General features: G+C 56.2%; 104 protein-coding genes, 1 tRNA gene, 1 pseudogene and 1 riboswitch (1 of these 107 only partly in view). Of the genes and pseudogenes, 56 read left to right on the top strand and 50 right to left on the bottom strand.

Annotated features, from left to right (window positions below; all coding sequences use genetic code 11):
- Positions 1–145: the final stretch of a tRNA-binding protein gene (locus ABLU78_RS20890; RefSeq protein WP_042897872.1), read on the top strand. Its footprint begins 188 nt before the window's first position; only the last 145 of its 333 coding nucleotides appear in the window; its start codon lies beyond the left edge, outside the window; its stop codon occupies positions 143–145.
- A gap of 42 nt (positions 146–187) precedes the next feature.
- Here the strand turns inward: ABLU78_RS20890 and ygjG are convergent, their stop codons facing one another.
- Positions 188–1,567, bottom strand: coding sequence for a putrescine aminotransferase (ygjG, locus tag ABLU78_RS20885; RefSeq protein WP_020077886.1), 1,380 nt, complete (start codon positions 1,565–1,567; stop codon positions 188–190).
- A gap of 263 nt (positions 1,568–1,830) precedes the next feature.
- Positions 1,831–2,349: a PadR family transcriptional regulator gene (locus ABLU78_RS20880; protein WP_020077887.1), complete on the bottom strand. Its 519-nt coding sequence runs from the start codon at positions 2,347–2,349 to the stop codon at positions 1,831–1,833.
- 229 nt (positions 2,350–2,578) lie between these two features.
- Here ABLU78_RS20880 and ABLU78_RS20875 point away from each other — a divergent pair, with 229 nt between their 5' ends.
- Entirely contained in the window at positions 2,579–3,352 is a 774-nt protein-coding gene (locus ABLU78_RS20875) for a siderophore-interacting protein (protein ID WP_015703550.1), read from the top strand.
- Positions 3,353–3,455: 103 nt separating this feature from the next.
- Here the strand turns inward: ABLU78_RS20875 and ABLU78_RS20870 are convergent, their stop codons facing one another.
- From ABLU78_RS20870 to dhaK, 4 genes are all read right to left on the bottom strand, one after another.
- Positions 3,456–5,105, bottom strand: coding sequence for a glycerone kinase (locus tag ABLU78_RS20870; RefSeq protein ID WP_047053684.1), 1,650 nt, complete (start codon positions 5,103–5,105; stop codon positions 3,456–3,458).
- A gap of 74 nt (positions 5,106–5,179) precedes the next feature.
- Positions 5,180–6,598: a dihydroxyacetone kinase phosphoryl donor subunit DhaM gene (gene dhaM / locus ABLU78_RS20865; RefSeq protein ID WP_048229522.1), complete on the bottom strand. Its 1,419-nt coding sequence runs from the start codon at positions 6,596–6,598 to the stop codon at positions 5,180–5,182.
- Positions 6,599–6,608: 10 nt separating this feature from the next.
- Positions 6,609–7,241 carry a dihydroxyacetone kinase subunit DhaL gene (dhaL, locus tag ABLU78_RS20860; protein ID WP_007372179.1) on the bottom strand — a complete coding sequence of 211 codons (633 nt, stop codon included), beginning with the start codon at positions 7,239–7,241 and terminating at the stop codon, positions 6,609–6,611.
- A gap of 10 nt (positions 7,242–7,251) precedes the next feature.
- A complete protein-coding gene (gene dhaK / locus ABLU78_RS20855) occupies positions 7,252–8,322 on the bottom strand; it encodes a dihydroxyacetone kinase subunit DhaK (RefSeq protein WP_142966344.1) in 1,071 nt (356 codons plus the stop codon).
- Between the two features lie 556 nt (positions 8,323–8,878).
- On the opposite strand from dhaK, the gene ABLU78_RS20850 reads away from it, so the two are divergent.
- Together ABLU78_RS20850 and dhaR are read left to right on the top strand one after the other, a co-directional pair.
- On the top strand, positions 8,879–9,976 hold the full coding sequence (locus tag ABLU78_RS20850; protein WP_007372182.1) for a glycerol dehydrogenase: 1,098 nt from the start codon (positions 8,879–8,881) through the stop codon (positions 9,974–9,976).
- 113 nt (positions 9,977–10,089) lie between these two features.
- Positions 10,090–12,021 carry a dihydroxyacetone kinase operon transcriptional regulator DhaR gene (dhaR, locus tag ABLU78_RS20845; RefSeq protein ID WP_032709199.1) on the top strand — a complete coding sequence of 644 codons (1,932 nt, stop codon included), beginning with the start codon at positions 10,090–10,092 and terminating at the stop codon, positions 12,019–12,021.
- Positions 12,022–12,031: 10 nt separating this feature from the next.
- Here the strand turns inward: dhaR and ABLU78_RS20840 are convergent, their stop codons facing one another.
- Entirely contained in the window at positions 12,032–12,727 is a 696-nt protein-coding gene (locus ABLU78_RS20840) for a helix-turn-helix domain-containing protein (RefSeq protein ID WP_015369605.1), read from the bottom strand.
- 516 nt (positions 12,728–13,243) lie between these two features.
- Between ABLU78_RS20840 and ABLU78_RS20835 the strand changes: the two genes are divergently transcribed.
- The 3 genes from ABLU78_RS20835 (at position 13,244) to ABLU78_RS20825 (ending at position 17,298) form a co-directional block, all read left to right on the top strand.
- On the top strand, positions 13,244–14,932 hold the full coding sequence (locus ABLU78_RS20835) for an arylsulfatase (RefSeq protein ID WP_015369607.1): 1,689 nt from the start codon (positions 13,244–13,246) through the stop codon (positions 14,930–14,932).
- Positions 14,933–15,003: 71 nt separating this feature from the next.
- Complete coding sequence (locus ABLU78_RS20830; RefSeq protein WP_015369608.1) at positions 15,004–16,266, top strand: anaerobic sulfatase maturase; 1,263 nt, start codon at positions 15,004–15,006, stop codon at positions 16,264–16,266.
- 36 nt (positions 16,267–16,302) lie between these two features.
- The gene (locus tag ABLU78_RS20825; RefSeq protein WP_048229519.1) at positions 16,303–17,298 is read left to right on the top strand and encodes an HAD family hydrolase; all 996 of its coding nucleotides are present in this window, start codon (positions 16,303–16,305) and stop codon (positions 17,296–17,298) included.
- 112 nt (positions 17,299–17,410) lie between these two features.
- On the opposite strand, the gene ABLU78_RS20820 is transcribed toward ABLU78_RS20825, so the two are convergent.
- The 8 genes from ABLU78_RS20820 to ABLU78_RS20785 all read right to left on the bottom strand — a co-directional run bounded on the left by ABLU78_RS20820 (position 17,411) and on the right by ABLU78_RS20785 (position 26,179).
- The gene (locus tag ABLU78_RS20820; RefSeq protein ID WP_048229517.1) at positions 17,411–18,409 is read right to left on the bottom strand and encodes a BatD family protein; all 999 of its coding nucleotides are present in this window, start codon (positions 18,407–18,409) and stop codon (positions 17,411–17,413) included.
- Positions 18,406–19,929 (bottom strand): VWA domain-containing protein, encoded by a 1,524-nt coding sequence (locus ABLU78_RS20815; RefSeq protein ID WP_048229515.1) that lies wholly within the window; start codon positions 19,927–19,929, stop codon positions 18,406–18,408. The genes ABLU78_RS20820 and ABLU78_RS20815 overlap by 4 nt, the downstream gene beginning before the upstream one ends.
- Positions 19,926–20,903 (bottom strand): VWA domain-containing protein, encoded by a 978-nt coding sequence (locus tag ABLU78_RS20810; RefSeq protein WP_047039143.1) that lies wholly within the window; start codon positions 20,901–20,903, stop codon positions 19,926–19,928. Before ABLU78_RS20810 ends, ABLU78_RS20815 begins: the two co-directional genes overlap by 4 nt.
- Positions 20,896–21,336 carry a DUF4381 family protein gene (locus tag ABLU78_RS20805; RefSeq protein ID WP_045359795.1) on the bottom strand — a complete coding sequence of 147 codons (441 nt, stop codon included), beginning with the start codon at positions 21,334–21,336 and terminating at the stop codon, positions 20,896–20,898. The genes ABLU78_RS20810 and ABLU78_RS20805 overlap by 8 nt, the downstream gene beginning before the upstream one ends.
- Positions 21,337–22,239: a DUF58 domain-containing protein gene (locus ABLU78_RS20800; protein ID WP_048229511.1), complete on the bottom strand. Its 903-nt coding sequence runs from the start codon at positions 22,237–22,239 to the stop codon at positions 21,337–21,339. It lies immediately after the preceding gene.
- Complete coding sequence (locus tag ABLU78_RS20795) at positions 22,239–23,237, bottom strand: MoxR family ATPase (RefSeq protein ID WP_048229509.1); 999 nt, start codon at positions 23,235–23,237, stop codon at positions 22,239–22,241. Before ABLU78_RS20795 ends, ABLU78_RS20800 begins: the two co-directional genes overlap by 1 nt.
- A complete protein-coding gene (locus ABLU78_RS20790) occupies positions 23,234–24,529 on the bottom strand; it encodes an anaerobic sulfatase maturase (protein ID WP_048229505.1) in 1,296 nt (431 codons plus the stop codon). Before ABLU78_RS20790 ends, ABLU78_RS20795 begins: the two co-directional genes overlap by 4 nt.
- An 81-nt stretch (positions 24,530–24,610) precedes the next feature.
- Positions 24,611–26,179, bottom strand: a complete 1,569-nt coding sequence (locus ABLU78_RS20785) for an arylsulfatase (RefSeq protein ID WP_020077900.1) — start codon at positions 26,177–26,179, stop codon at positions 24,611–24,613.
- A gap of 322 nt (positions 26,180–26,501) precedes the next feature.
- On the opposite strand from ABLU78_RS20785, the gene ABLU78_RS20780 reads away from it, so the two are divergent.
- A complete protein-coding gene (locus ABLU78_RS20780; protein ID WP_048229503.1) occupies positions 26,502–27,194 on the top strand; it encodes a helix-turn-helix domain-containing protein in 693 nt (230 codons plus the stop codon).
- A 260-nt stretch (positions 27,195–27,454) separates the two neighbouring features.
- Here the strand turns inward: ABLU78_RS20780 and ABLU78_RS20775 are convergent, their stop codons facing one another.
- Positions 27,455–27,691 carry a hypothetical protein gene (locus tag ABLU78_RS20775; RefSeq protein WP_224146762.1) on the bottom strand — a complete coding sequence of 79 codons (237 nt, stop codon included), beginning with the start codon at positions 27,689–27,691 and terminating at the stop codon, positions 27,455–27,457.
- Positions 27,692–27,727: 36 nt separating this feature from the next.
- Here ABLU78_RS20775 and ABLU78_RS20770 point away from each other — a divergent pair, with 36 nt between their 5' ends.
- The 5 genes from ABLU78_RS20770 (at position 27,728) to ABLU78_RS20750 (ending at position 29,883) form a co-directional block, all read left to right on the top strand.
- Entirely contained in the window at positions 27,728–27,898 is a 171-nt protein-coding gene (locus ABLU78_RS20770; protein WP_015369621.1) for a hypothetical protein, read from the top strand.
- A gap of 228 nt (positions 27,899–28,126) precedes the next feature.
- The gene (locus ABLU78_RS20765) at positions 28,127–28,423 is read left to right on the top strand and encodes a hypothetical protein (protein WP_015703534.1); all 297 of its coding nucleotides are present in this window, start codon (positions 28,127–28,129) and stop codon (positions 28,421–28,423) included.
- Positions 28,424–28,641: 218 nt separating this feature from the next.
- Positions 28,642–29,070 (top strand): hypothetical protein, encoded by a 429-nt coding sequence (locus tag ABLU78_RS20760; protein ID WP_015703533.1) that lies wholly within the window; start codon positions 28,642–28,644, stop codon positions 29,068–29,070.
- Between the two features lie 57 nt (positions 29,071–29,127).
- Positions 29,128–29,340, top strand: a complete 213-nt coding sequence (locus ABLU78_RS20755) for a hypothetical protein (protein ID WP_015703532.1) — start codon at positions 29,128–29,130, stop codon at positions 29,338–29,340.
- Positions 29,341–29,583: 243 nt separating this feature from the next.
- Positions 29,584–29,883, top strand: a complete 300-nt coding sequence (locus tag ABLU78_RS20750; RefSeq protein ID WP_032712540.1) for a DUF1889 family protein — start codon at positions 29,584–29,586, stop codon at positions 29,881–29,883.
- 164 nt (positions 29,884–30,047) lie between these two features.
- On the opposite strand, the gene ABLU78_RS20745 is transcribed toward ABLU78_RS20750, so the two are convergent.
- Positions 30,048–30,123: transfer RNA gene (locus ABLU78_RS20745), tRNA-Ile, on the bottom strand.
- A gap of 125 nt (positions 30,124–30,248) precedes the next feature.
- Between ABLU78_RS20745 and mug the strand changes: the two genes are divergently transcribed.
- Positions 30,249–30,755: a G/U mismatch-specific DNA glycosylase gene (gene mug / locus ABLU78_RS20740; protein WP_020077903.1), complete on the top strand. Its 507-nt coding sequence runs from the start codon at positions 30,249–30,251 to the stop codon at positions 30,753–30,755.
- A 69-nt stretch (positions 30,756–30,824) separates the two neighbouring features.
- Here mug and rpoD read toward each other — a convergent pair whose 3' ends face one another.
- From rpoD to rpsU, 3 genes are all read right to left on the bottom strand, one after another.
- Positions 30,825–32,669, bottom strand: coding sequence for an RNA polymerase sigma factor RpoD (gene rpoD / locus ABLU78_RS20735; protein WP_015369628.1), 1,845 nt, complete (start codon positions 32,667–32,669; stop codon positions 30,825–30,827).
- Between the two features lie 150 nt (positions 32,670–32,819).
- Positions 32,820–34,565: a DNA primase gene (gene dnaG, locus ABLU78_RS20730; protein WP_048229497.1), complete on the bottom strand. Its 1,746-nt coding sequence runs from the start codon at positions 34,563–34,565 to the stop codon at positions 32,820–32,822.
- A gap of 177 nt (positions 34,566–34,742) precedes the next feature.
- The gene (rpsU, locus tag ABLU78_RS20725; protein WP_001144069.1) at positions 34,743–34,958 is read right to left on the bottom strand and encodes a 30S ribosomal protein S21; all 216 of its coding nucleotides are present in this window, start codon (positions 34,956–34,958) and stop codon (positions 34,743–34,745) included.
- Positions 34,959–35,196: 238 nt separating this feature from the next.
- Between rpsU and tsaD the strand changes: the two genes are divergently transcribed.
- Positions 35,197–36,210, top strand: coding sequence for a tRNA (adenosine(37)-N6)-threonylcarbamoyltransferase complex transferase subunit TsaD (tsaD, locus tag ABLU78_RS20720; RefSeq protein WP_032712539.1), 1,014 nt, complete (start codon positions 35,197–35,199; stop codon positions 36,208–36,210).
- A 53-nt stretch (positions 36,211–36,263) separates the two neighbouring features.
- On the opposite strand, the gene ABLU78_RS20715 is transcribed toward tsaD, so the two are convergent.
- The gene (locus tag ABLU78_RS20715; RefSeq protein ID WP_020077904.1) at positions 36,264–37,733 is read right to left on the bottom strand and encodes an MFS transporter; all 1,470 of its coding nucleotides are present in this window, start codon (positions 37,731–37,733) and stop codon (positions 36,264–36,266) included.
- Between the two features lie 213 nt (positions 37,734–37,946).
- The gene (gene plsY / locus ABLU78_RS20710) at positions 37,947–38,567 is read right to left on the bottom strand and encodes a glycerol-3-phosphate 1-O-acyltransferase PlsY (RefSeq protein ID WP_015703522.1); all 621 of its coding nucleotides are present in this window, start codon (positions 38,565–38,567) and stop codon (positions 37,947–37,949) included.
- 233 nt (positions 38,568–38,800) lie between these two features.
- Between plsY and folB the strand changes: the two genes are divergently transcribed.
- Together folB and bacA are read left to right on the top strand one after the other, a co-directional pair.
- Positions 38,801–39,184, top strand: a complete 384-nt coding sequence (gene folB, locus ABLU78_RS20705) for a bifunctional dihydroneopterin aldolase/7,8-dihydroneopterin epimerase (RefSeq protein ID WP_020077905.1) — start codon at positions 38,801–38,803, stop codon at positions 39,182–39,184.
- Positions 39,185–39,253: 69 nt separating this feature from the next.
- Positions 39,254–40,075 carry an undecaprenyl-diphosphate phosphatase gene (bacA, locus tag ABLU78_RS20700; protein WP_020077906.1) on the top strand — a complete coding sequence of 274 codons (822 nt, stop codon included), beginning with the start codon at positions 39,254–39,256 and terminating at the stop codon, positions 40,073–40,075.
- 11 nt (positions 40,076–40,086) lie between these two features.
- On the opposite strand, the gene ABLU78_RS20695 is transcribed toward bacA, so the two are convergent.
- Positions 40,087–41,328 (bottom strand): multifunctional CCA addition/repair protein, encoded by a 1,242-nt coding sequence (locus tag ABLU78_RS20695; RefSeq protein WP_015703520.1) that lies wholly within the window; start codon positions 41,326–41,328, stop codon positions 40,087–40,089.
- A gap of 61 nt (positions 41,329–41,389) precedes the next feature.
- Complete coding sequence (locus tag ABLU78_RS20690) at positions 41,390–42,010, bottom strand: TIGR04211 family SH3 domain-containing protein (protein WP_015369636.1); 621 nt, start codon at positions 42,008–42,010, stop codon at positions 41,390–41,392.
- 212 nt (positions 42,011–42,222) lie between these two features.
- On the opposite strand from ABLU78_RS20690, the gene ABLU78_RS20685 reads away from it, so the two are divergent.
- Genes ABLU78_RS20685 through hldE form a run of 3 tightly spaced genes read left to right on the top strand, consistent with a single transcriptional unit; the run spans position 42,223 to position 47,869 of the window.
- Positions 42,223–43,518, top strand: a complete 1,296-nt coding sequence (locus ABLU78_RS20685) for an inorganic triphosphatase (protein WP_048229491.1) — start codon at positions 42,223–42,225, stop codon at positions 43,516–43,518.
- Between the two features lie 21 nt (positions 43,519–43,539).
- On the top strand, positions 43,540–46,377 hold the full coding sequence (gene glnE, locus ABLU78_RS20680) for a bifunctional [glutamate--ammonia ligase]-adenylyl-L-tyrosine phosphorylase/[glutamate--ammonia-ligase] adenylyltransferase (RefSeq protein ID WP_162866915.1): 2,838 nt from the start codon (positions 43,540–43,542) through the stop codon (positions 46,375–46,377).
- A 58-nt stretch (positions 46,378–46,435) separates the two neighbouring features.
- Complete coding sequence (hldE, locus tag ABLU78_RS20675; RefSeq protein WP_015369639.1) at positions 46,436–47,869, top strand: bifunctional D-glycero-beta-D-manno-heptose-7-phosphate kinase/D-glycero-beta-D-manno-heptose 1-phosphate adenylyltransferase HldE; 1,434 nt, start codon at positions 46,436–46,438, stop codon at positions 47,867–47,869.
- 77 nt (positions 47,870–47,946) lie between these two features.
- Here the strand turns inward: hldE and ABLU78_RS20670 are convergent, their stop codons facing one another.
- A complete protein-coding gene (locus tag ABLU78_RS20670) occupies positions 47,947–48,096 on the bottom strand; it encodes a hypothetical protein (protein WP_015369640.1) in 150 nt (49 codons plus the stop codon).
- Here ABLU78_RS20670 and glgS point away from each other — a divergent pair.
- Positions 48,088–48,285, top strand: a complete 198-nt coding sequence (glgS, locus tag ABLU78_RS20665) for a cell surface composition regulator GlgS (RefSeq protein WP_015369641.1) — start codon at positions 48,088–48,090, stop codon at positions 48,283–48,285. The genes ABLU78_RS20670 and glgS overlap by 9 nt on opposite strands.
- 34 nt (positions 48,286–48,319) lie before the next feature.
- Here the strand turns inward: glgS and ABLU78_RS20660 are convergent, their stop codons facing one another.
- Positions 48,320–48,589 carry an accessory factor UbiK family protein gene (locus ABLU78_RS20660; protein ID WP_045392195.1) on the bottom strand — a complete coding sequence of 90 codons (270 nt, stop codon included), beginning with the start codon at positions 48,587–48,589 and terminating at the stop codon, positions 48,320–48,322.
- A 127-nt stretch (positions 48,590–48,716) separates the two neighbouring features.
- A riboswitch (FMN riboswitch) is annotated at positions 48,717–48,868 on the top strand.
- 105 nt (positions 48,869–48,973) lie between these two features.
- On the opposite strand from ABLU78_RS20660, the gene ribB reads away from it, so the two are divergent.
- Both ribB and ygiD read left to right on the top strand, forming a co-directional pair.
- Positions 48,974–49,627 (top strand): 3,4-dihydroxy-2-butanone-4-phosphate synthase, encoded by a 654-nt coding sequence (ribB, locus tag ABLU78_RS20655; protein ID WP_015703517.1) that lies wholly within the window; start codon positions 48,974–48,976, stop codon positions 49,625–49,627.
- A gap of 205 nt (positions 49,628–49,832) precedes the next feature.
- A complete protein-coding gene (ygiD, locus tag ABLU78_RS20650; RefSeq protein ID WP_045364182.1) occupies positions 49,833–50,627 on the top strand; it encodes a 4,5-DOPA dioxygenase extradiol in 795 nt (264 codons plus the stop codon).
- Between the two features lie 55 nt (positions 50,628–50,682).
- On the opposite strand, the gene ABLU78_RS20645 is transcribed toward ygiD, so the two are convergent.
- From ABLU78_RS20645 to tolC, 3 genes are all read right to left on the bottom strand, one after another.
- Entirely contained in the window at positions 50,683–51,843 is a 1,161-nt protein-coding gene (locus tag ABLU78_RS20645) for a glutathionylspermidine synthase family protein (RefSeq protein WP_015703515.1), read from the bottom strand.
- Positions 51,844–51,848: 5 nt separating this feature from the next.
- Positions 51,849–52,520 carry a DUF1190 family protein gene (locus tag ABLU78_RS20640; RefSeq protein ID WP_015369647.1) on the bottom strand — a complete coding sequence of 224 codons (672 nt, stop codon included), beginning with the start codon at positions 52,518–52,520 and terminating at the stop codon, positions 51,849–51,851.
- 166 nt (positions 52,521–52,686) lie between these two features.
- The gene (tolC, locus tag ABLU78_RS20635) at positions 52,687–54,141 is read right to left on the bottom strand and encodes an outer membrane channel protein TolC (protein WP_015703513.1); all 1,455 of its coding nucleotides are present in this window, start codon (positions 54,139–54,141) and stop codon (positions 52,687–52,689) included.
- Between the two features lie 195 nt (positions 54,142–54,336).
- Between tolC and nudF the strand changes: the two genes are divergently transcribed.
- Genes nudF through parE form a run of 5 tightly spaced genes read left to right on the top strand, consistent with a single transcriptional unit; the run spans position 54,337 to position 58,743 of the window.
- Positions 54,337–54,966: an ADP-ribose diphosphatase gene (gene nudF / locus ABLU78_RS20630; protein ID WP_015369649.1), complete on the top strand. Its 630-nt coding sequence runs from the start codon at positions 54,337–54,339 to the stop codon at positions 54,964–54,966.
- Position 54,967: 1 nt separating this feature from the next.
- Positions 54,968–55,390 (top strand): DUF1249 family protein, encoded by a 423-nt coding sequence (locus ABLU78_RS20625; RefSeq protein ID WP_015703512.1) that lies wholly within the window; start codon positions 54,968–54,970, stop codon positions 55,388–55,390.
- 24 nt (positions 55,391–55,414) lie between these two features.
- Positions 55,415–56,242, top strand: coding sequence for a 3',5'-cyclic-AMP phosphodiesterase (cpdA, locus tag ABLU78_RS20620; protein WP_015703511.1), 828 nt, complete (start codon positions 55,415–55,417; stop codon positions 56,240–56,242).
- On the top strand, positions 56,242–56,817 hold the full coding sequence (gene yqiA / locus ABLU78_RS20615; RefSeq protein ID WP_015369652.1) for an esterase YqiA: 576 nt from the start codon (positions 56,242–56,244) through the stop codon (positions 56,815–56,817). The genes cpdA and yqiA overlap by 1 nt, the downstream gene beginning before the upstream one ends.
- A gap of 30 nt (positions 56,818–56,847) precedes the next feature.
- Positions 56,848–58,743, top strand: coding sequence for a DNA topoisomerase IV subunit B (gene parE / locus ABLU78_RS20610; protein ID WP_015369653.1), 1,896 nt, complete (start codon positions 56,848–56,850; stop codon positions 58,741–58,743).
- 70 nt (positions 58,744–58,813) lie between these two features.
- Here parE and ABLU78_RS20605 read toward each other — a convergent pair whose 3' ends face one another.
- The 4 genes from ABLU78_RS20605 to qseB all read right to left on the bottom strand — a co-directional run bounded on the left by ABLU78_RS20605 (position 58,814) and on the right by qseB (position 61,857).
- Positions 58,814–59,128, bottom strand: a complete 315-nt coding sequence (locus tag ABLU78_RS20605) for a putative quinol monooxygenase (protein WP_015369654.1) — start codon at positions 59,126–59,128, stop codon at positions 58,814–58,816.
- 35 nt (positions 59,129–59,163) lie between these two features.
- Entirely contained in the window at positions 59,164–59,745 is a 582-nt protein-coding gene (locus ABLU78_RS20600; protein WP_015703509.1) for an NAD(P)H-dependent oxidoreductase, read from the bottom strand.
- 106 nt (positions 59,746–59,851) lie between these two features.
- Complete coding sequence (gene qseC / locus ABLU78_RS20595) at positions 59,852–61,201, bottom strand: quorum sensing histidine kinase QseC (protein ID WP_015369656.1); 1,350 nt, start codon at positions 61,199–61,201, stop codon at positions 59,852–59,854.
- Entirely contained in the window at positions 61,198–61,857 is a 660-nt protein-coding gene (gene qseB / locus ABLU78_RS20590) for a quorum sensing response regulator transcription factor QseB (protein WP_048229485.1), read from the bottom strand. Before qseB ends, qseC begins: the two co-directional genes overlap by 4 nt.
- 150 nt (positions 61,858–62,007) lie before the next feature.
- On the opposite strand from qseB, the gene ABLU78_RS20585 reads away from it, so the two are divergent.
- From ABLU78_RS20585 to ABLU78_RS20555, 7 genes and pseudogenes are all read left to right on the top strand, one after another.
- Positions 62,008–62,403 (top strand): YgiW/YdeI family stress tolerance OB fold protein, encoded by a 396-nt coding sequence (locus ABLU78_RS20585; RefSeq protein WP_015369658.1) that lies wholly within the window; start codon positions 62,008–62,010, stop codon positions 62,401–62,403.
- A 77-nt stretch (positions 62,404–62,480) separates the two neighbouring features.
- Complete coding sequence (locus ABLU78_RS20580) at positions 62,481–63,350, top strand: AraC family transcriptional regulator (protein WP_048229483.1); 870 nt, start codon at positions 62,481–62,483, stop codon at positions 63,348–63,350.
- A gap of 121 nt (positions 63,351–63,471) precedes the next feature.
- The gene (parC, locus tag ABLU78_RS20575; RefSeq protein ID WP_032712532.1) at positions 63,472–65,730 is read left to right on the top strand and encodes a DNA topoisomerase IV subunit A; all 2,259 of its coding nucleotides are present in this window, start codon (positions 63,472–63,474) and stop codon (positions 65,728–65,730) included.
- Positions 65,731–65,916: 186 nt separating this feature from the next.
- Entirely contained in the window at positions 65,917–66,654 is a 738-nt protein-coding gene (plsC, locus tag ABLU78_RS20570; RefSeq protein ID WP_015369660.1) for a 1-acylglycerol-3-phosphate O-acyltransferase, read from the top strand.
- An 83-nt stretch (positions 66,655–66,737) separates the two neighbouring features.
- Positions 66,738–68,150: a cell division protein FtsP gene (gene ftsP, locus ABLU78_RS20565; RefSeq protein ID WP_015369661.1), complete on the top strand. Its 1,413-nt coding sequence runs from the start codon at positions 66,738–66,740 to the stop codon at positions 68,148–68,150.
- Positions 68,151–68,183: 33 nt separating this feature from the next.
- Positions 68,184–70,522: pseudogene (locus ABLU78_RS20560) on the top strand (YgiQ family radical SAM protein).
- Entirely contained in the window at positions 70,522–71,049 is a 528-nt protein-coding gene (locus tag ABLU78_RS20555; protein ID WP_048229482.1) for a GNAT family N-acetyltransferase, read from the top strand. Before ABLU78_RS20560 ends, ABLU78_RS20555 begins: the two are co-directional and overlap by 1 nt.
- A 34-nt stretch (positions 71,050–71,083) precedes the next feature.
- On the opposite strand, the gene dkgA is transcribed toward ABLU78_RS20555, so the two are convergent.
- Entirely contained in the window at positions 71,084–71,911 is an 828-nt protein-coding gene (dkgA, locus tag ABLU78_RS20550; RefSeq protein ID WP_015369664.1) for a 2,5-didehydrogluconate reductase DkgA, read from the bottom strand.
- 144 nt (positions 71,912–72,055) lie between these two features.
- Positions 72,056–73,219, bottom strand: coding sequence for an alcohol dehydrogenase (gene yqhD, locus ABLU78_RS20545; protein ID WP_015703503.1), 1,164 nt, complete (start codon positions 73,217–73,219; stop codon positions 72,056–72,058).
- Between the two features lie 198 nt (positions 73,220–73,417).
- Between yqhD and ABLU78_RS20540 the strand changes: the two genes are divergently transcribed.
- On the top strand, positions 73,418–74,317 hold the full coding sequence (locus tag ABLU78_RS20540; RefSeq protein ID WP_015703501.1) for an AraC family transcriptional regulator: 900 nt from the start codon (positions 73,418–73,420) through the stop codon (positions 74,315–74,317).
- A 74-nt stretch (positions 74,318–74,391) separates the two neighbouring features.
- Here ABLU78_RS20540 and yghB read toward each other — a convergent pair whose 3' ends face one another.
- Both yghB and metC read right to left on the bottom strand, forming a co-directional pair.
- Complete coding sequence (gene yghB / locus ABLU78_RS20535; protein ID WP_015369667.1) at positions 74,392–75,051, bottom strand: DedA family general envelope maintenance protein YghB; 660 nt, start codon at positions 75,049–75,051, stop codon at positions 74,392–74,394.
- A gap of 129 nt (positions 75,052–75,180) precedes the next feature.
- Entirely contained in the window at positions 75,181–76,368 is a 1,188-nt protein-coding gene (metC, locus tag ABLU78_RS20530) for a cystathionine beta-lyase (protein WP_015369668.1), read from the bottom strand.
- Positions 76,369–76,619: 251 nt separating this feature from the next.
- Here metC and exbB point away from each other — a divergent pair, with 251 nt between their 5' ends.
- The 3 genes from exbB to ABLU78_RS20515 all read left to right on the top strand — a co-directional run bounded on the left by exbB (position 76,620) and on the right by ABLU78_RS20515 (position 78,409).
- Complete coding sequence (gene exbB, locus ABLU78_RS20525) at positions 76,620–77,351, top strand: tol-pal system-associated acyl-CoA thioesterase (protein ID WP_015369670.1); 732 nt, start codon at positions 76,620–76,622, stop codon at positions 77,349–77,351.
- 6 nt (positions 77,352–77,357) lie between these two features.
- The gene (exbD, locus tag ABLU78_RS20520; RefSeq protein WP_015369671.1) at positions 77,358–77,783 is read left to right on the top strand and encodes a TonB system transport protein ExbD; all 426 of its coding nucleotides are present in this window, start codon (positions 77,358–77,360) and stop codon (positions 77,781–77,783) included.
- A 131-nt stretch (positions 77,784–77,914) separates the two neighbouring features.
- Positions 77,915–78,409, top strand: coding sequence for a TIGR00645 family protein (locus ABLU78_RS20515; RefSeq protein ID WP_048229479.1), 495 nt, complete (start codon positions 77,915–77,917; stop codon positions 78,407–78,409).
- A gap of 43 nt (positions 78,410–78,452) precedes the next feature.
- Here the strand turns inward: ABLU78_RS20515 and yghU are convergent, their stop codons facing one another.
- Together yghU and ABLU78_RS20505 are read right to left on the bottom strand one after the other, a co-directional pair.
- Positions 78,453–79,319 carry a glutathione-dependent disulfide-bond oxidoreductase gene (yghU, locus tag ABLU78_RS20510; protein WP_032715837.1) on the bottom strand — a complete coding sequence of 289 codons (867 nt, stop codon included), beginning with the start codon at positions 79,317–79,319 and terminating at the stop codon, positions 78,453–78,455.
- 66 nt (positions 79,320–79,385) lie between these two features.
- Positions 79,386–79,946: a thioredoxin domain-containing protein gene (locus ABLU78_RS20505; RefSeq protein WP_015369674.1), complete on the bottom strand. Its 561-nt coding sequence runs from the start codon at positions 79,944–79,946 to the stop codon at positions 79,386–79,388.
- Positions 79,947–79,966: 20 nt separating this feature from the next.
- Between ABLU78_RS20505 and ABLU78_RS20500 the strand changes: the two genes are divergently transcribed.
- The 3 genes from ABLU78_RS20500 (at position 79,967) to ABLU78_RS20490 (ending at position 83,309) form a co-directional block, all read left to right on the top strand.
- Positions 79,967–80,089 carry a hypothetical protein gene (locus ABLU78_RS20500; RefSeq protein WP_015369675.1) on the top strand — a complete coding sequence of 41 codons (123 nt, stop codon included), beginning with the start codon at positions 79,967–79,969 and terminating at the stop codon, positions 80,087–80,089.
- Positions 80,090–80,165: 76 nt separating this feature from the next.
- A complete protein-coding gene (gene gss / locus ABLU78_RS20495; protein WP_020077920.1) occupies positions 80,166–82,031 on the top strand; it encodes a bifunctional glutathionylspermidine amidase/synthase in 1,866 nt (621 codons plus the stop codon).
- Positions 82,032–82,127: 96 nt separating this feature from the next.
- Positions 82,128–83,309, top strand: coding sequence for a PLP-dependent aminotransferase family protein (locus tag ABLU78_RS20490; RefSeq protein WP_047076539.1), 1,182 nt, complete (start codon positions 82,128–82,130; stop codon positions 83,307–83,309).
- A 166-nt stretch (positions 83,310–83,475) separates the two neighbouring features.
- Here ABLU78_RS20490 and ABLU78_RS20485 read toward each other — a convergent pair whose 3' ends face one another.
- The 4 genes from ABLU78_RS20485 to ABLU78_RS20470 form a co-directional block, all read right to left on the bottom strand.
- Positions 83,476–83,664, bottom strand: a complete 189-nt coding sequence (locus ABLU78_RS20485; protein ID WP_015369678.1) for a hypothetical protein — start codon at positions 83,662–83,664, stop codon at positions 83,476–83,478.
- Positions 83,665–83,830: 166 nt separating this feature from the next.
- On the bottom strand, positions 83,831–84,631 hold the full coding sequence (locus tag ABLU78_RS20480; RefSeq protein ID WP_045359829.1) for a hypothetical protein: 801 nt from the start codon (positions 84,629–84,631) through the stop codon (positions 83,831–83,833).
- Between the two features lie 178 nt (positions 84,632–84,809).
- Positions 84,810–86,192: an aspartate aminotransferase family protein gene (locus tag ABLU78_RS20475; protein ID WP_015369680.1), complete on the bottom strand. Its 1,383-nt coding sequence runs from the start codon at positions 86,190–86,192 to the stop codon at positions 84,810–84,812.
- The gene (locus ABLU78_RS20470; protein ID WP_015369681.1) at positions 86,189–87,697 is read right to left on the bottom strand and encodes an aldehyde dehydrogenase; all 1,509 of its coding nucleotides are present in this window, start codon (positions 87,695–87,697) and stop codon (positions 86,189–86,191) included. Before ABLU78_RS20470 ends, ABLU78_RS20475 begins: the two co-directional genes overlap by 4 nt.
- Before the next feature lie 631 nt (positions 87,698–88,328).
- Between ABLU78_RS20470 and ABLU78_RS20465 the strand changes: the two genes are divergently transcribed.
- From ABLU78_RS20465 to argE, 5 genes are all read left to right on the top strand, one after another.
- Entirely contained in the window at positions 88,329–89,258 is a 930-nt protein-coding gene (locus ABLU78_RS20465) for a LysR family transcriptional regulator (RefSeq protein WP_015369683.1), read from the top strand.
- 310 nt (positions 89,259–89,568) lie between these two features.
- A complete protein-coding gene (locus ABLU78_RS20460) occupies positions 89,569–90,834 on the top strand; it encodes an NAD(P)/FAD-dependent oxidoreductase (RefSeq protein ID WP_015703482.1) in 1,266 nt (421 codons plus the stop codon).
- Positions 90,835–90,862: 28 nt separating this feature from the next.
- Positions 90,863–91,285 (top strand): RidA family protein, encoded by a 423-nt coding sequence (locus tag ABLU78_RS20455; RefSeq protein ID WP_015369686.1) that lies wholly within the window; start codon positions 90,863–90,865, stop codon positions 91,283–91,285.
- Positions 91,286–91,294: 9 nt separating this feature from the next.
- Complete coding sequence (locus tag ABLU78_RS20450; protein ID WP_048229475.1) at positions 91,295–91,969, top strand: DUF1028 domain-containing protein; 675 nt, start codon at positions 91,295–91,297, stop codon at positions 91,967–91,969.
- On the top strand, positions 91,962–93,110 hold the full coding sequence (argE, locus tag ABLU78_RS20445; RefSeq protein ID WP_048229473.1) for an acetylornithine deacetylase: 1,149 nt from the start codon (positions 91,962–91,964) through the stop codon (positions 93,108–93,110). Before ABLU78_RS20450 ends, argE begins: the two co-directional genes overlap by 8 nt.
- A 41-nt stretch (positions 93,111–93,151) precedes the next feature.
- Here argE and ABLU78_RS20440 read toward each other — a convergent pair whose 3' ends face one another.
- Positions 93,152–94,555 (bottom strand): cytosine permease, encoded by a 1,404-nt coding sequence (locus ABLU78_RS20440; protein ID WP_032715834.1) that lies wholly within the window; start codon positions 94,553–94,555, stop codon positions 93,152–93,154.
- A gap of 549 nt (positions 94,556–95,104) precedes the next feature.
- Positions 95,105–95,707 carry a short chain dehydrogenase gene (locus tag ABLU78_RS20435; RefSeq protein ID WP_020077929.1) on the bottom strand — a complete coding sequence of 201 codons (603 nt, stop codon included), beginning with the start codon at positions 95,705–95,707 and terminating at the stop codon, positions 95,105–95,107.
- Positions 95,708–95,805: 98 nt separating this feature from the next.
- Here ABLU78_RS20435 and ABLU78_RS20430 point away from each other — a divergent pair, with 98 nt between their 5' ends.
- The 4 genes from ABLU78_RS20430 to ABLU78_RS20415 all read left to right on the top strand — a co-directional run bounded on the left by ABLU78_RS20430 (position 95,806) and on the right by ABLU78_RS20415 (position 99,401).
- Positions 95,806–96,702 carry a LysR family transcriptional regulator gene (locus ABLU78_RS20430; RefSeq protein WP_015369691.1) on the top strand — a complete coding sequence of 299 codons (897 nt, stop codon included), beginning with the start codon at positions 95,806–95,808 and terminating at the stop codon, positions 96,700–96,702.
- Between the two features lie 54 nt (positions 96,703–96,756).
- On the top strand, positions 96,757–97,206 hold the full coding sequence (gene lysM, locus ABLU78_RS20425) for a peptidoglycan-binding protein LysM (RefSeq protein ID WP_015369692.1): 450 nt from the start codon (positions 96,757–96,759) through the stop codon (positions 97,204–97,206).
- Between the two features lie 44 nt (positions 97,207–97,250).
- Entirely contained in the window at positions 97,251–97,646 is a 396-nt protein-coding gene (locus ABLU78_RS20420; protein ID WP_015369693.1) for a YidB family protein, read from the top strand.
- A 345-nt stretch (positions 97,647–97,991) separates the two neighbouring features.
- On the top strand, positions 97,992–99,401 hold the full coding sequence (locus tag ABLU78_RS20415) for a cytosine permease (RefSeq protein WP_048229470.1): 1,410 nt from the start codon (positions 97,992–97,994) through the stop codon (positions 99,399–99,401).
- Between the two features lies 1 nt (position 99,402).
- On the opposite strand, the gene ABLU78_RS20410 is transcribed toward ABLU78_RS20415, so the two are convergent.
- The gene (locus ABLU78_RS20410; protein ID WP_015369696.1) at positions 99,403–100,257 is read right to left on the bottom strand and encodes an AraC family transcriptional regulator; all 855 of its coding nucleotides are present in this window, start codon (positions 100,255–100,257) and stop codon (positions 99,403–99,405) included.
- A gap of 229 nt (positions 100,258–100,486) precedes the next feature.
- Between ABLU78_RS20410 and ABLU78_RS20405 the strand changes: the two genes are divergently transcribed.
- The 5 genes from ABLU78_RS20405 (at position 100,487) to iroN (ending at position 107,787) form a co-directional block, all read left to right on the top strand.
- Positions 100,487–102,325, top strand: coding sequence for a DUF2264 domain-containing protein (locus ABLU78_RS20405; protein ID WP_015703475.1), 1,839 nt, complete (start codon positions 100,487–100,489; stop codon positions 102,323–102,325).
- Complete coding sequence (locus ABLU78_RS20400; RefSeq protein WP_015369698.1) at positions 102,322–103,602, top strand: oligosaccharide MFS transporter; 1,281 nt, start codon at positions 102,322–102,324, stop codon at positions 103,600–103,602. Before ABLU78_RS20405 ends, ABLU78_RS20400 begins: the two co-directional genes overlap by 4 nt.
- Before the next feature lie 13 nt (positions 103,603–103,615).
- A complete protein-coding gene (locus ABLU78_RS20395) occupies positions 103,616–104,806 on the top strand; it encodes a glycoside hydrolase family 88 protein (RefSeq protein ID WP_032712521.1) in 1,191 nt (396 codons plus the stop codon).
- A gap of 22 nt (positions 104,807–104,828) precedes the next feature.
- A complete protein-coding gene (locus ABLU78_RS20390; protein ID WP_015369700.1) occupies positions 104,829–105,386 on the top strand; it encodes a DJ-1/PfpI family protein in 558 nt (185 codons plus the stop codon).
- 226 nt (positions 105,387–105,612) lie between these two features.
- Positions 105,613–107,787 carry a siderophore salmochelin receptor IroN gene (iroN, locus tag ABLU78_RS20385; protein WP_015703473.1) on the top strand — a complete coding sequence of 725 codons (2,175 nt, stop codon included), beginning with the start codon at positions 105,613–105,615 and terminating at the stop codon, positions 107,785–107,787.
- A gap of 54 nt (positions 107,788–107,841) precedes the next feature.
- Here the strand turns inward: iroN and ABLU78_RS20380 are convergent, their stop codons facing one another.
- The 4 genes from ABLU78_RS20380 to iroB all read right to left on the bottom strand — a co-directional run bounded on the left by ABLU78_RS20380 (position 107,842) and on the right by iroB (position 115,030).
- On the bottom strand, positions 107,842–108,774 hold the full coding sequence (locus ABLU78_RS20380; RefSeq protein WP_032715828.1) for an alpha/beta hydrolase: 933 nt from the start codon (positions 108,772–108,774) through the stop codon (positions 107,842–107,844).
- Between the two features lie 83 nt (positions 108,775–108,857).
- Positions 108,858–110,096, bottom strand: a complete 1,239-nt coding sequence (locus tag ABLU78_RS20375; RefSeq protein ID WP_048229468.1) for an alpha/beta hydrolase-fold protein — start codon at positions 110,094–110,096, stop codon at positions 108,858–108,860.
- Between the two features lie 103 nt (positions 110,097–110,199).
- A complete protein-coding gene (iroC, locus tag ABLU78_RS20370) occupies positions 110,200–113,868 on the bottom strand; it encodes a salmochelin/enterobactin export ABC transporter IroC (protein ID WP_080968069.1) in 3,669 nt (1,222 codons plus the stop codon).
- Positions 113,869–113,914: 46 nt separating this feature from the next.
- On the bottom strand, positions 113,915–115,030 hold the full coding sequence (gene iroB / locus ABLU78_RS20365) for a salmochelin biosynthesis C-glycosyltransferase IroB (RefSeq protein WP_048229467.1): 1,116 nt from the start codon (positions 115,028–115,030) through the stop codon (positions 113,915–113,917).
- Positions 115,031–115,343 lie beyond the last annotated feature (313 nt).

The following is a 115,343-nucleotide window of genomic DNA, read 5'->3' as shown; positions in this document are numbered from 1 at the left end:
GGTGGTGCTGTGTAATCTGGCGAAAGCCAAAATGCGTGGCGAAACTTCTGAGTGCATGCTGTTATGCGCGGAAACCGAGGATGAAAGCGAAAGCGTGCTGTTGACGCCGGAACGCGTCATGCCGGCGGGCGTGCGGATTGTATAACGTGAAAAGACCCTCTCCCGATGGGAGAGGGTCGGGTGTGAATTATGTCTCTTCGACCGAAATGCGCAGTGCCGCCAGCGCTTTGCGAGCCGCCTTCAGCACCTGCTCGCACTGCTCGAGGGTGAGCGTCAGCGGCGGTTCAACGCGGATCGTCTTGGCGTTGTTTAACGTCCCGGCGACCAGCACCCGCTGTCTGAACATCTCGCTGGCAAAGTTGTAGCCAATCTCGTTATCGACAAACTCAATAGCCATCAACATGCCTTTCCCGCGGACTTCATTCACCAGATCCGGATATTCGCGCGCCAGTTGACGGAAGCCGTCCAGCAACAGATCGCCTTTCTGCTCAGCCTGCGCCGGCAGGTTCTGTGAGAGCAAGACGTTGATCGTCGCCAACGCCGCCGCGCAGGCCAGCGGGTTGCCGCCGAAGGTGGTGGTGTGCAGGAATGGGTTATCGAACAGCACCGAGAAGACCTCTTCCGTCGCTACCGTCGCGCCGATCGGCATTACGCCGCCGCCGAGCGCTTTAGCCAGACACAGAATATCCGGCTGCACGTTTTCATGCTCGCAGGCGAACATCTTGCCGGTGCGGCCCATGCCGGTCTGTACCTCGTCGAGGATCAGCAACGCGCCAAACTCGTCGCACAGTTTACGGACCGCCGGTAGGTAACCCGCCGGCGGCAGGATCACGCCGCCTTCGCCCTGGATAGGCTCAAGGATCACCGCCGCGACGTCATCGCCGGTTTTTTTGCACTCGCTCAGTATGGAACGCATGGCGTTGATATCACCGAACGGCACGTGACGGAAGCCCGGCAGTAGCGGCATAAACGGTTTGCGGAAGGTCGATTTCGCGGTGGCCGACAGCGCGCCCAGCGATTTACCGTGGAACGCGCCGCTGGTAGCGACGAAGGTAAATTTGCCGCGCGGAGACTGATAGGCTTTTGCCAGCTTCAGCGCCGCTTCCACCGATTCCGTGCCGCTGTTGCAGAAGAAACTGTATTTGAGCTTGCCGGGCGTTAAGGCCGCCAGCGTTTTCGCCAGCATCGCCCTTAGCGGGTCCAGCAGCTCCTGGCTGTGAAGCGGTTGTTTCGCGAGTTGATTTTCGACGGCGGATACCACAACTGGATTACGGTGCCCTACATTGAAGATGCCAAACCCACCAAGGCAGTCGATAAACTCCTGTCCCTGGGTGTCGACAAGCGTATTTAACCCTCCCGCTTGCCACTCTACGGCTCCGTAATCCCCGCCGGCTGTGACCGATTTTCTATACTCCAGAAACCCCGGGTTCACATGTTCTTTAAAGTATTCTCTCACCTCCTGGTTCAGTGCTTTCATTTCGTCATGGGAGAGCGATTGCTTCTCAATGAGATTCAGTGCGTGCGCGCTGCAGGCCAGAGCCGATGCGCTGGAAGGTAACCTGTTCAAAATGTGCTCCTGGGGGGGCGTATCACATGATACTGAATTAAGTATTGCAGGGATTACGCCAGCCTGGCAGCGACGATGAAAATCGGGATAAACGCAAAGTTAAGGCGCAATTGTGCGAAATTTAATCTCATAACTTAAATATTGGCACGTTTTATTCCTGAGGCTGCAAGATAAACTGCCGTTGGGGTGTGAAGCGGTATGACGTGGGGTGGTGCAGGCCGCTGCGTGATAGAGCAGCCTGGGAACCATTGTGGTGCGAGAGGTTAATCGAGTTGGGAGATTTCCATCGCCGCGCGGTCAATCACGCCGATGATCTGTTTCAATTGCGCGTCGCTGATGCTCTGCTGGTTGACCTTCAGGTCCAGCACCGCTTTAAAGTTTTCCAGCGCGCGTTTCATCTGCGGATTTTTGCGCAATTCGCAGCCGATCATGCGTTCCTGCAGGCGCGTCTGAATTTGGCTTAACTGCTCGCCGCTTTCGGCGCACAGGCGGCGTCCCTCTTCAGTGATAGCGATTTTTTTACGCCCATTTTCCTCTTCTACGCTAATCAATCCCTGATCCTGCAGCAGGTCGAGCGTCGGGTAGATAACGCCTGGGCTGGGGCTGTAATTGCCTTGCGTCAGCGCCTCAATCTCTTTAATCAGTTCATAGCCGTGGCTGGCGTTGCGCGAAAGGATATCGAGGATCACCAGGCGCAATTCGCCGTGGCCAAAGAAACGCTGGCGGCGTCCGCCGCCGCGACGGCCCTGTTCGCCGTGGCCCTCTTCATGATGATGTCGCATCAGTTCTCCTGCATATTTTTGATATATCTAATTTATATCTAAATAGTAAAAAAAGACAATGTATAATTTATAATTGGTTGATATTAATTGATTTATTGTTGTTTTTAGCTTTGATGAAGCTTTCCTGTAATTTATATCAAAAAAAACTTGCCATTTTTATTAATGGCAATCATTATCATTTACACTGAGTTTAGATATATCTATTTACCCTTCACCAAGGCGATGACGGATGACAATAATCAAACAAACTAAATACCCGCAGCGCGTGCGTAACGAACTACGTTTTCGCGAATTAACCGTGCTGCGCATTGAGCGTATCGGCCAGGCGTTCCAGCGGATCGTGCTGGGGGGCGAGGCGCTGGATGGCTTTGTTTCACAAGGTTTTGACGACCACACCAAACTGTTTTTCCCGCAGGCGGGCAGCGTATTCACGCCGCCGGAAGTGACCGACGAAGGCATTAACTGGGGCGAGGGCGTGCGCCCGGCGACCCGCGACTACACGCCGCTGTACGATGCCGAACGCCACGAGCTGGCTTACGATTTTTATATCCACGATGGCGGTATTGCCAGCCGCTGGGCGCTGGAAGCGCAAGTGGGTGATACGCTGGTGATCGGCGGGCCGCGCGGCTCGCTGGTGGTGCCGGAAGATTACGCCTGGCAGCTTTATGTCTGTGACGAGTCGGGCATGCCGGCGCTGCGCCGTCGCCTGCTGGGATTACGTCAGCTGCCGGTGACGCCGCAGGTGACGGCCATCGTCACCGTCGCGGATGCTTCGTATAAAGATTATCTGGCGGATCTCGACGGCTTTAATATCGAATGGGTGGTAGGCCACAACCCGGCGTTCGTCGCCGAGCGGCTGGCGCAGGTTAAGGTACCGTCAGAAGATTATTTTATCTGGCTGACCGGAGAAGGCGGCGTGGTGAAATCGCTGCTGGCGCGCTTTGAGGAGCCGAGTATCGATCAGCAACTGGTGCGTTCGCAGGCGTACTGGCATAGCAAATAATAGATAGAACGGTAAACCCGGATGGCGGCGCGTTGCGCCTTCTCCGGGCTACCTTTCAATGGTGTTATGTCGCCCCGGTAAGCGCAGCGCCACCGGGTGAGGCTTAGCGTTCCGCCAGCGCCTTAAACACCATCGCCACCGCGTGGGCGCCGGGGTCCATATTGCCGAGCAGGCTCTCGCTGTTGAGATAGGAGGCGCGTCCGGCGCCGGCTTTGCTCGACTGGCAGGTGCGATCCGCGCCGGCCTGCGCCGCGACAAAAGCGGCCTGCAGATTATCCGGTTCGGCCAGCAGCGCCGCCAGCGCCGGCTGTAGAGCGTCAATCATTGTCCGGTCGCCCTCATCGGCGCCGCCGTAAAATTTCATCTGCCCCAGACCGGCGTTCAGCGCTTCCGCCATGCTGGCGCCTTGCTCCAGCTTCTGCCCGGCGGCGGTGAAGAAAATCGACATCAATACGCCGCTGGAGCCGCCCATCACTACCGTCAGGCGTTCGCCAATTAGCGCGAACAGCGTGGGTAAGTCATTTAACGGCAGTTGCTGGCGTTGCAATAGAGCGGCAATCTCACGCGCGCCGGCGGCGAAAGTGGAGCCGGTATCGCCGTCGCCCACTTTGGCGTCAAGCGCGTTGAGATGGGGTTCGAGGCCGGAGAGCGTGCTGGTCACCTGCGCCACGAAATCGCCAACCTGCGGGTTGGCCGATGGCGTAAAGGCGACGCGTGCGCTGGCGAGCGCGGACGGCATGATATTAACAGCCCTCGGCTGCACCGGCTTCTGCCAACTGGCGGTTTCGACATCCGACAGCAGCGCCTTTTCGATGCTCTCTTCCAGCACGATAGTGGTCAGCGAGAAGCCTTTCATATCCAGCGCCGTTACCAGCGAAGCCGGGCCAATCAACCAGTCAATGCGTGCATGGAGTGGGGTATTGGCCAGCTCGCGGGTCAGAATCGCCATCTCGGCCACCGACACGCCGCCGAGATTATTGAGCATCACCGCCAGGCGGCCGGTTTCAGGTAGGGCGGCGGTCAGCTTCTCTACCATAATCTGCATGATTTCCGCGCTGTTATGGGTCGCGATCGTCGAGGCTCCCGGTTCGCCGTGGATGCCCATCCCCAGCTCGGCGTGGCCGGGCTGATGGCGCGGCGCGCTTTCCGCTTCCTGCGGCAGGTGACAGCTGGCCAGCGCCACCCCGATGCTGGCGGTATGGTTGGCGGCGTATTGCGCTTCACGCAGGACGGTGGCGAGGTTGAAGCCGCGCTCGGCGAAATAGCCCGCTACCTTATGCACCAGAATAGTCCCGGCGATGCCGCGCGGCTGTTTATTATCCGGCAGCGAAATATCGTCGCCGACGATCAGCATCTCTACGTTATAGCCAAGACGGCGCGCTTTCTCCGCCGCGAGGCCGAAGTTAAGCCGATCGCCGGTGTAGTTTTTGACGATCAGCAGACAGCCCGCCTCGCCGGTCACCGCCTGAATCGCGGTGAGTACCGCATCGACGCTCGGCGAGGCGAACAGATCGCCGCAGACCGCAGCGGTCAGCATGCCTTTACCAATAAAGCCGACGTGCGCCGGTTCATGGCCGGAGCCGCCGCCGGAAATCACCGCCACGTTGTTTTTATTCAGATCGCGGCGTACCACTACACGGATCGCCGGGTCGCTCTCCAGGCGGGCGAGGTTGTTCCACGGGCTGGCAATAATGGTTCCCTCGATCACGTCGTTAACGAGGCTGGCGCGCTGGTTAAAAAAGAATTGAGACATAGTGGTTCCTGATCAGTAAGCGAAAACTTACCCTCCGGAGGCGGGCCTCCGGAGTGGTAACGGTCAAAGTGGATTTAGCGACGAATAAGACGTTGCTGACGCATATCGAGCGTGATGGCTTCGCCAGGCTGAATATCATTCAGCGCTTCGCCCTGCTGGCATAGCCAGGCGATCCCCGCCGCGCGGGCGATAATCGCGCCGTGGGCCTGTTCGCTGCCGTCGCGCAGGCACAGGCCGGTGACCTGGCTGGCATCCAGTTGGAGTACGGTCGAGGGATAAATATTGTCGGCGATAATAATCGTCGGCTCACTGGCGAATGGCAGCGTCTCCTTTATACCCTGCAGATGGCGCAGCGTGCGCTGCAGAATATCGTCGACATCGATATAACGGGCCTGCAGATAGGCGTCATCCAGCTGACGATACTGCTGGCTGAGCTCCATCAGCACCTGATGCCACGCCCATTCCGCCGAGCACTGTTCGGTGAGCAGGCGATCGTTGGCGGCATCAAACAGATCTTCATCGTCGAGCAAGGTGTGATGACCGGCGAAGATCGCCGCGATATCGGCGTTAAATTTGTGTTCCGCCAGCTCGGTGAGCGCATTGAGATCGGCCAGCGTCTGGTCGATCGCCTGGCGCAGGCGCTGCTGCTCGCGAGCCACGTCGGCGGCGGCGGGGAGCGCCGGTTGGATCGGCGCCAGCGGATAAAGCAGCGCCGCGCCTTCAACACGCGCAGGTATGGCGGGTTCCACTGTCGGCTGCGCCTCCGGCGACTCGCCGAAGTTATCGGCGGCCAGCGCCTGAAACGCCGCCAGCGCGGCATCGGCGTCCGGACCGCGGGCCAGCAGGCGCAGCTTATCGTGGCGGCGCACCTGTAGCAGAGCGATTTGATTCAGACTGTCCGGGGTGACGCATTTGCCGTTTTTCTCCAGCACCAGGTCGGCGTTAAAACCCGCCAGCGCGGCGACCAGCTTCGATGCCGGACGCACGTGCAGGCCGTTGTGATTGTTAATAATGACTGAAACCGATTTAGCGTCGCCGTCGTCAGCAAGCGTTGGGGCGGCGGCGTCAGGCGTGTGCGAAGGTAAACCCAGCTGAACCCGCTTGGCTTCCAGGGCGTTCATGGCATCGGCGATAACCTTGTCGATCCCGGCGCCGGAGGCGGCGCTGACGGTGGCCGCCAGCGTCCCTTCGACCAGCGGCGCGGCGCACAGCCGCACCTTTGCCGCAATCGCCGGATCGAGCAGATCGAGGGCGGTTTCGGCGCTGAGCAGGGCGCTGCCGATATCCATCATCACCAGTACATGGTCGGTGTCGGCGACGGATTCGATCGCCTCCATGACTTTAATCGGATCGGTGCCGATCGGGCTGTCGGGATCGTCGATCCCGGCGGCGATCGCCAGCTTACAGCCATCGTTCATTAACATCTGCCGGGCCAGTTCTCCGACACCTTCGCCCAGCCGGGCGCTATGAGAAACAATAACCAGGTTTACCATCGCGATTTCCTTACTCTTTGGCGGCGGCAGCCAGCATCTGAACCATAAACAGCACCGAGGTAGCGCCGGGATCCTGATGCCCGATGCTGCGCTCGCCGAGATAGCTGGCGCGGCCTTTACGCGCCTGCATGGTGATGGTGGCGTGGGCGGCGCGCTCGGCCACTTCGCAGGCGGCATCCAGCGCGGCGGGGATAGACAAATGCTGCTCGCTGGAATGACGCAGGGATTCCACTACCGGCAGCCAGACGTCGCACATCGTCTTATCGCCCGGCTCCGCTTTACCGCGGTTGACGACGCCGTCCGCGCCTTCGCGGATCATCTGATAAAGCTCGTCGAGGGTCAGGCTCTGATGCGCCTGGGTGACCTGGGCGGCGCGGATAAAGAAGGTGCCGAACAGCGGGCCGCTGGCGCCGCCGACGTTGGAAAGCAGCGTCATCCCGGTATTCTTGAGAATAAAACCGATGTCTTTATCGGCGATCGACGGCAGCTTTTCGACGACTTTGCTGAAGCCGCGATGCATATTGAGGCCGTGGTCGGCGTCGCCGATCTCTTTATCAAGGCCGGTGAGAAAATCGCTCTGTTTGGTGAAAATGTCGCCGCAGCGGTACAGCCAGTCGACGATTTGCGTTCTGTTCAGTGACATGTCGTGCTCCTTATTTTCCCCAGTTCAGCGCCGGGGTATGGACCGGGGCGTCCCATAACGCCAGCGTGTCATCATCCGCTTTCAGCAGGGTGATGGAGAAACCCGCCATATCCAGCGAGGTGCAGTAGCTGCCGATGAGGTTGCGTTCAATCACAATGCCGGACGTTTCGCAGCGCTGGGCGAGGCGGTTATAAACGCCGTACAGTTCGGAAAGCGGCGTGGCGCCGAGGTTATTGACCAGCGCGATAACCCGATCGCCGTTTTGCAGCGCGGTTTTGCTCTGTTTCACTTCCAGCCACGCTCCCTTGACGTTATCCCACTGGCGCAGCGTGCGGCTGTATGCGCCGTTTTCCAGCAGGGTATCGAACATCTCATCGACGGTTTGGTCGAGCGAGCTGAAGCGGCGGCGGTCGATACCCGGCTCGCCATGGATGCCGACGCCGAACTCCATCTCATCATCTTTCAGGGTAAAGGAGGGCTGTCCGGCGGCCGGTACGGTGCAGGCGCCAAGCGCGATGCCAATCGAGTGACCAAGGTTATTTAAACGGCGGCCCAGTTCAGCGCAGGCTTCCAGCGAGTCGCCGCGTTCGGCGGCGGCGCCGACCAGTTTTTCAATCAGCACGGTATTGGCGACGCCGCGGCGTCCGGCGGTGTAGAGGCTGTCTTTTACCGCCACGTCGTCATCCACCACGACGGTGGTGACCTTAACGCCGCTTTCGTGCAGCAGCTCGGTGGCGGTCTCAAAATTCAGGATGTCGCCGGTATAGTTTTTGATAATCAGCAGGACGCCTTCGCCGCCGTCAATCTGCATCGCGCATTCGAACATTTTGTCCGGCGTCGGCGAGGTGAAAATTTCCCCCGGACAGGCGCCGGAGAGCATGCCCTGGCCGATGTAGCCGCAGTGCATCGGTTCGTGTCCGCTGCCGCCGCCGGAGAGCAGCGCCACTTTGCCGGCGACCGGCGCATCGGCGCGGGTGACATAGACCGGGTCCTGGTGCAGCGTCAGTTCAGGATGCGCCTTCGCCAGGCCGATAAGCTGTTCACTCAGTACATCTTCCACACGGTTAATCAGTTTTTTCATTGTTTATGCTCCGTAGGGTAGGGGGAGGTCGCCTGTCTATAAGGGTAGCCCGGCGATGTAGTGATTCTGGCTGAGCGGGCGCAAAATAAAATGCCGTCAAAATGGGTTCCATAACGGAACGTAGAAAAGAGTTTTTGTTCCTTTATGGAACATTAATTGCCGATAAACAGGAGAAATGCGAGCCAGCGCTAATAATTTGTCCGTTTTTTTCTGCTATCAGAAATGGGGCAAGGATGATTTTTTTCGACATTGTGCCGCATTGAGGCGATTTTCTGCGTTAAAGAAGGGAAACGATAGCGGCTTTTTTGCCAAAATGAGCCGATCGCGATCGCAATCCCATCGCTTTCTCAGTCACATTGTTTCAATGTGAAACGCATTATTTTTTTATCCGTTTCAGAACAGAACAAAAAAGGGAAAAATTTTTTTCGCCGCGGCTCGCCCTACAGTGGATGCATCGCTCCGGCAGCGTGGCTGTAAGCGCCATTGATATCAGGCGCCGCGGCATGACGGCCTGGGCTCACGTGTCAACATACGCACTTATTTGAGGGTGAAAGGAATGCTAAAAGTTATTCAATCTCCAGCCAAATATCTCCAGGGACCTGATGCCGCCATGCTGTTTGGCGAATACGCTAAAAACCTGGCCGACAGCTTTTTTGTTATCGCCGATGACTTCGTGATGAAGCTGGCGGGCGACAAAGTATTGAACGGCCTGCATAGCCATAATATTAGCTGCCATGCGGAACGGTTTAACGGCGAGTGCAGCCATGCGGAAATCAACCGCCTGATCGCCATTCTTAAGCAGCACGGCTGCCGCGGCGTGGTGGGTATCGGCGGTGGGAAAACCCTCGATACCGCGAAGGCGATCGGCTATTACCAGAAGCTGCCGGTGGTGGTGATCCCGACAATTGCTTCAACCGATGCGCCGACCAGCGCGCTGTCGGTTATCTACACCGAGGCGGGCGAGTTTGAAGAGTATCTGATCTACCCGAAAAACCCGGATATGGTGGTGATGGACACGGCGATTATCGCCAAAGCGCCGGTACGTTTGCTGGTGGCCGGGATGGGCGATGCGCTCTCCACCTGGTTTGAAGCCAAGGCCTGCTTCGATGCGCGAGCCACCAGCATGGCGGGCGGGCAGTCCACGGCGGCGGCCTTGAGCCTGGCGCGCCTGTGCTATGATACGCTGCTGGCGGAAGGCGAAAAAGCACGCCTGGCGGCTCAGGCTGGAGTGGTGACCGATGCGCTGGAGCGTATTGTCGAAGCCAACACCTATCTGAGCGGTATCGGTTTTGAGAGCAGCGGCCTGGCCGGCGCGCACGCGATTCACAACGGTTTCACCATCCTTGAAGAGTGCCACCATCTGTATCACGGCGAAAAAGTCGCTTTCGGCACCCTGGCGCAGCTGGTACTGCAAAATAGCCCGCTGGAAGAGATCGAAACCGTGATGGGCTTCTGTGAAAAAGTCGGCCTGCCGATCACCCTTGCCCAGATGGGCGTGAAAGAGGGTATCGAAAGCAAAATCCACGCGGTGGCGAAAGCCACCTGCGCGGAAGGCGAAACCATCCACAATATGCCGTTCCCGGTCACCGCGGATAGCGTCTACGCCGCCATCCTTACCGCGGACCTGCTTGGGCAGCAGTGGCTGGCGCGTTAAGTCTTTCACAAGGTTCTATGCCGCGGCGCATTGCGGCATCAACTCCTCCCTCCGGCAGCCGCTGCCGGAGGGTTTTGTCGTTTTAACTGTGTTAACTCCAGCGGAAAAGGGATATGACAGCTCAGACTCAGGGTGCGGAAAATGAAGTTTCAGCCGTTATCAGCCAGTCGTGGCATCGCTGCAGCAAATTTATGCAGCGTGAAACCTGGCAGGCGCCGCATCAGGCGCAGGGGCTGACCTTTGAATCGATCTGCCGTCGCAAAACCGCGCTGCTGACCATCGGCCAGGCGGCGCTGGAAGATGCGTGGGAGTTTATGGCCAACCGTTCCTGCGCGCTGTTCATCCTTGATGAGTCGGCCTGTATTCTGAGCCGCTGTGGCAATCCGCAGACCCTGGAACAGCTGGCGGAACTGGGATTTCGCGACGGCAGCTACTGCGCGGAGAGCATTATCGGCACCTGCGCGCTGTCGCTGGCTTCGATGCTCGGACAGCCGGTCAACACCGCGGGCGACGAGCACTTTAAGCAGGCGCTGCGGCGCTGGTCGTTCAGTTCGACGCCGGTGTTCGATAACCATGGCCGCCTGTTTGGATCGATTTCGCTATGCTGCCTGCGCGAAGAGTGGGCCCCGGCGGATCTGTCGCTGACCTTGGCCATCGCCCGCGAAGTGGGTAACTCGCTGCTTACCGACAGCCTGCTGGCGGAATCTAACCGCCACCTTAATCAAATGTACGGCCTGCTGGAAAGTATGGACGACGGGGTGATGGCGTGGAACGAGCAGGGAGTGCTGCAGTTTCTCAACGTGCAGGCGGCCACGCTGCTGCATCTCGATACCCAGGCCAGCCAGGGGCGGAATATCAATGAGCTGTTGACCCTGCCGGCGTTGCTGCGCCGTGCGATTAAACAGGCCCGCGGCCTTAATCATGTGGAAGTGACCTTCGAGAGCCAGCATCAGTTTATTGACGCGGTGATCACCCTGAAGCCTATCGTGGAAGAGCAGGGCAATAGCTTCATTTTACTGCTCCACCCGGTGGAGCAGATGCGTCAATTAATGACCAGCCAATTGGGCAAAGTGAGCCATACCTTCGAACAGATGTCGGCGGATGACCCGGAAACCCGCAGGCTGATCCACTTTGGCCGCCAGGCGGCGCGCGGCGCTTTCCCGGTGCTGCTGTGCGGCGAGGAAGGGGTGGGTAAAGAATTACTGAGCCAGGCGATCCATAACGAAAGCGAGCGGGCGCCGGGCCCATATATTTCGGTTAACTGCCAGCTGTACGCCGACAGCGTACTGGGCCAGGATTTTATGGGCAGCGCGCCAACCGACGATGAAAATGGCCGCCTCAGCCGCCTTGAGCTGGCCAACGGCGGCACGCTGTTCCTGGAAAAAATAGAGTATCTGGCCCCCGAGCTGCAGTCAGCGCTGCTGCAGGTGATAAAACAGGGCGTGCTGACGCGTCTTGATGCCCGGCGGCTGATTCCGGTGGATGTGAAAGTGATCGCCACCACCACCGTCGACCTCGCCAACCTGGTGGAGCAGAACCGCTTTAGCCGCCAGCTGTACTATGCGCTACATTCGTTTGAGATAGTCATTCCGCCGCTGCGGGCGCGACGCGGCAGTATTCCTTCGCTGGTGCATAGCCGTCTGCGTCGGCTGGAGAAACGCTTTTCATCGCGGCTGAAGGTCGATGACGACGCGCTGGCCCAACTGACCGCCTATTCGTGGCCGGGCAACGATTTTGAGCTTAATAGCATTATTGAGAATATCGCGATGAGCAGCGATAACGGGCATATTCGCTTAAGCAATCTCCCCGAACATCTCTTCTCTACCCGGCCGGGCAGCGAAACGGCCTCATCGCTACTGCCGTCGAGCCTCTCCTTCAGCGCCATCGAGAAAGAGGCGATTATCCAGGCGGCGCGAGTGACTAACGGCCGGGTACAGGAGATGTCGCAGTTGCTGAATATTGGCCGTACCACGCTGTGGCGCAAGATGAAGCAGTACGATATCGACGCCGGGCAGTTTAAGCGCCGGGGGCAGGATAAGAGTTAAGCCGACGGCGTTAATATTTTTCCGGCAGCTCGTTGACAATATCGACGAGCTCGCCGTTTTTCATCGTGATATAGCCGCCGTTTTTCAGATCGGAAAGTACCTGAAACAGATAGCTACGCGACATTTTTGTGCGTCGCAGGATAAAGTTCGCCAGGCTCGGGTCGTGTAATACACCCTCATTTTTCTGCTTGAGATAGCGATAAATCATGGAGCGAATGACAAAATAGCGGGTGCCAATAGCTCTTTCGTCATGCGCATCGAGCAAAAACGCCAGCGTGATGGCCATCATGTTCATCAGGAAGGTGAATTTATCGGGCTGAGTAAAATGTTTCTCAAAGTATTCGAGATTACAGCTGAACACTTTGACATTTTTTTTGGCGGTATAGTGCAGCTGAATACCCGGGCCATAACTTTCGACAATACCAAAAAACATTCCTTTGATGCCTTTGCCGACCTGAAACAACTTTTTCGCCTGGGTTTTCGCTTTTCCTGGGGCGAGAATAAAGTTGTGCTCCTGCATCTCAACGGCAATAACGCCCTCAAGAACAATAATAATCTCGCCTGTACTCAGGGTGAAAGACGTATCATCGGCAATCTGGCGTATATTACTGCTATGACTTAATGAGTCTATCGCCTTTATATTCTTTGAAATCATCTTATTATATTCATCGATGATGTGGGAATAGGGCGTTTGAATACGACTCATCTTCTCTCCGGGCTTAACTCTACCGCTTTATTACTCTTTGCTATTTTGCAGTGGCGATACTTTATATTTTAATGGCGCGAAATTACGCCTGATACAAAATATCTAAATTTAAATGCTGGCGCCAGATAGCAGGCGACACTTTTAGAGTCCGTTAACGGACTGATCTATCGCTCTTTTTAAAACACTCACTTAGACTGTTTTAGTGGGTAGTTGGGCTTCTTTTTTTAGTAACTAAGAATCCACTTAAATATTGAATGATAATATTGCTTTTGCGGCGGGTTTCTTTAGCGAAACGGTGATAGTGATTCGCTTTGCATTAATTAAAAAATAAAACCAGAACCTGTGGATTTTTATTGCTTTCTCTACTTCACTTAAGCGGAATCGCCTCAGTAGCGACAACAACATTTGCCGATGTCGCTCATCTCATATTGAGACTTATCTAATCTGACAATGCCTGCCTGATATTAGCCAAATCGTAAGTTAAATCAGGCGCATGCTGAGCAATGAGGTTTGAAGATGAATAAAAAATACAAGGGTATCGGCGTGCTGGCTTTTGCCGCCGGTTCGTTATTACCCGGCGCGACGGCCAATGCCGCCGATCAAAATGCGGCTGGCCCCAGCGATGGTGCGGCAAAAAAGCCCAATATTATCCTGATCGTCTCTGACGATACCGGCTATGGCGACCTCGGCGTCTACGGCGGCGGCGAAGGCCGCGGTATGCCGACGCCAAACCTCGACAGAATGGCCGATGAGGGGATGACCTTTTTCGACTTCTACGGCCAGCCGAGCAGTACGCCGGGCCGCGCGGCGATGCAGACCGGGCGCATTCCCAACCGCAGCGGTATGACCACCGTGGCTTTCCAGGGGCAGGGCGGCGGTTTACCGAAAGAAGAGTGGACGCTGGCCTCGGTACTGAAAACCGGCGGCTATAAAACCTTCTTTACCGGTAAGTGGCACCTCGGCGAAGCCGATTACGCGTTACCTAATGCTCAGGGCTACGACGAAATGAAATACGTCGGCCTCTACCACCTGAACGCCTATACCTATGCCGACCCGACCTGGTTCCCGGATATGGATCCGCAACTGCGTGAAATGTTTACCCGTGTCACCCGCGGCGCGCTCTCCGGCAAGGCGGGCGAAGCGCCGAAGGAAGAGTTCAAAATTAACGGCCAGTATGTGAATACCCCGGTCGTTGATGGCAAAGAGGGCGTGGTCGGGATCCCATTCTTCGACCGCTACGTCGAGAAGGCCTCGCTGGACTATCTCGAAGCAAACGCAAAATCTTCCGAACCGTTCTTCATGAGCATCAACTTTATGAAGAACCACCAGCCGAACATGCCGGATCCGGATTACGTCGGCAAGTCGATGTCGAAGAGCAAATACGCCGACTCGATGGTGGAAATGGATGCCCGCGTAGGCCATATCATGGATAAGCTGCGCGAGTTGGGGATCGATAAAAACACCTTGGTAGTGTGGACCACCGATAACGGCGCCTGGCAGGACGTCTATCCGGATGCCGGCTATACGCCATTCCGCGGCACCAAAGGCACCGACCGCGAGGGCGGCAGCCGCGTTCCGGCTATCGCCTGGTGGCCGGGCAAGATTAAAGAGCACAGCCGTAACCACGATATCGTTGGCGGCCTCGATCTGATGGCGACCTTTGCTTCGGTGGCCGGGATTAAATTACCCACCAAAGATCGTGCCGGGCAGCCGATTATCTTCGATAGCTACGATATTTCACCGGTACTGTTTGGCACCGGTAAAGATCCGCGTACCTCCTGGTTCTACTTCACTGAAAATGAGTTGACCCCGGGGGCGGCGCGCGTCGGTCACTATAAGGCGGTGTTTAACCTGCGCGGCGATAACGGCGCGAAAACCGGCGGCCTGGCGGTGGATTCCAACCTCGGCTGGAAAGGGCCGGAGTCGTATGTCGCAACGGTGCCGCAGATTTTCGACCTCTGGCAGGATCCGCAGGAACGCTACGATATCTTTATGAACAACTATACCGAGCATACCTGGACGCTGGTGACCTTCAATGAAGCCATCACTAAGTTGATGAAAACCTACGTCGAGTATCCGCCGCGTAAGCCGCAGAGCGAAGCCTACAGTGGGCCGATTACCCTGTCGCAGTATCAACGCTTTAGTAATATCCGCGAGCAGTTACAAAAAGAAGGGTTCCAGTTGGCGATGCCGACCGGTAATTAAAATGACGTTGGCCCGGGCGAGATGTCCGGGCCTTTTGCTGTTGTGAGCATTCTAGAGATAGGTTCTGGTCGATGAAAAAAAGCACCACCATTCCATTAACGCCATTACAGAACCAGGGGCGCTATCTGCCCGCCTATAAACGCCGCTATCACATGATGGCGAAACCCAGCGGCTCCACCTGCAACCTGGACTGTCAATACTGTTTTTATCTGCATAAAGAGCAGCTTTTACATCAGCCGCACGACAAAGGAATGAGCGACGAGGTACTGGAGAATTTCATTCGTCAGTACATCCAAAGCCAGGACGGCGAAGAGATTATTTTCTCCTGGCAGGGCGGCGAGCCAACCCTGATGGGACTGGAGTTTTTCGAAAAGGTCGTTGAGCTGCAAAAGAAATATCAGCCGAAGCACCAGCGCATTGAGAACGATCTGCAGACCAATGGCGTGCTGATTAATGATAAGTGGGCCGCCTTCTTGAAGGCGCATAACTTCCTGGTCGGGGTATCGATCGATGGCCCGCGCGAGATCCACGATCGCTTCCGCGTGACGCGCAGCGGCAAGCCGACCTTCGATAAGGTTATGGAAGGGATCGCGGCACTGAAGCGCCACGGCGTGCCGTTCAACGCGCTGGCAGTCGTTAACCGGGTGAATGCCCGTTTCCCGCGCGAGGTATATCGTTTTCTTACCCGTGAACTCGGCGCCACCTATATCCAGTTTACGCCCTGCGTAGAGGCCGCCGAGTTTAAAACCACCGCGCCGCAGTTCTGGCGCGAAGAGACGATCCCCATCACCGGCAGCCGCCGGGCGAAACCGGGGGATCTGGATTCTATCGTCACCGACTGGTCGGTGGATCCGGACGATTGGGGACATTTTCTGACCGAAGCTTTTGATGAGTGGGTGACCTGTGATCTGGGCCGCGTGCAGGTAAATTTGTTCGAAACCGCCGTGGTACAGACTATGGGGCTTCCATCCCAGTTATGCATCACCGCGCCGTTTTGCGGCAAGGCGCTGGCGATTGAGAAAAACGGCGACGTCTACTCCTGCGATCACTACGTCTACCCGGAATATAAGCTTGGCAATATTAAGGCGCATAAGCTGGCGCATATGGTCTTTTCCGAGCGGCAGAAAGTGTTTGGCATGGGCAAGAAAGAGACGCTGCCCGCCTACTGCAAAAGCTGCCCGCATCTGAATTTATGCTGGGGCGAATGCCCGAAAAACCGCATCGTGCGCGCCCCGGACGGCGAAGAAGGGCTCAATTATTTGTGTCCTGGCTTTCGCCATTTTTACGCGACGGTTAAACCGACGCTTGAGAAGATTGCCGCCATGCTGAAGTAGGTCTGGTTTTTGGCGGTGGAATAAGAAGGAAAAACAATGAAAAAAACAGTACTGCTCAGCATGCTGCTATTGAGCTTCACCAGCGCGGCAGCCACCGATATGCTGCCGGCATGGAAAGATACCCCTGCTAAACAGGCGATTGAGCAATGGGTGCAGGGGGCGACGCGTGAAGGCGGGGCGGACTTTATTCCGCTGGATAAGCGCTACGTGGTTTTTGATAATGACGGCACCCTGTGGCCGGAAGCGCCGCTGACTTTCCAACTACGGTTCGCGGTGGATGAAGTGAAACGGCTGGCGCCCGAACATCCGGAGTGGAAAAAGGATCCGCTGGTGGCGGCGGTACTGAACAACGATTTGAAAACGGTAGCGGCGGGCGGCGAAAAAGGGTTGCTCAAGCTGCTGGCGTTAACCCATAGCGGCATGACCACCGAAGAGTTTAGTCAGCGGGTCAGCGCATGGTTTGACAGCCATCAGGATAAACGTACCGGCTGTCGCTACGACCAGTTGGGATATCAGCCGATGCGCCAACTGCTGGATTATCTGCGCGCCAATGGTTTTAAAACGTGGATCGTTTCAGGCGGCGGGATTGATTTTATGCGGGTGGTTTCGGAAAAAATGTACGGTATCCCGCCGGAGCAGGTTATCGGTTCGTTCGCGCTCAGCGAGTTTAGTCTGACGGACGATGGCACCGAGCTTCGCAAGACGATGAAAGGCGCATTTAATGATGATGCCGCGGCCAAGCCGGTGGCGATCCACCTGTTTATGGGGCAGCGCCCGGTTGCGGCTTTCGGCAACAGCGATGGCGATCTGGCGATGCTGCAGTACACCGCCGCCAACCCAAACTATAAAACCTTCGAGCTGCTGGTACACCATACCGATGCGGCGCGGGAGTATGCCTACGACAGCCATCCTTCCGCCAGCGGCAAGCTGGTGAAAGGATTGACCGAGGCGAAACAGAAGGGCTGGACGGTTGTCGATATGCAGCAGGACTGGAAGACGGTATACGACCCGGCGCAGTGTCAGGCGAAATAAAAAACGCCGCCGGGCAATGGCGGTGAGTTCGGAACCGTATTTTTGCCGGATGGCGGCTGCGCCTTATCCGGCCTACGAATCGTATCCGGTCAACCGCCGGGAAGTGCTTTGCCTAAGGGGCCAGCGGTGGTAACGGCTGCGGCTGCCAGAAACGCCGCCAGCGTCGGCTAATGCCGAGAAGCGTTCGATAACACCAGCGGCGGCCAAACCATCCGCCTCCGACCGCGGCAGCGGCAATCACTATCCACATCAGGCTCTGCCAGGTGACCATTCCCGTGGTACCGCGCAGCGCTTGCTCCGCGCCGCCCTGTCGCGCCGCGGCGACGTTCAACGTTTCTCCCGCCAGCTTCGCCGTTTGCCATTGATGATTAACGGTATCCCACCAGCGCAAGCTAATCGGTGGTAGCGTCAGCGTGCCGCTATGGCTGGGCAGATAACGCAGCCGCTCCACCCGATGAGCGCCGATGACATCGCCGCGCTCGCTTTTTAATGCCTCACTGACCGGCGCCAGACGCTGGCTTTCGCTACCGCTAATGGCGTACAGCAGCGGTGGAATTTGCCCCGGTAGCGCATCCTGCGCCTCGACGCTCACGATACGGTCAACGACATCACCAACCCGCAGCGTGGCGTCTTTCCCCGCGTGGTACTGTTGAATTTGCTGGCTGAGCGTCAGCTGGCTGGCCGGTAAAAAATGGTCCGCCTGAGTGGTATTGGCCGGCCAGTTTACCGGGCGTTCCAGCGCCGGAAGATGTACCGTGACCGGAGCCTGATTGGCGGAGGTCGCGGTAATGTCGATCGCCGGCAGGCGTAGCACGCCCTGCTGCCAGGCGCTGACCTGACGTTCAAGGCGAATGCCGCTCCAGACGATCCCGTTCTTCTTGCGCGTCACCAGCTGTGAAGGCAACGCGGTATTCAGGAGTTCGCCGTTTTTGACGGCAAACTCGGGCCACTGCGGCGGCGGGTTAAACCAGCTATCGGTCCACCAGGTGATCGCCACCCGAACCGGCTGGCCGGGGACGATCTGCGCCGGCGCTTCCAGTTCACGGGTGATATCCATCGCCGCATGCGCCGGAAGCGTGGCAACCAGCAGAAAAAGTAGCGCTTTGTTCATGGTACGGTATCTCCTGAGCCGTTGCGATACAGGCTTTTCAGTAGCCCGGTAGGCGAAACATCCAGCGCATCAAACCATTGATTAACCTGCGGACTCTCCCCGGCAATAGCGCCGATTTGCTGCTGATCGATGCCCTGGTTTTTCTGCAGGTCGTGGACCAGCTTATCCGGGCCGTCGTCCATCGCATCGCCCTGCGCCTGTTGGCGCTCGCGCTCTTGCTGGCGAATGCCCATCACAATCTGCGAGATTTTATCGCGATTTTGCAGCACCATGGGCCAGTCAGGATGTAGGTAGAGGGCGCGATCGTAGCTGTCGAGCGCCTGCTGCCACTGCTTTTGCTGAGCATAGCTGTTGCCCAGCCACAGCAAGGTTTCCGCGGTTGGCGGCGCGGCGCGAAACGCGCTGGCGGCGGCAGGATAGTCGCCCGCCCGATACCAGGCGATACCTTGCCATAACGGATCGCGATAATGCCCGGCGGCAGCGGCGTAGTCGCCGCGGCGAAAGGCGTGCTGCCCCTGAATATCGGGGCGAACCCAGGCATCGAGCCAGGCGGCATCGCTGTGCGGCGACCACAGCAGCGCGGGAAATAGTAGCGCTACCATCAGTAACTGGCGTCGCCAGAACAGCAGCAGGAACAGCATCGGCGCGATCAGCAGGTAGCCGCTGTTTTTCCAGTGCAGATCCTCGCGGGCGTTATTTTGCTGAGTCACCGATTGTTGAATGTGGCTGGCGATGATCGGCAGATCGTCGCCATCATCGCTGGCCAGCGTCACCGGGATCCCGGCGTCGCGCAACTGGCGGAAACGATCGACGTTCAGCCGGGTATCGATGCCGAGGCTGGCATACTTATCCGACAGCGTTCCACCCGCGGCGGTGCCGGGTACCCAAATTTGCAGCGGTAGATGTTGTCCTTTCAGCCAGGCGACATCGGCAGGCGACAGGGTATCGGCAACGAGGATTAGGCTACGCGGGCTGTCTTTGTCTGTAGGCAGATTTTTTAACGCCAGTGCGACGGCCTGCGGCAGGGCGGAACCGCTACCTTCCGGCAGCAAAGAGGGCGACTGAGCGTTGAGAAATAGCTGATAAAACTGCGGATCCTGCGTTAACGGCGTGGTGAGAAAGGCCTGGCTACTGTAGACCACCAGACCGAAATGCGAACCGGGCTGCCGTTGCATCAGCGCGGCGATTTTATGCTGCATGCGCTGATGACGCGAGGGGGGAAGATCCTGGGCATACATCGCCAGATCCTGCTGCAGAATCACCATCACGTTGCTTTGCGGCGTCAGCGCCGCCGGGAGTTCGCGCTGCCAGCTTGGGCCCGCCAGTGCGATGACACCGAGCGCCAGTAGCCACGGCAGCAGCCGGGTTAACCTGCGACGGCGTTGAATAATCAGCGCGCGAAAAGGTTTATCCATTAGCGTTGACCAGGCGGAAGCGCCGTAGCCAGGAAGCCAGGCCACCAGCAGACACAGCAGCAGCGCGGTTAAGCGCCACGGATAGAGGAAGTGAAAATCGCTCATGCCATTTTCTCCCTGAGGACACGGCCGCAGGCGGCCAGCAGTAGCAATAGCAGCGCGACGGCGAGCGGCCACGGATAGAGCGCCTGATGCCAGGACCAGCCGAGGCTTTTGACCTGCGCCGGAGTGAGGGCGTCGATTTGTTGCCAGACGCTATCCAGCGCGCTGCCGGAATGCGCGGCGGTCCAGCTCTGGCCGCCGGTGGTTTTCGCGATGCGCTGCAGTAGCGGCAAATCGACTTTGTCTTTGCTGGTATCGCTGAGGTCGCCGAAGGCGATGGTATGAACCCGGACATGGTGGTCGGCAGCAAGCTTTGCCGCCAGTTCAGGCGACAGCTGCGAAGCGGTATCATTGCCGTCGGTGAGTAAAATCGCCAGCTTATCGGCCTGCTTATCGGGGCCATTATCCAGCACCTTAACCGCCACGCCCAGCGCATCGCCGATAGCGGTTTGCTGGCCAATCATGCCCGGCGCTAGCTGATTGATGCGCGTTTGCAGCGCCTGTTTATCTTCGCTTATCGGGGCGAAGGGCCAGGCTTTGCTGGCGAAGATGACCATGCCGATGCGGTCGGATTGACGGGCGGCGACAAACTTGCGCACCGATTGCTGTACCGCCTGCAGGCGCGTATTACCGCCCTGGACGTCATTTTTCGCCATTGACCCGGAGACATCGAGGATCAGCACGATGTCGCGCATCGGCCTGGTAATATATTGTGGCGGCGTCAGGTATTCCGGCCGCGCCAGCGCGCAAACCAGCAGCGACCAGATAAGCCAGAACAGTACGGCGCTGGCCCCACTTCCGCGTTTTGGCCGGGTATCGAGCTGTAGCGCGTCAATGAGCGAGGGTAAAAACGGTACCCGCACGCGCTCGTCGGTGGTTTTTGCCGGTAGCGGGAGAAAACGAGTGAGCAGCGGCAGCGCCAGCAGTAGCGCGGCCCAGGGCCAGGCGAAATCAATGTGGGCGAGCCATTCAGACATGTGGAAGCTCCTTTAGCCACTGCGCCAGCTGAGCGCGAAGCCGCGCCGTCTGCTGGTCGTTCAGGGCGTTGTCGGCCCGGCAGTAGCGGGCGATGAGCTGGTCGCGCAGGTCAGCATCCAGCGTCAACGACGCCAGCACGGCTTCCGGCGCCAGCGTTTGGCTAACCGTCTGGCGCGGCTGGTGGACCAGCTGCACCCGTTTAATCAGCTGCATCCAGCTATCGACGGTATGCGGATGATTGAGCGCCAGCAGCGCTTCTCGTCGCCAGCGGTTGCGCCGCCAGCGGGCGTAGCGAATAAGCAGGAACAGCGCCGCCAGACCTACGGCAATCGCGAGCAGAATCAGCCAGCCGATTGGTAGCGGAAACCAGCTGGGGGCGGGGGGCAGCGCGGGCGTTAGTAGCTCCGGCACCGCATAGCCTTTCTCAAACATTTAAAGCCCTTTTTGTAACTGGCGCAGCAGGTCCTGAGTTACCGTCAGATGATTGACCCGAATACCCAACTGGTTGAGTTGCTGCTGCTGACGCGCCAGCCGACCGATGATGTGTTGACGAATATCGGCGCTGAGCGCGGAGGTGAGGGTGACGCTGGCGCTGCGCCCGCCGTAGCAGGCGGCCAGCGTGCCGGAGCGCGGCAGGCGAAGGTGTAAGTCGTCGAACAGCACAAATGCGCTGACCTCGCAGCGACGGCGCAGATGCGCCAGCATGGCCTTCGCTTGGGCGTCGAGATCGTGAAAATCGCTGAGGATAGCGACCCAGGCGCCGCGCGGAATCGTGCTGACCGCGCGCTGTAGCGCCTGCGAAAGCGTCTGCGTACGCTCCGGCTCGAGAGGATATTGCTGCGCCAGTAGCTGGTTGTAATGCGTCAGATCATCCAGCAGCGCGGGTAGAGTGCTACGCGGGGCGCGGCAGGGGTGTAGCGCCAACGTGGTATCGTTAAATACCAGGCTGCCGAGGCGATCGCCATCGTGATGGCTACGCCAGGCCAGCAGCGCGGCGGTTTTGGCCGCCGCGCTGGCTTTAGTTTGCCCGCGGGTGGCGAAATGCATATCTAATCGTTGGTCGACCAGCAAAAAGACCGGGCGCTCGCGCTCTTCATTGTACTGGCGCACCCACGGCGTACGTAGACGGGCGGTCGTCTGCCAGTCGATCATGCGTATGTCGTCGCCGGGTTGATAACGACGCAGGCTGTCGAAGTTGAGCCCACGGCCCTGCTGGCGGGAGGCGCGTTCGCCGGATAACGCCCCCGGCGGGATCTGTCCCGGTGGGTTAACCATCAACCGCGCATGCGGCGCGAGGTCGAGCAGCATCTGGCGATTCACGCAGAGTTCGTTCATTAGATCACCACGGCGTTCAGCAGCATGGTAATCACATCGTCGGCGCTACAACCATCGGCGCTGGCCTGATAGCTCAGCATCAAGCGGTGGCGCATCACCGCCGGCGCGATAAAACGTACGTCTTCCGGGCGAACCGCGTCACGTCCCACGAGCCAGGCCTGCGCGCGGGCGCAGCGCTCTAGCGCTAAGGTGCCTCGCGGGCTCAGGCCGTAAGCCAGATAGCTGGCTAACTGCTCGCTGATATGCTGCGGCTGGCGGGTGGCGTTGACCAGTTCGACTATCCAGGTTTCGATAATCGGCGCGACGTGGATGGCGCTAATTTCCCGCCAGCAGGAGGCAATTTCATGTTGGCTGAACCGCAGTGATTCCGCTTCTGGCGCGGGGGCGGTTTTTGCCGCTACGCCATATTTCGCCTGTTGCTCGGCGCGAACCAGCTGCATCACCTGCCGCTCATGCTCTTTTGATGGATAGTCGACCTGTACTTTCATCAGAAAGCGGTCGAGCTGGGCTTCCGGTAGCGGCCAGGTGCCTTCCTGGTCGACGGGGTTCTGCGTCGCCAGCACCATAAACACGCCCGGCAGCGGCCAGCTTTTGCCCGCCACGGTAACGTGGCGCTCTTCCATCGCCTCCAGCAGCGCCGACTGCACGCGGGCCGAGGCGCGGTTGATTTCGTCCGCCAGAATCACGTTGCCGAAAACCGGTCCCGGGCGAAAACGAAACTGCTCCTCTTCGCGGCTGGCATTTTGCTGATAAATCTCGCTGCCGGTGATATCCGAGGGCAGCAGATCCGGAGTGAACTGGATACGGCGAAACTCGCCGAGGATATGTCGCGCCAGCTCGCGGACGGCGCGGGTCTTCGCCAGCCCCGGCAGCCCTTCGAGCAGGATATGCCCATCGCAGAGCAGGGCGATAAGCAGCATGCGAACGACGTTTTCCTGGCCGAGCACCTGCGCATTCATGCGCTGCTCCAGCTGTAGCATTTTCTCGCGAAGATTCATCGGCTAACTCCTTTAAAATCGCGTTTCACCAGGGTGACGATGCCCGCCAGAATCGGCTCGGCATAGTTGAAAAAGGCTTTAATGCCCGGGCAGAGATAGTTCAAACCGGCTTCGCCGTCGGTGGTGAGCACCAGACGGTTTTTCGGGCACTCGCCGTGGCAAAGCTTCAGGTAAGGGCACTGCTTGCACTGCTGGGGCAGCGTGTCGCATTTACCCATACCGAAAGCCTGCTGACGTTCGGAGAAAGCCATTCGCGCCAGGCTGTTATCGGCGATATTGCCGATTTGATACTCCGGATAGACGTAGTGGTCGCAGGAGAAAACATCGCCGTTTTTCTCAACCGCGAGCCCTTTGCCGCAAAACTCCGCGGTGGTGCAAATTTGCGCCGGCATGCCCATCATCTGGGCGACGGCGGTTTCGAACAGATTGACCTGGACGCGGCCAAGGTCGTTGTTCACCCACTCTTCGAAGGTGGCGATCAGGAAGCGTCCCCAGTCGTCCGGGTCGACCGACCAGTCGGTGACGATGGAGTCTAAATCGCCGGGGCGCGCGCGGCGGCTGCCGACGGTGGGGATAGTGTCATCACGCCAGAAATGGGGCGCGGTCTGGGTAAAGTCCACCGGTTCGACGCAGGGGTTAAACTGCACGTAGGTCGCCCCCAGTTCGCGGGTAACAAAGCGGTAAACCTCTAATGGGAAACGGGCGTTGGTACGGTTGATGGTCACCAGCGCATTGAATGGAACGCTGTGGCGTTTCAGGGCGTCGACGCCGGCCATCACTTTATCAAATGTCGGTTTGCCGCTGCGGGTGATGCGATAGCGGTCGTGCAACTCTCGCGGGCCGTCAATCGACAGGCCGACAAGGAATTGATTCGCTTTGAGGAATTCAGCCCAGGCATCGTTAATCAGGATACCGTTGGTTTGCAGATCGTTTTCGATCCGCTGGCCGGGCTTTTTATATTGCTGCTGGAATTTCACCACTTTGTGGAAAAACTCCAGTCCCATCAGGGTCGGTTCGCCGCCCTGCCAGGAGAAGACCACCTGTTCGCCATCCTGACCATCGATGTACTGGCGGATAAAGTTTTCCAGCGTTTCATCGCTCATATAGCTGCGCTTTTCCTGCTGGAGTAAGTGTTCTTTGTGCAGGTAAAAGCAGTAGCTACAATCGAGATTACAGGCGGAGCCGGTGGGTTTCGCCATCACATGAAAGCGACGTTGGTAGGCGGGGCCGTTACCCGCGTACTTTTCTGCCGAAGGTAATGCGTTAACAGGCACGGTGGTGCTGTGTTTCATAAATAACTCCCGGATTAGTCAGGTCGAGGGTAAGGCGAGAAGAAAACAGGGCGGCGAACCGCCCTGGAGTTGATAACAGGGTTATTTATGCGCGCCCTGGTCAAGCATCGCGCTGACATCGGAGACGGTGAAGGAGCCCGGTTTCTGACGCGGCGGGAATTCTTTAAACGTCGCCAGCATTTCTTTTGCCGACTTCTGCGCGCCGCCCATCAGGAACATGCGATCGTAGAACCAGGATTGGTAACCCATCCCCTGGTCGCCTTTCTCCAGTGGATCGACGGCAAGGTCAAAGATCATCGGCGCACGCAGTTTGGTGAACGGATAGCGCCACAGATCGAGACCGGTGTGTTCCTGGATCATAAAGTGGATCTTCCAGCGGCCCTGACGCATTGCCAGCAGATCGCCGTCATCGCTCCAGTAGAAGAATTCGTTACGCTGGTCTTTCCCTTTGCCCTGCAGGAAGTCGAGCTGGTTATAGCCATCAAGGTGAACCTTGTAGGTGATGGACGGCGTTTTATAACCTTTCAGCATTTCCTGTTTGATGTTGCTGTCGCCGGCAGCGGCAACCAGCGTCGGGAACCAGTCGTAGCTGGCGAACATGTCGCTCACCACGGTGCCCGGTTTGATGTGGCCCGGCCATTTGATCATTGCCGGAACTCGGAAGCCGCCCTCCCAGCCGGTGTTTTTCTCACCGCGGAACGGAGTTTCGCCTGCGTCCGGCCAGGTGGCGGTCATCGGGCCGTTGTCGGTGGTGTAGATAACGATGGTGTTATCTTCGATGCCGAGATCTTTAATTTTCTGCAGCACCTGGCCGACGATTTTATCGTGCTCAACCATGCCATCGGCATAGGTTCCCAGCCCGGTGACGCCAACGCTGTCGTCTTTGAGGTGGGTTTTGTTGTGCATACGGGTGGTGTTAAACCAGGTAAAGAATGGTTTACCGGCTTTCACCTGACGCGCCATAAAGTCGTTGTTGGCGGCCAGAGTCTCTTCATCCACGGTCCCCATACGCTTCACAGTCAGCGGACCGGTATCTTCGATCTTGCCGTCAGCGGTACTCTTAATTACGCCGCGCGGGCCAAACTGTTTGCGGAAGTTGGGATCTTTCGGGTAATCCGGGTTTTCCGGCTCTTCTTCGGCATTCAGGTGATAGAGATTGCCAAGGAATTCATCGAAACCATGTGCAGTCGGCAGGAATTCATCGCGATCGCCAAGGTGGTTTTTACCGAACTGCCCGGTGGCGTAACCCAGTTGTTTGAGGACGTTGGCGATGGTCGGATCTTCTTTCTGCAGACCCTGCGGCGCTCCCGGCATCCCGACTTTACTCATCCCGGTACGGAACGGCATCTGGCCGGTAATGAAGGCGGAACGACCCGCGGTGGAGCTCTGCTCGGCGTAGTAGGAGGTAAACTTCGCGCCCTGGGCGGCGATGCTGTCGATGTTTGGCGTCTGGTAGCCCATCAGACCCTGATTGTAGGTGCTCAGGTTCAGGTAGCCGATATCATCGCCAAAGATAACTACGATGTTAGGCTTTTTAGCATCCTGCTTCGGCGCTGCGGCGTCGGCTGCGTGAGCAACGGTCACCGCGCCGGAAGCTAATGTCAGCATACTGGCCAACATTGTTCTCTTAAAGGGAATGTTTTTAAACATAGCTCGCTATCCTTTTATTTTTCCGGGTTTTTAAATGATCTGGAAAAATAGGTTGTTAACGAAGCGTCTAATTTATTTTTAAATTAGCAAGGATGTTTTCGGTTAAAAATAAATTAGACGCTTCAATGGGCAAGAAAACGTTAAACGGTTCTCGTCGGTGTTGGTATTTTATTTAGACGTATCGGTCGATACGAGAGTGGAGTCTCTAAACGGACTGAAATAAATGGCAGGATGAACTAAAAATGCTACCTTTAATTGACAGGCTTAACTTTGGCAGACTATTTTTCGAGAGGCTTAAATAAATGATAATTAATGAGGCAACATGAAAACAACCTATTCCGACGTTATTGATCAATATAACCATGTTGTCGCCAGCGACCTTGAGTTGATTCAACCGCTGATCTCGGCAAATCAGCCACGAATCATCAAAGACAATGGCGTTTTCAGAATTGAGCCTGGCGAAGTCGTCATTGTAGTTGAAGGCATTATTGCGATAGAAGTGGAATACAATGTGGGTTTTGGCTCCGCGGGTAAACGCGGTGTCCTGAGCAAAACGCGAGATATGCTGCAGGTCGGCAAAGGGATCCGCGGTATGATTTTAGGTATTATTGAAAACTATGGCCCGGCGCTATCGCTAAAATATACGGCAAAGAAAAATGTCAAAATAGTGACCTGCGGTAAGGAAGCGTTTGAACACTATTTTATTCAACGCGATCGGTTTGCTTATCTGATGGAAATCATGGCATTTCAGCTATCGTTGATTATTGATGCACATCACGAAAAGAATTTACCTTCACGCTACGATACGATTAAATCAATGATTTACCGTTACAAAAAACAGCAGGATGCGGGAGTATTACATGATAGAAGCCTGGCTAGCTTTATTCTGAAAAGAACCAAAATGTCGCGTAGCTACCTTTTCAAAATTCTTGCTGAGCTTAAAGAAGGGGGATATATCAAAATGGAGAACGGTGAACTGATCGATATTGCGCACGAACTGCCGGAGAAATTTTAACCTCCTGTGACTGGGCGCGAACGTCATTTCAGTGGCGCAGAGGCCGTCTAACAGATCCTGGGATTACTTTACTCTTTATTACGCTTGCCCGCTGGGCGACGAATCATGTTTGCCGAAGCCAGTTGCCGTGCGGAATCTAGCCCGTCGTGTTTCTCTTACCGCGATGAGAATGGGGAGATAGTTGCTCTACAATGACCGTTTGTAGGTTTGATTTTATTTGTGGTTGTATCTAAAATGCAGTTAATTATTCTGTCATAAATTCATCCTGCTAGTGAAATAAACCATTGTTTTTTCGTTTTAAGGGATACGATTTTGCTGAGAAGGGAGGCTTCTTTGTGTTCAATGGTGCAGCGCGCTCTGACGTAAACAATTTCGTTAATATAGAAAAGGGAAGGCGCGGTAGAAAGAGTCAGCCGTTTATCTCTTTCTCCAAAAATGGGGGGCATGTCAGGATCGCGGCTTTCATTGCTCGTCACGGAGAACATGTTGATATTCAAATAGATTATTCCACCAGAACCATCCGGGTTAAGAAGGTGGAACATCACGGCGTGCGTATTAACGTCGGCGGCGTCTTTACTCGTAAGGTACTGGTGAAGCAGTTTCTGTTTGGCGAGAAGAAGACCATCCGTGTCGATCTCACCCAACAGGACGATGGCTGGTTTTATGGCGACTTGCCGGTAGAGTTCACGGCCAATTGCGCATAGTGCGTTATTGCCTGAATTAGCCATTATCCAGTTATGTTGATACAGAGATAGTGGATAATGGCTTTTTTATATCAATGAGATATAAATACGAGTCATTATAGTTTCGTATTAAAAATTTATTTTTAAGTAAATAAGTACCATTAAATCCTATTAAATAATAGTTATTTCCAATGATATCTTTGCAATAATTAAGGGAAAATAGAGACTCAAAAAAGGAAACGATAATTAATGGAACATTTACTCAGACATTGTGAACAGGTTGCCGTTGGCCCCTATAGCCGCGATGCCCGGGCGCTGGCGCATGAAGTGATCGATACCATTTCGGCGGGCGTTCCGCCGGAGCAACTGATTCTCCCCTGGATGTCGGTTAAAGAGGGGCTGCCCGACGCCAATAGCGGGCGCTACGTGTGCGCTTATACACCCGCGAAATCTCAGGACCGCCGCTATCAGCTGGTCTCCGCTGCCATGTTCCGCACCGTTTGTCGGGACGCCACCCACTGGTTTTATATGTGGGAAGCGCTGTGATGGTGGGGGTGTGGGGGGATTTGTAGTGGTTTATGCTTCAATGCATAGATTATTTTACTAGTACAGTGAATCAAACTTTAACAACGTCAATATAAAAATATTTGGTAGTTAAATCATTCGCACCGCTAAATCCTTATATAATAAATATACTATTGAGATAGTCGTTAGGGAGCAGGATTGGACTGTGGTTTTTTTTATACAAGTTGTTGAGGGGAAGCATGATCGAAATAATAAGTGATAAGAAAATATTAAGAATCTCCGCATTTGAAAGAGAAAATACACCTAATGCACCTGCTTATGATTGGATAAAAACCTACGTCGAATATCACCTCCCTGAATTGAATGTACAATATCAAGCTTCTTTCAACGTTGGTGAACTTTCCGAACTGAAAGATAAACTTATCGCGTTACATACCCACTTAATAAATGAAAATGCCCATACCGATGTTATTTTTGAAAGCACCGAAAATCAGCTAAATCTGGTATTTACACCATCATCTTTTGGCCATGGAGCACTTATGTCGTTAACGTTGAGGCCAGAAAACCCGGCTGAAAGCGTAGTGATCAGTGATTGTTTGGGGCTTGATGAAAGCTATTTTCCCGCGCTCATTGCTGGTCTGGAAGAGATCATCAATTTACAAAGATGATGCATTAGAGTATTGATAAGTCAGATATTTAATTAGAAGCCGCCAGGATGCTACTCTATGAAATCTGCTCTTGCTAATCTATGCCAATCCATCGGGATTCAGTCCGCGAGTCTGCTGGAAGCTATCACAACCTGCCTTTGTTCTATCGCCGCGCTGGGTAGCCTTTTTGTGCTTGAAGGCTGGGGCATGAAGATGGTTGGCTTTGTCGGGTTTATGGCGCTGGCTTACGTGGTAGCCTGGATAGTGGATATAGTAAAAGGCGAAAAGTAGAGCCAATCATTTTGATTCATTACTCAGATTCTTGAGATTTGGACGGATTGGACTTATCACTATCAGAGGATCTTTTTTGCCGGAGGGTGTGAGCACATGTAAGAGGGGCTGCCAGATAAAAAATCAGCCATTTGTGCATAGCTCACATTTGAACAATTAAATGGATAAACCTTTTGATACTTAAGCAAAATATAGTCCATATTAAAGCCTTGTACCGAACGTGGATATTTTAAGGATAAGAATATGTCAGCAGTAATTGATAAAGCACTGGATTTTATTAATGGCATGAACACGTCATCTTCAGCACCGCACACCATGGATGAAAGTACGGCTAAAGGCATTTTCAAGTATCTTAACGAGTTAGGAGCTCCGGCCAGCGCAGCTGATGTATATGCCCGGGGCACTCAAGAGGGCTGGGATCCCGAATTTACTAAAACGTTAGCGGGATGGGCGGAACGAATTAAGTCCGGCGAGCGTATAGTTATTAAGAATCCTGAGTACTTTTCTTCATACATGCGCGAGGAGCTGCGGGCTCTGGTATAAGATGAATTCTGCTCAACCGTGAGCGGACTGGAATGCGTTGCGCTTTCGCTATATTGCAAGCTTCTAACCCGGCGCGTTTATACTCCGCAGTACTTGCCTGCCGTATTCTGTAGGTATCCTGGAAAAGACTAAGGGCTTACGAGTAATCGTAAGCCCTTGATATTTGGTGGCCCCTGTTGGGTTTGAACCAACGACCAAGCGATTATGAGTCGCCTGCTCTAACCACTGAGCTAAGGGGCCGTGGCGAGGGATTATAATGTAACTGCACGCTGCAATCCAGCGTAAAGCGCTCGGCTGCTGTTTTTATAAACAATGCATTTTCAATCCTTTATAATCAGCTTTTTAGTCATTCAGCCGGAGAAATTATGATTAGTGATATCCTGGCGCCGGGGCTGCGGGTGGTCTTTTGCGGGATCAATCCGGGGAAGTCCTCCGCGCATACGGGGTTCCATTTTGCCCATCCCGGCAATCGTTTCTGGAAGGTCATTCACCAGGCGGGGTTCACTGAGCGGCAGCTGAAGCCGGAAGAGGAGCAGCATCTACTGGATACCGGCTGCGGTATCACCATGCTGGTTGAGCGGCCGACGGTACAGGCCAGCGAGGTTGCCCTGCTGGAGCTGCGTAATGGCGCGCAGGAGCTAATAAGCAAAATCCAGGACTATCAGCCGCAGGCGCTGGCGGTGCTCGGCAAGCAGGCCTATGAGCAGGCGTTCAGGGTGCGTGGCGCAAAGTGGGGAAAGCAGGAAGCGACCATCGGTGAAACCGAAATCTGGGTACTGCCCAATCCCAGCGGTTTAAACCGGGCGACGCTGGACAAGCTGGTTGAAGCCTATCGCGAACTGGATGAGGCGCTGGCGGGGCGAGGGCGCTGATGGCACCTGAATCGCAGGCATAAAAAAGCTCCCCGCGGGGAGCTTTTTACTCTCTTTGCAGCGCGACGATTAATCGTCGAGGAAGCTACGCAGCACTTCAGAACGGCTTGGGTGGCGCAGTTTACGCAGCGCCTTGGCTTCGATCTGACGAATACGTTCGCGGGTAACGTCGAACTGTTTACCTACTTCTTCCAGCGTGTGGTCGGTGTTCATGTCGATACCGAAACGCATACGCAGCACTTTCGCTTCACGAGCGGTGAGGCCCGCCAGTACGTCGTGCGTTGCCGCACGCAGGCTCTCGGTGGTCGCAGAATCCAGCGGCAGCTCGAGGGTGGTATCCTCGATGAAGTCACCCAGATGCGAATCTTCATCATCGCCGATCGGCGTTTCCATGGAGATTGGCTCTTTGGCGATTTTCAGCACCTTACGGATTTTGTCTTCCGGCATCAGCATGCGCTCAGCCAGCTCTTCCGGCGTCGGCTCGCGGCCCATTTCCTGCAGCATCTGGCGGGAGATACGGTTGAGCTTGTTGATAGTCTCAATCATATGCACCGGAATACGGATGGTGCGCGCCTGATCCGCGATGGAACGGGTGATAGCCTGACGGATCCACCAGGTGGCGTAGGTGGAGAACTTGTAGCCACGACGGTATTCAAACTTATCTACCGCTTTCATCAGGCCGATGTTGCCTTCCTGAATCAGGTCGAGGAACTGCAGACCGCGGTTGGTGTATTTCTTGGCGATAGAAATAACCAGACGTAAGTTCGCTTCAACCATCTCTTTCTTCGCACGACGGGCTTTCGCTTCGCCGATGGACATGCGACGGTTGATATCTTTAACCTGCTCGATGGTCAGGCCGGTTTCTTCTTCAATCTGCTGCAGTTTCTGCAGGCCGCGCTGAACGTCTTCTTTAACGTCATGCAGCTTCTCGGACCACGGCTTGTTCATCGCCACGGCGGCGTTGAACCAGGTTTCGCTGGTTTCGTTGCCGGTGAACAGGGTGATGAAGTTTTTCTTCGGCATTTTGCACTGTTCAACGCACAGCTTCATGATGATACGTTCTTGAGTACGAACGCGATCCATCATGCTGCGCATGCTGTTGACCAGGTAATCGAACTGTTTCGGCACCAGGCGGAACTGTTTGAAGACCTCGGACAGCTTGAGGATCTCTTCCTGCGCGGCGGCGTGGCTGCGACCTTTCGCTTTGATGGTGTCGCGAGTCAGCTCGTACTGGGTGCGCAGCTCGGCGAATTTCTCGCGGGCCAGCTCCGGGTCGATGCTGTTATCGTCATCGCTGTTGTCGTCGTCATCATCTTCTTCTTCATCTTCGTCGTCGTCCATCTCTTCCTGAGACAGCTCGGAACCGACGTGAGTGGCGGTCGGCGCCATATCTTCTTCAGCGTTCGGATCGACGAAGCCGGTGATCAGGTCAGACAGGCGAGCTTCTTCAGCTTCGACGCGATCGTACTGTTCCAGCAGATAGGTGATGGCTTCCGGATATTCCGCAACGGAGCACTGGACCTGGTTGATCCCGTCTTCGATGCGTTTAGCGATGTCGATTTCGCCTTCGCGGGTCAGCAGTTCAACGGTACCCATTTCGCGCATGTACATGCGCACCGGGTCGGTCGTACGGCCAATTTCAGATTCAACGCTCGACAGCACCTGGGCCGCCGCTTCTTCTGCGTCTTCATCGGTATTATTGGAGGTTTCAGCAAGCAGCAGATCATCGGCATCCGGTGCTTCTTCCATCACCTGAATACCCATGTCGTTGATCATTTGGATGATGTCTTCGATCTGATCGGAGTCGACGATATCTTCCGGCAGATGGTCATTGACCTCGGCATAGGTCAGATAGCCTTGCTCCTTACCACGTTGGACAAGAAGCTTCAGCTGTGACTGCGGGTTTTGCTCCATAAGACGGTATCCACACTTAATTCGTTTGATTGGTGCAGGCAGACGAACTGCCAACATTTAAAGCGAGGGCGTACTTATATTATTGCCGCTGCGCCTCAGCGCGGCTGTCGGGGGCTTCCCGATCGATATTCGGCACTTAAGCCGTTAAATTCATTTTTTGGCCAGTTCCTGGCTGATAGTCCAGAGTTCCCGGCGCTCCTCACTGCTTAAACCGTGTGTGCGATCGCGAGCTATCAACTCTTCTTGTCGCAGTTCCAGCAGTGAGTCAAACATATGGTTGAGCGAGTCGGTGAAGGTTTGTTCAGCGATATCCTTATCTGCTATATCGTCCCACATCGACAGTTTTTCAAGGGTTGCTGCTTCATTTGTCCCGCGATACTGCTCTAAAAGTTGCCCGGTGGTCAGACCTGGCTGCGCCAGACACGTATTGACCAGTTCGCTGAATAAACCAAGCCCTGGCATCTTCTGCTGATCCAGACCCGTTAAGGGCGGAACCAGCGGCGCCAGATCGGGGTTCTGCACCAGTAACCCTATAAGTATACGCATGGTCGTGCGTTTTAGCTGCGGCGCCGGGCGTTGAGCGCTATTTTCCGCCTGTTTCGGCATTAAACGTTCAAGCTGGGCGTCATCCAGAATACCCAGCTTGTTACCCAGCTCCTGACGCAAATAGATGCGCAGCGTTTCACCCGGCACCTGGGTTATCAGCGGCAGCGCCAGCGTACTCAGCTGCGCGCGCCCATCCGGAGTGCTCAGGTCGACCTGCGGCATCAGGCTATTGAATAAAAACGTGGAGAGCGGCTGTGCCTGCTCCATCCGCGCTTCAAACGCCTCTTTGCCCTCTTTACGCACCAGCGTATCCGGGTCTTCGCCATCAGGTAAAAACATAAAACGCAGCTGGCGGCCATCGGTCATATACGGCAGCGCCGTTTCCAGCGCGCGCCATGCCGCATCGCGGCCAGCCCGGTCGCCGTCGTAACAGCAGATGACCTGATTGGTCGCCCGGAACAACAGCTGAATGTGGTCGGCGGTCGTCGAGGTGCCCAGCGAGGCCACGGCATAATTAATGCCGTACTGCGCCAGCGCGACGACATCCATATAGCCTTCGACCACCAGCAGACGCTGAGGTTCGGCGTTATCCTGCTGCGTTTCATACAGGCCGTACAGCTGGCGGCCTTTATGGAAAATATCGGTCTCCGGGGAGTTCAGGTATTTTGGCAGCGCATCGCCCAGCACGCGCCCGCCAAAACCAATCACCCGGCCTCGCTTATCGCGGATCGGGAACATTACCCGTTCGCGGAAGCGGTCGTAACTGCGCCCCTGATCGTTGGTGACCAGCATGCCTGCATCAATAAGCGACTGGCGGTTTTCCTGATTGCCGCCAAAACGTTTTAAAACGTTATCCCAGCCAGGGGGAGCGAAGCCTATTGCGAAGCGGGTAATCACCTCGCTGCTTAAGCCGCGTTTTGCCAGATACTGGCGCGCGGGTTCGGCGGCGGGTTGATTCAGAGACTGTTGGTAAAACGTGTTCAGACCGTCCAGCAACTGATAGAGATTTTGCCGCTGATGCCGTTCTATCTGGCTCGGTCCATTACCTGCTTCATAGGGCACTTCAAGGTTGTGCATGGCGGCCAGCTCTTCGACGGTTTCGACGAACTCGAGCTTGTCGTAGTTCATCAGAAAGTCGATGGCGTTGCCGTGCGCACCGCAGCCGAAGCAATGGTAAAACTGTTTTTCACCGTTGACGGTGAAGGAGGGGGTTTTTTCGTTATGGAATGGACAACACGCGTGATAATTCTTGCCCTGCTTTTTCAGCTTCACCCGAGCATCGATCAGATCGATGATGTCGGTGCGCGCCAGCAGGTCATTGATAAATACGCGTGGGATTCGTCCAGCCATATGCCCCGTAATCTATACACTGCATCCTGCAAACGGCCTCGATGTATTGCCTGAAGACAGTTTGAACGATCTCGTGTATCTGCTAATGCATAAACGAAAATAAGCCGCGCATTCCTTTCGGAAGCACGGCCTTACAACTACAACTCGGTCTGAATTGAGAGCTTCGCTCTCAACAGATTAGTACAGACGAGTGCGGCGTGCGTTTTCGCGAGCCAGTTTCTTCGCGTGACGTTTCACTGCAGAAGCTTTAGCGCGCTTACGTTCGGTAGTCGGTTTTTCATAGAACTCACGACGACGAACTTCCGCCAGAACACCTGCTTTTTCGCAGGAACGCTTGAAGCGACGCAGAGCTACGTCGAACGGCTCGTTTTCACGTACTTTAATTACCGGCATGTGCCTCTCACCTTTGATTAATTCGGTTTGCCGCTGGCCGCAATGCCAGCTTATTTCAAAATGGTGCGGAATTTTACTGCAACTACTGCTGCTTTGTAAAGCACCGGCGCCTTTTTTGAAAGGGGACTTTTATAAGGGTGAGGAGTATACACGAAGAGAACACCAGGGGTGAGCAAAGTTTTACATCGCCGGTCATTGGTCCTACACTGCGCGGTATTGAAACGAGGTAAAACAACTCATGCGTGTACTGGGAATTGAAACATCCTGCGATGAAACCGGCATCGCTATTTACGACGATAAACAAGGTCTGTTAGCCAACCAACTGTATAGTCAGGTGAAATTACATGCTGACTACGGCGGCGTGGTGCCTGAGCTGGCGTCGCGCGACCACGTACGTAAAACCGTTCCGCTGATTCAGGCGGCGCTCAAAGAAGCGGGCCTGACGGCGAAAGATATTGATGCCGTTGCCTATACGGCAGGCCCTGGCCTGGTGGGCGCGCTGCTGGTCGGCGCGACCGTTGGCCGCTCCCTGGCGTTCGCCTGGAACGTGCCGGCGATCCCGGTACACCATATGGAAGGGCATCTGCTGGCGCCGATGCTGGAAGATAACCCGCCGGCGTTCCCGTTCGTCGCTCTGCTGGTTTCCGGCGGCCACACCCAGCTGATTAGCGTCACCGGCATCGGTCAGTATGAGCTGTTGGGCGAATCAATCGACGATGCCGCTGGCGAAGCCTTTGATAAGACGGCGAAACTGTTGGGGCTGGATTATCCCGGCGGGCCGATGCTATCGAAAATGGCGTCTCAGGGCACCGAAGGCCGCTTCGTCTTCCCGCGGCCGATGACCGATCGTCCGGGGCTCGATTTCAGCTTCTCCGGCCTGAAAACCTTCGCCGCCAATACCATTCGTAACAACGGCGACGATGAGCAAACCCGTGCCGATATCGCCCGCGCATTTGAGGATGCGGTTGTCGATACGCTGATGATTAAATGCCGCCGCGCGCTGGAGCAAACCGGCTTTAAGCGTCTGGTGATGGCGGGGGGCGTGAGCGCTAACCGTACGCTGCGCGCGAAGCTGGCGGAAATGATGAGCAAACGCGGCGGCGAAGTGTTTTATGCCCGTCCTGAGTTCTGTACCGATAACGGCGCGATGATCGCTTACGCCGGGATGGTCCGCCTGCAGGGCGGTGCTAATGCCGGCCTCGGCGTCACCGTGCGGCCGCGCTGGCCGTTGGCGGAACTGCCGGCCGCCTGATAAGCCTGTTACAAACAAAAGCCGCCCATCGAGGCGGCTTTTTTACGCGTGGATTAAGGCTGCTGATAATCCTCGGCGTCGATGTCGTAGCCCGACGGCTCCCAGCGGATAGCCAACAGCGACAATAGCCCAATCAGCGGCGCCGCGGCGATGATCCAGAAGACGCGGGTATCCAGCGCGGCGACCAGCAGCGGGAAGAGGAATAAAGAAAGCGTCGAGCTTCCGCGCATGAGCGTCTGGTTGAGCCCGACGCCAACGCCGCGCAACGATGTCGGATAGCTTAACGAGGCGAAGGTCATGGTGTGCGCGCCGGGGCCGAATCCCTGGCCGAAAAGGAACAGTGCCAGCATCGCCACGGCAGCGACGCCTTCACCTGCGCCATCAGGGCGGCCAATCAGCGCCAGGCCGAGCAGCGCCGTCAGCTGGCAGCCATAACCCGCCAGCGACATCCGCCACGCCCCGAAGCGCGGTACCAGGCGTACCGCCAGTATCCCTCCCACGAAAGCGAACAGCAGATTCAGCGCCAGCGAAATCAAAATCGTCGTCAGCATCGATTGCACGAAGAAGCTGGAGATGATCACCGGCAGACCGAACGCGACGGCGTTATAGGCAAACGAGGAAACCACTGACAGCAGGGTAGAGAGCGTCGTGCGGCGCAGGTAGACGCCGCGGAACAGGCGCAGATAGTTACTCCATTGGGCGCTACGAACTTTGGGCGCCGGTTTTTCCAGCGCGTCCTGGGCAACGTGTGCATTGATGTTGTACGCCTGGCGTAGAATAGAAGCAGCTTCACGCAGGTTACCCTGGTTGGCGGCCCACACCGGCGATTCGCTCATGTAGCGGCTGCGGATGGCGATAATCACCAGCGCCGGGATGGCGCCAAAACCAAGAATAATCCGCCAAAGCCAGTCGCTATGGCTTTCCGGCAGGACGGCATAAAAAAAGAGTACCAGCAGATATGAAATGCTGATCGCCGCGTACCACGTTGGGCACCACATCGCCACGCTGGCCGCCTTGTTACCGGGACCTTTGAGCCTCGCGAATTCGCTGAGAAACGCCATCGCCACCGGCAGGTCGATCCCGACGCCCAGCCCCATCACGAAGCGTGCGCCGGTAAGGACGTATTCATTCGGCGCCAGCGCGCAGGCGATGGCCGCTACCACGAAGAACAGCATATCCGCCATAAACACGCGGTAGCGGCCAATTTTGTCGGTCAGATAACCGCCAAGCAGCGCGCCAACGATAGCGCCGAAGGTGATGGCCGAGGCGACCATCCCGGTACCGGCAGGGGTCAGGTTGAATTCCCGGGTGATATCTTTCAGGCCGAAGGCCAGCGAGCCAAGATCGTAGGCATCAAGGAAAATACCGCCGAGGGCGATTCCCATGACGATACGCGCGTTATTGCGCCCGCTGCTGCCTTCGTTTATGAGGCGCGAGACGTCCGCCGCGCTGCCGATCCATTTTACTTCCCCGCCGGGCGACGCAGAGGTTGCCGCAGGCGTCGCGTTAATTACATCAGTCATGGTGTTGTGCTTTTTTCTCTTATAAAGAGTTTCAGAGTAAACAGCGATGCGGGGACGAAAAAATCATTTTTGGTTATAACTCATAACTAAGTTATTGTAGTGAAAGGATTATCTTTGGTTTTCTCATTTGCCGCTATGATTGGCTAAAAAAGTGGGAAATAGAATGCGTTTGTGGCGGCAAAACGGCCCGGCCCAGGCGGCCGGGCGCGGAGATTATTTCTGCTCTGGCGTTTTTTTCTTCTTCTTAAAGCGTGACCAGATTTTCGTTTCCTGACGGCGCCACAGACGCTGGATATTGTCGTGATGGCGTAGCAGGATCAGGCAGGAGAGCATGGAGACCGGGAAAGTATACTGCGGTTTGAACCACCAGACGTAGAAAGGGGCTACCAACGCGCTGACGATAGCGCCCAGCGAGGAATACCCGCTGAGCAGAATAGTCAGCAGCCAGGTACCGGCCATTACGCCGGTGAGATCCCAGCCGATGGGCGCGATAGCGCCAAATGCGGTCGCCACGCCTTTACCGCCGCGGAAATTAAAGAACACCGGCCAGATATGACCTACGCAGGCGGCGATCGCCACCAGCCCGAGCCAGAACGGCGTCAGACCGAGCGCCCAGGCGCCCCAAACCGGCAGCATCCCTTTCAGGACATCAAAAATTAATACCGTTACGGCTGCTCCCTTGCCGCCAATTCGGAGTACGTTCGTCGCCCCGGGGTTGCCGGAACCGCTATCGCGAGGGTCGGGCAAACCAGCAAGACGGCACACCAGAATGGCGCTGGAAATTGAGCCGCAGAGGTAGGCGAGGATAACTAGTCCAGGCGCGATTGCACTCATCAGCTGTTCCATTTTGAAAACGTCGTTAGAACCCCACCCATTTTCGTGTTAACAGCTTGTTGGCTTTCTCTGCGCGATAGGTTACATAGTGATGCTGCTATGTTCCCGTAATCTTGCTGCGTCGCCGCTGTCAGGGCACGTGAATTCTTTAGGGGATGTCTTTGCATCTGTGGATAATACGCATAATTCGCCGGAAGTGGTATCCGGTTTAGCCAAAAAGCAGGCAGGTCGTGATGGATATTGTATTTATAGAGCAACTTTCGGTAATCACCACTATCGGTGTTTACGACTGGGAACAGACCATCGAACAGAAATTAGTGTTCGATATCGAAATGGCGTGGGATAACCGCAAAGCGGCCGCCAGCGACGATGTGAGCGATTGCCTGAGCTATGCTGATATCAGCGAACTGGTTATCAACCACGTTGAGGGCGGGCGTTTTGCGCTGGTCGAACGGGTGGCGGAAGAGATAGCCGATCTACTGCTGCAAAAATTCAATTCTCCGTGGGTGCGGATTAAAGTCAGCAAGCCTGGTGCGGTGGCCCGTGCGGCCAACGTTGGCGTGATCATTGAACGTGGCAGTAATCTGAAACAAAACGTTTCTCGTCATAATGTTTAAACAAATTTGTTTTATACCGGTCTTAGTGCCTGGATTTTAATTTTACTTTTTATTTTAAGGGTTTATTGAATGGGCGATTTACACTCGCTGCTGATAGCGGCAATTTTGGGTGTGGTTGAAGGGTTGACGGAGTTTTTACCGGTTTCCAGTACGGGACATATGATTATCGTTGGCCATCTCCTTGGTTTTGAAGGGGATACCGCCAATACTTTTGAAGTCGTGATTCAACTAGGTTCTATTCTCGCCGTCGTCGTGGTGTTCTGGCGTCGACTGTTTGGCCTGATTGGCATTCATTTTGGCCGTCCTCTGCAGCATGAGGGCGTAAGCCAGGGGCGCTTGTCGCTGATTCATATCCTGTTAGGCATGATCCCGGCGGTGGCGCTGGGGCTGGTGTTTCATGACCTGATTAAATCGCTGTTTAACCCGGTTAACGTGATGTACGCGCTGATTGTCGGCGGCTTCCTGCTGATCGCGGCGGAGCTATTTAAACCGAAAGAGCCGCGCGCGGTGGGCATTGATGATATGACCTATCGTCAGGCGTTTGCCATCGGTTGCTTCCAGTGTCTGGCGCTGTGGCCGGGCTTCTCTCGCTCCGGGGCGACCATTTCCGGCGGCATGCTGATGGGCGTTAGCCGCTATGCGGCATCCGAGTTCTCATTCCTGCTGGCGGTACCGATGATGATGGGCGCCACCGTGCTGGACGTCTACAAGAGCATCGGCTTCCTTAATACCGGGGATATTCCGATGTTCGCCGTCGGTTTTATCATGGCGTTCATCGTGGCGCTGATTGCGATTAAAACCTTCCTGCAGCTGATTAAACGTATTTCGTTTATTCCGTTTGCAATCTACCGCTTTATCGTCGCGGCAGCCGTCTACGTGGTCTTCTTCTAAGGCCCTGGCCCTCAGCCTTGCGGCTGGGGGCAACGTTGTTCTTTCCACTGCCCCACGGCCGCAATTCTGCGCCGCGTCAGCTCTTCGCGAATCTCCGGTCCTTTGAAACCTTCCGCTACCACCTCTTTAGTAGAGACCGACTGCGCCACTTCCCAGGCTTCAAGCAGCAGGCGCCCCTGCGGATAATCGCAGGATTCAAAACCGGTACGCCCGCGCACGTCGGCCTCGCTGGTGAGGGCGATTTGCTGCACGCGCTGCGGCTTGCGCCAGGCATCGATGCTATCAAACAGCTTCACGATGGTTTTTGGCTGCAGAATCGGCAGGGTGTGGATCAGATCGTGGAATTCGGCGACCAGTCTGGCCAGATCGCGAATATCGTTCGGCACCCGCAGGCGCTGGCAAATCTGTTCCACCAGTTTTACCCCCGCCGGGCCGTGGCCATGGTGGCGCGGCCAGAACTCTTTGGGCGTTAAGCCCTTGCCAAGATCGTGGCACAGGGTGGCGAAACGGACGTCGATGGCCGGCGATAGCATCGCCGCCATGGTGAGCGTCATCAGGGTGTGAACGCCGGTGTCGATTTCCGGATGCCATTTGGCCGGCGCGGGGACACCGTACAGGGCGTCGATTTCCGGGAACAGAACCTTCAGCGCGTGGCAGTCGCGCAGGGTCTGGAAAAAGACCTGCGGATTACGCGTGCCAAGCGCGTTTTCCGTCTCTTTCCATACCCGCTCCGCGGTCAAATGCGCCAGTTCGCCGGCGTCCGCCATCGCGCGCATCAGCGCCATGGTTTCATCGGCAATGCGAAAACCGAGATGGGCATAACGTGCGGCAAAACGCGCGACGCGCAGTACGCGTAGCGGATCTTCGCTAAAGGCCGGGGAGACGTGGCGCAGCAGGCGCTGGCGTAAATCGGCCTGGCCGCCATAGGGATCGTAAATCTGACCGTCAGTGTCCTGAGCCAGCGCGTTAATGGTGAGATCGCGGCGCAGTAGATCTTGCTCAAGGGTGACGTCAGCGGCGGCATAACAGGTGAAACCGGTATAGCCGGAACCGGATTTACGTTCGGTACGCGCGAGGGCGTACTCTTCACGGCTTTGCGGGTGAAGAAACACGGGAAAATCGCGGCCTACCTGCTGGTAGCCCGCGTCGAGCAACTGCTGGGGCGTGGCGCCAACCACCACCCAGTCTCTGTCTTTGACCGGTAGTCCTAATAACGCATCTCGTACCGCACCACCGACCAAATAAATCTTCACGCCTGTTTCTCCCGCATCGACTTTTCGCAAGATGATACGTAAGTCTGGCAGAGAAGACGAATTAGTTCATCCACCGGTCTTTACGCTTGCGGCTCGGTACCAGATGCGGCAGCACCAGACCAAGGATCAGACCGACGCCAAGCACGCCGCCGCCGTACATAAACCACTGCATGATAATGGTGCGCTGTTTATCATCAAGCTGCAGATTCGCCGCGTTCACCTTTTTCTGAGCGACAACCAGCTCGTTTTTCAGCTTTTGGTTCTCTTCTTTCAGGGCATTGATCGCGCCATCGCTACCGGCGACTTTTTTCTGCATGTCGGCGGTACGCTGGTTCCAGGTGGCGTCAATATTGTTCAGCTTGTCGGTCAGCGTTTTGACCTGATTTTCCAGATCCGGCACGCGAATGCGCAGGCTGGGCTCGTTGCTCAGCTCTTTCAGCGGGATCCAGGCGGTACGGCCGTTGCTATCGCGTACCTGCGCGTAATTCGTGCTGTCGTTGGTTTGCAGAACGTCGACGGCTTCGCCGGCGTTAATGGTGCCGACCAGACGATAGTTATCGCCAGGACCGCTGCGAACCCAGGTGCTCAGCTCATCGGAAACGTAGCGCTTTTCTTCTGCGTGAACCGCCGTAGCGGCGCTAAGCGCTAGCAATGTAAAGGTAATAAGGCGTAATTTTGGCATCAGGTCATCGTTTGGTCATAAAAAGTTGAACGATAGTAGTGGCATCGCCAGAGCGACGCAAAGTTTTCCGCCACAATCGGAATCATCCAAATGCAGCTGGCAAATGCGCATTGCATGGCGATTCGCCGCAAAATACTATTTACTGACAAAAAATATCGTCATTAGTTCGCCGCATTTTCCCGGCGACGCTTATCAGGTGGAAGAATTCAGCCATGGCTCAAGAAATCGAACTGAAGTTTATCGTTGCCCACGACGGCGTTGAGGCGCTGCGCCAGCATCTCAATTCGCTGGATGCGCAGCACACGCCGGCAGGCCAACTGCTGAATATTTACTACGAAACCGCCGATAACTGGCTGCGTCGGCACGACATGGGGCTGCGGATCCGCGGCGATCGGGAGCGCTATGAAATGACGCTGAAAATTGCCGGTCGGGTGGTGGGCGGCCTGCATCAGCGTCCGGAATACAATATTCCGCTGGAAAAAGCAGAGCTGGCGCTGGATAAACTGCCGGCTGAGGTCTGGCCGCAGGGGCAGTTGCCGGCAGAACTGGCGCAAAATGTGCAGCCGCTGTTCAGCACTGATTTCCTCCGTGAAAAATGGGTGGTGAAAGAGGGCGACAGCCAGATTGAGATAGCCCTCGATCTTGGCGAAGTGAAAGCCGGTGAGCATCAGGAAGCCATTTGCGAACTGGAGCTTGAGTTGTTGAGCGGCGATACCGCCGACATTCTGGCGCTGGCGCGGCGTTTACTGGCAACCGGCGTATTGCGCCAGGGCAGCCTGAGTAAAGCGGCGCGCGGCTATCAGTTGGCGCAGAGCAACGAAGCGCGTCCGGTTAAACCGTTAACGGTAGTAGGCGTGGCGGCGAAAGCCAGCGTCGAGCAGGGGCTGGAAGCGGCGCTGGAAAGCGCGCTGGCGCACTGGCTCTATCATGATGAAGTCTGGAACCAGGGCAACGCGGCAGCTAAGCGTGAAATCCAGCGGGCGATGGCTCGCGTACGCCATGCGCTGGTGTTGTTTGGCGGCATTGTGCCGCGAAAAGCCACCGTGCTGTTACGTGAATCGCTCACTGAGGCCGAAGCGGCGCTGGACGGCGCAGAGAAGGCCGAAGCGGTGTTGTTCAACCGCGCCACGGTTGGCGCCAAATTGCTGCTGACCGAATGGCTGGTTACCCGCGGTTGGCGTTCGTTCCTCAACGAGGCGGGGCAAAAGAAAATCGCCGGTTCGTTCAAACGCTTTGCCGATATCCAGCTGTCGCGAGCGGCGGCGGAGCTGAAAAGCAACTTCCAGCAAACGCAGGACGACTATAGCGATCGGCTCACGCGTCTGGCGCGCGAGATCGACAGCATTCAATTGCTTTCCAGCGCCTATGCCGGGGTAGCCGAGGCCTGGCTGGAAAACTGGCAAGAGGTGCGCCGCGCTATCGAGAACAATGACCGCAGCGTCATCGAATATTTCCGTCGTCAGGCGCTGGCCGCGGAACCATTCTGGCTGCATAGTGGAAAACGATAATTTCAGGCCAGGGAGACCCCTATAATGGCGCTTTCTTCGCAGTTACAGCAGCACTGGCAGACGGTTGTTAACCGGCTTCCGGCAGATTTTCCCCTGCAAACGTTAAGTTCGCAGGCGCAGTCGGTGATGACGTTCAGCGAGTTCGTTGAACAGAATCTGGTCGCTCAGCCGCAGTGGCTGGCTGAACTGGAAAGCGCGCCGCCGCAGGCCGACGAATGGCGCCATTACGGCGACTGGCTGGCGGAACAGCTACAAGACGTGACTGACGAGGCCGCGCTGATGCGCGAGCTACGCCAGTTCCGCCGCCGGATGATGGTGCGTATCGCCTGGGCGCAGGCGCTGCTGCTGGTGAGCGAAGAGAGCAGTTTGCAGCAGCTCAGCGCCCTGGCGGAGACCTTAATCGTCGCCGCCCGCGACTGGCTGTACGCCGCCTGCTGCCGGGAGTGGGGGACGCCGTGCAATGCGCAGGGCGAAGCGCAGCCGCTAATGATCCTGGGCATGGGGAAACTGGGCGGCGGAGAGCTTAACTTCTCTTCCGATATCGACCTGATTTTTGCCTGGCCGGAACACGGCGCCACCCAGGGCGGACGCCGCGAGCTGGATAACGGCCAGTTCTTTACCCGTCTGGGCCAGCGGTTAATTAAAGTACTCGATCAGCCGACGCAGGATGGCTTCGTCTACCGTGTGGATATGCGTCTGCGACCATTTGGCGACAGCGGCCCGCTGGTGTTGAGCTTTGCGGCGCTGGAAGATTATTACCAGGAGCAGGGGCGCGACTGGGAGCGCTATGCGATGGTAAAGGCGCGGATCATGGGCGATAACGACGGCGTGTACGCCAATGAACTGCGCGCCATGCTGCGCCCGTTCGTCTTCCGCCGCTACATTGATTTCAGTGTCATTCAGTCCCTGCGTAACATGAAAGGGATGATTGCCCGTGAAGTGCGCCGCCGCGGCCTGACAGACAACATCAAGCTCGGCGCGGGCGGCATCCGCGAAATCGAATTTATCGTCCAGGTTTTCCAGTTGATCCGCGGCGGTCGCGAACCGGCCTTGCAGCAGCGCGCGCTGTTGCCGACGCTGACGGCGATTGACGAGCTGCATTTGCTGCCGGAAGGCGATGCCGCCCAGCTGCGCGAAGCCTATCTGTTCCTGCGCCGTCTCGAAAACCTGCTGCAGAGCATTAACGACGAACAAACCCAAACCCTGCCGCAGGATGAGCTCAACCGCGCGCGCCTGGCGTGGGGGATGCGCGTCGCCGACTGGCAGACACTCAGCGCACAGCTTGAAGAGCAGATGCGCCGCGTGCGTCGCGTCTTTAACGAACTGATTGGCGACGATGAAGCGCAATCGCCGGATGAACAGCTGGAAGAGTACTGGCGTGAACTGTGGCAGGACGCGCTGGAAGAAGACGACACTACGCCGGCGCTGGCGCACCTCGACGACAACGACCGGCGCAGCGTGCTGGCGCTGATCGCCGATTTTCGCAAAGAGCTCGACCGGCGCACCATTGGCCCGCGCGGGCGGCAGGTGCTCGACCAGCTGATGCCGCATTTGCTTAGCGAGGTTTGCTCGCGAGCGGATGCGCCGCTACCGCTGGCGCGGATCACCCCGCTGCTGACCGGTATCGTCACCCGTACCACCTATCTGGAGCTGCTCAGCGAATTCCCCGGCGCGCTAAAACACCTGATTAGCCTGTGCGCCGCTTCGCCGATGGTCGCCAGCCAGCTGGCGCGCCACCCGCTGCTGCTGGACGAACTGCTGGATCCGAACACGCTTTATCAACCGACGGCGACCGATGCGTACCGCGATGAACTGCGCCAGTATTTGCTGCGCGTGCCGGAAGAAGATGAAGAACAGCAGCTGGAAGCGCTGCGTCAGTTTAAACAGGCGCAATTGCTGCATATCGCCGCCGCCGATATTGCCGGCACGCTACCGGTGATGAAAGTGAGCGATCACTTAACCTGGCTTGCCGAGGCAATGATCGACGCGGTGGTGCAGCAGGCGTGGCTTCAGATGGTCGCCCGCTACGGTCAGCCGACTCATCTTCGCGACCGCCAGGGGCGCGGTTTTGCGGTAGTGGGTTACGGTAAACTTGGCGGTTGGGAACTGGGTTATAGTTCCGATCTCGATCTGGTCTTCCTCCACGACTGTCCGATGGAGGTGATGACCGACGGCGAGCGGGAAATCGATGGTCGCCAGTTCTATCTGCGCCTTGCCCAGCGGATCATGCATCTTTTCAGCACCCGCACCTCGTCGGGCATTTTGTATGAAGTGGACGCTCGCTTACGTCCATCCGGCGCGGCGGGCATGCTGGTGACTACCGCCGACGCCTTCGCCGATTATCAGCGCAATGAAGCCTGGACCTGGGAGCATCAGGCGCTGGTTCGCGCCCGGGTGGTGTATGGCGACCCGGCGCTGCAGGCGCGCTTCGATGCGATCCGCCGCGATATCCTGACCACTCCGCGTGAAGGCGCGACGCTGCAGACCGAAGTACGTGAGATGCGGGAAAAGATGCGCGCTCATCTCGGCAATAAGCAGCGCGATCGCTTTGATATCAAAGCCGATGCCGGCGGGATCACCGATATTGAATTTATTACCCAATATCTGGTGCTGCGCTACGCGCATGAAAAGCCAAAGCTGACGCGCTGGTCCGATAATGTGCGTATTCTGGAACTGCTGGCGCAGAACGACATCATGGATGAGGACGAGGCGCGGGCGCTTACCCATGCCTACACTACGCTACGCGATGCTTTGCACCATCTGGCGCTGCAGGAGCTGCCGGGCAACGTTGCGCCGGATGCTTTCGACGGCGAACGTCAGCAGGTGAGCGCTAGCTGGCAGAAGTGGTTGATGGCTTAACTAACAAATCGGGTGTGCTATTATCGCGCGCAAAGTTTGCATCTCGCAGGAGAGAGTAATGAAAGTAACGCTGCCAGAGTTTGAACGTGCAGGAGTGTTGGTGGTAGGCGATGTGATGCTGGACCGCTACTGGTACGGCCCCACCAGCCGTATTTCCCCGGAAGCCCCGGTGCCGGTGGTAAAGGTGGAAAATATCGAAGAACGCCCTGGCGGCGCGGCTAACGTGGCGATGAACATTGCGTCGCTCGGCGCGACTTCTCGTCTGGTCGGCCTGACCGGTATCGACGATGCCGCGCGCGCGCTTAGCAAAGCGCTGGCTGACGTAAAAGTGAAGTGTGATTTCGTGTCGGTACCGACGCATCCGACCATCACCAAGTTGCGCGTGCTGTCGCGCAACCAGCAGCTGATCCGCCTCGATTTTGAAGAGGGTTTCTCCGGGGTTGATCCACAGCCGATGCATGAACGTATTCAGCAGGCGCTGGGTTCGATCGGCGCGCTGGTGCTGTCAGACTACGCGAAAGGCGCGCTGGCCAGCGTGCAGACCATGATTAAGCTGGCGCGGGATGCCGGCGTTCCGGTGCTGATTGATCCGAAAGGCACTGAATTTGAACGCTACCGCGGGGCAACGCTGCTGACGCCGAACCTGTCTGAATTCGAAGCGGTCGCCGGAAAGTGTAAAGATGAAGCGGAAATCGTCGAACGCGGGATGAAAATCATCGCCGACTTCGAGCTTTCCGCACTGCTGGTAACGCGCTCCGAGCAGGGTATGACGCTGCTGCAGCCGGGTCGTCCGCCGCTGCATATGCCGACCCAGGCGCAGGAAGTGTATGACGTCACCGGGGCAGGCGACACGGTTATCGGCGTGCTGGCGGCGACGCTGGCGGCGGGTAACACCCTGGAAGAGGCCTGCTATTTCGCTAACGCCGCGGCCGGTGTGGTGGTCGGCAAGCTGGGGACTTCCACCGTTTCGCCAATTGAGCTGGAAAACGCGGTGCGTGGGCGTGCCGATACCGGTTTTGGCGTGATGAGCGAAGAAGAGCTGAAACAGGCGGTCGCCGCGGCGCGTAAGCGTGGCGAAAAAGTGGTGATGACCAATGGCGTGTTCGACATTCTGCACGCGGGTCACGTTTCGTATCTGGCCAATGCGCGCAAGCTGGGCGATCGTCTGATCGTCGCCGTCAACAGCGATGCCTCAACCAAACGTCTGAAAGGCGAAACCCGCCCGGTGAACCCGCTTGAACAGCGGATGATCGTGCTGGGAGCGCTGGAAGCCGTCGATTGGGTCGTGTCGTTTGAAGAAGATACGCCGCAGCGGCTGATTGCCGGGATCCTGCCGGATCTGTTGGTGAAAGGCGGTGATTACAAGCCGGAGCAGATCGCCGGCAGTGAAGAGGTATGGGCCAACGGCGGCGAAGTGCTGGTGCTCAACTTTGAAGATGGCTGCTCGACTACCAATATTATCAAGAAGATTCAGAAAGATAGCGACAAGTAATCAATACGCTTTACCGCTCTGAACGGAGCGGTCTACAACGGCCTGCGGGGATACCTTCGCGGGCCGTTTTTATTTAATCATGCGGAAAATGATTTAGCGCAATAAATAACCCGGTTAAGCGCATTTTTCGTACAAAATACGTTAAGGTAAGCGTAAATACTGAAGTGAGTAAAAGGCATATGACCAATCAGAACGCCAACGGCTGAAGGAGTATGCGGATGAACCATAACGATATGTATTCTATGAAGAACTTCGATTTTCTGGCACGTAGTTTCGCCAGGATGCACGCGCAAGGCCATTCGGTTGATCTTCAGGCTATTGTCGGCAATATGGATGAGGAACATCGTGAATGGTTTTGCCAACGCTATGAGCTTTATTGTCGTCAGGTGAATAGCCCGGCCGAGTTAGAGCACTAAGCCAAATGAAAACGGGCCATTCAGGCCCGTTTTTTTATTGCTGTTCTTCGCTCTTCGGCGTGGCTGAGCGGCTTTCCAGATCGCTAATACGCTGCTCCAGTAAAGCCAGCTTTTCGCGGGTGCGCAGTAAAACCTGAGTTTGCACGTCGAACTCTTCGCGGCTAACCAGATCCAGGCGAGTTAACTGCGATTGCAGCACCTGGCGGATTTTCTTTTCAACGTCATCTCCAAGATCGCGAAGGCCTTTCGGCATCGATTCATGGACCTGGCGGGCGATTTGTTCAATTTTTTTCGGGTCAATCATGGTGGATTCCTGCACTGATCTAGTTACCGTTCATTGTAGTGCGAACGGGAGCGCCTATAAACCACAAATGTAAGATGTATAGCGAGTAGCCATTGATGAAGATAGTTAATGGCGTTATAGTTATCTCGCTTATTCTCAGGGCGGGGCGAAATTCCCCACCGGCGGTAAATCAACCTACGCGTTGAAAGCCCGCGAGCGCTTCCTGTGAAAACGGGAAGGTCAGCAGATCCGGTGTAATTCCGGGGCCGACGGTTAAAGTCCGGATGGGAGAGAGTAACGGCTCAGTCGGATTACGATCCGCTTGCGTTGACTTTTGCCGCTAAACCGGCACTCCTAAGACTGCCCTGATTCTGGTAACCATAATTTTAATGAGGTTTTTTTACCATGAATCAGACGCTCCTTTCTTCTTTTGGTACCGCTTTTGAACGTGTGGAACACGCTTTAGACGCACTGCGCGAAGGCCGCGGTGTGATGGTGCTTGATGATGAAGACCGTGAAAACGAAGGCGATATGATTTTCGCCGCCGAAACCATGACCGTTGAGCAAATGGCGCTGACCATTCGTCACGGCAGCGGTATTGTCTGCCTGTGCCTGACCGAAGATCGCCGCAAGCAGCTTGACCTGCCGATGATGGTGGAGAACAACACCAGCGCCTACGGCACCGGTTTTACCGTGACCATTGAAGCGGCAGAAGGCGTAACCACCGGCGTATCCGCCGCTGACCGCATCACGACCGTGCGCGCCGCCATTGCCGATGGCGCGAAACCCTCCGATCTCAACCGTCCGGGCCACGTCTTCCCGCTGCGCGCGCAGCCAGGCGGCGTAATGACCCGCGGCGGCCACACTGAAGCGACCATCGACCTGGTGACCCTTGCGGGCTTTAAACCGGCAGGCGTTCTCTGTGAACTGACTAACGACGATGGCACCATGGCGCGCGCGCCGGAGTGCATCAAGTTCGCTCAGCAGCACAACATGGCCGTGGTCACCATTGAAGACCTGGTGGCTTACCGCCGCGAGCACGATCGCAAAGCCAGCTAAGTTACCGCTGTTCTGATGACAAGCCCACTTTACGGTGGGCTTTGTTGTTTCTGGGTCGAGCTAATATGCTTTCTCTGCGGGTACATGGGAGAGATTTTTCACCTTCAAATTTTCTGATGATGATCATCACGCTTATCTGAGTTTATCTGCGGCTAAAAGGGCGTAATGTGAAGGAATCAAATACTCCCTACTGAAGGATACCATCATGTCCCGTACCCGTATGCCAGCGTTGTTTTTAGGCCATGGTAGCCCGATGAACGTGCTGGAAGATAATATCTATACCCGCGCCTGGCGTCATCTCGGCGAAACGCTGCCTCGCCCAAAGGCTATCGTGGTTATTTCCGCGCACTGGTTTACTCGCGGGACGGGCGTGACGGCAATGGAAGCGCCGAAAACTATTCATGATTTTGGCGGTTTTCCGCAAGCTTTGTACGATACGCACTATCCTGCGCCGGGATCGCCGGAGCTGGCGCAGCATCTGGTTGAACTGCTGGCGCCGGTGCCCGTCGCCCTCGATAAAGAGGCATGGGGTTTTGACCACGGTTCGTGGGGAGTGCTGATAAAAATGTACCCTGATGCCGATATTCCCATGGTTCAGTTAAGTATCGATAGCACTAAGCCCGCGGCATGGCATCTGGAGATGGGGCGTAAGCTGGCGTCGCTGCGTGATGAAGGCATTATGCTGGTGGCGAGCGGCAACGTGGTACATAACCTGCGTACCGCGCGCTGGCATGGCGAAAGCACGCCGTATCCGTGGGCCCAGTCGTTTAACGACTATGTCAAAGCGAATCTGAACTGGAAAGGGCCGGTCGAAGCGCATCCGCTGGTGAATTATTTAAGCCATGAAGGTGGTTCGCTCTCTAACCCAACGGCTGAGCACTTCCTGCCGCTGCTCTATATTCTGGGAGCGTGGGATGGTGAAGAGCCGATAACGATCCCGGTCGAAGGGATGGAAATGGGGTCGCTGAGCATGCTGTCGGTGGTCGTGGGAGCCGCGTAACGGCAGCTATCGCACATGAAAAAACCCCGGCTACTCAGGTTGCCGGGGTTTGCCGTTATTCGACGAAAATGTGCGGATAGAAACGCGAAAGATCCTGGGTGATCAGCGCCCGATCTTCACGGATGCCGATCCCGGCAGGCTGGTCGTTAATAAGCCAGCTGCCAATCAGCGTATAGCTATCGCCAAATTTCGGCAGCGGATAAAACTCCTGCACGATGGTGCCTTCTTCCCCGTACGGACCTTCCACCGCCTCCACCACTTTGCCATTTTCAACGATCGACACGTTGGCGCCTTCGCGGGAAAAGATCGGCTTAATGACGTACTTCTCAAGCTGCGGATGGTTATCTTCGCTGAAGTAAGCCGCCAACAGGTTAGGGTGGTTGGGGAACATTTCCCACAGCATCGGCAGCAGCGCCTTGTTGGAGATAATGCTCTTCCATGCAGGCTCCAGCCAGCGTACGCCGGCGTCTTCCAGCTTGGTGGAGAACATCTCGCGCAGCATAAATTCCCACGGATAGAGCTTGAACAGATTACCGATGACCTGATCCTGTAAATCGGTAAACTGACCTTTTTCGCCAAGACCGATATCTTCGATATACAGGAACTCGGTGGCGACGCCCGCTTCTGCCGCGCAGTCCTGCAGATACTGTACGGTGCCGCGGTCTTCAACGGTATCGCGGCAGCAGGCCATATGCAGCAGCTGGAAGCCAAATTGTTCACGCAGCTCGCCGAAGCGTTCAATCAGCTTTTCCTGCAGGCTGTTGAACTGATCGCTGTCGGCAGGCAGATTACCGGCGTTAAGCTGATCTTCCAGCCAGATCCATTGAAAGAACGCTGCTTCATATAGCGAGGTTGGCGTATCCGCATTGTTTTCCAGCAGCTTCGGTTCGCCCACGCCATCCCAGGCCAGATCCAGACGCGAGTACAGCGACGGCTGGTTGGTTTTCCACGACTGACGCACAAAGCCCCAGGTGTGCTTAGGGATGCGGAATTTGGTCATCAGCTCGTCGCTGGCGATCACTTTCTCAACGACCTGTAAACACATTTGATGCAGCTCGGCGGTGACCGCTTCGAGCTTTTCAACCTGCGCCAGCGTCAGCTTGTAGTAGGCCTCTTCGCTCCAGTATGGCTCGCCGTACATGGTGTGAAAGTTGAAGCCATACTCGGTCGCTTTCTCGCGCCAGTCCGGGCGCTCGGTAATGCTGATTCTTTCCATGCCGCTTAACCGCCCATCGAGCGTGAAGAGGAGCTGGAGCCCGCGGCGCTACGCTGCATCGTCGATTGCTTAGCGACGGATTCGCCGAAACCGCCGCGGGTGACGGTCGTGGTGGTTGCCGGTTTCGGCGCCATCGCGGTTTTCGGCACGTTCATGGTACGGCCCGGTTGCGCCGCGCCATAGCTCTTACCGCTGGCATCGGTGTACTGGCCGTAGGCCGGGCTGGCCGGGTTCTTCGAGCTAAACAGCGGCTGCTGCGCGGCCATGCCGCCGCCCATCAGACGACCCATCATGTAGCCGGCCATCAGTGGCATCCAGAAGCTGCCGCTGCTTTGCGCCTGCGCCTGGTTTTCCGGGGCGACGCCCGCCTGAGCCGGCGCCTGCTGGCATTGGCCTTCGCCGAACTCGGCGACGCAGTCTTCACGGCTGGCGTATTTCGGCGCGGTGCGCGCGGCTTCTTTCACCGCGTTATTGTAGGCGGTGGTGCACTCTGCGGCTTTGCTTGGGTTAGCCGCGGAGCAGTCATCGGCGTTCTGATACAGAGAAACCGTCTCGTCAGTTTTTTCGCAACCGGCGAGCATAAAGACGGCGGTGACGGCAAGGGCGACCGGCGTCAGGTGGCGAGCGCTCCAGCTTTTGCGGAACGACGCATGATTAATATTTTTTGTCCGTTTCATATTTGTCTTCCAGGACCCAGTGGTAGTGCGTTTGTCAACGCTCAGGATAGAGTATGAGTGGTGGAAAATGAAGCGAAAGAGGGGAAAAGCGGAGGTCTTTACGTTGCCTTACGTTTAACGCCCCGCCTGACCCGAAGGCCAGACGAGGCGTCATCGCGTTCAACGATTAGTGGCTAAACGGATTAGAACCGCTGGTCTTCGTCGTACGGGCGGCAGCCGGCTGTGCGGAAGCGGTGTTCGCATAACCGTCAGCGGCGGCGTCCTGCTGCGGATTTTCCGGCGCGACGCTGTCCGGTGAAGTCGGAATCGCTTTACCCAGCGTGTTGTTCAGCGCGATCAGATCCTGCTCGTTCAGCGTGCCGAGAGCGGACTTGATGTTCAGCTCGTTGATCAGGTAGTTATAACGGGCGTTGGAGAGCTGCTGCTTGGCGTTGTACAGCGTGGTGGTCGCATCCAACACGTCAACGATGGTACGCGTACCCACCGAATAACCCGCTTCCATCGCATCCAGGGAGCTCTGCGCAGAGACAACGGCCTGTTTGTAGGCATTGATGCTGCTGATGGAGGCATTCACGTTGTTAAACGACGAACGCACGGTCTGCACCACGCTGCGGTGCGCGCTTTCCAGCTGCTCGCTGGCGCCGACGAAGTTGTACTGCGCCTGTTTCACCTGCGAGTTAACCATCCCGCCCTGATACAGCGGCAGGGAGAAGCTCAGGCCGACTTTGTTTTGCCCGACATCGGCGTCCTGGGAAATGTTTTTGGAACCGCTGTAACGGTTATTAGAGACGCCGGTAGAAGCATTCAAATCAAGAGTAGGTAAATGACCATCCTGCGCCTGGCGAATCTGCTCACGCGCCAGATCCTGGTTCAGACGCGCCTGCAGCAGCGACAGGTTGCGGTTTTCCGCTTCCTTCAGCAGCGCGTTCACCGCCTGCGGTTTGCTGGTTTTGAAGCCGTTAACGTTCAGCGACGCCAGCTCCGGGTAGTAGTTGCCGGTGACCTGACGAAGCTCTTCAACGGCGTTGTCGAGGTCGTTACGCGCGGTCACTTCATTTGCCAGCACGGCGTCGTATTGCGAGCGGGCGTTTTGTACGTCGGTGATGGCAACCAGGCCCACGTTAAAGCGCTGGGTGGTTTGGTCCAACTGACGATAGATGGCCTGTTTCTGTGCTTCGGTATAGGAGAGCGTATCGATAGCGGCCAGGACTTTAAAGTAAGCCGTCGCGGTATTCAGAATCAGCGTTTGCTGGTCAGTCTGATAGGTGACATCCTGAATGCCCGCCGCTTTTTCCTGCAGGGTCAACGCGCGCCATTTCGACATATCGAACAGGGTTTGCGTTAACTGCAATGAACCGCTGGTGACGTTGGAGTTCTGGTTTTTGTAATCACGGAACCCGCTGGTATAGGTATAATCCGCGCCCAGACCGAGTTGCGGCAGTAATGGGCTTCGCGCTTCGTTGATCTTTTCGAATGCAGCATCGCGATCGGCTGCCGATTTACGCAGGTCAGGGTTGCTAATACGCGCCTGCTGATAAACCTGCAACAGGTTCTCTGCCTGGCTCATGGCGCTGAAGCCAGTCAGGCCCAGGCCGATAAGGATGGGAAAAAGTTTCTTCATTTGCATTCCTTGTTGTGAAGCATTTAGCGCTACTCAAATTCTAAAAATAATCGCTGATTGTATCGACTCTGTCGCCGTAAAAAGTTGGCGTTACGTGCCATAGGGCGGTAATTTGCACCAATCTAACATACGGGCTGTAAAACGGTAGCCAAACGGCCTATAAATCCCTACTTTCGGATGAGCAGGACACAGACAATGAGCAAACCTAATCAGCAGGGAATTACCTTCTCTAAAAACGATGTAGAAATTATTGCACGGGAAACGCTCTATCGCGGTTTTTTTTCGCTCGATTTGTATCGTTTTCGCCATCGCCTGTTTAACGGCGGGATGAGCGGTGAGGTTACCCGCGAAATTTTTGAGCGCGGGCACGCCGCCGTCTTGCTACCCTTTGACCCGGTACGCGATGAAGTTGTGCTGGTCGAGCAGATCCGCATTGCCGCCTATGATACCAGCGAGAGCCCGTGGCTGCTGGAAATGGTCGCCGGGATGATAGAAGAAGGCGAAACGGTAGAAGATGTCGCCCGCCGGGAAGCGCTGGAAGAGGCCGGGCTTGAAGTTGGGCGCACCAAACCAATATTAAGCTATCTGGCAAGCCCAGGCGGCACCAGCGAGCGGTTATCGATCCTGGTGGGCGAAGTTGATGCATCGACGGCAAAAGGCATTCACGGCCTGGCCGAAGAAAACGAGGATATTCGGGTGCATGTGGTGAGCCGGGAACAGGCTTACCAGTGGGTAGAAGAGGGGAAAATCGACAACGCGGCTTCTGTCATCGCCCTGCAATGGCTGCAGCTGCATTATCATAGCTTACGAAACGAGTGGAAATAATATGAAGCGTTATACACCTGACTTCCCGGAAATGATGCGCCTGTGCGAAACCAATTTCGCCCAGCTGCGCCGCCTGTTGCCTCGCACTGAGGCGGTCGGCGATATGGCGAACTATCAGGTGGGGGCGGCGCAATATCGATTAACGGTGGTCGAATCGACCCGCTACACTACATTAGTGACAATAGAACAGACTATGCCTGCGGTGAGCTACTGGAGCCTGCCGTCAATGACGGTGCGCCTGTATCACGACGCCATGGTGGCTGAAGTGTGTTCAAGTCAGCAGATTTTTCGCTTCAAAGCGAGATATGATTACCCTAATAAAAAGTTGCATCAACGCGACGAAAAGCATCAAATTAATCAGTTTCTGGCCGACTGGCTGCGTTACTGTTTAGCACATGGAGCGATGGCGATTCCGGTTTGTTAGCGTCGTGAAACCTAAGGACACCATTTGGAAAGCCTGTTAAACCTACCTCTGGCTGGTGAGGCCAGAGTCAGGATATTACAAATTACTGATACTCACCTGTTTGCTGAAAAACATGAAACGCTGTTGGGTATCAATACCTGGGAAAGTTATCAGGCTGTATTGGATGCGATACATGCCTCACAGCGTGAATGCGACCTGATTGTAGCAACAGGCGATCTGGCGCAAGACCACTCTGCCGCGGCCTATCAGCATTTCGCTGAAGGCATCGCGAGCTTTGCCGCACCCTGCGTCTGGCTGCCGGGAAACCATGATTTCCAACCGGCGATGTACAGCACGCTGCACGATGCCGGCATCTCTCCCGCAAAACGCGTCCTGTTGGGCGATCATTGGCAAATCCTGCTGCTGGACAGCCAGGTCTTTGGCGTGCCTCACGGCGAGCTGAGCGATTTCCAACTGGAGTGGCTTGAGCATCAATTGAATGCGGAACCTGAGCGCTACACGCTGCTGTTACTGCATCATCATCCGCTGCCGGCGGGCTGCAGCTGGCTCGATCAGCATAGCCTGCGCAACGCCGGGGCGTTAGACCACATCCTGAGCAACTATCCGCGGGTTAAGCACCTGCTATGCGGCCATATTCACCAGGAGCTGGATCTCGACTGGAACGGGCGGCGGATGATGGCGACGCCATCGACCTGCGTGCAGTTTAAACCGCATTGCGCTAATTTCACCCTCGATACCGTCTCTCCAGGCTGGCGCTGGCTTGAACTGCATCCTGATGGCGTGTTGACGACTGAAGTCTGTCGTCTCAGCGGCGCCGAGTTTCACCCGGATATCGCTTCAGAAGGATACTGATGTCTACTCTTCTTTATCTGCACGGATTTAACAGCTCGCCGCGCTCGGCAAAAGCGACGGCGCTGAAAACGTGGCTGGCGCAGTACCACCCGGAAATTAACATGGTGGTGCCGGAACTGCCTGCTTTCCCGGCGCAGGCGGCAGAGATGCTGGAAGCCATCGTGCTGGAGCACGGCGGCGAGCCGTTAGGCGTGGTGGGGTCGTCGTTGGGCGGCTACTACGCCACCTGGCTGTCGCAATGTTTTATGCTGCCGGCGGTGGTGATTAACCCGGCGGTGCGGCCATTTGAACTGCTGAACAATTTTCTTGGCCCCAATGAGAATCCGTACACCGGGCAGCAATATGTGCTAGAGTCTCGCCATATTTACGATCTTAAAGTCATGCATATCGACCCGCTGGAAGCGCCTGACCTTATCTGGTTATTGCAGCAAACGGGCGATGAAGTGCTTGATTACCGCCAGGCTGTTGACTACTTCGCCTCCTGCCGTCAAACGGTCGAGGAGGGCGGTAATCACGCATTTGTTGGCTTTGAAGATCATTTCACCCAGATTATCGATTTTCTGGGCCTGCGCTAAGCGGTTCAGAACGACCTACGAATACACACCATGACGCAATCTTCATATAACGCTGATGCCATTGAGGTACTCACCGGGCTTGAGCCGGTTCGCCGCCGCCCGGGAATGTACACCGACACAACCCGTCCTAACCATCTTGGTCAGGAAGTTATTGATAACAGTGTGGATGAAGCACTGGCCGGCCACGCCAAACGCGTGGAGGTCATCCTCCATGCCGATCAATCGTTGGAGGTTATCGACGACGGGCGCGGGATGCCGGTTGATATCCACCCGGAAGAAGGGGTTCCGGCGGTTGAGCTGATCCTTTGTCGGCTGCACGCGGGCGGTAAGTTTTCCAACAAAAACTACCAGTTCTCCGGCGGCCTGCATGGGGTGGGGATTTCTGTCGTCAACGCCTTGTCTAAGCGCGTGGAAGTCAACGTGCGCCGCGATGGTCAGGTCTACAGCATCGCCTTTGAGAACGGGGAAAAAGTTGAAGACCTGCGCGTCACCGGCACCTGCGGTAAACGCAACACCGGGACCAGCGTCCATTTCTGGCCTGACGAAAGCTTCTTCGATAGCCCGCGTTTCTCCGTCTCGCGGCTAACTCACCTGTTAAAAGCGAAAGCGGTGCTGTGCCCGGGCGTGGAAATTGTGTTCCGCGACCAGGTGAACAACAGCGAGCAGCGCTGGTGCTATGCGGACGGCCTTAATGATTATCTGTGCGAGGCGGTCAACGGCCTGCCGCTGCTGCCGGAAAAACCGTTTGTCGGCAACTTCTCCGGTGAAACGGAAGCGGTGGATTGGGCGCTGCTGTGGCTGCCGGAAGGCGGCGAACTGCTGACCGAAAGCTACGTGAACCTGATCCCGACTATGCAGGGCGGTACGCACGTTAACGGTCTGCGTCAGGGGTTGCTCGACGCGATGCGCGAGTTTTGCGAATACCGCAATATTCTGCCGCGTGGCGTGAAGCTGTCGGCGGAAGATATCTGGGATCGCTGCGCGTACGTACTGTCGGTGAAGATGCAGGATCCGCAGTTCGCCGGGCAGACGAAAGAACGTCTGTCGTCGCGCCAGTGCGCGGCATTCGTCTCCGGGGTGGTTAAAGACGCCTTCAGCCTGTGGCTGAATCAGAACGTACAGGCGGCGGAGCTGCTGGCGGAAATGGCCATTTCCAGCGCCCAGCGTCGCCTGCGCGCCGCCAAGAAAGTGGTGCGCAAAAAGCTCACCAGCGGCCCGGCGCTGCCGGGTAAGCTGGCGGACTGCACCGCGCAGGACCTGAACCGCACCGAACTGTTCCTCGTCGAAGGGGACTCGGCGGGCGGTTCGGCGAAACAGGCGCGCGACCGTGAATATCAGGCGATTATGCCGCTGAAAGGCAAGATCCTGAACACCTGGGAAGTCTCTTCCGATGAAGTGCTCGCTTCGCAAGAAGTGCACGACATTTCGGTGGCGATTGGTATCGACCCGGATAGCGATGACTTAAGCCAGCTGCGTTACGGTAAAATCTGTATTCTCGCCGATGCCGACTCGGATGGTCTGCACATCGCTACCCTGCTGTGCGCGCTGTTCGTGAAGCATTTCCGTACCCTGGTGAAAGAGGGTCACGTGTACGTCGCGCTGCCGCCGCTGTATCGTATCGACCTGGGTAAAGAGGTTTACTACGCGCTGACGGAAGAAGAAAAAGCCGGCGTGCTGGAGCAGTTGAAGCGTAAGAAGGGTAAGCCGAACGTACAGCGCTTTAAAGGGCTGGGCGAGATGAACCCGATGCAGCTACGTGAAACCACGCTCGACCCGAACACCCGCCGCCTGGTGCAGCTCATCATCACCGATGAAGACGAGCAGCAAACGACCGCGGTGATGGATATGCTGTTGGCCAAGAAGCGTTCTGAAGACCGCCGCAACTGGCTGCAGGAAAAAGGCGATATGGCGGATCTCGAAGCCTAAGCCGACGTCAGCCGCCAGATGCGAAAAAGGGAGCCTCAGGCTCCCTTTTTACTTCTTACTTCTGTCGGGCTTATACGCCAGCCTGCAAAATGCGGATACTGGTTTCCAGCACGTCGCCTTTTACCGCTTCGGCGTAAGCCTTCATGTGCGGCGTTTGCAGATGCGCTTCGAGATGCGCGACGCTTTCCCACTGCTCGACCATTACGATCGAATCCGGGGCGGAGGTCTGGAAACTCACGCCGGCGGCGTGGTCAACCAGCGGCGCGTAGCCGTGGCAGCCTTCTTCCTGCAGTACCACAGGGACAATTTTAGCGAACTGATCCAGTACCGCCTGACGGTGGTGTTGGCCCGGACGAGTACGAATTTCGGCAATCACTGTTAACATGGTTAACTCAACTCCTTCTGTGTGTAGGCTTCTAGTTAACCAAAAATCTCGGCCAGATGCTTGCGATATTCTGCGATGACGTGTGGAACGTCAGGCATTTTAATTACGTCGTTGGCGATAAAGGTCGGCATCGCGCTCATGCCAAGGAACTGATTGGCTTTGTGAAACGGCAGGTAAACGCCATCAACGCCGACGCCGTGGAAGAACTGATCTTTATCGGTGAAGGCTTCCATTGGCGCGTTCCAGGTCAGCGACAGCATGTACTGTTTGCCCTGAATCAATCCGCCGGAGCCATATTTTTTGCTGTCATCGGAGCGGGTACGGCCATCGCTGGCGTACAGAGCGCCATGGCCTTCGGTGAAGACGTCATCCATGTACTTTTTCACGGTCCAGGGCGCGCCCATCCACCAGCCCGGCATCTGCCAGATAACCACATCGGCCCACAGGAAATTCTGCACTTCTTCTTTTACATCGTACTCGCTCTCCGCGCGGACGATTTTAACATCATGCCCGACGTCGCGCAGATAACCATCCGCGACCTCGGTCAGGGTGTCGTTCAATTGGCCATTAGAGTGAGCGAATTTTTTCGCCCCGTTGATAATCAGGATGTTGCTCATTTTTTGCCCTCAACCTATTAAATTTGTCAGCAATTTTACCCCGCGAAGCGGGGCAGTAAAATGAGCAAAATGTGCAAAGTCTTTTGCATTTTTGGCAATAATGTGGCTACCAGTAAACGCGCGCCTCGAAGCCGCCGTCGCGCGCGTTAGCAAAATCAACCCGCATGCCGTGCAGTGCGGCGATGCGGCGAACGATCGATAAGCCTAATCCGCTGCCGGGGGCATCCTGGCCCGGCGGGCGATAAAAACGCTCGCCAATGCGCGCCAGCGCTTGCGGGCTAATGCCTGGACCATTGTCGCGAACCCGGAATTCGCGGGCGGAAAGGGTGATATCCACCCGGCTACCGCGCGGGCTATAGCGCACGGCATTATCCAGCAGATTGCGTACCAGCAGGCTGAGCAGCAGCGGCTGGCCGGTGCGGACGATATTGCTGGCGTTCAGATGCAGGCGTAACTCAATGGCGGACTGCTGCGCGTGGTGATACATCTCCATTACAGCCGACTGCAACAGGTCGTCGATGGCGACCGGCTGCACGTCATCCAGTTGCGCAAGGGAATCCAGCCGCGACAGCGTAAGTAATTGATCGACCAGCCGAGTGGCGCGGTCGATGCCCTGATGTAATTGCGCCAACGCTTTATCCCGACCTTCGGGATCGTCCATTGAAAGCTGGGCGACTTCGGTTTGCACCTTCAGCGCCGCCAGCGGGCTGCGCAACTCATGGGCGGCATCAGAGGTAAAGCGACGCTCGCGTAGCATGGTTTCGTGGGTACGGCTGAATAGCTGATTCAGGGCATCGACCAGCGGGCGAACTTCTGAAGGGATTTTGTCGTCCGACAGACGTTCCGCCGAATCCGGCGCGCGCTGGCGCAGGGTTCGAGCCAGTTTCTTCAATGGCGCCAGCTCACGGCTTAATAGCACGATGAGCAGCACGAACATCAGCGGTAGCGCGACCAGCCACGGCGTGAGCTGCGAGGTAACGATATCCATCGCCATTTCCCGGCGATAATCCCACTCCTGGCCGACGGCGATACGATGGCGGCCGTCAGCGGTGGTCAGCCACAGAAAACGCCATTCGTCGTCATCGCCGCGCAGGTAGCCGTCGCTGAAGCCTTCGCGCTGCGAACCCCATTGAATATCTTCGCCGTTTTCACCATCGTTAAGCACCATTTTTCCGTCGTGGGTGAAAATAGCGAAGGCCAGCGCGTCATCATCAAGATGGCCGTGTTTAACTTTTTTCTTTTCGCGGATCTGCGCCGGCCGCGCCTGCAGCTCATCGACATTCATGGCGCTCAGGCGGCGGGCGAAGAGCAGTTGTTGGGTATCAAACAGCTTATCCAGCTTTTCGCTGGTCTGCTGCCAGGCGATCACGCTGGCAATCCCCCAGGCGGCGCTGGTGAGCAGGACAAACAGCAGCGTCAGGCGCAGGCGCAGGCTCAGACGGGCGAGTCGTTTCATGCGTCACCCAGGGTATAGCCGATGCCGTGCACGGTGCGGATAAAACCGCTGCCGAGTTTGCGCCGCAGATGATGAACGTGAACTTCCACGGCGTTGCTGGAGACCTCGTCGTCCCAGTTATAAAGCTTTTCCTCGATAAGCTTACGCGGCAATACGCGCCCCGCGTTGCGCATAAGCAGTTCCAGCAGGGCGAACTCCTTCGGCTTTAGCGCCAGGCTTTCGCCATCAAGACTGGCGGTTAAGCGGTTCGGGTCGAGGCTCACCTTGCCGTGGTGCAGCTCGCTGCTGCTCTGGCCGTGAGCGCGGCGGATCAGCGCTTCGAGACGTGCCGCCACCTCAATGAGGGCGAAGGGTTTACACAGATAGTCATCGGCGCCGAGCTGAAGCCCTTCAACCCGCTGGCTAAGCGCGTCGCGGGCGGTGAGGATCAGCACGGGTTCATTACGGCCTTTATCGCGCCATTCGCGCAGAATATCGAGGCCGTCAATGCCGGGGAGAGTAAGGTCAAGTATCGCGGCATCATAAGGGGCGCTATATAAGGCGTTTTTGCCCTCCTGGCCTGCGGTAAACCAGTCGATGCTGAAGCCCATTTTGCTCAGCCCGGCTTTGATGCCGTCACCGATCAGTTTGTCATCTTCCACCAATAATATGCGCATGTTTCCCTCCGACGATCCCGTTTCTTTGCGCAGTAAACCGCGTTGATGCAGGGGATGTACAGCATTAAAATTTCTTTTTTCCGCTTAAGAAGTCGTTAAGTTTTGTCAGGCGTAATAGGAGCCATACCAACACATAAGGGAGAATATAAAATGAAAAAAATTGCTGCGATGACCGCGATTATTGCTTTGGTTTCCATGCCGGTACTGGCCGCCGGGCAGGGTGGATTCACCGGACCGTCTACTACCACTACCTCGCAGGCCGGCGGCTTCACCGGGCCGAGCGGCGCGGTGACCACCGTGGCGAACGCCAAGTCGCTGCGCGATGACACCTGGGTGACCCTGCGTGGTAAAATCGTCGAGCGCATCTCTGATGACCTGTATAAATTCCAGGATGCCTCCGGCGTGGTGAACGTCGATATCGACCACAAGCGCTGGAACGGCGTGACCGTCGGCCCGCAGGATACGGTAGAAATTCAGGGTGAAGTCGATAAAGACTGGAACTCGGTAGAGATCGACGTGAAGCAGATCCGTAAAATCACGCCATAACGCCCGCGCCAGAGTGCGCAAGATCGGTCAGGAATCGCTATCCTCGCTCTGGCAGAGTGTGTCGCGTGGAGGAGACGATGAACGATATTAAGGACAGCCCGGCGTATGTCGGGCGTTTTCAGCGAGTCTGTTTGTACATTGAGAACCATCTTGATGAGCCGCTAACGCTGGAGGCGCTGAGCGCGATTGCGTATAGCTCGCCTTACCATTTTCACCGGCAATTTAGCGCGTATACCGGCGTTCCGCTGTACCGGTATATTCAGTGGTTACGCCTGCGGCGCGCCTGCTGGCGCCTGGCCTTCAACCCGCAGGATAAAATCATCGATATTGCCTTTGATGCCGGATTTCAAAATTCGGAGTCGTTCAGTCGCGCCTTCCGTACCGCGTTTGATCAAAGCCCGACTCAGTTCCGTCAGCGACCGGATTGGGGCGAGTGGCATCGGCGCGTACCGAAACATACGCTACAGGAGCAAACTTCGATGGACGTCAACATTATTCAATTTCCAGCCACAAGGATCGCCGTATTGCAACATCGCGGGAGCCCGGACCTGGTCAACGCCACCGCCGCGCGTTTTATCGCATGGCGCAAAACGAGCGGGCTGTCGCCAGTCGCCACCAGCGAAACCTGGGGCATTGCCTGGGACGATCCGCAAACAACGCCAGGCGACGCGTTTCGTTTTGATATCTGCGGCACCGTTGAGCGACCGATTAGCGAAAACGCGTTTGGCGTGATTAACGGCGAGATCCCGGCAGGCCGTTGCGCAGTGGCCCGCCATCACGGTTCGCTGGACACGCTGGCGCAAAGCGTCTGGTTTCTCTATCGCGACTGGCTGCCCGCCTCCGGGGAGACGCTAAGGGATTTTCCGGTGTACTTCCGCTACCTCAATTTTGTGCATGAAGTTGGCGAGCATGAACTCCGCACCGATATTTATTTACCGTTAGCCTGATTGATATCCTCATCCTCTTTAACCGATCTCACTTCCTGTGACTCAGGGCGTGAGATCGGGTATTATCGCGGGTAGTTTTGCCGCCGCAATGGCCGCGTCCCAGATTGAGGATCCACGATTAATGAGCGATATGGCAGAGCGCCTCGCGCTACATGAATTCACGGAAAATGCCTACCTGAACTACTCCATGTACGTCATCATGGACAGGGCATTACCGTTTATTGGCGATGGCTTAAAGCCGGTTCAGCGCCGCATTGTCTATGCAATGTCCGAGCTGGGCCTGAACGCCAGCGCCAAGTTCAAAAAATCCGCCCGCACCGTCGGCGACGTGTTGGGTAAATATCACCCGCACGGCGACAGCGCCTGTTATGAAGCGATGGTGCTGATGGCGCAGCCGTTCTCTTACCGCTACCCGCTGGTAGACGGGCAGGGGAACTGGGGCGCGCCGGACGATCCGAAATCTTTCGCGGCGATGCGTTACACCGAATCCCGCCTGTCGAAATACGCCGAACTGCTGCTCAGCGAACTGGGTCAGGGCACCGTCGATTGGGTGCCGAACTTTGACGGTACGCTGCAGGAGCCAAAAATGCTGCCGGCGCGTCTGCCGAACATCCTGCTGAACGGTACCACCGGCATTGCGGTCGGTATGGCTACCGATATTCCGCCGCACAACCTGCGTGAAGTGGCGCAGGCGGCGATTACGCTGCTGGAAAAACCGAAAACCACGCTCGATGAGCTGCTGGATATCGTGCAGGGGCCGGACTACCCGACCGAAGCGGAAATCATTACCCCGCGCGCGGAAATTCGCAAAATCTACCAGAACGGCCGCGGTTCGGTGCGCATGCGCGCCGTGTGGACGAAAGAAGACGGCGCGGTGGTGATTAGCGCGCTGCCGCATCAGGTGTCCGGCGCGCGCGTGCTGGAACAGATCGCCGCGCAGATGCGTAACAAAAAGCTGCCGATGGTTGATGATCTACGTGATGAATCGGATCATGAAAACCCGACCCGTCTGGTGATCGTGCCGCGTTCCAACCGCGTGGATATGGAGCAGGTGATGAACCACCTGTTCGCCACCACCGATCTGGAAAAGAGCTACCGCATCAACCTCAACATGATCGGCCTGGACAATCGTCCGGCGGTGAAAAACCTGCTTGAAATCCTGACGGAGTGGTTGACCTTCCGTCGTGATACCGTGCGTAACCGCCTGAACTACCGTCTGGAAAAAGTCCTCAAGCGCCTGCACATCCTCGAAGGTTTGCTGGTCGCGTTCCTCAACATTGATGAAGTGATTGAGATAATCCGCCACGAAGATGAACCGAAGCCGGCGCTGATTGCCCGTTTCGGCATCAGCGAAACCCAGGCGGAAGCGATTCTGGAATTAAAACTGCGTCATCTCGCCAGGCTGGAAGAGATGAAGATCCGCGGCGAGCAGAGCGAGCTGGAAAAAGAGCGCGATCAGCTGCAGGCGATTCTGGCCTCCGAACGCAAGATGAATAACCTGCTGAAGAAAGAGCTGCAGGCCGATGCCGATACCTTTGGCGACGATCGCCGTTCGCCGCTGCGCGAGCGCGAAGAAGCGAAGGCGATGAGCGAGCACGATATGCTGCCGTCCGAGCCGGTCACTATCGTTCTGTCGCAGATGGGTTGGGTGCGTAGCGCCAAAGGCCACGATATCGACGCGCAGGGACTGAGCTACAAAGCCGGTGATAGCTGGAAAGCGTCGGTGAAAGGCAAGAGCAACCAGCCGGTGGTGTTTATTGATACCACCGGGCGCAGCTACGCCATCGACCCGATTACGCTGCCTTCTGCCCGCGGCCAGGGCGAGCCGGTCACCGGTAAAGTGACGCTGCCGCCGGGCGCCAGCGTAGAACATATGCTGATGGAGTCAGACGATCAGAGGCTGCTGATGGCCTCCGATGCCGGCTACGGTTTCGTCTGTACCTTCAACGACCTGGTGGCGCGCAACCGCGCCGGTAAGGCGCTGATTACGCTGCCGGAGAACGCGCATGTGATGCCGCCGCTGGTCATTGAAGACGATGCCGATATGCTGTTGGCGATTACCCATGCCGGGCGCATGCTGATGTTCCCGGTGAGCGATCTGCCGCAGCTGTCGAAAGGCAAAGGCAACAAGATTATCAACATTCCGTCGGCGGAAGCCGCCTCCGGCCAGGATGGTCTGGCGCACCTGTTTGTCCTGCCGCCGCAGAGCACGCTAACTATCCACGTCGGCAAGCGTAAGATCAAACTGCGTCCGGAAGAGCTGCAAAAAGTCACCGGCGAGCGCGGCCGTCGCGGTTCGCTGATGCGCGGCCTGCAGAAAATCGACCGCGTGGAGATCGACTCCCCGCGCCGCGCCTCAGCTGGCGACAGCGAAGAGTAAGATCCGCATCCTTCACCCGGCTGGAGGATGCGAAAATTTGCCGCAAAATCGTTGTTTATTCAGGCATTGCGATTAACATGTCCTCCAGGGGCGGAGATTTTCCGCCCCGCGTTGAGAGGGCAGCGGTGTCCTGAGCCTGTGATTCAACGGGTATAACGCTAAGCGGTTTGGGTTTCAGAGGAAGCTATGTTATTTATTTTTCGACTAATTTTTGTTGTCATTTATTGCATCGTCGTGTGCATATTTGGCAGTCTTTACTGCTTGTTCAGCCCGCGCAACCCTAAGCACGTCGCGACGTTTGGTCATCTGTTTGGCCGCCTGTCCCCGGTATTTGGCCTGAAAGTCGAACTGCGTAAGCCTGCGGACGCGGAAAGCTACGGCAATGCGATCTACATCGCTAACCACCAGAACAACTATGATATGGTGACAGCGTCGAACATCGTGCAGCCGCCGACGGTTACCGTGGGTAAAAAAAGCCTGTTATGGATACCGTTCTTTGGCCAGCTTTACTGGCTGACGGGCAACCTGCTGATTGACCGCAATAACCGAACCAAAGCGCACGGCACTATTGCCGAAGTGGTGAATGCGTTTAAAAAGCGTAAAATTTCGTTCTGGATGTTCCCGGAAGGGACCCGCAGCCGCGGCCGCGGTCTGCTGCCCTTTAAAACCGGCGCGTTCCACGCGGCCATCGCCGCTGGCGTACCGATTATTCCAGTATGCGTGTCGAATACATCGAACAAAATTAAACTCAATCGCTGGAACAATGGTCTGGTGATTGTCGAGATGCTGCCGCCGGTCGATACAAGCCAGTTTGGTAAAGATAACGTGCGCGCGCTGGCGACACACTGCCGCGAGATGATGTCCGCTAAAATCGCCGAGCTGGATAAAGAAGTGGCCGAGCGCGAAGCGGCTGGAAAGAAATAATACAGGAAACGCCGCGAACGCGAGCGTATTGCTGGCGGGAAACGAATTCCCTTTTTGCATTGTCAGTATTTCATGGAGTTAATATGTCACTCAGTCGGCGTCAGTTTATTAAGGCTTCAGGTGTAGCGCTGTGCGCGGGCGCCGCGCCGCTGAAGGCTCATGCCGCCGGCCAGCAGCCGGTGCTCCCCATTCCGCCTCTGCTGGAATCCCGTCGCGGTCAACCGCTGTTTATGACCCTGCAACGTTCTCACTGGTCATTCACCCAGGGAACGCGCGCGCCGGTATGGGGCATCAATGGCCGCTACCTGGGGCCGACCATCCGCGTCTGGAATGGTGATGACGTCAAACTTATCTACAGTAACCGCCTGACCGAAAATGTTGCCATGACGATTCGCGGCCTGCAGGTGCCGGGGCCGCTGATTGGCGGCGCGGCGCGCATGATGTCGCCGAATGCGGATTGGGCGCCGGTATTGCCGATTCGCCAGAGTGCGGCCACTTTGTGGTATCAGGCGAATACCCCGAACCGGATGGCGAAACAGGTTTACAACGGCCTGGCGGGAATGTGGCTGGTAGAAGACGAGGTCAGCAAAAACCTGCCGATCCCGAACCACTACGGCGTTGATGACTTCCCGGTGATTATTCAGGATAAGCGGCTGGATAACTTCGGCACTCCGGAATATAGCGAACCGGGCAGCGGTGGTTTCGTGGGCGATACCCTGTTGGTCAACGGCGCGCAGGGGCCCTATGTCGAAGTCTCTCGCGGCTGGGTACGACTGCGTCTGCTGAACGCATCTAACTCGCGCCGCTATCAGCTGCAGATGAGCGATGGCCGCCTGCTGCACGTTATCTCAGGCGATCAGGGCTTCCTGCCGGCGCCGGTCTCACTTAAGCAATTGTCGCTGGCCCCCGGCGAGCGGCGTGAAATTCTGGTCGATATGACCAACGGCGATGAAGTGTCGATTACCTGCGGCGAAGCGGCGAGCATTGTCGACCGTATCCGCGGTTTCTTCGAGCCGTCGAGCATTTTGATCTCCACGCTGGTGCTGACGCTGCGTCCGACCGGGCTGCTGCCGCTGGTTACCGATAGCCTGCCGGTGCGCTTGCTGCCGACCGAGCTGCTCTCCGGTACGCCGCTGCGCAGCCGTGATATTACTCTTGGCGACGACCCAGGCATCAATGGCCAACTGTGGGATCCGCAGCGCATTGATATCACCGCTCAGCAGGGAACGTGGGAGCGCTGGACCGTGCGCGCCGACCGCCCGCAGTCGTTCCATATTGAAGGCGTGATGTTCCAGATCCGTAACGTCAACGGGACCATGCCGTTCCCGGAAGATCGGGGCTGGAAAGATACGGTGTGGATTGATGGGCAGGTGGAACTGCTGGTGTATTATAACCAGCCTTCCTGGCCGCACTTCCCGTTCCAGTACCTGAGCCAGACGCTGGAGCTCGCCGACCGCGGCTCGATTGGCCAGATCCTGGTGAATCCGGCGCCGTAATATCCGCAACCCTGGCCGCAACCCGGTCAGGGTTTGAGAAAATCCTCCTTCATTTCCACTATCATTCCGGCTTATAATCCACGCCCTTTTTGGTTATTTTTTTATCATTTTCCCCGGAAGCAATATGAGCGCAATATCCCTGATCCAGCCGGATCGTGACCTATTTTCCTGGCCGCAATACTGGGCTGCCTGTTTTGGCCCTGCGCCATTTTTACCGATGTCGCGTGAAGAGATGGATCAACTTGGCTGGGATAGCTGCGACATTATTCTGGTGACCGGCGACGCCTACGTCGACCATCCAAGTTTCGGCATGGCTATCTGCGGCCGTATGCTGGAAGCGCAGGGATTCCGCGTAGGGATCATCTCCCAGCCGGACTGGAACAGCAAAGAAGACTTCATGCGCCTGGGTAAGCCGAATCTGTTCTTCGGCGTCACTGCGGGCAATATGGACTCAATGATCAACCGCTATACCGCCGACCGTAAGCTGCGTCATGACGACGCCTATACCGCCGGCAACGTCGCGGGTAAGCGCCCGGACCGCGCGACGCTGGTTTATACCCAGCGCTGTAAAGAGGCGTGGAAAGACGTGCCGGTGATCCTCGGCGGTATTGAAGCCAGCCTGCGCCGTACCGCGCACTACGATTATTGGTCCGATACCGTACGCCGCTCGGTGCTGGTGGATTCGAAAGCCGATATGCTGATGTTCGGCAATGGCGAGCGCCCGCTGGTAGAAGTGGCGCATCGTCTGGCGATGGGCGAGGCCATCGGTGATATTCGCGATGTGCGTAATACCGCGATCATGGTAAAAGAAGCGCTGCCGGGCTGGAGCGGCGTTGACTCCACGCGTCTGGATACGCCGGGCAAAATCGACCCGATTCCGCATCCGTACGGTGAAGACCTGCCGTGCGCCGATAACAAACCCGTGCCCCCGAAAAAAGCCGAGGCCAAAGCCGTTGTCGTGCAACCGCCGCGGCCAAAACCGTGGGAAAAAACCTACGTGTTGCTGCCATCCTTCGAGAAGGTCAAAGGCGACAAAGTGCTCTATGCCCACGCGTCGCGCATTCTGCACCATGAAACCAACCCCGGCTGCGCCCGCGCGCTGATGCAAAAGCACGGCGAGCGTTATATCTGGGTTAACCCGCCGGCGATCCCGCTGTCGACTGAAGAGATGGACAGCGTCTTTGCGTTACCGTACAAGCGTGTGCCGCATCCTTCTTATGGCGATGCGCGTATTCCGGCCTACGAGATGATTCGCTTCTCCATTAACATTATGCGCGGCTGTTTCGGCGGCTGTTCTTTCTGCTCGATCACCGAACACGAAGGGCGCATCATCCAGAGCCGCTCCGAAGATTCGATCATTAATGAAATCGAAGCGATTCGCGACACGGTCCCCGGCTTTACCGGCATTATTTCCGATCTTGGCGGCCCAACCGCCAATATGTATATGCTGCGCTGCAAATCCCCGCGCGCCGAGCAGACCTGCCGTCGTCTCTCCTGCGTCTACCCGGATATCTGCCCGCACATGGACACCAACCATGAGCCGACGATTAATCTGTACCGCCGCGCTCGTGACCTGAAAGGCATTAAGAAAATCCTTATCGCATCGGGTGTGCGTTACGACATCGCCGTAGAGGATCCACGCTATATCAAAGAACTGGCGACCCACCACGTCGGTGGTTATCTGAAGATCGCTCCGGAGCATACCGAAGAGGGGCCGCTGTCGAAGATGATGAAGCCGGGCATGGGCAGCTATGACCGCTTTAAAGAATTGTTTGATACCTATTCGAAGCAGGCGGGTAAAGAACAGTACCTGATCCCGTACTTTATTTCCGCCCACCCAGGGACGCGCGATGAAGATATGGTGAACCTGGCGCTGTGGCTGAAGCGTCATCGCTTCCGTCTCGACCAGGTACAGAATTTCTACCCGTCGCCGCTGGCGAACTCAACCACCATGTATTACACCGGCAAGAACCCGCTGGGTAAAATCGGCTATAAGAGCGAAGATGTGGTGGTGCCGAAGGGCGACAAACAGCGCCGTCTGCATAAAGCGCTGCTGCGCTATCACGATCCGGCAAACTGGCCGCTGATCCGTCAGGCGCTGGAAGCGATGGGTAAAAAGCATCTGATTGGTTCACGCCGTGACTGCCTGGTGCCAGCGCCGACGCTGGACGAGATGCGTGAAGCGCGTCGCCAGAACCGTCATACCCGTCCGGCGCTGACGAAGCATACGCCGGTTGCGCATCAGCGCCAGACGCCAGTCGCCTCGGGGGCGAAAAAGCGTATCAAGCCGAAGACGGCGTCCCGCTAAGCCGCTTCCCCGGCGGTTCCGATCGCCGGGGGAAAGCCTGTCACACAAGGAGAGAGAACGATAATGACGCCGGTAATCCTGTCACGACAGCAGCTGGATAGGTTGTGGGAGATAGACCGCAGCGAAATTATCGACACCCTTTATAAGCTCGATAATGGCCGGCTTCAGGCGTACCCGCAGTATTATGATGTGCGAGGTTGGGATCCTCACGATCGCCAGGTTTATACGCCTATTCACGAGGCCTGCTACGATCGCGGCGGTATATTTTTCGCCTTTTTCGAGCAGAATAAAATTATTGCCGCGGCGGCGATGGATACTTTGCCAAGGGGTGAAAAGGGCGATCTGCGCCAACTGTTATTCTTTTATGTGGGCGCGGCGCAGCGCGGCCAGGGATGGGGGCGACGTCTGTTTGACTATGCGCTGCAGCAGCTTCCTGCTCTTGGCGCATCCGGCCTGTATATTTCGTCCATCCCCAACAAAAGCACCGTTGATTTTTATCTCTCACAGGGCTGTCGTTTAATTGATAAGCCCGACCCGGAGCTGTTTGCTCTGGAGTCTGAGGATATTCATTTAATTTGCGAAAGCCTTTAGCGCCGCGCGGCGCTAAAGGCAAAAGTTAAGGGGATTAACCGCCGAACTGATCCGGGTCGGGGCCGAGACGTTTGCCCTGGTCCAGCTTAGCGATTTCACTAAGTTCGTCTTTGTCGAGACGGAAGTCCCAGACGTCAAAGTTTTCCGCAATACGTGATGGCGTGACGGATTTCGGGATCACCACCAGTCCGCTGTCGAGATGCCAGCGAATGACGATTTGCGCTGGCGTTTTGCCGTATTTATCCGCCAGATGGTGAATAATTTTCTGATCGAAGACCCCTTTGCCGCCTTGCGCTAATGGGCTCCAGGATTCGGTCTGGATTTTGTGGGTGGCGTTCCATGCATGCAGTTGACGCTGCTGCATTAACGGGTGGAGCTCAATCTGGTTGATCACCGGAGCGACGCCGGTTTCATCAATCAGCTTTTGCAGATGTGGCACCTGGAAATTACATACCCCAATGCTTTTTGCCAGCCCTTGCTGCTGCAATTCGATCAGCGCCTGCCAGGCTTCGACGTAATGGCCTATCGCTGGCACCGGCCAGTGAATTAAATAGAGATCCACATAGTCCAGTTTCAGCTTGCTCAGGCTCTCTTTTAGCGCTTCATGCGGCCGTTTTTGATCGTCGTTCCACAGTTTGGTAGTGATGAAGAGCTCATCGCGATTGACGCCCGCGCTGCTTAACGCGTTGCCGACGCCAGCCTCATTTTGGTACGCGGCGGCGGTGTCAAAAGAACGATAACCGACTTCCAGCGCCTTATGAATGGCGGAGACGACTTCCTCGTTGCCTGCTTTCCACACGCCGAGACCCAACTGCGGCATCAGGTTGCCGTCGTGTAGTTTTATAACGGTTGGATGTGTCATGCCTTCCTCCTGTTAATGAACTCAGCGTGAAAAATCCGCCGAGGGGTAGCATTAAGTCTGGACGAAATAGCTAAAAACGGTAGTAAAAACACCTCTCCCCGGCGTTTGTTTAACGTAAGGAGAGGTGAATCAGGTGGGGAGAACTTAGCGGGCAGCCTCGTAAATACGGCGGCTGACGTCCAGAGTGATATCCTGATTTTCGCCAAGTTTAGTCATGCCGTGCTCTTCCAGTTTCGCCAGCAGCGCCGGGATGGAGCTACCGTCGAGACCATAATCGGAAAGGCGAGTCGGCACGCCCATCTGCTCGAAGAAACTACGGGTTGCGGCGATAGCGGCATCGATACGCTGTTCTTCGGAACCTTCGGTGATATTCCACACGCGCTCGGCGTACTGCAGCAGCTTAGCGCGCTTGGTATCGCGTTTCTCATTCCACAGCGCCGGCAGCACGATAGCCAGCGTCTGAGCGTGATCCAGGCCGTGCATCGCCGTCAGTTCGTGGCCGAGCATATGCGTCGCCCAGTCCTGAGGGACGCCTGCGCCAATGAGGCCGTTCAATGCCTGCGTCGCCGCCCACATAATATTGGCGCGCACGTTGTAGTTCTCCGGCTCCTGCAGCGCTTTCGGGCCATCTTCCACCAGCGTTAGCAGAATGCCCTCCGCGAAACGGTCCTGAATTTTGCCATCAACCGGGTAGGTCACGTACTGCTCAACGGTATGGACGAAAGCGTCAACGACGCCGTTAGCGACCTGGCGTGGCGGCAGGGTGTAGGTATAAACAGGATCGAGGATCGCAAAGACCGGCTGAACGTGTTCGGACATAAACGCGCGTTTATCGCCGGTGGTTTTACGCGAGATAACCGCGCCTTTATTTGATTCGGAACCGGTCGCCGGCAGGGTCAATACTGAGCCCATCGGAATAGCGCGGGTAATCTTGCTGCCGTAGGTTTCCAGAATTTCCCACGGATCGATGTTGGCGTCATAGTGCGCGGCCGCGGCGATAAATTTGGTGCCGTCGAGCACCGAACCGCCGCCAACCGCCAGCAGGAAGGTCACGTTCTCTTCACGAGCGATTTTCACCGCGTTCATCAGCGTTTCGTAAGACGGGTTTGGCTCAATCCCGCCAAATTCCAGCACGTCAAAGCCAGCCAGCGCGCTCAGTACCTGGTCCAGTACGCCGGTTTTCTTCACGCTACCGCCGCCGTAAGTCACCAGCACGCGAGCGCCGGCTGGGATTTGTTCGCGCAGGTCGGCGATGGCGCCTTTGCCGAACAGAATGCGGGTTGGGGTATGTAAATTGAAGTTATTCATGGCTGGTGCCCTCATAAAGATGAAACTCCCGGCAGAAAGGACGACTCTCTACCCGATGGCGGCTATTGTGTTCCTGCGACCGTTTCCTCTCAATGCACATTCCTGCCATTGTCTTGCCCATTTCTCCATTGGGCTGGAGAAAAAGAAGGAAACTACGCACAATAAGCTTGTAGAAAAGTCGTCGGAGAAGCAGCGAAAATGAACCGTGCCGAGATATGCCAGCTATTAACGGATAAAGTTAACAAGCTGAAAGATAAGCAAGAAATGCTAAGTGAACTGCTGCCGGATATCCGTCTGCTGTACGGGACGCAGCCGGGCACCCGTACGCCGGTGATGTACCAGCCGGGGATCGTTTTTCTCTTTTCCGGCCATAAAATTGGCTATATCAATGAACGAACTTTCCGTTATGACACCAACGAATATTTATTGTTAACCGTCCCGCTGCCGTTCGAATGCGAAACCTTCGCGACCCCGGAAGTGCCGCTGGCTGGAATGCGGTTGAATGTCGATATTTTGCAGTTGCAGGAGCTGCTGATGGATATCGGCGAAGATGAGCTTTTTCAGCCGTCGGTCGCCTCCAGCGGGATCAACTCGGCGGTGTTATCAGAAGAGATCCTCTGCGCGGCGGAGCGCCTGTTAGACGTGATGGAGCGGCCGCTGGACGCGCGCATTCTCGGCAAACAGATTATCCGCGAGATCCTTTATCACGTCCTGATTGGCCCCTGCGGCGGCGCGCTGCTGGCGCTTGTCAGCCGACAGACGCACTTTAGTCTGATTAGCCGCGTTTTGAAGCGTATTGAAAGCCAGTACACCGAAAACCTTAGCGTTGACCAACTGGCAGCGGAAGCGAATATGAGCGTCTCGGCGTTTCACCATAATTTTAAATCGGTCACCAGCACCTCGCCGCTGCAGTATTTGAAGACCTATCGTCTGCATAAGGCCAGAATGCTGATGATCCATGACGGCATGAAAGCCAGCGCGGCGGCGATGCGCGTCGGTTACGAAAGCGCCTCGCAGTTTAGCCGCGAGTTTAAACGCTATTTCGGTATTACGCCGGGTGAAGATGCCGCGCGTATTCGCACGATGCAGGGGATTTGATAAGGATGCGGCGCCTGTAGCCCCGGTAAACGGTAGCGCTACCGGGGATTTTGAGGCCATCCGGGGCGAGTGAATCAGGCGCTGCAGTATTTCTTCTTGATAACCACAATAACCGTACCAACGAGGCCGGTTACCAGCAGGGCGATCGGCAGCACCATCAGGCAGGTCATGACCTGGTCTTCGTGGTTTTTCACGAACGGGATCATGCTCAGCGCATAGCCAAGACCGGTGACGACACCAACCCACAGCAGGCCGCTCAGCCAGTTAAAGAACTGGAAACGACGATTCGGCAGGCCGGAAATGCCCGCCATGGTTGGCAGCAGAGTGCGGACAAACGCCAAAAAGCGCCCGGCCAGCAGCGCCAGCAGGCCGTGTTTATCAAACATGTTGGTGGCGCGCTGGTGATATTTGTGCGGCAGATGCGACAGCCAGCCTTTCACCATATTGGTATTACCCAGCCAGCGCCCCTGTAAATAGCTCAGCCAGCAGCCGAGGCTGGCGGCGGCGGTTAGGATGGCGAGAGTGGGGACAAAATCCATGACGCCTTTAGCGATTAGCGCGCCGGCGAGCAGCAACAGGCTATCGCCCGGTAAAAACGAAGCCGGCAGCAGCCCGTTTTCCAGAAACAGGGTCGCGAACATGACCAGATATACAAAACCCACAACGTGAGGGTTTGCCAATGCGGCAAAATCATGTTGCCACAGCGCGGCGACAATCTCTTGAATGACAACCATGGACTTTCCTAAGTGGTACCGTTTTTCGACTAGTGTACTCCTGAAGCGGCCCGAGCACCTTGATCTCGGGCGCAACAAAAGCGGCCGCGTTTCTGAAAGCGTCCGCTTTTGTTGCCACTTCCTGTCACTTTACACGATACGCGCGAAGCCTGCCGCTAAATCCGCCAGCAGATCGTCAACATTTTCTAAACCTATGTGCAGTCGAATAAGGGTACCGCTGAAATCCACTTCCGCCTCGGGGCGGATGGCCGCGATATGTTCCGGCTGGTTGGCGAGGATCAGCGATTCGAACCCGCCCCATGAGTAGGCCATGCTGAACAGACTGAAGTTGTCCAGATAGGCTGCCAGCTCGGCGTCGGTGAGGCGCTTATTGAGAACGAAAGAGAACAGGCCGCTGCTGCCGCTGAAGTCGCGCTTCCAGAATTCGTGGCCCTTGCTGCCCGGCAGCGCCGGATGATTGACCCGCGCCACCTGTGGGTGCTGCGCCAGCCATTCGGCGACGCGCAGACTGCTTTCGTGATGTTGGCGCAGGCGGACGCCAAGCGTGCGTAAACCGCGGCTGGTCATATAGGCGGTGTCGGCATCGACCATCTGGCCCATTAGATAGGCGTTTTCACACAGTTGCTCCCAACAGCGGGCGTTGGCCACTGCGGTGCCGATCATTCCGTCGGAGTGGCCAATTAAATATTTCGTTGCCGCCTGGATAGAGATATCGATACCAAAATCGAGCGCTTTAAACAGCACCCCTGCCGCCCAGGTGTTATCGATCATGATAATAGCTTCCGGCGCGACGCGGCGCACGGCGGCGACGATGGCCGGCACATCATGCACTTCCATGGTGATCGAGCCGGGGGATTCGAGGAACACCACTTTGGTATTGGGTTGAATCAGATTGGCGATATCCGCGCCGATGAGCGGATCGAACCAGCCGGTGGTCACCCCGAGCTTTGCGAGGATCTTAGTGCAGAAGTCCTGGCTGGGTTCATAGGCGGTGTTGGTCATTAACACGTGGTCGCCCTGTTCGACGAAGGCCAGAATCGTGTTAGCGACCGCGGCCGCGCCGCAGGGGAAGAGGGCGCAGCCGGCGCCGCCTTCCAGTTCGCACATGGCTTCCTGCAGCGAAAAGTGGGTCAGCGTGCCGCGGCGGCCATAAAACAGCTCGCCTTTGGCGCGGTTACGGGTGGCGTGTTTTTTAGCCTCGACGGTATCGAATACCAGCGATGAGGCGCGCTGGATGACGCTATTCACCGAACCCTGAGTATATTTTTTGCGGCGCCCGGCGTTGACCAGCGCGGTATCAAGATGTTTATCAGCCATGTTCTGCAAACCTGTTTTTATACGTCTGGACGTCTAAACTACCATGAATCCCGGTTTGTGTACCGGGTCGTAAACGATACAGGCAAAAATTTTCCCGAAACCGGCGTCAGCCGCTTTTTTACTGCGTAAGCGCAAAGAAAATAAACGTGATTTGCTGCACAGTGTAAATACTAATGAGAACCACTATCAATTCGATGCCGTTTTGATATTATTATGCTCAGTTTTTGTGATTGATGTCCTGGAGAAACAGTGTGGGTAATAATTTGATGCAGGCGGATCTCTCCGTTTGGGGTATGTATCATCACGCCGATATTGTCGTTAAGGTTGTGATGATTGGCTTGATTCTGGCTTCGGTAGTCACCTGGGCTATCTTCTTCGGCAAGGGCGCCGAAATGTTGTCCAGCAAGCGTCGCCTCAAACGTGAGCAGCAGCAGCTCAGCGAAGCGCGTTCTCTCGATCAGGCTAACACTATCGCGAATGGATTCCATGCTAAAAGCCTGACCACTCAGCTGATTAACGAAGCCAATAATGAGCTGGAACTGTCGGCAGGCGTGGATGATAACGAAGGTATTAAAGAACGTACCGGTTTCCGCCTTGAGCGTCGTGTGGCGCAGGTTGGCCGCTATATGGGCCGCGGTAACGGTTATCTGGCGACTATCGGCGCTATTTCCCCGTTCGTCGGTCTGTTCGGTACCGTCTGGGGCATCATGAACAGCTTTATCGGTATCGCGCAAACGCAGACGACTAACCTCGCGGTTGTCGCGCCGGGTATCGCGGAAGCGCTGCTGGCAACGGCGATTGGCCTGTTTGCCGCGATTCCGGCGGTGGTTATCTATAACGTCTTCGCCCGCATGATTGCCAGTTATAAAGCGTCTCTTGGCGACGTGGCCGCGCAGATTATGCTGCTGCAAAGTCGCGATCTCGACCTGAACGCCAGTGGTTCTCAGCCGCTGCGTCCGGCGCAGAAATTACGGGTAGGTTGATCCGCTATGGCAATGCATTTTAACGAAAACCTCGATGATAACGGCGAAATGCACGACATTAACGTGACGCCGTTTATCGACGTCATGTTGGTGCTGTTGATTATCTTTATGGTGGCGGCGCCGCTGGCTACCGTGGACGTCAAAGTCAATCTGCCTGCTTCATCCAGCCAGCCGCAGCCGCGTCCGGAAAAACCGATTTATCTGTCGGTGAAAGCCGACAAATCGATGTTCCTCGGCAACGATCCGGTGACTGAAGAGAGCGTGATTGCCTCGCTGGATGCGCTGACTCAGGGCAAGAAAGACACCACCGTGTTCTTCCGCGCTGACAAAACCGTCGACTACGAGACGATGATGAAAGTGATGGATACGCTGCATCAGGCCGGATATCTGAAGATTGGTCTGGTGGGCGAAGAGACCGTCAAAGCGAAGTAATTTTTCCCAGGATATCTCCCGAAAGGCCAACACTGCGTTGGCCTTTTTTATTTCCCCGGCGCCTGCGCATCGTTTTGATATGGGCCAGCTGCGATATAATGGCGGCCATTTTTACAAACTGACAGGACCTTATGGAACGCTTTCTGGAAAACGCTATTTATGCTTCGCGCTGGCTGCTGGCGCCGGTTTATTTCGGCCTCTCGCTGGGGCTTATCGCGCTATCGATAAAATTTTTTCAGGAGATATTCCACATCCTGCCGCATATCTTCAACGTCAGCGAGTCGGATCTGATTCTGACGCTGCTTTCGCTGGTCGATATGACGCTGGTGGGCGGGCTGCTGGTGATGGTGATGTTTTCAGGTTATGAAAACTTCGTCTCGACGCTGGATATTAACGAAGGCAAAGAGAAGCTCAACTGGCTTGGCAAAATGGATGCGACATCGCTGAAAAACAAGGTGGCGGCGTCGATTGTGGCTATCTCTTCCATTCACCTGCTGCGGGTGTTTATGGATGCGAAGAACGTGCCGGATAATAAGCTGATGTGGTACGTCATTATCCATCTCACTTTTGTGCTGTCCGCCTTTGTGATGGGCTATCTCGATCGCCTGACTAAGGTAAAGCACTGATGTGACAACTTACCCGGCAGCTTCGCGCCGCCGGGTAAAGGCATTACGCCTGACGTTTGTCTTCGGTCTGCGTGTCGAAATCGCGGGCGTCATGGCGCTCGTGCAACTGCTCGTCGAGCGGGCCATTGGTACGGTTAACTATCCGTCCGCGCTTCACAGCCGGGCGATTGCCCACGTCCTGCGCCCAGCGCAGTACGTTAACGTAGCTGCCGGCATCGAGGAATTCCGCGGCGTTATAGACGTTGCCCAGCACCACGTTGCCGTACCACGGCCAGATCGCCATATCGGCGATAGTGTACTCTTCCCCCGCCACAAAGCGGCCGCGCGCCAGTTGCTTATCCAGCACGTCGAGCTGACGTTTCGCTTCCATGGTAAAGCGGTCGATGGCGTACTCGATTTTTACCGGCGCATAGTTATAGAAGTGGCCAAAGCCGCCGCCGAGGAACGGCGCTGCGCCCTGTAGCCAGAACAGCCAGTTTAGCGTTTCGGTACGCCCGGCCGGGTCTTTCGGCAGGAAGAAACCAAATTTTTCCGCCAGATAGAGCAGGATACTGCCGGATTCAAATACCCGGGTCGGCGGAGTGGTAGAGTGGTCGCTCAGCGCCGGGATCTTCGAGTTCGGGTTAACTTCGACAAAGCCGCTGGAGAACTGGTCGCCTTCGCCGATACGAATCAGCCAGGCGTCATACTCAGCGCCTGCTACACCCAGCGCCAGCAGCTCTTCCAGCATGATCGTCACTTTCTGCCCATTCGGCGTGCCCAGCGAGTAGAGCTGGAGTGGGTGATTACCAACGGGCAGCACTTTCTCATGCGTGGCGCCGGAAACCGGACGGTTGATATTGGCGAACGCGCCGCCGTTATTCTGTTTCCATTCCCATACTTTCGGTGGTTGGTAGTGATTGTCGGACATACTGACCTGCCTCTTTAGTAAGGTGTACAAAAATAGTGAGGTGTACAAAAAGTCTAGCAGCTAATCTCAGGCCATAATCCGCGCGGCCCACACGCTGACGTCATCGCCGCTGCCGAGATCGGGCTGCACCAGGCCGTTGACCATAAACGTCGGCGACACATGAATGCCGTTCTGGCGGGCGTATTTACTGTGCCATTTGATCTCGTTTTGCAGCTCCGGACGGGCAAACGCCGCCGCCAGCGACACGTGGCTGTAGCGTTCAAGGCGTTCGATAATTTGCTGCGGGGTGGTATTCATATTCGGCCCGCTGCAGTGGTCGGTGAATTCAAACTCTTCACGATGATCGGCGACCGCCTGCAGGACTTTGTGCGCCTGCTCTCTGCCGTGCGGCAGGGTGGAGGCGGCCAGCACGCAGCGCACTATCACCCCGGAAAACAGATGCCACGGCTGGGACTGCAGGCGAATCTTAATCGTGACGTTCTCGGCGCCCACTTCATCCAGCAATTCATCGAGTTTATTGAAGGCGCGAACGGAAAACGGACAGGTTGGTTCGAGGAATACTTCAAAAGTCCGCGGTCCGTGTCCCCAGACCAGCGGCTGGGCATTGAGATGCGAAGGTGAGCTCATTGTCGACTCCTGATGTAGTGATGTTTTTTTGTTATGTGTTGGCTAACAATATCACTTCTGCCAATGGACGCCGGGTTATTTTCTATAAGGGCACGTTTAGCGAATCGAATGAGTGGTATCATCATTTCACCTCTGTCTGGTAAGTGCCTGCGGCAGGATAAGAAGAGGGAGTTTTGTTCCGCCAACTGCCCGGGCTGCATTAATTTGAGGTCAGGCTAAATGAGTAAAGGATCGACCAGTATTGACGCCCCTTTCGGCACGCTTTTAGGCTACGCGCCGGGCGGCGTGGCAATTTATTCTTCGAATTACAGTAGCTTAAATCCACAAGATTATCCGGATGACGCCGCTTTCCGCAGCTATATCGGCAATGAGTATATGGGGCATAAATGGCAATGCGTAGAGTTCGCGCGGCGCTTTTTATTCCTCACCTACGGTTTTGTTTTTACCGATGTCGGTATGGCTTATGAAATCTTCTCGCTGCGCTTTCTGCGCGAAGTGGTGAATGACAACATTCTTCCCCTGCAGGCCTTCGCCAACGGCTCGCGCCGTCCGCCGATCGCCGGTTCGCTGCTAATCTGGCAGAAAGGCGGCGAGTTTAAACATACCGGACACGTGGCGGTGATTACGCAACTGGTAGGGAATAAGGTCCGTATCGCCGAGCAGAACGTCATCCACGCGCCGCTGCCGCAGGGGCAGCAGTGGACCCGCGAGCTGACGCTGGAAGTGAAAGACGGCGTCTACACCATCAAAGATACCTTTGCCGATACCGAAATTTTAGGCTGGATGATCCAGACCGCCGATACCGAGCATAGCCTGCCGCAGCCGGTGCTGCCGGGCGAGGAGATGAAAATCAGCGGCGCGCGGCTGCCGAATAAAGGCCAGTTCCGCGGTAACTGGCTCAACGAGAAAGACACGCTGCAAAAGGCCTATGTTGAAGCCAACGGTCATTTCATCAATCAGGATCCTTACCAGTACTTCACCATCAGCGAGAGCGCCGAACAGGAGCTGATTAAAGCGACCAACGAACTGCACCTGATGTATCTGCACGCCACTGATAAGGTGATGAAGGATGACAACCTGCTGGCGCTGTTCGATATTCCGAAAATTCTCTGGCCTCGTCTGCGCCTCTCGTGGCAACGCCGCCGTCATCATATGATTACCGGGCGCATGGATTTCTGCATGGATGAGCGCGGGCTGAAGGTGTACGAATACAACGCCGACTCTGCCTCTTGCCATACGGAAGGCGGATTGATCCTCGAACAGTGGCTGAAACAGGGCTATCGCGGTACCGGCCATAATCCGGCGGAAAATCTGCTTGAGGAGCTGGCGGGGGCGTGGAAGCACAGCCGCGCGCGGCCGTTCGTGCACATCATGCAGGATAAGGATCTTGAAGAGAACTACCATGCCCAGTTTATTCAGCGTTCGCTAACCGAGGCGGGCTTTGAGAGCAAAATTCTCTTTGGCCTTGATGAGCTGCGCTGGGATGCCGCCGGACAGCTTATCGATGGCGATGGCCGCCTGGTTAACTGCGTGTGGAAGACCTGGGCGTGGGAAACCGCCATCGAGCAGGTGCGGGAAGTCAGCGCCGATGAGTATGCGGCGGTGCCGATTCGTACCGGTCATCCGCAAAATGAGGTGCGCCTGATTGACGTCCTGCTGCGCCCTGAAGTATTGGTATTCGAACCGCTGTGGACGGTTATCCCCGGCAACAAGGCGATTCTGCCGGTGCTGTGGTCGCTGTTCCCGCATCATCGCTATCTGCTGGATACCGATTTTGTGGTCAATGACGAGCTGGCGAAAACCGGTTATGCGGTCAAACCGATCTCCGGGCGCTGCGGTAATAACATCGATCTGATAAGCCCGCACGATGAGGTATTGGATCAGACCAGCGGGCAATTTGTCGATCGCAAAAATATTTACCAGCAGTTGTGGTGTCTGCCGAAGGTTGACGGCAAGTACATCCAGGTGTGCACTTTTACGGTGGGCGGTAACTATGGCGGAACCTGCCTGCGCGGCGATGATTCGCTGGTGGTGAAGAAAGAGAGCGATATTGAGCCGTTAGTCGTGCTAAAAGACGACGAGTAGCGGCCGCAAACCGGGCAGCGGCTAGCATCGCAGCCCGGCACCTGCAAAGCTTCAACGTACAACTAACACAACAACAAGACAGAAAAGGAAAAGCATATGCACGATCGGCGCCTCGCCGCCCGCGCGGGTGAACTTAAGCCCTCCGCCGTCCGCGAACTTCTCAAACACAGTAAACTGCCCGGCGTTATTTCGCTTGGCGGTGGTATTCCGGCTCCGGAACTGTTTGATACCGAAGGTCTCAACCTCGCGGTGCAAAAGGTGATGAGCGAACGTTTTAATGATGCGTTCCAGTACGGCCTTACCGAAGGTTATCCGCCGCTGCGTCAGGCGGTGAGCGAAATCTGCCAGTCGCGCGGCGTGGCCTGCTCGGCAAGCCAGGTGTACATCACCTCCGGCTCGCAGCAATCGCTGGATATTGTCGCCCGCACGCTGCTCGATCCGGGCGATGCGGTCGTCGTTGAACGCCCGACCTACCTTGCCGCGCTGCAGGTATTCCAGCTGGCGCAGGCGAACATCCTGAGCGTCGATACCGACGATAACGGCATGCTGGTTGAACAACTGGCCGATCTGCTGGAGACCACTAAGGTTAAAGCGGTCTATCTGGTGCCGACGTTTGGTAACCCTGGCGGTAAAACCCTCAGCGACGATCGTCGCCAACGGCTGGTGGCGTTAGCGAAGCAACATGATTTTGTGATTGTTGAAGACGATCCCTACGGCGAAATTAGCTTCACTGATAAAGTGCGTCGTCCGCTGTATCAACATGCGATCGAACAAGGCTGTGAAGATCGGGTGGTGTACACCTCCACGTTCTCCAAGATCCTCGCGCCGGGAATGCGTATTGGCTGGATCGTGATGCCGGAATGGCTGGCGCACCAGGCGGTGATCGTGAAACAGGCGGCGGATCTGCATACCAATATGCTCTCTCAGGTTATCACCGCTGAGTATCTGGGAATGAATCGCCTGAACGATCAGATCGCCCTGATCCGCGAAGACTACCGTAAGAAGTGCGTGGCGCTGGCTGATGCGCTGGAAAGCCGTCTTGGCGAGCATCTTGAGTTTAGCCGCCCGGAAGGGGGAATGTTCCTGTGGGCCCGTTTCCGCTATCCGTTCGATACCATGGCGTGGCTGAAAAAGACGCTGGAAAACGGCGTGGTTTACGTACCTGGTGAAGCGTTCTACAACGATAATCCGGATACCCGCACCCTGCGTCTTTCCTATTCGACGGTTTCTGAAGCCGGTCTGCTGACCGCCGTCGAACGTCTGGCGAAATCGCTGTAATCTTTTGTCTCCGCACCGATGACCGGTGCGGAGAGCTTTAAATCGGGGGAGGGGTTACTCCTGCTCGGCGATGCGATCGTCAAGCCAGATAAGCATCAGGGAAGAGAGAAAAGCGACAGCAATAGTGCCAATAAACAACAACATAAAAATTTCCTCAGGGGTTTTATTATTTTTCTAATGTAACCGGTGAGTGGCTATTTTTGTTTGCAATGGTGATTTTAGTGTCACGCTGAGCCGTTGCAAGGGTAAAAAAATCATCAGCGTCAACATCGAAATTCAGGACGATTTCCCGATACTTTCTGGCGTTAACGAGTTCTTTAGCTTCTTTCATACTACTGGCGATAATAGTAGGCATCAGTTTCATCTCAGTTTGAAAACTAGCAGGCAAAATAAAAGCTTGTTCGTATCAGATCAACATTTTTTTGCTACTTTACACATCACCAGAAAGTCTGTCTTCGCGCAATCGTAACCAGAGTGGGAGCGTATGCAGAAGCGGAGGCCAGATGACCCCGCTCACCGTCTTAAAGCTGATACTGCCAGGAGAACAGGAAGCGCTTTTCGGCTTCATCGAGATAGGTGTTGTTATCCTGAACGTAGGTCATAAATTTCACCGCGTTATGCTCGGTCAGGTTATATCCCACGCCGACCCCGGCGAAATAACCTTTATAGTTATCGCCATCGTCGTTTTTTGAGCCATACGATCCACCGGCGAAACCTAACAGGCGTAGATCGGCGCTCAAAGGTTTCAGAACAAAGGCGCCGAGATAACCGCTGCTGCCGGAGATATTCGTCGATTCAAAACCGTTCTCCGGCGACGGCATGCCGTTAAAACCCGACTGCGAACAGGCGCTATGTTGATCCTTATTACAGGTCATATGGTCGCCGGTATTATAGGTATAACCGGCCATCGGGAATATTTGGAAACCTGCTGGTTCAAAGCCAAAATAACTGAGCGGCAGGAACGTACCGATAGAATAGTTGGTTTGTGAGGAGTCATCGGGATAAACATTTTTCCCAAAGTTAAAGTTAAAAATACCAATGGGAAATAGCCATGAACCGCCGACGCGCCATTCCGTGGCGTCGCTATTAATACGCACATTAAGTTTCCGCGCTTCGTCAAAGGCCAGCGAGCCGGAAAATGCGAGATTGCTGTCGTTCAGATCGTAGTTATCTGACCACGTCACGCCAAATTTGGTGGTCACTTTAGTCGGGTCATCCGCCGATTTCTCGGCGTTGGTTTTAACTTCCCCCGTCTGGGCAAAGAGCGCGCCTGGCAGCAGGCCGATACACAGCGCGCATACCGGGAGATATTTAATAAGCATAAAAAATTCACAAGTTAATAATAAAATCCAACTCATTACTGTACACGACGATATTCATCGCTAATATCGTCGATATATTTAATTTTGCATTTCACCGCCGGCACTAGTTAATTATTCGAAACTTAATAAATAACCCGCACATAGCGGGTTATTTATGAAAGAGGGTACGTAATAATATTTATAGCAGGCCAATCTCTTTCGCGGTGCGGTCCACGGCGCGTTTGGTTTTTTCAACCAGTTCATCGAGTTCGCTATGTCCAGCTATCAGCGCCGGCGCCATGATCATGCGCCCCAGCGTCGAGCGGATAATCACGCCTTCCTCAAAACCGATGGTGCGGCAGCGCCAGGCCAGTTCGTTCTCGTTGGCAAAGCGTTTGCGAGTGGCTTTATCTTCAGCAAACTGCAGGGCGGCCACCAGCCCGGCTCCCTGCACCTCGCCAATAAGCGGATGGTTTTCGAACACCTCGCGCAGCGTTTTTTGCAGATAGGGGCCGCTATCGGTGCGAACTCGGGTGACGTGGTTTTCATCGCGTAAGGCTTTCAGGTTGGCAATCGCCACCGCGGCCGCCACCGGGTGGCCGGAATAGGTCAGGCCGTGTGGGAAAACGCCGCCTTTTTCCACCAGCACGTCGGCCATGCGCTTGCTCAGCACCAGGCCGCCCATCGGTACGTAACCGGAGGTTAGCCCCTTGGCAATCGACAGCGTATCCGGTTCAAAGCCAAAGTACTGATGCGCAAACCATTCACCGGTACGGCCAAAGCCGCCAATCACCTCATCGGCGCACAGCAGCACGTCATATTGCCGGCAGATACGTTGGATCTCCGGCCAGTAGCTTTCCGGCGGGAAGATCATACCGCCCGCGCCCTGGAACGGCTCGGCGATAAAGCCGGCGACGTTTTCCGCGCCCAGCTCAAGGATTTTCTCTTCCAGTTGGCGGGCGCAGCGCAGGCCGAACTCCTGCGGCGTCAGGTCGCCGCCGTGCATAAACCAGTAGGGTTCATCGATATGGGCCACGTCCGGGATCACCCCGCCCATTTCATGCATGAACTTCATGCCGCCGAGCCCGCTTGCCGCCAGCGTGGAGCCGTGATAGCCGTTCCAGCGGCCAATCATCACCTTTTTCTCCGGCTTACCGAGGATCTGCCAGTAACGGCGAACGGTACGAATCAGCACTTCATTCGATTCCGAACCGGAGTTGGTGTAGATAGCGTGGCTGTAGTGCGGAGGCAGCAGGCTGAACAGTAGCTCGGAAAGCTCAATCACCGCCGGGTGGGTCGTGTGGAAGAACATATTGTAATAGGGCAGTTTGGCAAACTGCGCCGCGGCGGCGTCCGCCAGATCCTGGCGGCTGTAGCCCAACTGGGTACACCACAGGCCGGACATTCCATCGAGGTATTTATTCCCATCGTTGTCCCACAGGTAAAGTCCTTCGCCGCGTACCATGACGCGCGCCCCTTCGGCGTTCAGCGCTTTTTGATCCAGGAAGGCATGAATATGGTGAGCCGCATCTGAATGTTGGTAATCGGACGTCGAACGGTTCTGATTGCTTGGATTAGTCATTTCGTCTCTCCTGTCTGCTGAAACTGAAACCAGGTGGTTTTGAGGCTGGTGAATTTATCAAAGGCGTGCAGCGACAGATCGCGGCCAAAGCCCGACTGTTTGTTGCCGCCAAAGGGAACGGTGACGTCCAGCGCATCGACGGTATTTACCGAGATCGTTCCGGCGGTCAGCTGCGCGGCGACGCGATGGGCGCGGTGCAGATTGTCGGTCCACAGCGAGGCGGCCAGCGCATAGATATGGTTATTCGCCAGATGGACCGCCTCCTGCTCGCTATCGAAGGCGCAAACCGCCAGCACCGGGCCAAAAATTTCCTCTTTCCACAGCGCCATCTCTTCGTTCACGTCGGTCAGTAGCGTCGGCTGAACGTAGTTGGCGACGCCGTCTATTTCCACCGTACGGCCGCCGGTAAGCAGCGTTGCTCCCTCGTCTTGCGCGCGGCGGATAGCCGCCATCACTTTTTCGGCATGGGCGGCGCTGACCATAGCCCCCATGCGGCTTTGCGGTTCGAGCGGATGCGCCGGAGCCCAGGCCTGCATTTTTTCCTGTAGTTTGGCAATGAAGGCCGCGTAAATCGGGCGCTCAACCAACAGGCGGGAGTTTGCCGAGCAGACTTCGCCCTGATTAAAACAGATACCAAAAGCTGCTTTTTCAGCGGCCAGGTCGAGATCCTGGCAGTCGGCGAAGATGATATTGGCGCTCTTGCCGCCGCACTCCAGCCATACCTGTTTCAGGTTGGACTGGGCCGAATAGGCCATAAAGGCTTTGCCGACGGCGGTTGAGCCGGTGAAGGCGATGACATCGATATCGTGATGCAGTCCCAGCGCGCTTCCGGTTTCGGTTCCCAGTCCGGTCACCACGTTAAGCACGCCTGGCGGAATACCGGCCTCCAGCGCCAGTTCGCCCAGACGCAGGGCGCTAAACGGCGAGTTTTCCGAGGGCTTGAGGATTACGCTATTGCCGGCGGCCAGCGCCGGACCCAACTTCCAGGAGGCGAGGTCGAGCGGGAAATTCCACGGCACGATGGCGGCAACCACGCCGATGGGCTGGCGGGTAATGGTCGCCAGCGCGCCGGGCCTGGCGGGAGCCACTTCATCGTAGAGTTTATCTACGCTTTCGGCATACCAGCTGAGGATGTGCGCGGCGCCGGGGACATCAATGTTCAGCGCATCGTTGACCGGTTTCCCCATGCTGACGCTCTCCAGCAGCGCCAGCTCTTCGCGATGCTGAAGGATCAGCGCCGAGAGACGCAGCAGCGCGCGTTTACGCTCCTGCGGCGCCAGCCCAGACCAGACGCCGGAAGTAAACGCGCGGCGCGCGGAGGCGACGGCAATATCGATATCTTCTGTCTGCAGCGAGGTGACTTCCGCCAGCAGCGTATTGCTGGCTGGGTTAATGGCGGGACAGGTTTTACGGCTTTTCGCGACGTACGGTTGACCATCGATAATGGCGTGGCTGATAAAGCGCTGCTCCTGCAGCTTGCGCTGCCAAAAGTTTCTATCAGACATGAACCCTCCCCTTCGCATGTTGCGTAATTGTTATTTATTTGTTTCTTTGAGTTCATGATGCAGGAGGCCAATGCGGCGAGAAAGGACTAAAAATCTAGGCAACCTCTATAAAAATCGTTGTTAGCCAGGATTGGCTATTTTCTGTGATCCAGGGCGGGAGGTCGGGCGTTGTGATGGCGTTCAAAAATCGGGGAGGTGCAATTTTTCAATAGGCTGTAATGCAAAGAGTTTTTATTTGCGGTCAGTTTTCTACAACCCCGGAGCCTGCGTGCTTTTGGTGATATTAAATATTCTCAAATTAAGGCATTGAGAATATAAATACTACTTAAGGGGAAATGAATAACGGTGAAACGATCGAGTTCATCAGCCTGTTTTCATGAGCGGCAGCACGATTAATACGTTGTAATATAAGGTAGTTATATGCCTTGTTTTTTCTCATCCTGCTTATACTGGCCGAAGTACTATCCTCCGGCGCTCGCAATTTTTTCGCCAGATATCTGTTAATTTTCTGTAAAAATCTGATCGCTGTCGGATTGTTGATCTTTTTCACGGCAGAGGGTTGCAGGTCAGGGTATTCATCGTTTAAAGCTAATCAGCCTGCCTCCTTGATGATAAAAAAATAAGGTATCACATGCCCCATTTCACCCTGAAACAGCTCAAATACTTTGTTGCCGTCGTCGAGGCGGAAAGTATTGCTGAAGCCTCACGCCAGCTGCATATCGCGCAGCCGTCAATTTCCATCGCCGTGAAGACGCTGGAAGATATGTTTGAGCAGCAGTTTTTTATTCGCCACCACGCCCAGGGGGTATCAATGACCCCGAGCGGGCAGCGTTTTTATGAAAAAGCCAAAGAACTGCTGCGGCTCTCTTATCAATTTGAACAAAACTCGAAGGCCGACAATGAGCTGGTCTCCGGGATTATTTCCATCGGTTGTTTCGAAACCGCCGCGCCGCTGTATATGCCGTCGTTGATGGCCGGGTTTAAGAAAATTTATCCGGAAATCACTATTAAAATTTACGACGGCGAGCAGCACGAGATTGCTCACGGTCTGCACCGCGGGCGTTTTGACCTGGCTTTTCTCTACGACCTCGAACTGGATACCTCGATTTATACCGAGAGCCTCAACGCGCCGCAGAAGCCCTATGCGTTGTTACCGGCGGATCATCCACTGGCCCAGCGGCACTCCGTGCGGTTGTCGGAGCTGAGCAATCTGCCAATGATCCTGTTGGATGTGGTGCCAAGCAAAAACTACTTCATCAGCATTTTCAAAGATAAGGGCTACAACCCGCAGGTGGCCTACAGTTCGCCGTCGATTGAGATGGTGCGCTGCATGGTCGGCCAGGGGCTGGGCTTCTCGGTGCTGGTGACGCGCCCGGTGAACGACATGACCTATGACGGCCAGCAGGTACGCTGTGTGGAGATTCAGGATGAAATGGCGAATTCCGCGCTGGTGATGGCGCACCTGCGCAGTAGTGAACCGACTAAACCCACCAAACTGTTTATGGAGTATTGCCGCAACGCGGTATTAAGCCCGCCGCAGCAAGAAGTGAAAGTCGCCTGAATGAGCAAATTTACCCGCGATTAGCGCGGGTAAATATATTCATGTAATATTTTCTGCGTTTTATTGCCTATAAAAAAACGAAGCTCTGACAATATTTTTATGAGCCTCGAAGTCATGGTTATTTTTCCTTTCAAAATCTCGTGCCTGAAAAATAAATACCGCGTATTCGCGTGGCGGAAATGGCCTGAAGGCAGGTAGAGACCGCTGCATCATTATTTTATTCTCAGGTACTAAATTTATAATAATTTACCTGTGTATAACGGTTTATTAACCTCGGTGATGAGCAGAACATCATCCGAAGGACACATATATGACCGTAGAAAAAATACAAATTGAGACGCTGGTTGTTGGCGGGGGGCAGGCCGGTATCGCCATGAGCGAGCACCTGAGTAAACAGGGTATTTCGCATCTGGTCGTGGAAAAGAATCGCATTGCCGAAGCCTGGCGTACCGGCCGCTGGGATTCGCTGGTGGCGAACGGCCCGGCGTGGCATGACCGTTTTCCGGGCATGGAGTTTAAAGGCGGCGACCCCGATGCCTTTATTGCCAAGGATGATGTTGCGCAATACTTTGTCGATTATGTGCGCGAGTTTAATCTTCCGGTGCGTACCGGCGTGGAAGTCAAAAGTGCGGTGCGTAACCACGGTCGTCCGGGGTTTACCATTGAAACCACCGACGGCGTGATTGAAGCGCTGAATATTGTCGCGGCGACCGGGCCGTTCCAGAAGCCGGTTATTCCGCCGATCGCCCCGCGCGACAGCGCCATCCATCAAATTCATTCGGCGAAATATTACAACCCGCAACAACTGCCGGAAGGCGCGGTGCTGGTGGTGGGCGCGGGCTCGTCCGGCGTGCAAATCGCCGATGAACTGCAGCGCGCGGGCCGTAAGGTTTATCTGTCGGTCGGCGCCCATGACCGCCCGCCGCGCGCCTATCGTAACCGGGACTTCTGCTGGTGGCTGGGGGTATTAGGCCTGTGGGATGCCCCGGCCAGCGAACCCGGTAAAGAGCACGTTACCATCGCGGTTAGCGGCGCGCACGGCGGCCACACGGTTGATTTCCGCGAGCTGGCGCATCGCGGTATCACGCTGGTTGGTCTCACCGAATCCTTCGCCGGGGGCACCGTCTCCTTTAAAAATAATCTCGTCGAAAACATTCGCCTCGGCGATGAAAACTACCTGGCGCTGCTGGATGCCGCCGATGCTTACATCGCCGCCAATGGCCTGGATTTACCGGAAGAGCCCGCCGCACGGCAATTCTTAGCGGACCCGGACTGCATGACGTCGCCGATCCTGTCGCTCGATCTGGCGCAGGCGGGGATTAACACCATTATCTGGGCCACCGGCTATGCGGTGGACTACAGCTGGCTCAACGTCAACGCTTTCAACGAACAGGGCCGTCCTCAGCATCAGCGCGGCGTCTCCAGCGAACCGGGTGTCTACTTCCTCGGCCTGCCGTGGTTATCGCGCCGGGGATCAACCTTTATCTGGGGCGTCTGGCACGACGCGAAGCATATCGCCGACCATATCGCCACCCGCCGTAAATATAGCCAGTACAAAGACGCCAGCCAGCGTTAATCATGACTTACTGAACAGGATAACCATTATGCCGACCCATACTCGTATTCGGATGTTCAATACCAAAGAGACTTACCCTAATCAGACGCTGGACAATGATTTATGTCAGGCGGTGCGCGCCGGTAATACCGTCTACGTTCGCGGCCAGGTAGGGACGGATTTTGCAGGCAATCTGGTGGGTCTTGGCGACCCGCGGGCGCAGGCGGAACAGGCGATGAAAAACGTCAAACAGCTTCTGGAAGAGGCGGGGAGCGATCTGTCACATATCGTCAAAACCACCACCTATATTATCGATCCGCGCTATCGCGAACCGGTCTATCAGGAGGTAGGCAAGTGGCTAAAAGGCGTGTTCCCGATCTCCACCGGGCTGGTAATTTCCGCGCTGGCGCAACCGCAGTGGCTAATGGAAATTGATGTAATCGCCGTCATCCCTGATGACGCGGCGAAATAAGGAGGCAGAATGACATTTTCGATTGCCGCACGCTGCCCGGAAAGCGGGCAGTTTGGTATCGCGATCAGCTCTTCAAGCATTGCCGTCGGCGCCCGCTGCCCGTGGCTGCAGGCGGGGGTAGGAGCGGTATCGAGTCAGAACATTACCTTACCGGCGCTGGGGCAACTCACTCTGGCGCAGATGGAGCAGGGGCTGACGGCGGAGAAAGCGATGCGTCGGGCGCTGGCGGAAGACGACTTTAGCCGCTATCGGCAGATTATCGCCATCGACGCCAGCGGCCAGACCGCGTGGTTCAGCGGCGATAAAACGCTGGGGACCTGGCATGTTGTGCAGGGCGATAACTGTATCGCCGGCGGTAATATGCTGGCATCTGAGGCTGTTATTGCCGCGATGGCGGCAATGTTTTCGCAAACCGAAGGCGAGCTGGCGACGCGGCTGGTTGCCGCGCTGCAGGCCGGTGTAGCAGAAGGCGGCGAGGCCGGGCCGGTCCATTCGGCGGCGGTGAAAGTGGTAGATGATTACTCCTGGCCGCTGGTGGATCTGCGCGTCGACTGGAGTGAAACGGACCCGATTGGCGAGCTGGCGGCGCTGTGGCAGGCCTATGAACCGCAAATGCAGGCTTACGTGACGCGCGCGCTCGACCCGCGGGAGGCTCCCAGTTACGGAGTACCCGGCGATGAATAGTCGATTACAAGATATTCTGGCGCGGCTGCTGGCGTTTGACACCACCAGCCGCGAATCGAACCTGGCGATGATCGACGATATTGCCGAGTATCTCCACGGCTTCGCAGTCGAAACGCAGCGCTTTTATGATGCGGAAGGGCGAAAAGCTAATCTCTATGCACGACTGGGCCCTGCGGGGCCCGGCGGCGTTATGCTCTCCGGCCACACCGACGTGGTGCCGGTTGACGGCCAGCCATGGACGGTTCCCCCTTTTGCCCTCACGCAACGCGATGGCCGCTGCTACGGCCGCGGTAGCGCCGATATGAAAGGCTTTCTCGCCTGCGTACTGGCCGCCATTCCTGATTTTCTCGCCCAACCGCTACGTATGCCGCTGCACCTGGCTTTTTCCTACGATGAAGAGGTGGGATGTCTTGGCGTACGCAGCCTGGTCGCTCATCTGCAGGCATCGACAGAGAAACCGGCGATGTGCATCATCGGCGAGCCGACGGAGATGCGTCCAGTCTATGGTCACAAAGGGAAGCTGGCGATGCGCTGCGATGTTCACGGCCACGCTTGCCACTCCGCTTACGCGCCTGATGGCGTGAATGCGATTACCTGGGCGGCAAAGCTGATTGGCCGCCTGGACGAGCTGGGAGAGCAGCTGGCGCTTCGCCAGGATACGCGTTTTGATCCGCCTTTCAGCACCCTGCAGGTGGGGATGATTAAGGGCGGCGCGGCGTTGAATATTGTACCTCAGCACTGTCAGTTCGATTTTGAAATTCGCCATTTACCGGATGTTTCGCTCGATGACACCCTGGCCTCGCTGCAGGCGTATGCCGAAGGCGAACTGCTGCCAAAAATGCGCGCGACGGCGGCGGAAGCGGCTATTACCTTTCAACCGCTCAGCCAGTATCCCGGCCTGCTGAGCGACCCGCAGTCGGCGTTCGCCGGCTGGCTGGCGCAGTGGGCCGAATGTGAGGATTTTTCAACGGTCGCTTTTGGCACCGAAGGCGGATTGTTTGATGAGGCCGGCGTGGCCACGCTTGTTTGTGGTCCGGGAAGCATGGAGCAGGGGCATAAGGCGGATGAATTTGTTAGCGAGGCGCAGTTGGAAAAGTGCGCGCAGATGTTGAAAAACCTCTGCCGCTGGATGTCAGCTTAAACGCCGGCGCGCCGTGAAGGCGGCGCGCTTTCTTGTAGTCCTTAAACCTTCTCTTTTGCAAAAGCCATGCTTTTAACACTCTTCGCTTTCGAGAAATAATAATAGACCGGTGAGACCACCAATAAACCTATAATCCAGGAGAGATCCGCGCCGCCGAAGGTGAGGGCGATTGGCCCGGTATAAATTGAGGTCGACATAAACGGTACTTCGACCAGAATACCGAGGATATAGCAGGATATTGCCGTTGCATTAAAGTAGCCGTAAATACCGCCATCGCGTTTAAAGAAAGACTCAACGTGATATTCGCCATGGGCCACTAAATAATAATCGACCAGATTAATCGCCGTCCACGGCACCAGCACATACAGCAGCACGGTAATAAAGTTAGTGTAGATTAACAGGAAATTTTCCTGGCCATAGATGGCGAGGAATATCTCCAGCAGCATGGTCAAAATAGCGGTGATAATGCGCGCCCGCGCCATCGGCGACCAGCCGTCGATAAAAGTCTGGCCGAGCGTCAGGGTACAGAGTACGCCGCAGTACAGCATCATCGAGTTGGTGGCAGCGATCCCCAGCGCCAGCACGATAATCACTATCGCCCCCATGCTGCCGGTCAGATCCATAATCCCTTGAATAATATCGTCATTACCGATACAAATCGCCACAAGTACCCCGAGCACCATCGGCAAATAGGAGCCGAGAATGCAGCCAAAATAGCTGGCGTAAAAGACGCTTTTATCGTTGGTGCTGTAGGGCATATAGCGGGAATAATCAGAGACATAGGGCGCATAGGCCAGCTGCCAGAGCGCGGCGATAGACACGGCGCCGAGGAAACCGACGATGTTGAAGCCGCCGCGGTCGATAAAATTGCCCGGCAGGCCATGGATGAAGACTATCCACACGAAGGTTGCCGCCAGTACGATACCTGAAATCCACGACATTATCCGCGCGTAGGAGTGGATGATCTTATAGCCAAAGATGGTGGCAAACAGGCTTAGCGCGCCAACCACGATAATCCCAATGTCCGAGTTCATCGGCTGATAAATCGCGTGCATCGACTGCCCGCCGAGTACCAGACTGGAGGCGGTAAAGCCGATATACATTAGTACGACAATCGAGACCACCAGCACGGAGCCATAGGATCCGAACTGGCCCTTGGTCTGGACCATTTGCGGCACCCCGAGTTTTGGCCCCTGTGCCGAATGCAGCGCCATAAAGAGCCCGCCGACCAGACTGCCGATAAATAGCGCAATCACTGACCATAAAAAGGAAAGGTGGAAAATCGTCACCGACATCGCGCCGGTGATAACAGTTAACAGCATAATGTTGGAGCCAAACCAAATGGTAAAGAGATCGCCTGGTTTGCCGTGACGCATATTTAAGGGGATTGGTCTGATGGTATTACTTTCAAGATTCTCGACATTAACAGATTGATGTTTTGTCATGGTGCTCTCTCATTATTTTGGTCTTCATCAGCGTAAGAGTGATATTTCAATGAGGAGTACAGCTAATCTACTCATCACAACATTTCATTCACCATTTTTACAACTCCGTATCATTTGCGAAATGACAAAAAATATCGGTGCTGGATATAAAAAAAATGCTTTACCTGGCGCTGGAAAAACGCTGCATTTGTGCGTTGCGCTATTTTTAGAGTTTTATGCTTTGTGCTTAATTTTTTACTGGCAAAGCAGCTGATGGTTTTTTATCGGGCAGATAAAACTCTGCCATATTGCGAGGGGATTAGAATGATGAACCACAGAGAGAAATAAAAATTCCCTGTTTTTATTGCGGTCTAATGAGATAGATGTTTGACCCCATAAAATAATGGGGAAATAAAATAATTAGCTGATACATCATGACATTAGAATTGTCGTATTGAGTAACCTAAAGTCATACAGATAATGTGGATAAGGGCGTTATGCGAGGCGCTTCACAATAACCAACAGATAATCAATATAAGGGCAGGAATGCGACATCCTGCCCGAAAATAATTAATAACCGACTTTATAAACCCGTCCGCTTTGGATCCCTTCGACGCTGCGGCGGTAGGCCTGCGCCACCGCTGCGGCCGGTACGCTGGAGAAACCGGGGAAAAAGCCGTCATAGGCTTCGACGGATTCACTGAGCACGGTGGGGCTTATCAGGTTAATGCGGATCCCGCGCGGTAATTCACAGGCGGCGGCGCGAACGAAGCCGGCCAGTCCGGCGTTAACGGTGGTGGCATTCACCCCTTGAGCGATGGGTTCATCGGCGACGATGCCGCTGATAAGGGTGATGGAACCGCCATCGTTAAGATAATGCTGGCCGGTGAGGGCGAGGCGAATCTGCCCCAACAATTTATCCTGCAGTCCCTGGTCAAAATCGCGGTCGGTCATCGTGCTTAGCGGGCCAAAGTATAAGCTGCCGGCTGCTGAGACGATGGCATCGACCGGGCCAATTTTCTCGAACAGCGCCTGCACGCTGTGCTGCGAGGTGATATCAACCTGCTCGTCGCCGTGGGTCCGGCCAACGCGGATAACCTCATGTTGGCGGCTCAGTTCTTCCGCAACCGCGCGGCCAACGGTACCGCTGGCGCCAATAACGATAATTTTCATCGCAAACTCCTCAGTGAAGTGAGCCTCTATTCTTTAATTAATCGATTATCGGATAAACTGGCTAAAAGTTAGATGATTGCTAACCAGGGGTTTGTAATATGGACAAGCTGCGTGGAATGGAGACGTTTGTCGCGGTGGTGGAGTGCGGCAGTTTTACCGGCGCGGCGGCGCGTCTTGAGATGTCGGCGGTGATGGTCGGCAAATATATCGCCTTACTTGAAGGCCAGCTCGGCACCCGCCTGCTGGAGCGAAATACCCGCCGGCAAAGCCTGACCGATGCCGGGCGAGTCTATTTTGACGAGGCCAGACGGGTACTGGAGCAGGTGGCGAATGCCGAGCGTTCGGTTGAGCGATTACGGCTGGCCCCTGCCGGTACGCTACGGGTGAGCGCGCCGGTTTCTTTCGGCGCCAGCATTATCGCGCCGCTGACCGCCTCCTTTCTGCAGGCCTGGCCAGAGGTACGCGTCGAGCTTGATTTGACGAACCGCATGGTGGACCTGGTGGATGAGGGAATCGATCTGGCGATTCGCATCGGCGATATCCAGCGTACCGACCTGGTGGCGAAGTATCTCGCCCCTTATCGCATGGCGATCTGCGCGGCGCCGGATTATCTGGCGCGCCACGGCACGCCGCAGACGCCCGCTGATTTAGCCGGGCATCAGTGTCTTTCGCATACGGTGTGGACCGCGCGCAACGAGTGGCGGCTGCCGGGCGCTGCGGAAGAGGTACGCTGGAAGCGCGATGCGGTGCTGCGCTGCAATGATGGCTACGCGCTGCGTATGGCGGCGGTGGCCGGCGCCGGGCTGTTATTGCAGCCGGAAGTGCTGCTGGCGGAAGATTTAGCCAATGGCCGACTGGTGCGTATTTTACAAAATTACACCCCGGAACCGAGGCCGATACACCTGCTGTGGCGCCAGGATCTGCGCCCGTTACCGAAACTTACCCGCTTCGTCGAACATTTGTTAAAGGAAGTGAACGGTATTTATAAGCTATGATTATCGTGTCTGATGAAAGCATTCATCGTGAAACAGTAATGGAGGTATGGATAGATGGGATTATTAAGTTTTGTGAAAGAAGCGGGCGAGAAGATCTGGGATGCCGTCTCCGGCTCCAGCAAGGAAGATCAGGCTGACAAGCTGAAAAAACATATTGATAGTCTTAACCTGCCTGGTGCCGAAAAGGTCAATATTGCCGTAGCGGACGATGGTACCGCGACGGTAACGGGCGACGTCGGCTCACAGGAAGATAAGGAAAAAATTCTGGTGGCGGTAGGTAACGTAACCGGGATTGGCCAGGTCAACGATAGCGTTACTGTGACGCAGAGCGGAGCGGAAAGTCGTTACTATACGGTTAAATCCGGTGATACCCTCAGCGCCATCTCGAAAGCGATGTATGGCTCCGCCAATGACTATCAGCGTATTTTTGAAGCCAATAAACCGATGCTGAAGCATCCCGATAAGATCTATCCGGGGCAGGTACTGATTATCCCGGCGAAGTAAGCCGTGAATCAGGGATCAATAGCAACGTTTTGATGGAGACTGTAATGGGATTATTAGATCAAATCGGCGGCGTGCTTGGCGGGCAGGCTGGCAAAGCTGAACAACTTCAGGCGATCATGACCTGGATTGAACAGCAGGGCGGTATCCAGGGAATCCTGGAAAAATTCCGCAACGGCGGCTTAGGTGAAATCGTCGAGTCGTGGCTTAGTCAGCAGAGTAATATGTCGGTGAACAGCGATCAGATTACCTCGGTGTTCGGCTCGCCTGCGCTGCAGGATCTCGGCGCCAAACTGGGCGTTGATTCGCAAACCGCCTCATCGCTGATTGCGGAATACCTGCCAAAAATCGTCGATGGCCTGTCGCCGCAGGGCGAAGCGCCGGCCCAGGGCGACCTGGTCTCCGCAGGGCTTAATCTACTGAAAGGTAAGTTATTTAGTTAAACGCTTGCCGTTTGAGTTTTAACTTATCACATAATACGGGCCTGAATAACGGCCCGTATTTTATTATCCGCCATAAATTCACCGCCTCGCGATTATTTATTCTGTATTACTAATTGACAACTTACCGCCGCGTTGAAAATATCATTATTTAATCTTACCGGAACGGTTATGATAAATTTTTATGATATTTATCAGGTGTCCTGATGGGCTAATTAGTTTTTTTATTTCCTGTAGCCATAAACAAAGTAATTTACCCTTTTGCTAAATAATGCGCATTATCTCCAAAACATAAAAACACCTGCACATCACAACCATTATTAATGGTTCCTGACTTTGGAGAATGCTATGCCGACCAAAGAATCATCGCCGCCGCTTATTGAGAAGCACACCATTGGCTATATTCCGCCAGAAGATCGCCACGGTAAAACCCGCGATCTCTTTACCCTGTGGTTTGGCGGCAATATCGCACCGCTGCCGATCGTCACAGGCGCCCTGGGGGTACAGATCTTTCATCTGAATCTGCTGTGGGGGATCGTTGCGATTTTAGTCGGCCATCTGGTTGGCGGGGCGCTGATGGCGCTGCACTCGGCGCAGGGGCCGCAGATGGGGATCCCGCAGATGATCCAGAGCCGCGCGCAGTTTGGATCTTTTGGTTCGCTGCTGGTGGTGGCGATCGCCGGGGTGATGTACGTCGGTTTCTTTGCCTCGAACATCGTGCTGGCCGGGCAGTCGCTGCACGGTATCGCCCCTGCCGTCCCACTGCCGGTGGGGATCGTGATCGGCGCGGTGGGATCCTGCGTGATTGGCATTATCGGCTACCGATGTATTCACATTCTCAACCGAATCGGCACCTGGGTGCTAGGCATCGGCATTATGGTCGGCTTTGGCTACATCTTCACGCATCTGCATACCGCCGATTTCTTAACCCGCGGCGGCTTTTCCTTCTCGGGCTGGCTGGCTACCGTGTCGCTGGCGGCGTTGTGGCAGATCGCCTTCGCCCCGTATGTTTCTGATTATTCGCGCTACCTGCCGGCGGATGTGCCCGTCGCCGCGACGTTCTGGACCACCTATCTTGGCTCGACGCTCGGTTCCAGTCTGTCGTTTATTTTCGGCGCGGTAGCGGTGCTGGCGACGCCGGTGGGGCTGGAAACCATGGATGCGGTAAAGCTGGCGACCGGCGCGATCGGCCCGTTGATGCTGGTACTCTTCCTGCTGAGCGTCATCAGCCATAACGCGCTTAATCTGTATGGCGCGGTGATGTCGGTGATAACCCTGGTGCAAACCTTCCTGTGGCGCTGGATCCCCGGCAGCCGCAGCCGCGCGCTGCTGTCGGTCATCGTGCTTATTTGCTGCGTGGTGGCGGCGATCTTCGCCTCGGCGGACTTTATCAGCCACTTTATCGATCTGGTTCTGGCCCTGCTGGTGGTGCTGGTGCCGTGGACCGCGATTAACCTGATCGATTTCTACGCCATTCACAAGGGCAACTACGATATTAACTCGATATTTCATGTGGATGGCGGCATCTATGGCCGTTACAACCCGCACGCGCTGCTGGCCTACGCCATCGGCATCCTGGTGCAGATCCCGTTTATGAATACCCCGCTATACGTTGGCCCGGTCTCGGCGTGGTTTAACGGCGCCGATCTCTCCTGGCTGGTCGGCCTGCTGGTGACCTCGCCGCTGTACTATTGGCTGGCAAGCCGCGATAGCGCCTGGCGTCGCCGTCAGGTTGGCCTCAAGCAGGCGATGGATTAAGTTATAAAGCGGAGCGCCGCTGGCTGGCCTTACGGTACTGCAGCGGCGTCTGGCGCATCATCTTTTTAAAACAGGTAATGAAGTAGGTCACCTCGCCAAATCCCACCGCCAATGCGATGGCATCAATGCTCTCATCGCTATTACGTAGCAGATCGCAACTGCGTTTTATTCGCCGGGTGAGCAAATATTCATGGATATTGCCGCCGGTCTGCTGACGAAAAACCCGCGAGGTATAGCTGCGTGAAAGTCCTAGGTCGCAAGCCAGCTGATCGAGAGAAAACTTGCTGGCATAGTGGGCTTCGATCCAGTTCATAATCCGCGAGGCGACGGTCTGCTGGCGCGGCGGGTAGCGTTGCGGCTGCTCGGGTAGAAACGTCATTAGTTGCATCATCAAAAACGCCACCTCGCAGGCGGTGGTCTGCTCGTTATCCTCCAGACGCTGAAACTGTTCAAGGATCCTTTCGATAAATGCCGCATGCTCGCTGAGGTCGTAAATTTGAGCCGGCAGATTGCTGGCGGCCAGCGCCGCGAACTGGGCCTGATGGCGCGGGAAAGCGCTGAGCGCGCTCTCGACGACCGACTGCTCAATGTGCATGGTGGTGCGGTGATAAGGATTTTTATCGCTATGATCGACCTGCACTTTGTGCAAACGGAAGGGCGGAAAGATAAATAATCGCCCCGGACGGGCGGTGTAGTGCTGGTTATCCACCACCACGATGCCGTAGCCGCTGGATATATAAAGCAATTCGACGCATTGATGCCAGTGGTAGTAAAGCACGCTGGTGGTATACATGCGATTAAACGAAATGGCCTGCCGATCGAGCGTAATACGTTCCAGCAGTTGCGCTTCGCCCATTTTGCCTCCAGGACAATAGATTTAAATTTTTACGCCATCATTTGCAATTTATCCTCCGCGCGGCCGACAAAATCCAGCAAAAATGAAATGGCGGTTTAATTTTGTGAGTCCGCTCACTCAGCGCCGGGAATAAAAGCGGTTACTCTTCATCCAGACGTCGCACACGTGGCTTGATAAAAGCCTAATAACAATAACTTACCTCTATCCTCGTGTTATACGGGAGGACCCTGTGCAACCTGAAAACATTCATCTGGATAACCCACTGACAAGCCGGGAAGAGGTGCTACGGCTGGTCAATGAAATGTTGAACGCGGTGGCGCCTTATTTTAAAAACGACGCCAGCCGCATTGATTTAGCGAACTTCACCGCTCACTACGGCCAGCAGGTCGCGAGCATGGAAACCTTTTCCCGGCTACTGTGGGGCGTGACGCCGCTGTTGGCTGGCGGCAGCGAGCCGCAGCATTTCTCCTTCTATTTACAGGCGATAAAAAACGGCACCAATCCGCAGCATGCCGATTACTGGGGCGAAGTCGCGCCTTACGATCAACGCATTGTCGAGATGGCGGCTTACGGATTATTGCTGGCGCTGGCGGGCGAAACCGTACTGGCGCACTTCACTGCTGCGGAAAAAGAGAACTTATGGCGCTGGTTAAAGCAGTGCGAGACCCAGGATATCCCGGATAATAACTGGCACTTCTTTCCGATTCTGGTGCAGGTTGGCTTTCATTATTGCGGTATGCCGACCAATCCGCAGGCGCGGGAAGATCATTTCGCCGCCATGGAACGTTACTACCTCGGCGATGGCTGGTACTCGGACGGTCCGGGCCGCCCGCGCGACTATTACATTTCGATGGGCTTCCATTTCTATGGCCTGATTTACGCGAAGCTGATGGCTGATGTCGATCCGCAGCGCTGTGCGGAACTGCGTCAGCGGGCCGCGCATTTCTCCTCTGACTTCATCCATTTCTTTGCCGATGACGGCGCGGCGATCCCGTTCGGCCGTAGTCTGACCTATCGCTTTGCCGAAGCGGCGTTCTGGAGCGCGGCGGCCTTCGCCGGGCTGGAAGTCTTTTCGCCGGGCGTGATGAAAGGCATCGTGTTGCGCCACCTGCGCTGGTGGCTGAAGCAGCCGATGTTCGACCGCGACGGCGTACTGAGCGTTGGCTACAGCTACCCGAACCTGGCGATGGCGGAAGATTACAACGCGCCGGGTTCACCGTACTGGGGGCTGAAAACCATGCTGGTGCTGGCGTTAGGCGAGGGCGACGCCTTCTGGCAGGCGGCTGAGTTGCCGCTGCCGCCGCTGCCCGCGCAGCACACAATAGCCCATGCGGATCAGGTGCTGGTACATCAGGCCGATCACCTGTGGATGCTAACTTCCGGCCAGCTGGAGCTGAACAACTTCGTTAATACCGAAGCGAAATACTGCAAATTTGCCTACTCCACCCGTTTTGGTTTCACCATTGAGCGGGGGCGCTACGGGTTGAACCATGCCGCCCCCGATTCGATGCTGCTGCTGGCCGAAAAGGATAATTACTGGCGCGGCCGCCGCGAATGCCAGCAGGTGGTCACCGCTGATGGCGTCATTTACAGCCGCTGGCTGCCATGGCGCGACGTGGTGATTGATAGCTGGCTACTGGCGCTGGGCGACTGGCAGCTGCGCGTCCATCGTATAACTACCCACCGCGCGCTGGATTGCGCGGAAGGCGGCTTTAGCCTGGCGAACCGTCCGCTGCCGCAGGCGCAGGAGCGTGACGGCGCCAGCTGCTTACGCAACGCCCGCGATATCTCGGCAATTTTCTGTTTACATCCGCACACCCGCCGTGGCGAGACGGTACTGACGCCGCCGAACAGCAATCTGTTGTTCGCCGAACGCGCGGCGGTGCCGGTGCTGCGCGGCGAGCTTGATGCGGGGACGCATTGCCTGGTAAGCGCGGTATGGGCGGGGAATGCCGCCGACTTCGAACCGCAACACTGCCCACAGGCCTTCATTAGCGATGACGCGGTACGCTTCGTGACGGCACGACAAGAAACGACGCTCGTTCTGGCCCCGGAGGCATCGCTATGAGCACATCATCGTCCGTACGCGCCGCGCAGTACAAAATGAGTACCTTTATTTTTCTCTATTTTTTCACCTGGTCATCCAGCTTTGGCCTGTACGCGCTGTGGCTGAGCCAGAAGGTAGGTCTCGATAGCATTACCATCGGCAGCGTGTTCGCCATTAATGGCGTTTTCGCGGTGGTCCTGAAACCGGTGTACGGCTACATCATGGACAAAATCGGCATGAGTAAGTGGCTGCTCTATTTTGTCTGCGCCATTTCCGCGCTGATGGCGCCGTTCTTCGCGCTGGTGTACCAGCCGCTGCTGCAAAGCCACGCGACGCTGGGGATTATCATCGGCGCGCTGTATTTGAGCCTTGGCTGGTACGCCGGGGTGGCGGCTTCCGAATCTTATGCCGACCGCTTTAGCCGTCTGTACGGGCTGGAGTTTGGCCGTATCAGAATGTGGGGTTCGCTGGGCTGGGCGATGGCGGCTTCGGTCTCCGGACTGCTGTTTAACTTCACGCCGCTGGCTAACTTTTTGCTCAGCAGCGGCACCTCGGTACTGATGCTGCTGGTGCTGATTAGCCTCAAAATTGGTGATGAACAGCTGCGCAATAACAACGTTATTTCCGCGAATAAGATCGTCTTTGCCGATGTGTTGATGCTGCTGAAAAATCGCAAATTCTGGATGTTCAGCCTCTACGTCGCCGGAGTCGCGTGGATGATGTTCATCGCCGAGCAGCAGTTCCCGCGCTATTTCGTCTCGTTCTTTGCCACCAAAGAACAGGGCAACGCCTGGTATGGCTATCTGAGTACCGTCCAGTCGGGGATGGAGTTTGTGATGATGATGTTTATCCCGTGGCTGGTGAACCATTATGGCGCCAAGCGCGGCCTGCTGTTCTGCGGCTGCGTGGTGGGGGCGCGGCTGATTGCCTCCGGCTTGACCAACGACCCGATTGTCATCTCCATTATCAAACCTTTTTACGGCGTTGAGATCGCGCTGCTGCTGATTTCAGTTTTCAAATACATCGCCGAACACTTCCATCGTCGGGTTAACGCCACGATGTACCTGCTGGGTTACCAGGCAATGATTTACGTCGGGTCGATTGTGGTCGCGCCGCCGGCGGGTTACCTGTACGACAAAATCGGCTTTGAGCATACCTATCTGCTGATGGGCTGCTGCGCCCTGACGTTTACGCTGATTTCCGCTTTTACGCTATCGCGCTGCCAGTCGAAGCGCGATGCCTCACGACCCTTTACTCCGGCTTTAGATACCGCCTCGGTTGAACCGGCCAAACATTAATTCAGGAGTTGTTATGACCAAATCTGTTATCACCGAAGCGCTGCGGCCGATAGAACTGCATCAGGTCGACCGCCTGGCGTTGAGCCAGAAGCTGGAAGACGCGCTGGCCCGCGTGACGCGCAAGCTGGACAAAAATATCGTTGCCTTCGGCGATAAGTTCCCCGGCGAAGCTTGTGAAAACGGCATCTGGCCGCGTACCGATAACGTAGAGTGGACCACCAGTTTTTGGCCGGGCCAGCTGTGGCTGGCGTGGGAGATGACCGGTAAAGCGCACTACCGCGAAGCCGCCGAGCGCTATTTACCGTCGTTCGCCCGGCGTATTGAGCAGCGTATCGACACCGCGACCCACGACCTCGGCTTCCTTTATTCGCTCTCCTGCATCAGCGCCTGGCGGCTCACCGGCAATGAAGCCGCTCGCCAGTCGGCGCTGCTGGCTGCAGAGCGCCTGATGGAGCGTTTTAACCCGACGGCCAAAATTATCCAGGCGTGGGGCGACTTAAACGATCCGGAGCAGCAGGGGCGAATGATCATCGACTGCAATATGAACCTGCCGCTGCTGTACTGGGCCAGCGAGCAGACCGGCGACCCGCGCTACGCGCAGGCGGCAACGGCCCACGCCGGACAGGCGGCGAATTATATCGTGCGTGAAGACGCTTCGACTTATCACACCTACTATATGGATGTGCAGACCGGCGAGCCGCGCTTTGGTAACACCCATCAGGGCTACAGCGATACCTCATGCTGGTCGCGCGGGCAGGCGTGGGGCATTTACGGTTTCCTGCTGAGCTATCAGCACACCGGCGATAAGCAGATGGTTGAGCTGTCGCGCAGTCTGGCGCACTACTTCCTCAACCGCCTGCCGGAAGATGATGTTTGCCATTGGGATCTGGCGTTGCTCGGCACCGATGCCGTGCGCGACAGTTCGGCGGCGGCGATTGCCGCCTGCGGCCTGCTGGAGCTGGTCAAGGCGTTGCCAACGCTCGACGCCAACCGCGCGTATTACGAAGAGATGGCGCTGCGCATTGCGCTGTCGCTGACCGACAACTACCTGGCCCACGACGATGACCCTACCGAAGGGCTGCTGCAACACTCGGTTTATCATATGGGCAGCGGCAAGGGCGTCGATCAATGCTGTAGCTGGGGTGACTATTTCTATCTTGAGCTGCTGGCGCGGCTGCGACAGATTTGGTACCCGTACTGGTAACCCTCAAGGAATGGAGAGCGAGATGAAAAGCGTAGCCGTGTTATTAGCCCCCGGGTTTGAAGAGGGGGAAGCGATAGTCACTATCGATATCCTGCGCCGTCTGAATATTGCGGTGCAGACAATTGCCTGCGGCGAGAGTCGCGAAGTGGTGAGCTACCACGCTATCCCGATGATAGCGGATAGCACCCTGAAGGCCAGCTTCGATCAAACCTTTGATGCCGTGGTGTTGCCGGGCGGCCCGGAAGGCAGTGTTAATCTGGCGAAAAGCGCGGAGGTCATTGCCTTCGTTCGCCGCCACGATGAAGCGGGTAAATATATCTGCCCGATTTGCTCCGCCGCCGCCCGCGTGCTGGGCGGCAATGGGCTGCTGAAGGGGCGTCGCTATGTCTGTTCCGGGGATCTTTGGCAGCAGGTGAGCGATGGCGTGTACGTGGATGCCGACGTCGTGGAAGACGGCAATCTGCTCAGCGGCCGGGGGCTGGGCAAGGTATTTGATTTCGCTTTCACCCTGGCGGCGCGGTTACAGGGTGATGAAGCGCCGGCGCGCGAACAGGCGGAACATATTTATTATCCGTGGTAGAGGAAAATAGCCAGTGACAGCTAAAGGCGCCTTAGTGGCGCCTTTTACTTTTGTAGCGCCCTCTCATGTCGCCTGGTTATTAGCGCGTCAAGGATTGCCTTAATCTCACTTAAATGATATTAATTATCATTCTCATAATAAAAACATAATAACAATATTAATACCTGGCAAGGATGTGAGCTTAACGAACAACCACTTTAAGTTAGGCATGAATTAGGGAATAGGTATGAGAATTAACAAGATCCTCTGGCCGCTCACCGCGCTTGTGGTAGGGCTGAATAGCCCGCTATCCGCCGCCAAATCTTCCGACGATAGCGATGAAACGCTGGTCGTTGAAGCCACCGCAGAACAAGTACTTAAGCAGCAGCCGGGCGTTTCAATTATTACCAGCGAAGATATTAAAAAGGACCCTCCGGTCAACGACCTCTCCGATATTATTCGCAAAATGCCGGGGGTGAACCTCACCGGCAACAGCGCGTCAGGCACCCGCGGTAATAACCGCCAAATCGATATTCGCGGTATGGGGCCGGAAAACACCTTAATCCTCATTGATGGCGTCCCGGTGACCTCGCGTAACTCCGTACGCTATAGCTGGCGCGGCGAGCGTGATACCCGCGGCGATACTAACTGGGTACCGCCGGAACAGGTTGAACGTATCGAAGTCATTCGCGGCCCGGCGGCGGCGCGCTATGGCTCCGGCGCGGCGGGCGGGGTGGTGAATATCATTACTAAACGCCCAACCAATGACTGGCATGGCTCGCTCTCGTTATACACCAACCAACCGGAAAGCAGCGATGAAGGGGCCACCCGACGCGCCAACTTTAGCCTGAGCGGGCCGCTGGCCGGCGATGCGTTGACGATGCGTTTGTACGGCAACCTGAATAAAACCGATGCCGACAGCTGGGATATTAACTCTTCCGCGGGGACGAAAAACGCCGCCGGCCACGAAGGGGTACGCAACAAAGATATCAACGGCGTCGTCTCCTGGAAAGTGAATCCGCAGCAAATTCTCGATTTTGAAGCCGGATATAGCCGTCAGGGTAATATCTACGCCGGCGATACGCAAAATAGCTCTTCCAGCGCGGTGACCGAAAGCCTGGCGAAATCTGGCGCAGAGACTAACCGCCTGTATCGGCAGAATTACGGTATTACCCATAATGGGGTCTGGGATTGGGGGCAAAGCCGCTTTGGAGTCTATTACGAAAAAACCAATAACACCCGTATGGATGAAGGTTTATCCGGCGGCGGCGAAGGGCGTATTTCGGCGGATGAGAAATTCACCACTAACCGCCTGACCTCCTGGCGCACCAGCGGCGAACTCAATATTCCGCTGGATCTATGGGTCGATCAGACTCTGACCGTTGGCGCGGAGTGGAACCGCGATGAGCTTGACGATCCCTCTTCTACTGGTTTATCGGTAAATGATAATAACATTGGCGGTATTCCCGGTTCAGCGGCGGATCGCAGCAGTAAAAATCATTCACAAATTAGCGCCATCTATTTTGAAGATAATATTGAACCGACGCCCGGAACCAATATTATTCCCGGCCTGCGTTTTGATTATCTTAATGAGTCCGGAGGCAACTTTAGCCCCAGCCTGAACCTGTCGCAGGAATTAGGTGATTACTTCAAAATTAAAGCCGGGATTGCCAGAACCTTTAAAGCGCCAAACCTCTATCAATCCAGCGAAGGCTATCTGCTCTATTCGAAAGGCAACGGTTGCCCTAAAGATATTACTTCAGGCGGCTGCTACCTGATTGGTAATAAAGATCTCGATCCGGAAATCAGCGTGAATAAAGAGATCGGCCTGGAGTTTGCCCTCGACGATTATCATGCCAGCGTGACTTATTTCCGTAACGATTATCAGAATAAGATTGTGGCCGGCGATGATATTATCGGGCAAACCGCTTCCGGCGCTTATATCCTCCAGTGGCAGAACGGCGGTAAAGCGTTAGTGGACGGTATTGAAGCCAGTATGGCGTTCCCGCTGGTGAAGGATCGTCTGAAATGGAATACCAACGCCACTTACATGATTACCTCGGAACAAAAAGATACCGGCAATCCGCTCTCGGTTATTCCGAAATACACCATCAACAACTCCCTGGACTGGACGATTACCCAGGCATTTTCCGCCAGCGTCAACTGGACGCTGTATGGTAGACAAAAACCGCGTACCCATGCGGAGTCGCGCAGCGAAGATACCGGCGGCCTGTCGGGTAAAGAGCTGGGGGCTTATTCGCTGGTTGGTACCAACTTTAATTACGATATTAATAAAAATCTGCGTCTGAACGTGGGGGTCAGCAATATCTTCGATAAACAGATTTATCGTTCATCCGAAGGGGCGAATACCTATAACGAACCCGGTCGGGCCTATTATGCCGGAGTGACGGCGACATTCTGATCGCATCGTCATCAGTATACTGCCCGCAACCGCGCGGGCAGTATCAACGCTGGGTTAAGGGCAGCTATGCTGGTTGGACGCTTTTTCGCGACTCATATCCAGCAGCGCGCTGTGGAATGAGGCGTTAAACATCGGCCCGTGCCCCAGGCCAGGGAAATCCCAAAAGGCGGCATTAACCCCTTTCTCTTTCAGCGTGGCGAGGGTGGCATGTACTTTAGTTAGCACTTCAGCGGCGTGCGTTGCCCGGTTATCACCCGGCGTCGCCGAACCCTCCATAATGGCCAGGCTTTTGGCGCAATATGATGCGGGCTCGACCGCCGTGATTCGGTTCAGCAGGGCAAAGTTGTCCCGGCCAAGCGAAGGACTGGCGCTGTAATATGAATGGAAGAACGAGGACGAAAGCCAGGAGTCGAGCGCGAACAGGCCGCCGTATGAGTGGCCCCACAGGCCGCGGCGCTGTGGGTTGATTTTCAGCCCTTGCTCCGCCTTAGCGGCTATACGCGTTTCCAGTAATTGACGGAAGTCTTCACTGCCGCCGCTTTTGCGGCCAGCATATGTTTCATTATTCTTTCTGACTGCCGGCGTATAGTCGTAGGCCCGGCCGTTAAGATCGAATGGCAGGTTGGTCTGATAACCGACCGCGACGATCACCGGCGGCGATTGCGCCGCCAGCTGCTTGAGTAGTTCGTCAGACAGGCGATCCATTACCGCATTACCATCAAGCATATATAGCACGGGATAGCCCGTTGGTGGCGCGGCTTTATTCGGTATGGCCGTCCATACCCGATAGTGGCGAGCGCCGTCGGCGGAATCGAACTGATTGACGCTGAAGTGGTAAAACGCTGAACCCTTATCGGCGATATTGGGCCCCAACGGCTGCATATCCGGTTTTGCTAAGCCTGAAGCGCTATAGCTGAGGGTGAGGCAAGAAAGAACGGCAAAAAGCGCCTTGCGCGGGCGCGTAGAGCGAGACTCGCGGGCATACATCTGATGATTATTCCTTTTCCGCAGGTGAAATTTTCGTTATTCAGAAAGCACATACAGTTGCCTGAAAGCGCTTGCTGGTCAAGTCAACCCTGCAGTAAGCCGAGCCCATCAAGCAAGGCGCCGCGCCACCAGGCGTAGTCGTGCCCGCCGGTGTAAATGGCGCAATGACTATCAACGCCGGATGCCTGTAGCTGCTGATGAAGCCGCTGGACGTGAGGCACCGTCGAACCTTCCAGTGAGCCCACACACAGGCGGATACGGACAGTACGCGGCGGCGCAGACAACACATGTTCGCTGACCCATGAAGTATCGGTTGCGCTAAATAAATGGGGGCGACTGCCGCCATCTGGCGTCCACCACATGGAAGGCGAATGGCTGAGCACCAGACCGAAAGTTTCCGGCGCATGGCGGGCGGCCATCAGCGCGCTGACGCCGCCGAGGCTCTGCCCGGCCAGGACGGTGCGTGAGCGATCCGCCCATTTTTGTCGCGGCTGTTCGCGGCGAATGGTCGGCAGGAGATGTTCCGCGACGTCCCGTATCAGTTCGCTGCGCCCGCCGAGTATCGTGGTGCGCTCGCGCTCATCGATATTGTCGATGCCCAGCAGCGCCACGGGAACAATGCGACGGCTATCGATCGCGGCGTCGATGGCTGCGCACACCCCAAGATGATCGAACCAGGTTTCGCCATCGGGTAGCACCACCAGCCCCAACGGCTGCGACTTATCAACCGCGGGCAGGTACAGGCGCACCTGCCGTGATTGCCCGGCAACGATCCGTTCTGAGGTCAGCAAGGTGCCGGCGTGGCGGCCTCCGCGCCATTCGGATTGAGCGGGGGCGTTATCAAGCGCCAGCACCGACTCCCGCACGCCGTCGCGAATAGCGATCCCCGGCGTCTTATTGAGCGGATCGGCCTGTCCGGCGAGTGCGGCAAAGCGGCTCCCAAGCTGATTAACAACCTCTTCCGGCGTGCCTGGCGGGATCTCCACCAGTGAATAAGAGCCGCAATAGCTGGCCGGCAGGCGCAGCGTCAGGGTCCAGATATCCGTTGCGGGAATCTGGGTCATCAGCCCTTTTGCCACCTGTTCTTTGTCGGTTACCCGGTTTAATCGCAGATAAACGCCTCTGAGCGGATGGCGGGCGCGCCACAAAAAAGTGACTTCACGTTCATCGGCTGCGCCGTCCACCGTTGTTACTAGCGGTACCGGCAGCGATGTGGCCTGCTGCCAGAAATGAGAAAGATCGGTAATGTTGCCGGTCGCCAACTGGCGGCGCAGGCCGGCGATAGCCGCTGAAACCGGCGGATGTGGATTGATATTGAACATTCTATCTCTTTGAAAAATCATGCTACCAGTAAAAATAGCTAAAGCGGCTGTTCAGCGAACAGCCGCTTTAGGCGTGTTGATTAAGGTCTAACGCTTACCCTCACTATCCCACGATTTCTCCCGTTATGTCGTGTTGGTTGCGTGCATCTGCCGGGCCGACGCTATCGCGCCATAAGCGGGCGTAGAGGCCGTTCGCCGCAAGTAATTGCTCGTGTGTACCGTATTCTGCGAGCCGCCCTTTATCGACAACGGCGATCAGATCGCAGCGCTGGGCAGTGGTCAGGCGGTGCGCCACGATTAGCGCCAGGCGTTTTCTGGCACGGGCGACTTCGGTTAACGAAGACATGAGGCGCTCTTCCGCGCGGCGATCCAGGCGCGATGTGGCTTCATCGAGCAGTAGGACGTGGGCATTCGCCAACTGGGCGCGAGCCAGCGCAATCAACTGACGTTGTCCGGCGGATAAATCCGCGCCGCCGTTATTGACTGGCGTGCGGAAACCTTGCGGGAGCTGACGTACCAGCTCAAACAGGCCTGCCTGCCGTGAAGCGATCTCAACTTCAGCATTGCTGCTGGATGGCCGCGAATAACGTATATTCTCCGCAATATCGCCGCTAAAGAGCGCAACATCTTGATCGACCAGCCCGATCTGACGGCGGTAATCGGCAAGGGTTGTCGCCGTCATCTGTCGTTCCCCAATGCCGATGGTCCCGCTGGTGGGCGAATAGAGTCCGGCGATAAGTTTAATCAATGTCGACTTCCCGGCGCCGCTGCGGCCAACGACCGCCACGACACTGCCCTCGGGGATGGTCAGGGTGAGCTTGTCCAGTGCTGGCTCAGCGCTGCCGGGATAACGGTACGTAACTTCATCAAGCTGTAATGCACCCGTGGCCGGCTGGGTGGAGGAAGGGGGGACGTTTTCTGTCTCTTCGGTCGCCAACAGTTCATCAATATGTTTACCGCTGGCCGTCGCCTGCTGGAAGGAATCCACAATCCCGGATAATTGCTGTACCGGGCCGTAAAACTGCCCCAGCAACAGGAAGAATGCCGCCAGCACCCCGGCGGTCATTTCGCCTTCGGCCACCCTCGATGCGCCAACCAGAAGCACGGCGGCATAGGAGGCCTCGGTACAGAAGGTCAGGAAGGGGAAGTAGACCGCAAGATATTTCTGCGCGCGTACGCGGGTGGCGCGGAAGCGATCCGATAATGCGCGCAGCCGGGCGGCCTCTTGCTCCTGTTGACCATGGGATTGCACGACGCGCAGGCCGGAGACTTTCTCCTGCAGAGTGCTATTCACCTTGCCGATTTCAAGGCGCGCCTGGGCATAGGCTGGAGAGCTCAGGCGACGATAAACCCAGGTCGCCAGCGCGACTATCGGCACTGCGCTTAAGGCCGTCAACGCCAGAATGGGGTCGAGCCAGAACATGGCCGCGGCGATGGCGAACATCGTGACCAGGCTGGTGGCCGCGCCGGCAAGGCCGTTTTGCAGAAAGCGGGCGAGGGAGTCGACATCGACGGTCATCCGGGTCAGGCGTGAATCAACGTGCTTTTCATGCCAGGGGAGGGCAAGACGCAGCATATGGCCGAAGCTGCGCAAGCGTACCGTATGTTGAACCGACTCCGCCGCTCTGGCGGCGAAGATGGTCTGTAGTGAATAACAACACCAGCTTATGACCACCAGGCACAGGGCGAGCAGGGCGCAGATGCCGATAGTCGCCATATCGCCTGCGGCAACCCCCGAGTCAATACCGCGCTGTAGCAGTATTAACACGCCGACGCCAGCGGCAGAATCCAGCGCGATCAGCAGGGCGGCGATGATAAACATCCACGCCACCGGCCGCAGCAGCGAGGTCAATCTACGCCCCTCTCCGGCCAGCGCCTGTTGAACCGCCTGTTCCGGCACGCGGGTCATGCGGGCGACAAAACCGTTGCCGTCAACTTCCGGCAACGCTTGCGGCTCCTCGTTCTGCATCGCTGGCGTTGTTGGCCAAAGATCGCGGTAGCCGCCGGCGGCAGGTTCGAGGAAATCCCCGTCGCCGGTCATCAGCGCGCGGAACGCCGGGCAGCGAGACTCAAGCTCAGCCTGGCTGCCGATGTCCACCACTTGCCCTTTATCCAACACCACAATTCGACTGGCCAACCGCAGCGTCGCCCGGCGGCGGGCAATCACCAGCAGCATGTGCTGGTCATCGGCGTAACGACCCAGCGCGGCATTGATCTCCGCCTCGGTACCGGCATCTACCGCCGATGTGGTGTCATCGAGAATCAACAGTTCCGGTGCGGTAATCAGCGCCCGCGCCAGCGCGATGCGTTGCCGCTGTCCACCGGAGAGGTTAGTGCCGCGCTCGGTTAGGCGGGTATCGAAGCCTTTCGGTAAGGCATTGATAAACTCGCTGGCGCCTGCCGCCGCCGCCGCGCGGCGAATATCTTCCATCGTCGCCTGCGGGTGGCCGTAGGCGATATTTTCCGCGACCGTTCCGGCAAACAGAAAGGCGTCTTCAAATACCACCCCCACCTGACGGCGCAACGCCTCAAGCTTGAGATCGCGAAGGTTCTGCCGACCGGTGCTGGTGTTTAGCCAAATATCGCCAGCGCTGGGATCGTAAAAGCGCGCCAGCAGCATTAGCAGCGTCGATTTACCGGAGCCCGACGCGCCGACGACCGCCAGCGTTTCACCCGCCTGTAGGGAGAAGGAAACATCGCTCAGGATACGGCTGCCGCTGCCATAACCGAAGTTCACTTTTTCTAGCTGCAGGCCAATAACACGACCATTGAGCGCTTCGCTACCGTCAACCATTTGCGAACGGGTGTCGATCAGAGCGAATACCCGTTCTACGGATGCCTGGGTACGTTGGGCGATCACCAGGAACGACGCCAGCACACGGGTAGGTCCGGTCAACATGGCGAGGAAACTGGCAAAGGCCACGAAGGTCCCGAGGTCAATTCGCCCGTGCATCACTGACCAGCCGCCGTAGCACAGTAGAACGATTTGCCCGAGCACCGGCAGCGCCAGCATGGTAGCGCCAGGCATCGCCTGCGAGATGGCCGCGCCGATGCGCACGCGCACCATCTGCCGCGACTGACGATCCAGCCAGCGCGTTTCGCGCAGTTCCGCCACGCAGGATTTCACCACCGAGATCTGCGCCAGAACTTCGCGCATGTGCTCGGTCAGATTCGCCAGCCGGTCTGAAGCCAGCCCTGTCTGAGCGAATACCCGACGACGGGCGCGCAGCGCAGTAATGGCAAGACACGCCAGCACGCAGACCACGATTAGCGTCATGGCCGGCGACATCCACAGCATCACGGCAATACCGGCGATGTAGTAGGTAAATACCGCCAGCGGTACCGGAGCCATCTGCAATAGGGTATGCATTTGCTGCAGATCGCTATTGGTCCGTGAAATCACCTGTCCGGTACGCAGCGCATCCTGGCCTGCGCCATCGAGCTTTTGAATACTGTCGAACGCTCGTCCTCGCAGGGTGTGCTGCACCCACAGCGATAGCTCGCCAGCATAGCCGCGTCGTACATAGTTACCGATGAAATCAAAAAAGGCGATCAGTAGCAGCCCGCAGGCCAGCCACGGCAGGCGGGTAGGATTTCCCGCCAGCGCATCATTTACCGCCTGCCGCGTCAGTAGCGGCGTCAGCGCGGCCAGCAGAATGGTCGACACCGACGCCACCACCACGATAGCGCTAAGTTTCTTACGTTCCCAGCACACGCGCGCAAGGCGGATTATCCAGGACTGCGCGGGTGTGGGAGAGTGAGTCGCAGGCATTAAGCCTCCTCCGTCAATTTAAAGATGAAATCCGCCACGGCGGCCATTACCCTTTTTGCGCCATGGCGGCCAGTTCTTTCGCCACCTCGGTTGGGCAGGCCTGCGCCGCCATTTCCGCCGCCACCTCTTCAGAGGCCTTACGTAATGCGCGATCGTCGAGGAAAGCATTGATCATGCTGCTCGACAGACCTCCGTCGCCGGGGATGATCCCGCAGCCGCGATCGACTACCGCGCGGGCGTTTACTGGGCGATCGGCCCCCTGGCCGAAAACGATCTGTGGAATACCCGCGTGCAGCGCCGTCAGGGTGTTGCCAGCGCCGCCGTGATGGATAAAACCATCGGCGCCGTTGAGGAAGGCGCCCATCGGGATCCAGTCAACCAGGCGAACGTTTGACGGCAACGCGCGTAGATCGGAGCGCGCATTGGCTGAGAGATGCAAAATGATCTCGGCATCGACGTCACTGGCGGAATCCATTACCCAGGAGATCAGATCGAGGCCATCGACCATCGGTTTGACGGTGCCCAGGCTGACCAGGAGACGTTTGCGATCGGGCGTGCGTTCCCACCATTCTTCCCAAACCGCACCGCCGTTATACGGCACGTATTGCATGGGAATGATCGGTTCGCCATCGTTTTGCAGGATGCTCATACTCGGCGGCGTCACGTCGATCCACGCCATATCCTGCGGCGGAGCTTCGACGCCGTGACGGCGGTAGGCGTCAGCGAGTGAGCGCGTCACACCTTTGATATGCCAGGGGGTGTGGCCGAAGCCGACAGTTTGCATGACCACCGGGATATCGTATTTGGCGGCGATCAGCGGCCCGACGACGCCGAGGGGAGGATAGACGATAAGGTCGGGCCGCCAGTGTCCGGCAAACTCCACCAGTTGGTCGGCCATCTCTTCGCTGAAGAACGAGAAGTTGCCCATTTTGGTGCCGATGTTACTTTCCTTCCGCTGCGCCTCGCGGCGGCGATAATCGGCCTCCGAATCGAAGCCGGGCGCGGCATCAAACACCACCAGCCCTGCCTCGGCCGCCTTTTGGGCGAATTTACCGCTACTGGCGATCAGCACTTCGTGACCGTTAACGCGAAATGCCTGCGCCAAAGACAGCACCGGGTATAGCAGCCCATAGAGTGGTGGGCCAACAAACAGAATGCGCATGAGAAAATCCCTCTCCGCTTGACGAACTAATTCAGGAAGTCGACGCAGTCAATATGCCGGCCAGCGCGACGTTAACTATCGTTAACCCGGCTGTGCCTGGCGCTGTGCCATTTTTTAGTTTCGCCAGCGCGACGCATGGCAACGCCGGCGACCCTATCGCAGGCGGTGAATCCGTAGCGCACGCTGACGAATCGGGAATTCCCTGTCCCGACTTCCATTAACGCTTGCGCGTCATTGTCCTGATGAACGGCCTGACGCGCCGCCGCACTGCCACGGCGGCTTGTGAGGCCGCATTTGCCGGGTGAGAGGCCGG

It is taken from the genome of Klebsiella sp. JN_Kp122, assembly GCF_040062085.1.
GTDB classification, from domain to species: Bacteria; Pseudomonadota; Gammaproteobacteria; order Enterobacterales; family Enterobacteriaceae; genus Klebsiella; species Klebsiella aerogenes.
This window is presented reverse-complemented; position numbering and strand designations above follow the sequence as displayed.

Coding starts and splice junctions, on each gene's coding strand:
- tolC (WP_015703513.1), bottom strand. CDS start 54,141: ATGAAGAAACTTTTTCCCATCCTTATCGGCCTGGGCCTGACTGGCTTC.
- ABLU78_RS20435 (WP_020077929.1), bottom strand. CDS start 95,707: ATGAAAATTATCGTTATTGGCGCCAGCGGTACCGTTGGCCGCGCGGTT.
- qseC (WP_015369656.1), bottom strand. CDS start 61,201: ATGAAACGACTCGCCCGTCTGAGCCTGCGCCTGCGCCTGACGCTGCTG.
- ABLU78_RS20475 (WP_015369680.1), bottom strand. CDS start 86,192: ATGACTAATCCAAGCAATCAGAACCGTTCGACGTCCGATTACCAACAT.
- ABLU78_RS20555 (WP_048229482.1), top strand. CDS start 70,522: ATGACGCCGGTAATCCTGTCACGACAGCAGCTGGATAGGTTGTGGGAG.
- ABLU78_RS20390 (WP_015369700.1), top strand. CDS start 104,829: ATGAAAAGCGTAGCCGTGTTATTAGCCCCCGGGTTTGAAGAGGGGGAA.
- nudF (WP_015369649.1), top strand. CDS start 54,337: ATGAGCAAACCTAATCAGCAGGGAATTACCTTCTCTAAAAACGATGTA.
- lysM (WP_015369692.1), top strand. CDS start 96,757: ATGGGATTATTAAGTTTTGTGAAAGAAGCGGGCGAGAAGATCTGGGAT.
- parC (WP_032712532.1), top strand. CDS start 63,472: ATGAGCGATATGGCAGAGCGCCTCGCGCTACATGAATTCACGGAAAAT.
- dhaL (WP_007372179.1), bottom strand. CDS start 7,241: ATGTCACTGAACAGAACGCAAATCGTCGACTGGCTGTACCGCTGCGGC.
- ABLU78_RS20450 (WP_048229475.1), top strand. CDS start 91,295: ATGACATTTTCGATTGCCGCACGCTGCCCGGAAAGCGGGCAGTTTGGT.
- yghU (WP_032715837.1), bottom strand. CDS start 79,319: ATGTCCGACAATCACTACCAACCACCGAAAGTATGGGAATGGAAACAG.
- bacA (WP_020077906.1), top strand. CDS start 39,254: ATGGGCGATTTACACTCGCTGCTGATAGCGGCAATTTTGGGTGTGGTT.
- ABLU78_RS20485 (WP_015369678.1), bottom strand. CDS start 83,664: ATGCCTACTATTATCGCCAGTAGTATGAAAGAAGCTAAAGAACTCGTT.
- glgS (WP_015369641.1), top strand. CDS start 48,088: ATGAACCATAACGATATGTATTCTATGAAGAACTTCGATTTTCTGGCA.
- ABLU78_RS20690 (WP_015369636.1), bottom strand. CDS start 42,010: ATGCCAAAATTACGCCTTATTACCTTTACATTGCTAGCGCTTAGCGCC.
- ABLU78_RS20515 (WP_048229479.1), top strand. CDS start 77,915: ATGGAACGCTTTCTGGAAAACGCTATTTATGCTTCGCGCTGGCTGCTG.
- ABLU78_RS20670 (WP_015369640.1), bottom strand. CDS start 48,096: ATGGTTCATCCGCATACTCCTTCAGCCGTTGGCGTTCTGATTGGTCAT.
- ABLU78_RS20715 (WP_020077904.1), bottom strand. CDS start 37,733: ATGACTGATGTAATTAACGCGACGCCTGCGGCAACCTCTGCGTCGCCC.
- ABLU78_RS20835 (WP_015369607.1), top strand. CDS start 13,244: ATGAATAAAAAATACAAGGGTATCGGCGTGCTGGCTTTTGCCGCCGGT.
- ABLU78_RS20605 (WP_015369654.1), bottom strand. CDS start 59,128: ATGTTAACAGTGATTGCCGAAATTCGTACTCGTCCGGGCCAACACCAC.
- ygiD (WP_045364182.1), top strand. CDS start 49,833: ATGTCCCGTACCCGTATGCCAGCGTTGTTTTTAGGCCATGGTAGCCCG.
- ABLU78_RS20810 (WP_047039143.1), bottom strand. CDS start 20,903: ATGTCTGAATGGCTCGCCCACATTGATTTCGCCTGGCCCTGGGCCGCG.
- ABLU78_RS20780 (WP_048229503.1), top strand. CDS start 26,502: ATGAAAACAACCTATTCCGACGTTATTGATCAATATAACCATGTTGTC.
- ABLU78_RS20580 (WP_048229483.1), top strand. CDS start 62,481: ATGAACGATATTAAGGACAGCCCGGCGTATGTCGGGCGTTTTCAGCGA.
- metC (WP_015369668.1), bottom strand. CDS start 76,368: ATGGCTGATAAACATCTTGATACCGCGCTGGTCAACGCCGGGCGCCGC.
- ABLU78_RS20760 (WP_015703533.1), top strand. CDS start 28,642: ATGATCGAAATAATAAGTGATAAGAAAATATTAAGAATCTCCGCATTT.
- ABLU78_RS20490 (WP_047076539.1), top strand. CDS start 82,128: ATGCACGATCGGCGCCTCGCCGCCCGCGCGGGTGAACTTAAGCCCTCC.
- ribB (WP_015703517.1), top strand. CDS start 48,974: ATGAATCAGACGCTCCTTTCTTCTTTTGGTACCGCTTTTGAACGTGTG.
- dhaK (WP_142966344.1), bottom strand. CDS start 8,322: ATGAAAAAACTGATTAACCGTGTGGAAGATGTACTGAGTGAACAGCTT.
- ftsP (WP_015369661.1), top strand. CDS start 66,738: ATGTCACTCAGTCGGCGTCAGTTTATTAAGGCTTCAGGTGTAGCGCTG.
- argE (WP_048229473.1), top strand. CDS start 91,962: ATGAATAGTCGATTACAAGATATTCTGGCGCGGCTGCTGGCGTTTGAC.
- exbD (WP_015369671.1), top strand. CDS start 77,358: ATGGCAATGCATTTTAACGAAAACCTCGATGATAACGGCGAAATGCAC.
- plsC (WP_015369660.1), top strand. CDS start 65,917: ATGTTATTTATTTTTCGACTAATTTTTGTTGTCATTTATTGCATCGTC.
- hldE (WP_015369639.1), top strand. CDS start 46,436: ATGAAAGTAACGCTGCCAGAGTTTGAACGTGCAGGAGTGTTGGTGGTA.
- ABLU78_RS20540 (WP_015703501.1), top strand. CDS start 73,418: ATGAACCGTGCCGAGATATGCCAGCTATTAACGGATAAAGTTAACAAG.
- rpsU (WP_001144069.1), bottom strand. CDS start 34,958: ATGCCGGTAATTAAAGTACGTGAAAACGAGCCGTTCGACGTAGCTCTG.
- ABLU78_RS20830 (WP_015369608.1), top strand. CDS start 15,004: ATGAAAAAAAGCACCACCATTCCATTAACGCCATTACAGAACCAGGGG.
- tsaD (WP_032712539.1), top strand. CDS start 35,197: ATGCGTGTACTGGGAATTGAAACATCCTGCGATGAAACCGGCATCGCT.
- ABLU78_RS20880 (WP_020077887.1), bottom strand. CDS start 2,349: ATGCGACATCATCATGAAGAGGGCCACGGCGAACAGGGCCGTCGCGGC.
- ABLU78_RS20395 (WP_032712521.1), top strand. CDS start 103,616: ATGACCAAATCTGTTATCACCGAAGCGCTGCGGCCGATAGAACTGCAT.
- iroN (WP_015703473.1), top strand. CDS start 105,613: ATGAGAATTAACAAGATCCTCTGGCCGCTCACCGCGCTTGTGGTAGGG.
- rpoD (WP_015369628.1), bottom strand. CDS start 32,669: ATGGAGCAAAACCCGCAGTCACAGCTGAAGCTTCTTGTCCAACGTGGT.
- dkgA (WP_015369664.1), bottom strand. CDS start 71,911: ATGACACATCCAACCGTTATAAAACTACACGACGGCAACCTGATGCCG.
- ABLU78_RS20820 (WP_048229517.1), bottom strand. CDS start 18,409: ATGAACAAAGCGCTACTTTTTCTGCTGGTTGCCACGCTTCCGGCGCAT.
- ABLU78_RS20850 (WP_007372182.1), top strand. CDS start 8,879: ATGCTAAAAGTTATTCAATCTCCAGCCAAATATCTCCAGGGACCTGAT.
- iroC (WP_080968069.1), bottom strand. CDS start 113,868: ATGCCTGCGACTCACTCTCCCACACCCGCGCAGTCCTGGATAATCCGC.
- ABLU78_RS20625 (WP_015703512.1), top strand. CDS start 54,968: ATGAAGCGTTATACACCTGACTTCCCGGAAATGATGCGCCTGTGCGAA.
- ABLU78_RS20870 (WP_047053684.1), bottom strand. CDS start 5,105: ATGTCTCAATTCTTTTTTAACCAGCGCGCCAGCCTCGTTAACGACGTG.
- ABLU78_RS20645 (WP_015703515.1), bottom strand. CDS start 51,843: ATGGAAAGAATCAGCATTACCGAGCGCCCGGACTGGCGCGAGAAAGCG.
- ABLU78_RS20800 (WP_048229511.1), bottom strand. CDS start 22,239: ATGAACGAACTCTGCGTGAATCGCCAGATGCTGCTCGACCTCGCGCCG.
- yghB (WP_015369667.1), bottom strand. CDS start 75,051: ATGGTTGTCATTCAAGAGATTGTCGCCGCGCTGTGGCAACATGATTTT.
- ABLU78_RS20380 (WP_032715828.1), bottom strand. CDS start 108,774: ATGTATGCCCGCGAGTCTCGCTCTACGCGCCCGCGCAAGGCGCTTTTT.
- ABLU78_RS20640 (WP_015369647.1), bottom strand. CDS start 52,520: ATGAAACGGACAAAAAATATTAATCATGCGTCGTTCCGCAAAAGCTGG.
- parE (WP_015369653.1), top strand. CDS start 56,848: ATGACGCAATCTTCATATAACGCTGATGCCATTGAGGTACTCACCGGG.
- ABLU78_RS20790 (WP_048229505.1), bottom strand. CDS start 24,529: ATGAAACACAGCACCACCGTGCCTGTTAACGCATTACCTTCGGCAGAA.
- ABLU78_RS20440 (WP_032715834.1), bottom strand. CDS start 94,555: ATGACAAAACATCAATCTGTTAATGTCGAGAATCTTGAAAGTAATACC.
- gss (WP_020077920.1), top strand. CDS start 80,166: ATGAGTAAAGGATCGACCAGTATTGACGCCCCTTTCGGCACGCTTTTA.
- ABLU78_RS20470 (WP_015369681.1), bottom strand. CDS start 87,697: ATGTCTGATAGAAACTTTTGGCAGCGCAAGCTGCAGGAGCAGCGCTTT.
- ABLU78_RS20500 (WP_015369675.1), top strand. CDS start 79,967: ATGTTTTTTTGTTATGTGTTGGCTAACAATATCACTTCTGCCAATGGA.
- ABLU78_RS20685 (WP_048229491.1), top strand. CDS start 42,223: ATGGCTCAAGAAATCGAACTGAAGTTTATCGTTGCCCACGACGGCGTT.
- mug (WP_020077903.1), top strand. CDS start 30,249: ATGATTAGTGATATCCTGGCGCCGGGGCTGCGGGTGGTCTTTTGCGGG.
- ABLU78_RS20765 (WP_015703534.1), top strand. CDS start 28,127: ATGGAACATTTACTCAGACATTGTGAACAGGTTGCCGTTGGCCCCTAT.
- ABLU78_RS20410 (WP_015369696.1), bottom strand. CDS start 100,257: ATGGGCGAAGCGCAACTGCTGGAACGTATTACGCTCGATCGGCAGGCC.
- ABLU78_RS20415 (WP_048229470.1), top strand. CDS start 97,992: ATGCCGACCAAAGAATCATCGCCGCCGCTTATTGAGAAGCACACCATT.
- plsY (WP_015703522.1), bottom strand. CDS start 38,567: ATGAGTGCAATCGCGCCTGGACTAGTTATCCTCGCCTACCTCTGCGGC.
- ABLU78_RS20420 (WP_015369693.1), top strand. CDS start 97,251: ATGGGATTATTAGATCAAATCGGCGGCGTGCTTGGCGGGCAGGCTGGC.
- dnaG (WP_048229497.1), bottom strand. CDS start 34,565: ATGGCTGGACGAATCCCACGCGTATTTATCAATGACCTGCTGGCGCGC.
- qseB (WP_048229485.1), bottom strand. CDS start 61,857: ATGCGCATATTATTGGTGGAAGATGACAAACTGATCGGTGACGGCATC.
- ABLU78_RS20430 (WP_015369691.1), top strand. CDS start 95,806: ATGGACAAGCTGCGTGGAATGGAGACGTTTGTCGCGGTGGTGGAGTGC.
- iroB (WP_048229467.1), bottom strand. CDS start 115,030: ATGCGCATTCTGTTTGTTGGCCCACCACTCTATGGGCTGCTATACCCG.
- ABLU78_RS20505 (WP_015369674.1), bottom strand. CDS start 79,946: ATGAGCTCACCTTCGCATCTCAATGCCCAGCCGCTGGTCTGGGGACAC.
- ABLU78_RS20480 (WP_045359829.1), bottom strand. CDS start 84,631: ATGCTTATTAAATATCTCCCGGTATGCGCGCTGTGTATCGGCCTGCTG.
- ABLU78_RS20825 (WP_048229519.1), top strand. CDS start 16,303: ATGAAAAAAACAGTACTGCTCAGCATGCTGCTATTGAGCTTCACCAGC.
- ABLU78_RS20660 (WP_045392195.1), bottom strand. CDS start 48,589: ATGATTGACCCGAAAAAAATTGAACAAATCGCCCGCCAGGTCCATGAA.
- ABLU78_RS20455 (WP_015369686.1), top strand. CDS start 90,863: ATGCCGACCCATACTCGTATTCGGATGTTCAATACCAAAGAGACTTAC.
- ABLU78_RS20750 (WP_032712540.1), top strand. CDS start 29,584: ATGTCAGCAGTAATTGATAAAGCACTGGATTTTATTAATGGCATGAAC.
- dhaM (WP_048229522.1), bottom strand. CDS start 6,598: ATGGTAAACCTGGTTATTGTTTCTCATAGCGCCCGGCTGGGCGAAGGT.
- ABLU78_RS20840 (WP_015369605.1), bottom strand. CDS start 12,727: ATGAGTCGTATTCAAACGCCCTATTCCCACATCATCGATGAATATAAT.
- ABLU78_RS20400 (WP_015369698.1), top strand. CDS start 102,322: ATGAGCACATCATCGTCCGTACGCGCCGCGCAGTACAAAATGAGTACC.
- ABLU78_RS20460 (WP_015703482.1), top strand. CDS start 89,569: ATGACCGTAGAAAAAATACAAATTGAGACGCTGGTTGTTGGCGGGGGG.
- yqiA (WP_015369652.1), top strand. CDS start 56,242: ATGTCTACTCTTCTTTATCTGCACGGATTTAACAGCTCGCCGCGCTCG.
- folB (WP_020077905.1), top strand. CDS start 38,801: ATGGATATTGTATTTATAGAGCAACTTTCGGTAATCACCACTATCGGT.
- ABLU78_RS20465 (WP_015369683.1), top strand. CDS start 88,329: ATGCCCCATTTCACCCTGAAACAGCTCAAATACTTTGTTGCCGTCGTC.
- ABLU78_RS20755 (WP_015703532.1), top strand. CDS start 29,128: ATGAAATCTGCTCTTGCTAATCTATGCCAATCCATCGGGATTCAGTCC.
- ABLU78_RS20875 (WP_015703550.1), top strand. CDS start 2,579: ATGACAATAATCAAACAAACTAAATACCCGCAGCGCGTGCGTAACGAA.
- ABLU78_RS20585 (WP_015369658.1), top strand. CDS start 62,008: ATGAAAAAAATTGCTGCGATGACCGCGATTATTGCTTTGGTTTCCATG.
- ABLU78_RS20815 (WP_048229515.1), bottom strand. CDS start 19,929: ATGAGCGATTTTCACTTCCTCTATCCGTGGCGCTTAACCGCGCTGCTG.
- ABLU78_RS20375 (WP_048229468.1), bottom strand. CDS start 110,096: ATGTTCAATATCAATCCACATCCGCCGGTTTCAGCGGCTATCGCCGGC.
- yqhD (WP_015703503.1), bottom strand. CDS start 73,219: ATGAATAACTTCAATTTACATACCCCAACCCGCATTCTGTTCGGCAAA.
- ABLU78_RS20805 (WP_045359795.1), bottom strand. CDS start 21,336: ATGTTTGAGAAAGGCTATGCGGTGCCGGAGCTACTAACGCCCGCGCTG.
- ABLU78_RS20795 (WP_048229509.1), bottom strand. CDS start 23,237: ATGAATCTTCGCGAGAAAATGCTACAGCTGGAGCAGCGCATGAATGCG.
- ABLU78_RS20785 (WP_020077900.1), bottom strand. CDS start 26,179: ATGTTTAAAAACATTCCCTTTAAGAGAACAATGTTGGCCAGTATGCTG.
- ABLU78_RS20600 (WP_015703509.1), bottom strand. CDS start 59,745: ATGAGCAACATCCTGATTATCAACGGGGCGAAAAAATTCGCTCACTCT.
- dhaR (WP_032709199.1), top strand. CDS start 10,090: ATGACAGCTCAGACTCAGGGTGCGGAAAATGAAGTTTCAGCCGTTATC.